The 113215-nt window shown below is 68.8% G+C and carries 104 protein-coding genes, 4 tRNA genes and 1 pseudogene (2 of these 109 only partly in view); 76 read left to right on the top strand and 33 right to left on the bottom strand.

All coding sequences use genetic code 11. The features are described from left to right. Positions 1 to 426, bottom strand: the 5' portion of a protein-coding gene (locus E7Y32_RS11460; RefSeq protein WP_146337227.1) for a GtrA family protein. Its footprint begins 81 nt before the window's first position; 426 of the gene's 507 nt are visible here — the first part of the coding sequence; it begins with the start codon at positions 424 to 426; its stop codon lies beyond the left edge, outside the window. Positions 427 to 430: 4 nt separating this feature from the next. Further along, entirely contained in the window at positions 431 to 1105 is a 675-nt protein-coding gene (locus E7Y32_RS11465) for a DUF1684 domain-containing protein (protein ID WP_146337228.1), read from the bottom strand. Positions 1106 to 1189: 84 nt separating this feature from the next. On the opposite strand from E7Y32_RS11465, the gene E7Y32_RS11470 reads away from it, so the two are divergent. From E7Y32_RS11470 to E7Y32_RS11480, 3 genes are all read left to right on the top strand, one after another. Then, entirely contained in the window at positions 1190 to 2542 is a 1353-nt protein-coding gene (locus E7Y32_RS11470) for a M20/M25/M40 family metallo-hydrolase (RefSeq protein ID WP_146337229.1), read from the top strand. A gap of 30 nt (positions 2543 to 2572) precedes the next feature. Further along, a complete protein-coding gene (locus E7Y32_RS11475; protein WP_146337230.1) occupies positions 2573 to 3397 on the top strand; it encodes a hypothetical protein in 825 nt (274 codons plus the stop codon). An 85-nt stretch (positions 3398 to 3482) separates the two neighbouring features. Further along, positions 3483 to 4289 carry a transglutaminase family protein gene (locus E7Y32_RS11480; protein WP_146337231.1) on the top strand — a complete coding sequence of 269 codons (807 nt, stop codon included), beginning with the start codon at positions 3483 to 3485 and terminating at the stop codon, positions 4287 to 4289. On the opposite strand, the gene E7Y32_RS11485 is transcribed toward E7Y32_RS11480, so the two are convergent. Continuing rightward, complete coding sequence (locus tag E7Y32_RS11485; protein WP_146337232.1) at positions 4286 to 4744, bottom strand: MarR family winged helix-turn-helix transcriptional regulator; 459 nt, start codon at positions 4742 to 4744, stop codon at positions 4286 to 4288. The genes E7Y32_RS11480 and E7Y32_RS11485 overlap by 4 nt on opposite strands. Continuing rightward, positions 4744 to 5868 carry an LLM class flavin-dependent oxidoreductase gene (locus tag E7Y32_RS11490; protein ID WP_146337233.1) on the bottom strand — a complete coding sequence of 375 codons (1125 nt, stop codon included), beginning with the start codon at positions 5866 to 5868 and terminating at the stop codon, positions 4744 to 4746. Before E7Y32_RS11490 ends, E7Y32_RS11485 begins: the two co-directional genes overlap by 1 nt. 225 nt (positions 5869 to 6093) lie before the next feature. Here E7Y32_RS11490 and E7Y32_RS11495 point away from each other — a divergent pair, with 225 nt between their 5' ends. Then, complete coding sequence (locus E7Y32_RS11495; protein ID WP_315897976.1) at positions 6094 to 7530, top strand: MFS transporter; 1437 nt, start codon at positions 6094 to 6096, stop codon at positions 7528 to 7530. A gap of 18 nt (positions 7531 to 7548) precedes the next feature. Here E7Y32_RS11495 and E7Y32_RS11500 read toward each other — a convergent pair whose 3' ends face one another. The 7 genes from E7Y32_RS11500 to E7Y32_RS11530 form a co-directional block, all read right to left on the bottom strand. Further along, positions 7549 to 10854 carry an efflux RND transporter permease subunit gene (locus tag E7Y32_RS11500; RefSeq protein ID WP_261382422.1) on the bottom strand — a complete coding sequence of 1102 codons (3306 nt, stop codon included), beginning with the start codon at positions 10852 to 10854 and terminating at the stop codon, positions 7549 to 7551. Positions 10855 to 10937: 83 nt separating this feature from the next. Further along, complete coding sequence (locus E7Y32_RS11505; RefSeq protein ID WP_146337235.1) at positions 10938 to 12440, bottom strand: malate:quinone oxidoreductase; 1503 nt, start codon at positions 12438 to 12440, stop codon at positions 10938 to 10940. Between the two features lie 78 nt (positions 12441 to 12518). Then, complete coding sequence (locus E7Y32_RS11510) at positions 12519 to 14174, bottom strand: ABC transporter substrate-binding protein (protein WP_186467111.1); 1656 nt, start codon at positions 14172 to 14174, stop codon at positions 12519 to 12521. Positions 14175 to 14401: 227 nt separating this feature from the next. Next, on the bottom strand, positions 14402 to 15079 hold the full coding sequence (locus E7Y32_RS11515) for a fasciclin domain-containing protein (RefSeq protein WP_146337236.1): 678 nt from the start codon (positions 15077 to 15079) through the stop codon (positions 14402 to 14404). Between the two features lie 164 nt (positions 15080 to 15243). Further along, complete coding sequence (locus E7Y32_RS11520; RefSeq protein ID WP_146337237.1) at positions 15244 to 16632, bottom strand: NAD(P)-binding domain-containing protein; 1389 nt, start codon at positions 16630 to 16632, stop codon at positions 15244 to 15246. Positions 16633 to 16680: 48 nt separating this feature from the next. Next, complete coding sequence (locus E7Y32_RS11525; protein ID WP_146337238.1) at positions 16681 to 17103, bottom strand: arsenate reductase ArsC; 423 nt, start codon at positions 17101 to 17103, stop codon at positions 16681 to 16683. 145 nt (positions 17104 to 17248) lie between these two features. Next, complete coding sequence (locus tag E7Y32_RS11530) at positions 17249 to 17923, bottom strand: helix-turn-helix domain-containing protein (protein WP_146337239.1); 675 nt, start codon at positions 17921 to 17923, stop codon at positions 17249 to 17251. A 45-nt stretch (positions 17924 to 17968) separates the two neighbouring features. Between E7Y32_RS11530 and E7Y32_RS11535 the strand changes: the two genes are divergently transcribed. From E7Y32_RS11535 to E7Y32_RS11550, 4 genes are all read left to right on the top strand, one after another. Continuing rightward, the gene (locus tag E7Y32_RS11535) at positions 17969 to 18709 is read left to right on the top strand and encodes an MIP/aquaporin family protein (protein ID WP_146337240.1); all 741 of its coding nucleotides are present in this window, start codon (positions 17969 to 17971) and stop codon (positions 18707 to 18709) included. Positions 18710 to 18769: 60 nt separating this feature from the next. Continuing rightward, entirely contained in the window at positions 18770 to 19117 is a 348-nt protein-coding gene (locus E7Y32_RS11540; RefSeq protein WP_146337241.1) for a metalloregulator ArsR/SmtB family transcription factor, read from the top strand. Beyond that, a complete protein-coding gene (locus E7Y32_RS11545) occupies positions 19114 to 19410 on the top strand; it encodes a hypothetical protein (RefSeq protein WP_315897977.1) in 297 nt (98 codons plus the stop codon). Before E7Y32_RS11540 ends, E7Y32_RS11545 begins: the two co-directional genes overlap by 4 nt. Positions 19411 to 19512: 102 nt before the next feature. Next, positions 19513 to 19746, top strand: coding sequence for a hypothetical protein (locus E7Y32_RS11550; RefSeq protein ID WP_146337242.1), 234 nt, complete (start codon positions 19513 to 19515; stop codon positions 19744 to 19746). 189 nt (positions 19747 to 19935) lie between these two features. Here E7Y32_RS11550 and E7Y32_RS11555 read toward each other — a convergent pair. Together E7Y32_RS11555 and bcp are read right to left on the bottom strand one after the other, a co-directional pair. Continuing rightward, positions 19936 to 20017, bottom strand: a tRNA-Leu gene (locus E7Y32_RS11555). A 107-nt stretch (positions 20018 to 20124) separates the two neighbouring features. After that, positions 20125 to 20598, bottom strand: coding sequence for a thioredoxin-dependent thiol peroxidase (gene bcp, locus E7Y32_RS11560; RefSeq protein WP_146337243.1), 474 nt, complete (start codon positions 20596 to 20598; stop codon positions 20125 to 20127). A gap of 95 nt (positions 20599 to 20693) precedes the next feature. On the opposite strand from bcp, the gene E7Y32_RS11565 reads away from it, so the two are divergent. The 4 genes from E7Y32_RS11565 to E7Y32_RS11575 all read left to right on the top strand — a co-directional run bounded on the left by E7Y32_RS11565 (position 20694) and on the right by E7Y32_RS11575 (position 22203). Then, positions 20694 to 21173, top strand: coding sequence for a MarR family winged helix-turn-helix transcriptional regulator (locus E7Y32_RS11565; protein ID WP_146338560.1), 480 nt, complete (start codon positions 20694 to 20696; stop codon positions 21171 to 21173). Positions 21174 to 21194: 21 nt separating this feature from the next. After that, positions 21195 to 21398 carry a hypothetical protein gene (locus E7Y32_RS11570; RefSeq protein ID WP_146337244.1) on the top strand — a complete coding sequence of 68 codons (204 nt, stop codon included), beginning with the start codon at positions 21195 to 21197 and terminating at the stop codon, positions 21396 to 21398. A 47-nt stretch (positions 21399 to 21445) separates the two neighbouring features. After that, positions 21446 to 21580 (top strand): hypothetical protein, encoded by a 135-nt coding sequence (locus tag E7Y32_RS16450; protein ID WP_261382423.1) that lies wholly within the window; start codon positions 21446 to 21448, stop codon positions 21578 to 21580. A gap of 89 nt (positions 21581 to 21669) precedes the next feature. Then, positions 21670 to 22203: a hypothetical protein gene (locus E7Y32_RS11575; protein ID WP_146337245.1), complete on the top strand. Its 534-nt coding sequence runs from the start codon at positions 21670 to 21672 to the stop codon at positions 22201 to 22203. A 108-nt stretch (positions 22204 to 22311) separates the two neighbouring features. On the opposite strand, the gene E7Y32_RS11580 is transcribed toward E7Y32_RS11575, so the two are convergent. From E7Y32_RS11580 to E7Y32_RS11590, 3 genes are all read right to left on the bottom strand, one after another. Continuing rightward, positions 22312 to 22387: transfer RNA gene (locus E7Y32_RS11580), tRNA-Lys, on the bottom strand. 118 nt (positions 22388 to 22505) lie between these two features. Then, entirely contained in the window at positions 22506 to 23633 is a 1128-nt protein-coding gene (locus E7Y32_RS11585; protein ID WP_261382424.1) for a sorbosone dehydrogenase family protein, read from the bottom strand. Positions 23634 to 23635: 2 nt separating this feature from the next. Next, positions 23636 to 24601, bottom strand: a complete 966-nt coding sequence (locus E7Y32_RS11590) for a hypothetical protein (RefSeq protein ID WP_146337246.1) — start codon at positions 24599 to 24601, stop codon at positions 23636 to 23638. 105 nt (positions 24602 to 24706) lie between these two features. Between E7Y32_RS11590 and E7Y32_RS11595 the strand changes: the two genes are divergently transcribed. From E7Y32_RS11595 to E7Y32_RS11680, 18 genes are all read left to right on the top strand, one after another. After that, a complete protein-coding gene (locus E7Y32_RS11595) occupies positions 24707 to 25645 on the top strand; it encodes a LysR family transcriptional regulator (protein WP_146337247.1) in 939 nt (312 codons plus the stop codon). A gap of 139 nt (positions 25646 to 25784) precedes the next feature. Continuing rightward, a complete protein-coding gene (ilvD, locus tag E7Y32_RS11600; RefSeq protein ID WP_146337248.1) occupies positions 25785 to 27506 on the top strand; it encodes a dihydroxy-acid dehydratase in 1722 nt (573 codons plus the stop codon). A gap of 401 nt (positions 27507 to 27907) precedes the next feature. After that, a complete protein-coding gene (locus tag E7Y32_RS11605; RefSeq protein WP_146337249.1) occupies positions 27908 to 29806 on the top strand; it encodes an acetolactate synthase large subunit in 1899 nt (632 codons plus the stop codon). 2 nt (positions 29807 to 29808) lie between these two features. After that, complete coding sequence (ilvN, locus tag E7Y32_RS11610) at positions 29809 to 30321, top strand: acetolactate synthase small subunit (protein WP_138768975.1); 513 nt, start codon at positions 29809 to 29811, stop codon at positions 30319 to 30321. Positions 30322 to 30407: 86 nt separating this feature from the next. Next, positions 30408 to 31433 carry a ketol-acid reductoisomerase gene (gene ilvC, locus E7Y32_RS11615; protein ID WP_146337250.1) on the top strand — a complete coding sequence of 342 codons (1026 nt, stop codon included), beginning with the start codon at positions 30408 to 30410 and terminating at the stop codon, positions 31431 to 31433. A 131-nt stretch (positions 31434 to 31564) separates the two neighbouring features. Beyond that, positions 31565 to 33160: a phosphoglycerate dehydrogenase gene (serA, locus tag E7Y32_RS11620; protein WP_146337251.1), complete on the top strand. Its 1596-nt coding sequence runs from the start codon at positions 31565 to 31567 to the stop codon at positions 33158 to 33160. A 205-nt stretch (positions 33161 to 33365) separates the two neighbouring features. Next, on the top strand, positions 33366 to 36155 hold the full coding sequence (locus tag E7Y32_RS11625; protein ID WP_146337252.1) for an ABC transporter permease: 2790 nt from the start codon (positions 33366 to 33368) through the stop codon (positions 36153 to 36155). Then, positions 36152 to 36919 carry an ABC transporter ATP-binding protein gene (locus tag E7Y32_RS11630; RefSeq protein ID WP_146337253.1) on the top strand — a complete coding sequence of 256 codons (768 nt, stop codon included), beginning with the start codon at positions 36152 to 36154 and terminating at the stop codon, positions 36917 to 36919. The genes E7Y32_RS11625 and E7Y32_RS11630 overlap by 4 nt, the downstream gene beginning before the upstream one ends. Positions 36920 to 36928: 9 nt before the next feature. Further along, positions 36929 to 38488: a methionine--tRNA ligase gene (gene metG / locus E7Y32_RS11635; RefSeq protein WP_146337254.1), complete on the top strand. Its 1560-nt coding sequence runs from the start codon at positions 36929 to 36931 to the stop codon at positions 38486 to 38488. Positions 38489 to 38869: 381 nt separating this feature from the next. Further along, entirely contained in the window at positions 38870 to 39886 is a 1017-nt protein-coding gene (locus E7Y32_RS11640; protein WP_146337255.1) for a hypothetical protein, read from the top strand. 88 nt (positions 39887 to 39974) lie between these two features. Next, a complete protein-coding gene (locus tag E7Y32_RS11645; RefSeq protein WP_146337256.1) occupies positions 39975 to 40724 on the top strand; it encodes a class F sortase in 750 nt (249 codons plus the stop codon). Between the two features lie 62 nt (positions 40725 to 40786). After that, on the top strand, positions 40787 to 41839 hold the full coding sequence (locus E7Y32_RS11650) for a 3-isopropylmalate dehydrogenase (protein WP_146337257.1): 1053 nt from the start codon (positions 40787 to 40789) through the stop codon (positions 41837 to 41839). A 131-nt stretch (positions 41840 to 41970) separates the two neighbouring features. Then, positions 41971 to 43083 carry a branched-chain amino acid aminotransferase gene (locus E7Y32_RS11655; RefSeq protein WP_146337258.1) on the top strand — a complete coding sequence of 371 codons (1113 nt, stop codon included), beginning with the start codon at positions 41971 to 41973 and terminating at the stop codon, positions 43081 to 43083. 273 nt (positions 43084 to 43356) lie between these two features. Then, positions 43357 to 43605, top strand: coding sequence for a DUF1304 family protein (locus E7Y32_RS11660; RefSeq protein WP_261382425.1), 249 nt, complete (start codon positions 43357 to 43359; stop codon positions 43603 to 43605). Beyond that, complete coding sequence (locus E7Y32_RS11665; protein ID WP_146337259.1) at positions 43602 to 44417, top strand: MBL fold metallo-hydrolase; 816 nt, start codon at positions 43602 to 43604, stop codon at positions 44415 to 44417. The genes E7Y32_RS11660 and E7Y32_RS11665 overlap by 4 nt, the downstream gene beginning before the upstream one ends. Positions 44418 to 44427: 10 nt before the next feature. Next, complete coding sequence (locus E7Y32_RS11670; RefSeq protein WP_146337260.1) at positions 44428 to 45204, top strand: fumarylacetoacetate hydrolase family protein; 777 nt, start codon at positions 44428 to 44430, stop codon at positions 45202 to 45204. A gap of 35 nt (positions 45205 to 45239) precedes the next feature. After that, the gene (gene gltX, locus E7Y32_RS11675) at positions 45240 to 46787 is read left to right on the top strand and encodes a glutamate--tRNA ligase (protein ID WP_146337261.1); all 1548 of its coding nucleotides are present in this window, start codon (positions 45240 to 45242) and stop codon (positions 46785 to 46787) included. Beyond that, entirely contained in the window at positions 46787 to 47518 is a 732-nt protein-coding gene (locus tag E7Y32_RS11680) for an HAD family hydrolase (RefSeq protein WP_146337262.1), read from the top strand. Before gltX ends, E7Y32_RS11680 begins: the two co-directional genes overlap by 1 nt. An 81-nt stretch (positions 47519 to 47599) precedes the next feature. Here E7Y32_RS11680 and E7Y32_RS11685 read toward each other — a convergent pair whose 3' ends face one another. Further along, positions 47600 to 48988 (bottom strand): hypothetical protein, encoded by a 1389-nt coding sequence (locus E7Y32_RS11685; RefSeq protein ID WP_146337263.1) that lies wholly within the window; start codon positions 48986 to 48988, stop codon positions 47600 to 47602. Positions 48989 to 49333: 345 nt separating this feature from the next. Here E7Y32_RS11685 and E7Y32_RS11690 point away from each other — a divergent pair. From E7Y32_RS11690 to E7Y32_RS11705, 4 genes are all read left to right on the top strand, one after another. Next, positions 49334 to 49405: transfer RNA gene (locus tag E7Y32_RS11690), tRNA-Gln, on the top strand. A 130-nt stretch (positions 49406 to 49535) separates the two neighbouring features. Continuing rightward, positions 49536 to 49611 (top strand) — tRNA-Glu (locus E7Y32_RS11695). Between the two features lie 117 nt (positions 49612 to 49728). Continuing rightward, entirely contained in the window at positions 49729 to 51501 is a 1773-nt protein-coding gene (locus tag E7Y32_RS11700; RefSeq protein ID WP_146338566.1) for a dynamin family protein, read from the top strand. Continuing rightward, the gene (locus E7Y32_RS11705) at positions 51498 to 53114 is read left to right on the top strand and encodes a GTPase (RefSeq protein WP_146337264.1); all 1617 of its coding nucleotides are present in this window, start codon (positions 51498 to 51500) and stop codon (positions 53112 to 53114) included. The genes E7Y32_RS11700 and E7Y32_RS11705 overlap by 4 nt, the downstream gene beginning before the upstream one ends. Positions 53115 to 53126: 12 nt before the next feature. Here the strand turns inward: E7Y32_RS11705 and E7Y32_RS11710 are convergent, their stop codons facing one another. Together E7Y32_RS11710 and E7Y32_RS11715 are read right to left on the bottom strand one after the other, a co-directional pair. Next, on the bottom strand, positions 53127 to 53672 hold the full coding sequence (locus tag E7Y32_RS11710; protein WP_146337265.1) for a DUF1697 domain-containing protein: 546 nt from the start codon (positions 53670 to 53672) through the stop codon (positions 53127 to 53129). 36 nt (positions 53673 to 53708) lie between these two features. Next, a complete protein-coding gene (locus E7Y32_RS11715; RefSeq protein ID WP_138768991.1) occupies positions 53709 to 54428 on the bottom strand; it encodes an IclR family transcriptional regulator in 720 nt (239 codons plus the stop codon). Between the two features lie 158 nt (positions 54429 to 54586). Between E7Y32_RS11715 and leuC the strand changes: the two genes are divergently transcribed. Together leuC and leuD are read left to right on the top strand one after the other, a co-directional pair. Next, a complete protein-coding gene (leuC, locus tag E7Y32_RS11720; RefSeq protein ID WP_146337266.1) occupies positions 54587 to 56041 on the top strand; it encodes a 3-isopropylmalate dehydratase large subunit in 1455 nt (484 codons plus the stop codon). Positions 56042 to 56083: 42 nt separating this feature from the next. Continuing rightward, the gene (gene leuD, locus E7Y32_RS11725; RefSeq protein ID WP_146337267.1) at positions 56084 to 56686 is read left to right on the top strand and encodes a 3-isopropylmalate dehydratase small subunit; all 603 of its coding nucleotides are present in this window, start codon (positions 56084 to 56086) and stop codon (positions 56684 to 56686) included. Here the strand turns inward: leuD and E7Y32_RS11730 are convergent. After that, the gene (locus E7Y32_RS11730; protein WP_146337268.1) at positions 56683 to 58092 is read right to left on the bottom strand and encodes an HNH endonuclease signature motif containing protein; all 1410 of its coding nucleotides are present in this window, start codon (positions 58090 to 58092) and stop codon (positions 56683 to 56685) included. The two genes, leuD and E7Y32_RS11730, sit on opposite strands and share 4 nt — an antisense overlap. Before the next feature lie 303 nt (positions 58093 to 58395). Here E7Y32_RS11730 and E7Y32_RS11735 point away from each other — a divergent pair, with 303 nt between their 5' ends. The 5 genes from E7Y32_RS11735 to E7Y32_RS11755 all read left to right on the top strand — a co-directional run bounded on the left by E7Y32_RS11735 (position 58396) and on the right by E7Y32_RS11755 (position 63399). After that, a complete protein-coding gene (locus E7Y32_RS11735; RefSeq protein ID WP_146337269.1) occupies positions 58396 to 58902 on the top strand; it encodes a TspO/MBR family protein in 507 nt (168 codons plus the stop codon). A 128-nt stretch (positions 58903 to 59030) separates the two neighbouring features. Next, entirely contained in the window at positions 59031 to 60356 is a 1326-nt protein-coding gene (gene murA, locus E7Y32_RS11740; protein ID WP_138768996.1) for a UDP-N-acetylglucosamine 1-carboxyvinyltransferase, read from the top strand. 9 nt (positions 60357 to 60365) lie between these two features. Then, positions 60366 to 61193, top strand: a complete 828-nt coding sequence (locus E7Y32_RS11745; protein WP_146337270.1) for a 1-acyl-sn-glycerol-3-phosphate acyltransferase — start codon at positions 60366 to 60368, stop codon at positions 61191 to 61193. After that, on the top strand, positions 61190 to 62251 hold the full coding sequence (locus E7Y32_RS11750) for an NAD(P)H-dependent glycerol-3-phosphate dehydrogenase (RefSeq protein WP_146337271.1): 1062 nt from the start codon (positions 61190 to 61192) through the stop codon (positions 62249 to 62251). Before E7Y32_RS11745 ends, E7Y32_RS11750 begins: the two co-directional genes overlap by 4 nt. A 2-nt stretch (positions 62252 to 62253) precedes the next feature. Continuing rightward, positions 62254 to 63399 carry a D-alanine--D-alanine ligase family protein gene (locus tag E7Y32_RS11755; RefSeq protein WP_146337272.1) on the top strand — a complete coding sequence of 382 codons (1146 nt, stop codon included), beginning with the start codon at positions 62254 to 62256 and terminating at the stop codon, positions 63397 to 63399. Between the two features lie 20 nt (positions 63400 to 63419). Here E7Y32_RS11755 and E7Y32_RS11760 read toward each other — a convergent pair whose 3' ends face one another. Together E7Y32_RS11760 and rfbA are read right to left on the bottom strand one after the other, a co-directional pair. After that, positions 63420 to 63923 carry a DUF3515 family protein gene (locus E7Y32_RS11760; RefSeq protein ID WP_146337273.1) on the bottom strand — a complete coding sequence of 168 codons (504 nt, stop codon included), beginning with the start codon at positions 63921 to 63923 and terminating at the stop codon, positions 63420 to 63422. A 72-nt stretch (positions 63924 to 63995) separates the two neighbouring features. Continuing rightward, positions 63996 to 64859, bottom strand: a complete 864-nt coding sequence (gene rfbA, locus E7Y32_RS11765; RefSeq protein ID WP_146337274.1) for a glucose-1-phosphate thymidylyltransferase RfbA — start codon at positions 64857 to 64859, stop codon at positions 63996 to 63998. A 53-nt stretch (positions 64860 to 64912) separates the two neighbouring features. Between rfbA and rfbB the strand changes: the two genes are divergently transcribed. From rfbB to rsmD, 6 genes are read left to right on the top strand one after another with little or no spacing between them, the layout of a single operon-like run. Then, complete coding sequence (gene rfbB / locus E7Y32_RS11770; protein ID WP_146337275.1) at positions 64913 to 65911, top strand: dTDP-glucose 4,6-dehydratase; 999 nt, start codon at positions 64913 to 64915, stop codon at positions 65909 to 65911. A 3-nt stretch (positions 65912 to 65914) separates the two neighbouring features. After that, positions 65915 to 67330: a bifunctional dTDP-4-dehydrorhamnose 3,5-epimerase family protein/NAD(P)-dependent oxidoreductase gene (locus tag E7Y32_RS11775; protein ID WP_146337276.1), complete on the top strand. Its 1416-nt coding sequence runs from the start codon at positions 65915 to 65917 to the stop codon at positions 67328 to 67330. Between the two features lie 52 nt (positions 67331 to 67382). Next, positions 67383 to 68438 (top strand): thiamine-phosphate kinase, encoded by a 1056-nt coding sequence (gene thiL, locus E7Y32_RS11780; protein ID WP_146337277.1) that lies wholly within the window; start codon positions 67383 to 67385, stop codon positions 68436 to 68438. Positions 68439 to 68460: 22 nt separating this feature from the next. After that, positions 68461 to 69525 (top strand): DAK2 domain-containing protein, encoded by a 1065-nt coding sequence (locus tag E7Y32_RS11785; RefSeq protein WP_146338570.1) that lies wholly within the window; start codon positions 68461 to 68463, stop codon positions 69523 to 69525. Beyond that, positions 69515 to 71764: an ATP-dependent DNA helicase RecG gene (locus E7Y32_RS11790; protein ID WP_146337278.1), complete on the top strand. Its 2250-nt coding sequence runs from the start codon at positions 69515 to 69517 to the stop codon at positions 71762 to 71764. The genes E7Y32_RS11785 and E7Y32_RS11790 overlap by 11 nt, the downstream gene beginning before the upstream one ends. Positions 71765 to 71824: 60 nt before the next feature. Further along, positions 71825 to 72451: a 16S rRNA (guanine(966)-N(2))-methyltransferase RsmD gene (gene rsmD, locus E7Y32_RS11795; protein WP_146337279.1), complete on the top strand. Its 627-nt coding sequence runs from the start codon at positions 71825 to 71827 to the stop codon at positions 72449 to 72451. On the opposite strand, the gene E7Y32_RS11800 is transcribed toward rsmD, so the two are convergent. From E7Y32_RS11800 to E7Y32_RS11810, 3 genes are read right to left on the bottom strand one after another with little or no spacing between them, the layout of a single operon-like run. After that, on the bottom strand, positions 72448 to 73233 hold the full coding sequence (locus tag E7Y32_RS11800) for a spermidine synthase (RefSeq protein WP_186466979.1): 786 nt from the start codon (positions 73231 to 73233) through the stop codon (positions 72448 to 72450). The genes rsmD and E7Y32_RS11800 overlap by 4 nt on opposite strands. Beyond that, positions 73230 to 74438 (bottom strand): aminotransferase class I/II-fold pyridoxal phosphate-dependent enzyme, encoded by a 1209-nt coding sequence (locus E7Y32_RS11805; RefSeq protein WP_146337280.1) that lies wholly within the window; start codon positions 74436 to 74438, stop codon positions 73230 to 73232. The genes E7Y32_RS11800 and E7Y32_RS11805 overlap by 4 nt, the downstream gene beginning before the upstream one ends. Continuing rightward, on the bottom strand, positions 74435 to 75316 hold the full coding sequence (locus tag E7Y32_RS11810) for an SDR family NAD(P)-dependent oxidoreductase (protein WP_146337281.1): 882 nt from the start codon (positions 75314 to 75316) through the stop codon (positions 74435 to 74437). The genes E7Y32_RS11805 and E7Y32_RS11810 overlap by 4 nt, the downstream gene beginning before the upstream one ends. Before the next feature lie 48 nt (positions 75317 to 75364). Here E7Y32_RS11810 and coaD point away from each other — a divergent pair, with 48 nt between their 5' ends. The 7 genes from coaD (at position 75365) to ftsY (ending at position 83549) form a co-directional block, all read left to right on the top strand. Then, positions 75365 to 75859: a pantetheine-phosphate adenylyltransferase gene (coaD, locus tag E7Y32_RS11815; RefSeq protein ID WP_146337282.1), complete on the top strand. Its 495-nt coding sequence runs from the start codon at positions 75365 to 75367 to the stop codon at positions 75857 to 75859. A gap of 182 nt (positions 75860 to 76041) precedes the next feature. Further along, the gene (locus E7Y32_RS11820) at positions 76042 to 76566 is read left to right on the top strand and encodes a DUF177 domain-containing protein (protein WP_146337283.1); all 525 of its coding nucleotides are present in this window, start codon (positions 76042 to 76044) and stop codon (positions 76564 to 76566) included. A gap of 36 nt (positions 76567 to 76602) precedes the next feature. Beyond that, on the top strand, positions 76603 to 76806 hold the full coding sequence (gene rpmF, locus E7Y32_RS11825) for a 50S ribosomal protein L32 (RefSeq protein WP_056738282.1): 204 nt from the start codon (positions 76603 to 76605) through the stop codon (positions 76804 to 76806). A gap of 21 nt (positions 76807 to 76827) precedes the next feature. Then, the gene (gene rnc / locus E7Y32_RS11830) at positions 76828 to 77583 is read left to right on the top strand and encodes a ribonuclease III (protein WP_261382427.1); all 756 of its coding nucleotides are present in this window, start codon (positions 76828 to 76830) and stop codon (positions 77581 to 77583) included. A 7-nt stretch (positions 77584 to 77590) separates the two neighbouring features. Beyond that, complete coding sequence (gene mutM / locus E7Y32_RS11835) at positions 77591 to 78568, top strand: bifunctional DNA-formamidopyrimidine glycosylase/DNA-(apurinic or apyrimidinic site) lyase (protein WP_146337284.1); 978 nt, start codon at positions 77591 to 77593, stop codon at positions 78566 to 78568. A 103-nt stretch (positions 78569 to 78671) separates the two neighbouring features. Then, the gene (gene smc, locus E7Y32_RS11840; RefSeq protein ID WP_186466980.1) at positions 78672 to 82262 is read left to right on the top strand and encodes a chromosome segregation protein SMC; all 3591 of its coding nucleotides are present in this window, start codon (positions 78672 to 78674) and stop codon (positions 82260 to 82262) included. A gap of 78 nt (positions 82263 to 82340) precedes the next feature. Further along, on the top strand, positions 82341 to 83549 hold the full coding sequence (gene ftsY, locus E7Y32_RS11845) for a signal recognition particle-docking protein FtsY (protein ID WP_146337285.1): 1209 nt from the start codon (positions 82341 to 82343) through the stop codon (positions 83547 to 83549). Here the strand turns inward: ftsY and E7Y32_RS11850 are convergent. Then, on the bottom strand, positions 83546 to 84793 hold the full coding sequence (locus tag E7Y32_RS11850) for an MFS transporter (RefSeq protein WP_146337286.1): 1248 nt from the start codon (positions 84791 to 84793) through the stop codon (positions 83546 to 83548). The two genes, ftsY and E7Y32_RS11850, sit on opposite strands and share 4 nt — an antisense overlap. A gap of 277 nt (positions 84794 to 85070) precedes the next feature. Between E7Y32_RS11850 and E7Y32_RS11855 the strand changes: the two genes are divergently transcribed. Next, positions 85071 to 86441 carry an ammonium transporter gene (locus E7Y32_RS11855; RefSeq protein WP_146337287.1) on the top strand — a complete coding sequence of 457 codons (1371 nt, stop codon included), beginning with the start codon at positions 85071 to 85073 and terminating at the stop codon, positions 86439 to 86441. Further along, positions 86438 to 86776: a P-II family nitrogen regulator gene (locus tag E7Y32_RS11860; protein ID WP_136322366.1), complete on the top strand. Its 339-nt coding sequence runs from the start codon at positions 86438 to 86440 to the stop codon at positions 86774 to 86776. Before E7Y32_RS11855 ends, E7Y32_RS11860 begins: the two co-directional genes overlap by 4 nt. A gap of 130 nt (positions 86777 to 86906) precedes the next feature. Here the strand turns inward: E7Y32_RS11860 and E7Y32_RS11865 are convergent, their stop codons facing one another. Then, positions 86907 to 88295, bottom strand: a complete 1389-nt coding sequence (locus E7Y32_RS11865; RefSeq protein WP_146337288.1) for a glucose-6-phosphate dehydrogenase — start codon at positions 88293 to 88295, stop codon at positions 86907 to 86909. Positions 88296 to 88445: 150 nt separating this feature from the next. Here E7Y32_RS11865 and ffh point away from each other — a divergent pair, with 150 nt between their 5' ends. The 18 genes and pseudogenes from ffh (at position 88446) to E7Y32_RS11955 (ending at position 103738) form a co-directional block, all read left to right on the top strand. Then, entirely contained in the window at positions 88446 to 90056 is a 1611-nt protein-coding gene (ffh, locus tag E7Y32_RS11870) for a signal recognition particle protein (RefSeq protein ID WP_146337289.1), read from the top strand. A gap of 84 nt (positions 90057 to 90140) precedes the next feature. Then, positions 90141 to 90890: an alpha/beta fold hydrolase gene (locus tag E7Y32_RS11875; RefSeq protein ID WP_146337290.1), complete on the top strand. Its 750-nt coding sequence runs from the start codon at positions 90141 to 90143 to the stop codon at positions 90888 to 90890. 127 nt (positions 90891 to 91017) lie between these two features. Then, on the top strand, positions 91018 to 91893 hold the full coding sequence (locus E7Y32_RS11880; protein WP_146337291.1) for a VOC family protein: 876 nt from the start codon (positions 91018 to 91020) through the stop codon (positions 91891 to 91893). A 489-nt stretch (positions 91894 to 92382) separates the two neighbouring features. After that, positions 92383 to 92820, top strand: coding sequence for a hypothetical protein (locus tag E7Y32_RS11885; protein ID WP_186466981.1), 438 nt, complete (start codon positions 92383 to 92385; stop codon positions 92818 to 92820). A gap of 209 nt (positions 92821 to 93029) precedes the next feature. Next, positions 93030 to 93452, top strand: coding sequence for a 30S ribosomal protein S16 (rpsP, locus tag E7Y32_RS11890; RefSeq protein ID WP_146337293.1), 423 nt, complete (start codon positions 93030 to 93032; stop codon positions 93450 to 93452). A 1-nt stretch (position 93453) separates the two neighbouring features. Next, positions 93454 to 93696: an RNA-binding protein gene (locus tag E7Y32_RS11895; protein WP_056426755.1), complete on the top strand. Its 243-nt coding sequence runs from the start codon at positions 93454 to 93456 to the stop codon at positions 93694 to 93696. 127 nt (positions 93697 to 93823) lie between these two features. Beyond that, the gene (gene rimM / locus E7Y32_RS11900; protein WP_146337294.1) at positions 93824 to 94426 is read left to right on the top strand and encodes a ribosome maturation factor RimM; all 603 of its coding nucleotides are present in this window, start codon (positions 93824 to 93826) and stop codon (positions 94424 to 94426) included. A gap of 1 nt (position 94427) precedes the next feature. Continuing rightward, on the top strand, positions 94428 to 95237 hold the full coding sequence (trmD, locus tag E7Y32_RS11905) for a tRNA (guanosine(37)-N1)-methyltransferase TrmD (protein WP_146337295.1): 810 nt from the start codon (positions 94428 to 94430) through the stop codon (positions 95235 to 95237). A gap of 246 nt (positions 95238 to 95483) precedes the next feature. After that, complete coding sequence (gene rplS / locus E7Y32_RS11910; RefSeq protein ID WP_146337296.1) at positions 95484 to 95843, top strand: 50S ribosomal protein L19; 360 nt, start codon at positions 95484 to 95486, stop codon at positions 95841 to 95843. Positions 95844 to 95946: 103 nt separating this feature from the next. Next, positions 95947 to 96623: pseudogene (gene lepB, locus E7Y32_RS11915) on the top strand (signal peptidase I). Positions 96624 to 96674: 51 nt separating this feature from the next. Then, the gene (gene lepB, locus E7Y32_RS11920) at positions 96675 to 97544 is read left to right on the top strand and encodes a signal peptidase I (protein ID WP_261382428.1); all 870 of its coding nucleotides are present in this window, start codon (positions 96675 to 96677) and stop codon (positions 97542 to 97544) included. Between the two features lie 7 nt (positions 97545 to 97551). After that, on the top strand, positions 97552 to 98238 hold the full coding sequence (locus E7Y32_RS11925; protein ID WP_146337298.1) for a ribonuclease HII: 687 nt from the start codon (positions 97552 to 97554) through the stop codon (positions 98236 to 98238). 42 nt (positions 98239 to 98280) lie between these two features. After that, positions 98281 to 98607, top strand: a complete 327-nt coding sequence (locus E7Y32_RS11930) for a DUF2469 domain-containing protein (protein ID WP_056426737.1) — start codon at positions 98281 to 98283, stop codon at positions 98605 to 98607. A 92-nt stretch (positions 98608 to 98699) separates the two neighbouring features. Next, on the top strand, positions 98700 to 99056 hold the full coding sequence (locus E7Y32_RS11935) for a YraN family protein (protein ID WP_146337299.1): 357 nt from the start codon (positions 98700 to 98702) through the stop codon (positions 99054 to 99056). Then, positions 99057 to 100604, top strand: a complete 1548-nt coding sequence (locus tag E7Y32_RS11940) for a YifB family Mg chelatase-like AAA ATPase (protein ID WP_146337300.1) — start codon at positions 99057 to 99059, stop codon at positions 100602 to 100604. A gap of 65 nt (positions 100605 to 100669) precedes the next feature. After that, complete coding sequence (gene dprA, locus E7Y32_RS11945) at positions 100670 to 101857, top strand: DNA-processing protein DprA (RefSeq protein WP_146337301.1); 1188 nt, start codon at positions 100670 to 100672, stop codon at positions 101855 to 101857. A gap of 133 nt (positions 101858 to 101990) precedes the next feature. Further along, on the top strand, positions 101991 to 102917 hold the full coding sequence (locus E7Y32_RS11950) for a tyrosine recombinase XerC (protein ID WP_146337302.1): 927 nt from the start codon (positions 101991 to 101993) through the stop codon (positions 102915 to 102917). A 317-nt stretch (positions 102918 to 103234) separates the two neighbouring features. Beyond that, complete coding sequence (locus E7Y32_RS11955; RefSeq protein ID WP_136322385.1) at positions 103235 to 103738, top strand: DUF3145 domain-containing protein; 504 nt, start codon at positions 103235 to 103237, stop codon at positions 103736 to 103738. A 126-nt stretch (positions 103739 to 103864) separates the two neighbouring features. Here the strand turns inward: E7Y32_RS11955 and fabF are convergent, their stop codons facing one another. The 6 genes from fabF to aceE form a co-directional block, all read right to left on the bottom strand. Continuing rightward, positions 103865 to 105100, bottom strand: coding sequence for a beta-ketoacyl-ACP synthase II (fabF, locus tag E7Y32_RS11960; protein ID WP_146337303.1), 1236 nt, complete (start codon positions 105098 to 105100; stop codon positions 103865 to 103867). Between the two features lie 193 nt (positions 105101 to 105293). Next, positions 105294 to 105539 carry an acyl carrier protein gene (locus E7Y32_RS11965; protein WP_138769033.1) on the bottom strand — a complete coding sequence of 82 codons (246 nt, stop codon included), beginning with the start codon at positions 105537 to 105539 and terminating at the stop codon, positions 105294 to 105296. Positions 105540 to 105686: 147 nt separating this feature from the next. Then, positions 105687 to 106748 (bottom strand): beta-ketoacyl-ACP synthase III, encoded by a 1062-nt coding sequence (locus tag E7Y32_RS11970; protein WP_146337304.1) that lies wholly within the window; start codon positions 106746 to 106748, stop codon positions 105687 to 105689. Beyond that, entirely contained in the window at positions 106745 to 107674 is a 930-nt protein-coding gene (locus E7Y32_RS11975; RefSeq protein WP_186466982.1) for an ACP S-malonyltransferase, read from the bottom strand. The genes E7Y32_RS11970 and E7Y32_RS11975 overlap by 4 nt, the downstream gene beginning before the upstream one ends. Before the next feature lie 88 nt (positions 107675 to 107762). After that, positions 107763 to 109007, bottom strand: a complete 1245-nt coding sequence (locus tag E7Y32_RS11980) for a CdaR family transcriptional regulator (protein WP_146337306.1) — start codon at positions 109005 to 109007, stop codon at positions 107763 to 107765. A 153-nt stretch (positions 109008 to 109160) separates the two neighbouring features. Beyond that, positions 109161 to 111941, bottom strand: coding sequence for a pyruvate dehydrogenase (acetyl-transferring), homodimeric type (gene aceE, locus E7Y32_RS11985; protein ID WP_186466983.1), 2781 nt, complete (start codon positions 111939 to 111941; stop codon positions 109161 to 109163). A 435-nt stretch (positions 111942 to 112376) separates the two neighbouring features. On the opposite strand from aceE, the gene E7Y32_RS11990 reads away from it, so the two are divergent. Further along, entirely contained in the window at positions 112377 to 112796 is a 420-nt protein-coding gene (locus E7Y32_RS11990; RefSeq protein WP_146337308.1) for a DUF3052 domain-containing protein, read from the top strand. Next, positions 112793 to 113215: the 5' portion of a peroxiredoxin gene (locus E7Y32_RS11995; protein ID WP_146337309.1), read on the top strand. 81 nt of this gene lie beyond the right edge of the window; the window shows 423 of its 504 coding nt (coding positions 1-423); it begins with the start codon at positions 112793 to 112795; its stop codon lies beyond the right edge, outside the window. The genes E7Y32_RS11990 and E7Y32_RS11995 overlap by 4 nt, the downstream gene beginning before the upstream one ends.

A 113215-nucleotide genomic window follows, 5' to 3' on the forward strand; every position in this document is an offset into this window, starting at 1 on the left:
GGTGGTCCAGAGCTCGTCGGCCACGGTCGCGTCCGGGTTGATCCAGTGCAGGATGCCGAGGCTGCCGCCGGTGATCAGCAGCGCGACGACGATCACGATCAGCCCGTTGAGGTGGTCGCGCTTCATCCGGTGCCGCTCGGTGATTTTGAACGTCAGCCGCCGGTTCAGGGCCGTGTTCATCAGCGAGGTGAGGATCAGCGCCGCCGCGTTGGCCGGCTGGGACCCGATCCACGGCCGCAGGAACGCATACAGCGCCAGGGAGGTCACGGTGCAGACGACGCCGACGCCGGTAAAACGCAGGAGCTGCCGGACCACCGGATAGCGGAGCACACCCCGGTGGCGGCGCCGGACCGCCACCGATGGAGCGAAGGAGCCTGATGAAACGGCCTGCGGGTTTGGCTGCGCCTGTTGTAGCTGCGACTCCATCCGGCTAGTACAGCTCGCCGACCGGGATGTCCACGGCCAGGCGGTTCGAGGGCCCGGCCAGGGGGCACGCCCACGCCTCGTTGTACGCGCAGGAGGGGTTGTACGCGAAGTTGAAGTCCAGCACGAACTCGGCGTCGTCCCCGGAACCGGTCACGCCGTGGAAGGCGCCTTTAATGGTGTCCAGCAGGTACCGCCCGGCGCCGTAGCTGCCGCCGGGCTGCCCGGCGGTCGCGTCCCGGAACGGCACGAAGATGCCGCCGCCGTAGCCGTTGAGCTTCCAGACGGCCAGCTGGCCCATCTCGGGGAGGTCGAACGTGCCGAGCCGGACAAAGCGGACCAGGCCGTCGGTGCCGGTCTCGACGTTCATCTCCCGCCCGGCGCCCTCCTTGGTGATGGGGACGTGGAAGCGGTAGATCGGGTCGTAGTGAGCGGTCTTGAGGCCGTCGAAGCTGGCCTTGGCCTCGTCGGTCAGCGGCGAGGCCGGGTGCGTGCCGAACATGCGGTCCCGCTCGTGCCGCCAGTAGGAGTGCGCCTCGGCCGGGCTGTCCGCCGCGATCTTCCGCACGGTGGCGTACAGCGCGAAAGTCCGGAGCCGCCAGTCCGCGATGTCGACGGCGGACATCCGCGCGACGCCGTCCGGCTCGCCGAAGTCCGCTCCATCAAAGTGCTGTTCCGCCATCCCCCCAGCCTAGCCGTGTTTCGTTGCCCGAAATGCGGCGGGCCCTGCGGCCCGGGGCCACGGCCGGGCCGTAGGCTGTCGCGCATGCACACCACCGACCCCGTCGGGTCCGCCCGCCGCGCCGCCGCCTCGCTGGCGGAACTCGTCACGTTCCGCACCGTGTCCTCCCGGGTTCCCGCCGAGGTGGAGACTGCCGAGTTCGAGGCCTTCCTAGCCGCCCTGCCCCCGCTCTACCCGGCGGTCCACGCCGCGCTGGAGGTGGAACGGGTCAACGGGCTGGCCCTGCTGTTCCGCTGGCCCGGCACCGCTGCCGACGCCGGGAGCCGCCCGGCCGTGCTCATGGCGCACTACGACGTCGTCCCGGCCGGGGACGGGCAGGCCTGGACGCATCCGCCGTTCTCCGGCCACAACGACGGCACCCACCTGTGGGGCCGTGGCACCCTGGACGACAAAGGTGCGCTGGTCGCCATCCTGGAGGCCGCTGAGGCCCTGCTCGCTGAGGGCTTTGTCCCGGTTCACGACGTCTACTTCTCCTTCGGTAACAACGAGGAGACCGCTGGGGAGAGCGCCGCGGCCGCCGCCGCGCTGCTCGCCGCCAGGGGAGTGCGGCCCTGGCTCGTGCTGGATGAGGGCGGTGCGGTGGCGGGCGGCGCCTTCCCGGGCGTAAGCCGGCCGGCCGCCGTCGTCGGCGTGGCCGAAAAGGGGATCCTGGACGTGGAGCTGCTCACCCGCGACCCCGGCGGACACGCCTCGACGCCGCCGCGGATGGGGGCGACGGCGCGGCTGGCCCGGGCCATCACCCGGATCGAGCGCAGCCCGTTCCCGCAGAGCCTGCCGGAGGTGACCGCGGAGATGCTGCGGCGCTTCGGTCCTCACGCACCGGCCCCGCTGCGGCTCGCCTTCGCGAACCTGTCGCTGCTCAGGGTCCCCATGACGTGGCTTTTCGGCCGCCTGGGGAATGAAACCAACGCGATGACCCGCACCACGGTGGCCGTCACCACCCTGGAGGGCAGCGCCGGCGCCAATGTGCTCGCCGCGACGGCCAAGGCAAACGCCAACATCCGGATCGCCGTGGGGGACACCGTGGCCGGAACCGTGGAGCGGCTGCGGAAGGTCATCCGGGATCCGAAGGTGGAGCTTCGGGTGGTGGAGGGCAACGATCCCACTCCGGTATCCGACTTTGCGGGAGCCCAGTGGGAGCTGCTGGAGGGCTGCATCGCCGAGACCTTCCCGGAGGCGCTCATCACGCCGTACATCATGATGGGCGGGACGGATTCGCGCCGCTTCACCGGGATCTGCGACGCGGTCTACCGGTTTGCGCCCTTCGCCATGGACGCCGCGGACCGGGGCTCGATCCACGCCGCGGACGAAAAGATCTCGCTCGAGACCCTGGGCCGGGGCGTCCGGTTCTACGAAACGCTGCTCCGGAGACTCTGAACGCCCTTTGGCCCCGGCTACGCTGGCTCCATGACAGGGACGGCTATTTCCCGAGGACTCCGGATCGCCGCGGCGCTGGCGCTCACCGCGTCGGCGCTCGCAGGCTGCAGTGGCGACGGCAAGGGCACACCGGCCTGGACGGCGGGCAGCCCGGGCGGGAGCTCGACGGCGGATCCCTCCGCCGGGGCTACGGCACCGGGGGCGCCGGGCGCCTCGGCGTCGGCGTCGGGTGCCGCCTCCGGCACGGCCTCCGCCGGGGCTTCCGCCGGAGCGACGGCGGCGGCCTGGAAGACCTTCACGGACCCCGGCAAGACCGTGAGTTTCGACCTGCCGCAGGAATGGATTGCGCAGGCGGTCGCCCCGGCGCAGGGCACCCTGCCGGGGGCGCTCAAGATCGAGGTCAAGGACTCGGAAGGCCGGTACCTGGCCACGCTGCAGACCGGGCTGCCGGCCCAGGCGGCCGGCCCCTGCGCGGCCGAGGCCGCGAAACCGTATGTGGTGGTCAGCAGCGTTCCGGTGGAACTGCCTCACCGCGGCGGGGAGGGAACCATCGACCCGCACGTGGTGTTCCGGGTGATCCAGGGTTACAAGTATTTCGGGTCCTACGGCATCACCAACGTGGTTGGCGGCGCCGAAGGCAAGTCCTGCGCCCTGCAGAACGTGGTGCGCGGTCCCGAGGGGAAAGGCGACTACTCCTTCGGGGACCTGGCCGAGCTGAAGGCGTTCGCCCCGGACCAGAAAGTGGCGCCGGCCAAGTCCTTTGACACGCTGGCCCAAGCGGACGCCTACGTCAACGCGGGGTCCGAGTTCGCCAACGTCCAGCGGATGCTAATGTCGCTGAAGATCAAAAACTAGTCCCGCCGCCGGCTTCATTGCGGCCCGGGGCATCTGCCCGCCCGCTGAGACTTCAGCGGCTTCGCTCGCACCCCTCCGGAGATCCATGGAACGCATCGTGACCGCACGCCTGGCCTTCAAGACCGTGGCCGACACCAAGGTCGCAATGGCGGTGGCCGTGGCCCGAAACCCCGGCTACAGCGGCTTCGAGGAATCGCTGTCGGTCACCGCGGGCGGGGAGGATGTGCCCCTGGCCGAACTCTCCGACCACCACGGCGGGCGCTTCCACTACATGGAGTTCGCCGAGCCCACCGAGGTCCTGGTGGAGTACGGCGCCACCGTCACCGGGTCCGCGGAGCCGGAGGAGCCGGGGCTGATGGAGCTCATCCGTTACGTGCGTCCCAGCCGCTACGCCGAATCCGACCGGCTGCTCCCGACGGCGTATGCCGAGTTCGGCGGCCTGCAGGGCGCGGAGCTGCTGCACGCCGTGCGGGACTGGGTCTTCAGCGAACTGCGCTACGTCAGCGGTTCATCGCGGGGGACCGACGGCGCCGTCGAGACGCTTCTGCACCGGCGCGGCGTCTGCCGGGACTTTGCCCACCTGGCGATCTCGCTGCTGCGGTCCAAGAACGTCCCGGCGCGGCTGGCCGCGGTCTACGCGCCCGGGCTGAGCCCGATGGACTTCCACGCCGTGGCCGAAGCCCACGTCGGCGGCGCCTGGCACGTGATCGACCCGACCGGACTGGCGCCCCGGGAGAGCATGCTCCGGATTACCGCCGGCCGGGACTCCTCGGACACGGCCTTCCTGTCCACGGTGGGGGGCAGCCTCTCGCTGAAGGAGCTCAAGGTCACCGCCACCGTCACCGGCGAGCTGCCGGTCGAGGACCCGGCCGCGCTCGTCACCATCCGCTAGCGGGCCTGGACCGAGGTCCGCAGTTTTTCGGTCAGGCGCAGCAGTTCGCGCTGTTCCTCGGCGGTCAGCGCCGGGGCCACGAGGGCGGCGATGTCTCGGACGTGCTCCCGGCCGATCTCCTTCTGCAGGTCCCGCCCGGCGTCGGTGAGCCGGACCAGCACGCCGCGGCCGTCGTCGGGGGCGGGTTTGCGCTCCACCAGCCCCCGCTTTTCCAGCCGCTCCACCAGCCGGCTCAGGCTCGACTGGCTCAAGAGCACATGGTCGTTGAGTTCGTTCTGGCGGAGCCAGCCTGAGGGGCAGCCGGAGAGCGTGAACAGCACGTCGTACTCGTTCAAGGCCAGCGCCTTGAAGGCAGGCCCCGCCTGCAGGCGGCGCATCACCGCCACCTGGGCGCGGAACAGGGACTCCCATGTTTCCGCGGCCAGGCGCACGGGCGAATCGGTTTTGGCGGACATCACGCGTCCAGACGCGTGTTTTCGACCGTGCCGGCGTCGACGGTTCCGGCTGCCACGGCGGCCGCCACGCGCCCGGCGTGGGTGGGCGGTTCGGGGACGTGTGCCGGGGTCTTCTCGGCGTATTCCTTGCGGAGCACGGGCAGGACTTCCTCGCCGAACAGGTCCAACTGCTCCAGCACGGTCTTCAGCGGCAGGCCGGCGTGGTCAATCAGGAACAGCTGGCGCTGGTAGTCGCCGAAGTACTCGCGGAAGGTCAGGGTCTTCTCAATCACTTCCTGAGGGCTGCCGACGGTCAGCGGGGTCTGCGAGGTGAAGTCCTCCAGGGAGGGCCCGTGGCCGTAGACCGGGGCGTTGTCGAAGTACGGGCGGAACTCCTTGACGGCGTCCTGTGAGTTCTTCCGCATAAAGAACTGGCCGCCGAGGCCCACAATCGCCTGGTCGGCCTTGCCGTGGCCGTAGTGTTCGTAGCGTTCGCGGTACAGGCCGATCAGCTGCTGGTAGTGCTCCTTGGGCCAGAAGATGTTGTTGGCGAAGAACCCGTCGCCGTAGTACGCGGCCACCTCGGCGATCTGCGGGGTGCGGATGGAGCCGTGCCAGACAAAGGGGGCGACGCCGTCGAGCGGGCGCGGGGTGGAGGTGAAGTTCTGCAGCGGGGTGCGGTGCTTGCCGGACCAGTTGACCGTGTCCTCGTCCCAGAGCCGGCGCAGCAGGGAGTAGTTCTCAATTGCGAGTTCGATGCCGTCCTGGATGTTCTTGCCGAACCAGGGGTAGACGGGGGCGGTGTTACCGCGGCCCAGGACCAGGTCCACCCTGCCGTCGGCGAGGTGCTGGAGCATTGCGAAGTCCTCGGCGATCTTCACCGGGTCGTTGGTGGTGATCAGCGTCGTGGCGGTGGAAAGGATGATCCGTTCCGTCTGCGCCGCGATGTAGGCCAGCGTGGTGGTGGGGGAGGAGGAGAAGAACGGCCGGTTGTGGTGCTCGCCGATGGCGTAGACATCCATGCCGATCTCTTCGACCTTTTTGGCGATCGCCACCGAGGCCTTGATGCGCTCGTGTTCGGTCGGGGTGCGGCCCGTGGTGGGGTCCGTGGTGATGTCGCTGACGCTGAAGACGCCGATCTGCATGGTGTTCCTTTCCCTGGCCGGAAACTTCCGGTGCTGTTTCCACTATAGCCGATTTAGATGCATTTGCATCTACCGTCCGGTACAACGCCCGCCACGCCGGGATATTCCCTGTCCTCCGGGGAGCCGGCGTCGCCCGGCCCTAGGATGCAATCAATCGGCTGGCCGCCAGGTGTCCAGCCCGCCCGGAAGGTTCCCATGCGCCGCATCGTTGCTTTTCTGTGTCTGGTGGAACTCACCAGCGGAATCCTGCAGGGCTACTACACCCCCATCCTCACCGACATCGCCCGGCACCTGGGGATCCACGACGGCGACGTCAACTGGTTCGAGGCCGCCCAGTTGACGGTCAGCGCCCTGGCCGTGCCCGTGCTGGCGAAGCTGGGCGACCTGTACGGCCACCGCCGGATCCTGCTGGTCTCCACGGCGCTGACCGCCGCCGCGTCCTGGGGTGTGGTGCTCGCGCCGGACTTCTGGACGTTCCTGGCCGCCTGGTCGCTGCAGGGCTTCTACGTGGTCTGGCTCCCGCTGGAGATCGCCCTGGTTTTCAGCCGGGTGCACGGGCTGCCCGACGGCGCCGCCCGCACCCGCCGCGCCGCGGGCATCCTCGTCGGGGCACTGGAATTCGGCGTCATCGCCGGCGCCCTGGCGGCCGGGGCCCTCGTGGAAGTGTTCGCCGGGCAGCTGCAGCTGGTGCTGATGCTTCCGGCGCTGGCCGTGACCGCCTGCTGGTTCGCCATCCGCTTCGGCGTGCCGGAATCGACCGGGCGCGCCAGCGGCCGCGTGGACACCGGCGGCTTCGCGCTGCTCGCCGTCGGGCTGCTGCTGATTACCTCCGGGCTGACGTTCATGCGGCTCAACGGACCCGGTGCCTGGTGGGCCTGGGTGCTGGTCGCGGCCGGGCTGCTGGTCTTTATTCCCTTCGTCCGCGTCCAGCTGCGCCGCGAGGACCCCCTGGTGGATATCCGGATGCTGCGGTCCAAGTCCATGTGGCCCGTGCAGCTGACCGCGGGCCTGTTTGGCGTCTCCGTGCTGGGTGCCCAGGCCCCGCTCTCCACCTTTGCCCGGACCGATCCCGCGCTCCACGGCTACGGGCTGGGGCTGCGTGCGGGCCAGGTTTCGATCATCATCGGTGTTTACGTGCTCGCCCTGCTGGTGGGGGCACTGCTCTACCCCGTGGTAACCCGCCGGCTGACCCCGCGCTGGACCCTCGTGGGCGCGGCGGCGCTTGTGGGCGTCGGCTACCTGCTGTTTTTGCCCCTGCACGGCAGCCTGGCTGAGGCGCTGGTCAACATGGCGGTGGCCGGCGTCGGCTCCGGGGCGCTGGTGGCGGCACTGCCTTCCGCTGCGGCTGCCGCGGCGCCGCTGAACCGGACCGCGATGGCCACAGGGCTGACCAACACCACCAAGACCATCGGGGGCGCCTTCGCTTCCGCGGTCTTCGGCATTGCGCTGCTCAGCCACGTCCTGGGCGACGCCGGTGCTGCCGCGGACGCGGCCCAGACCGCGGCGCCGCTGGCCGGCTACCTCACGGTCTGGGCCATCTGCGGGGTCACAGGACTGGCCGCGGCCGCCGCCCTGGTGCTGGTGCCCCGGCTCGCGTTCTCAGACCCGGCCCCTGCCGCCACTGAAACCCCCGCCACGACGCCCGCTTCCGCCCCCAACTAGTTGGGAGGGCCGGTCGGGTCAGCTGCGGAGCGCCGGGGCCTCGTCCGGTTCGTCGGCGTCGTCCGGCTGGTCCGGCCCGGCGTCTCGGCCGGCGTCCCGGGAGGTCTCGGCACGGGCGTCTGCAGCGGTGCCATCGGCGTCCCGGGAGGTCTCGGCATGGGCGTCCGCAGGGGCGTCCGCGGGGGAGGGCTGGGCGCGGCGGCCGTGGGCGGGTTTGACGGCGTGGGCCTTCTGCAGCGCCTTGCGTTCGCGCCGGCCCTCCACCAGCCGGTAGAGCACCGGGACCAGGACCAGGGTCAGCGCGGTGGAGGAAATGAGGCCGCCGATCACCACAATGGCCAGTGGCTGGGAGATGAAACCGCCGCCGCCGGTCAGTCCCAGCGCCATCGGGGTCAACGCGAAGACCGTGGCCAGCGCGGTCATCAGGATCGGCCGGAGGCGCTGCCGGGCGCCGTGCGTGATCGCGTCCGCCACGCTCATGCCCGGCTCGCCGTTGCGGGGCTGGCGGTACTGGTTGATCAGGTCAATCAGCACGATCGCGTTGGTCACCACAATGCCCACCAGCATCAGCATGCCGATCAGTGACGGCAGCCCCAGCGGCACGCGGGTCACGAGCAGCAGCGCGATGGCGCCGGTAGCCGCGAACGGGACCGAAACCAGCAGGATCAGCGGCTGCACGAGCGACTTGAAGGCGGCCACCATGATCACGTAGACAATCGCGATGGCGGCCAGCAGCGCCAGCCCCAGCTGCCCGAAGGACTCGGCCTGCTGCGTGGTGGCTCCGCCGATCTCCGCAGTTACGCCCGGCGGCAGCTGGACGGTCTTGAGCCGGGCCTGCACCTCGGTGCTGACCGCGCCGAGGTTGCCGCCAGACGGCGTGACGGACACGCGCGCGGTCCGCTGGCCGTTGCTGGCTGTGATGGAGACCGGGACGTCCACCTGTTCCACCGAGGCGATCGAGGACAGCGGCACCGGGCCGCGAGCCGTCGGCAGCGGGAGGTCCCGGACGGCGGCGATGCTGGTGAAGCGGGTGCCCTCGCCGATCCGGACAGGGAAATCGTTGGTCCCGATGCGGACCGTGCCGGCCGGGATCGGGCTGATGGTGGAGGCCAGTACCCCGGCGACCTGCTGTTCGTTCAGGCCGGCCGCGACGGCCTTGGCGCGGTCCACCTTGACCTGGACCACCGGCTGGCTGGCGGCCAGATTGGTGCTGACTTCGGACGAGCCGGGGACGCCGTCCATGGCCTTGACCATGGCGTCGCTGGCGGTGCGGAGGTCCGCGGAGCTGGCGGCCTTGAGCGTGATGTCGACCGTCGACGTCGTGCCGAAGCCGCCCTGCTGGGAGCCGACGGTGATCTTGCCGGCGCCGGAGATCTTGGCGAGTTCGCTGCGGACGGTGTCCTGCAGCTTGCCCTGGTTGGACTTCTCCTCGGTGACGACTGTGAAGCTGGAATTGGCTGCCCCGGTGGACTGCAGCGCGGAGAACCCGGACTGGGCGTTGCCGGTGGTGACCTGGACGTCCTTGACCCCCTCGATGCCCCGCAGCACGGACTCAACCTTGATGGCCGCGGCGCTGCCCTCGGCCAGGCTCGTCCCGGCCGGAAGGGCCTGCCGCACCGTCATGCTGTTTTCGCCGGAGCGGCCCAGCAGGTCGGTGGCCAGCAGCGGGGACATCGCGGCGGTCCCGCCGAGCACCAGGACGGCCGCCACCAGGGTGATCACGGGGTGCCGCTGGGTCTTGGTGAGGATCGGGAGGTAGCCGCGCTGCAGGAAGCTGCGCTGCTCGGCCTCGTGCGCCTTGGCCGCGGTCTCCCGGGCGGTGGCCTCGGACACGGCGGTCCCGGCTGTGTCCGCCGGAGTCCGCAGGAACCAGTACGCCAGCACGGGCACGATCGTCAGCGAGACCAGCAGCGAGGACACCAGAGCAATAGTGACGGTGAGCGCGAAGGGCCGGAAGAGCTCCCCGGCGAGTCCGGCCACGAAGGCGATCGGCAGGAAGACCGCCACCGTGGTGAGGGTGGAGGCGGTGATGGCGCCGGCAACCTCCCGGATGGAGGTGAGGATGGCGGTGATTTTCTGCTCGCCGTAGCTGAGGTGCCGTTTGATGTTCTCGATCACCACGATCGAGTCGTCCACCACCCGGCCGATCGCGATGGTCAGCGCGCCCAGGGTCAGGATGTTCAGCGAGTACCCGGTCGCGGTGAGACCAATGAAGGTGATCAGCAGGGACAACGGGATGGACACGGCCGTGACCAGCGTGGAGCGCACCGAGAGCAGGAACAACAGGATGACGGCGACGGCGAAACCCAGTCCCAGCAGGCCCTCGGTGGTGAGGTCCTTGATGGACTTCTCGATGAACGGGGCCTGGTCGAAGACCGGGGTGAATGCGGCGTTCGAGCCCAGTTCGGCCTCGAGTTGCGGGATGGAATCCTTCACCGCATGCGAGATGCCCACCGTGTCGCCCTCGGGCTTTTTGGTGACCGAGAGGGCCAGGGTTTCCTTGCCGTTGGTCCGGGTGATCGAGGTGCGGGCGTCCTCGGTGATGCTGACATCCGCGACGGAGCCGATCGTGGCGGCGTCGCGGGCGCCGCCCAGCGGCAGGGCCTTGACCGCGTCGAGGGAGTCCACCGGGCTGCCGATCTGCAGCGACAGCGTCTTGCCCTGCTCCTCGATGCTGCCGGCCGGCACCAGCGATCCGTTGTTCTTCAGCGCGTCGGTGATGGCGGCGATGGTGGCGCCGGACGCGGCCATTGCCTCGGGCCGCGGCAGGATCTTGATGTGCTGGGTGGCGCCGCCGGTCACCTCGGCGCCGCGCACGCCGTCGAGCTTCTGCAGCCGCGGCACGCTCAGGCGGGCCAGGTCCGCGTTCAGCTCGCTCAGCGGCTTGTCCGAGGACACCGCGAGGTAAACGATCGGGAAGTCGCTGATGCTGCCGGCGATCGCCTGCGGCTGCACGTCCTTGGGCAGCGCCTGCTTGGCGTTGGAGATGGCGCGGTCGATCTGGTTCCGGGCACGGTCCAGGTTGGAGCCGTAGGTGAACACCAGGGTGATCTGCGAGACGCCGTTGCGTGAGGTCGACGACGTCGACTCCAGACCCTCGACGCCGTTGAGCGCCGTCTCGAGCGGGCCGCTGATCTGCTTGTCCACGACCTCCGGCGAGGCGCCGGGCATCGCGGTGATGACCGTGATCTGCGGGAACTCGATGGACGGGATGAGCTCCTGCTTGAGCGAGGACATCGTGATCACGCCGAAAACAGACGCGAAGACGGTGATCAGCGCGATCAGCGCCCGGTTTCCTAGCGAGAGCTTGGCCAGCCGGAACATCTCATGGTCTCCTGGGGGTTAGCGGACGCTCGCCACGACGGAACGCCTCAATGGGACTCAATGTGCCGCAACCCGGCAGAGTTTCAGCGGGCGGCTGGAACCGGTTCCAGCTGCAGCGCCCGGGCCGTGTCGGCCTCGAGCTGGGCCGCGAGGTCCGGGTTCTCGTTGAGCTTGACGCCGTAGCCGGGCATCATCTCCTTGAGCTTGGACTGCCAGCCCTTGAAGTTCTTCGGGAAGGACCTCTGCAGCAGCTCGATCATGATCGGCACCGCGGTGGACGCTCCCGGGGACGCGCCCAGGAGCGCGCCGATGGTGCCGTCGCGACCGGCGATGACCTCGGTGCCGAACTGCAGCACCCCGCCCTTCTTGGGGTCCTTCTTGATGATCTGGACCCGCTGGCCGGCGGTGATGAGTTCCCAGTCGCCGTCCCTGGCCTCCGGGTAGTACTCCCGCAGGGCCTCCACCTTGGCGCCGTGGCGCTTGGCGACTTCCTTGACCAGGTAGGCGGTGAGGTCCATGTTGTCCTTTGCCACGGCCAGCATCGGGATGATGTTGGAGGGGCGGATGGACAGCGGCAGGTCCAGGTAGGAGCCGTTCTTGAGGAAGTTGGTGGAGAAGCCGGCGTAGGGTCCGAAGAGCAGGGAGCGCTTGCCGTTGACGAACCGGGTGTCCAGGTGCGGCACCGACATGGGCGGGGCGCCCACCGAGGCCTGGCCGTAGACCTTGGCGCTGTGCTGGGCGGCGAGGGTCTCGTCGGTGCAGCGGAAGAACTGGCCGGAGACCGGGAAGCCGCCGAAGCCCTTGCTCTCGGGGATGCCCGAGGCCTGCAGCAGGTGCAGGGCGCCGCCGCCGGCGCCGACGAAGACGAACTTCGCGTGGATGGAGCCGTGTTCGCCGGAGCGGGGGTGCTTGAGCGCGAGGTCCCAGCCGCCGTCGGAGGCCCGCTTGATGCCGGTGACGTCGTGGCCGTAGTTGATTTCGACGCCGTTGTTGCCGAGGTAGCCGGTCAGCTCCCGGGTCAGGGCGCCAAAGTCGACGTCGGTACCTTCCGCGGCGCGGGTGGCGGCGATGTGCTGCTTCGGGTCGCGGCCCTTGACGATCAGCGGCGCCCACTTGGCGATCTGGTCGTGGTCCTCGGAGAACTCCATGGAACGGAACAGCGGGTTCGGCTTGAGGGCCTCGTAGCGGGTCCGCAGGAACTTGGCGTTGGCGTCGCCCACCACGAAGCTCATGTGCGGGACGGTGTTAATGAAGCCCTTGGGGGAGCCGATCATGCCGTTCGTGACCAGGTGGGACCAGAACTGGCGGGAGAGCTGGAACTGCTCGTTAATGTGCAGGGCCTTGGCCGGGTCCACCGAGCCGTCTTTGGCTGCGGGGGAGTAGTTGAGCTCACACAGGGCGGCGTGCCCGGTGCCGGCGTTGTTCCAGGGATCGGAGCTTTCCAGGCCCGGCTGGTCCAGGCGCTCGAACAGCGAAATGGTCCAGTTCGGCTCCAGCTGCTTGAGGAAGGCGCCCAGCGTGGCGCTCATGATGCCGCCGCCAATCAGGACGACGTCGGCATGGTGGGTCTTGGAAATGAAAGTCACATCAGTCTCCGATAGCAGCGGCTCTGGCTGTCACAGAATATCCCTGCACCGCCCACTAACTGAAATTGGGTGCCTCCGTCAAGGCTTTAGCACGACCTTCGTGAAAACTTCGTTCAGCACCGGCGAGGCCGGGTACTTCAGGACCCGGTCCGAGAGCGCCAGCGCCGAGATCGGGAACGCGATCGGCACGGCCGGGACCGTCGCGGCGATCTGGGCGTTGATGGTCTGGTACTGCTCGGTGCGTTCCTTGCCCTCGGGCAGGCCCCGGGCCCGGGAGATCTTCGAGAAGACCTGCGGGTCCTGATAGCCGAACTCGCCGGTGTTCTCGCCGAACAGCGGGCCCACGAAGTTGTCCGGGTCGGCGTAGGACCCGTTCCAGCCCAGCAGGTGCAGGGCGTGGTCCCCGGGGGAGGTGACTTTCTGGAGGTAGCCGTCGGACCAGTCCACCGGAACCGGTTTGATGTTCAGTCCGACGGCGGTGAGCTGGCGGCTGATCTCGGCGTAGACCTTTTCCGGCGTCGGCAGGTACGGCCGGGCGACATTGAGCGGGTAGTAGAACTTCAGTTCCTCGCCCTTGTACCCGCCCTCGGCCAGGAGCTCCTTGGCCTTGGCCGGGTCGTGTCCCAGTGAGGGGGCGTTGTTGTTGAAACCGCTCAGTTTCGGCGGCACAAACTGCGAGGCCGCCGCCGTGTTGTCGATGAAGAACTTGCGGATCAGGGTGTCCTTATCCAGGGCCATCTCGATCGCCTGCCGGACTTTCAGGTTCTGCAGCACGGGCACTTCCTGGTTCATGCCCAGGTACATGACCGAGAACGGGTCGCGCTGGATGATCTGCTTGCCGCGCTTGACCAGCTGGTCGAAATTTCCCACGGTGACGGAATCGTAGGCGTCGATCTTGCCGTCCAGCAGCGCCTGCAGCCGGGTCTGGGGGTGGTCGTAGCTGATGAAGTTGATGGTTCCGATCTGGCCCTTGTCGCCCCAGTAGTCCTTGTTGCTGGTCAGGGTGACCGTGTTGTTGTCCCAGGAACCGAAAACGTAGGGCCCGGTGCCCACCGGGTGCAGGGCATAGGCGGACACGGCCTGCCCTTCACGGCTCTGGGTCAGGGAATCGGCGGACTGTGCGGCGAGGGCTTTCGGCGAGGACATCGCAAAAGCAGGCAGCGTCAGCGCCTGGAGGAAGCCCGTGAACGGCTGGGTGAGGTCGATCCGGACACTGTCCGCCGCCAGCGCGGTGCAGCTCTTGTAGATGGACAGCGAGGCCTGGTCGGCGTGGGCCTTGAACACACCCTTAAAGGTGCTGCCGGTTGCCTGCTTCCGGAGGGCCTCGGGGAAGTTGAACCAGCGGTTGAAATTGATGCACACCGCGGCCGCGTCGAAGGCCGTGCCGTCCTGGAACTTCACGTTCCCGCGGAGCTTGAAAGTGTAGGCGCGGCCCTCGTTGCTGTCGCTCCACTCCGTGGCGAGCAGGGGGGTGGGCTTGCCGCTGGTCTGGTCCACGCCGATCAGCCCTTCGAGCACCTGGCGGGTGATGCGGTAGGAGTCGACGTCGGACACAAGGGCCGGGTCCAGGCCCAGCGGACGCGAGGCGGTGCCAAAGCTGAACGTGGCGGTGGGGGCGGCGTCGGAGACGCTGGCGGTGGACGACGACGCCGGCGCCGGCGCCGGGGTTCCGGTGCAGGCTGCGAGCGGGGCCAGCAACAGGGCTGCACTGAGGCCGGCAGCGATGCGGCGCAACGTCCTGCTGGGGCCTGCCGTGGTCGGCGCGGGACTGCTGGGCACTGAAGGAATCACCTCTGGGAACTGTAAGGCCGCCGGCTGCGGAACAGCCCCAGTCTAGTAGACCGGGCTGCGGAATCCCCCCGGGACAGGCGAAGGCCCGCACCGGGCGGTGCGGGCCTTCGTTTCTCCTCGTGGCGGCCGGGGAGTCAGTCCGGCGCCGGGACAGGAGGGATCGGGGTTGCCTACTTGGGCATCAGGACGGAGTCAACCATGTAGACCGTGGCGTTGGCGGTCTTGACGCCGCCGCAGACGACGTTGGCGCCGTCAACCTTGAGCGCGTCCTTGGTGCCGGAGACGGTGACGGACCCGCCCTGGACCGTCTTGTGGGTGCCGACGATCTGGTCCGGGCTGATCTTGCCGGGCACAACGTGGTAGGTCAGGATCTTGCTCAGCAGGGCGTCGTCGGTCTTGAGCGTTTCGATGGTGGCGGCGTCGATCTTCTTGAACGCGTCATCGGTCGGGGCGAAGACGGTGAATTCGCTGCCGTTCAGGGTGTCCACCAGGTTGACCTTGGGGTTGAGCTTGCCGGAGACAGCGGCGGTCAAGGTGGTCAGGATCGGGTTGTTGGAGGCGGCCACGGCAACCGGATCCAGGGCCATGCCGGAGACGGAGCCCGCACCGCTGGGAACCTGGGCCGCGTAGGCGGCACAGCCGGAACCGACCAGGTCGGCGGCCGGGTCCATCGCCGCGGCCGAGGAACTCATCGACGGCGACGGCGCCATGCTCGACGCGGCCGGCGTGGAGGCCGGAGCCGAGGAGGAGCTGGAACCGGTGCTGGATCCGCCGCAGGCAGTGAGGCTGAGCATGGCTGCGGCAGCGATACCTGCAACGGCGAAAGTCGTGCGCTTGATGGTCTGCATTTCGAATCTCCTTTGTTGTGCCGATTTCATTGCCAGCAACGAACGTCTTTGCCGCTGTGGCCCTTATCCGACTGGTGGGCACCTACCCTTGGTTGGTGTCTCACTGAGTATTCGGGCGCTCGGCACAAAGGGATGGGTGGGATTCGAAATTCTTTTCCGGCGGGTCAGTTCCCGCCGGAGCGGCCGTGGGCCAGCCCGGTGGGGAAGCCCACGAGGACGGGTTCGGGCGCACCGCAGCACCCTCCGGAGATTTCCGCTCCAAAATTCGCGGTGGTGGCGGCCGGGACGTCGCAGCTGGTGCCGATGTCCGAGGAGCAGACGCCGGTCTCGGGCAGCTCGAGCTGGACGGTGTCGGCGGCCTCACGGTCTCCGGCGAGAGCGGCGGCAACCGAGCGGACCTGTTCGTAGCCGGTGGCCAGCAGGAAGGTGGGTGCCCGGCCGTAGGACTTCATGCCGACAATGTAGAAGTCCTGCTCCGGGTGGGCCAGCATCTTGGCGCCGTGCGGTTCGACGGTGCCGCAGGAGTGGAATTCGGGGTCGATCAGGGGGCCAAGTTCCCGAGGCGCTTCGACGCCGGGATCGAGTTCCAGCCGGAGTTCCCGGAGCATGTCCAGGTTCGGTCGGAAGCCGGTGGCCGGTACCACGACGTCGGCCTCGAGGGTGCGGCCGTCGGTGGCGGTCAGCGTGACGGCGCCGCCCTCCGCGGCGGCGAGGGACGCGATCCCGAAGCCGGTGTGCAGTTCCACGGTGCCGCTCTTCACCAGGGCGCGGAGCCGGCTGCCGAGCTGGCCGCGGGCGGCGAGGCCGTCGGCGTCGCCTCCGCCATAGACCTTGGCTGCCGAAGCGCCGCGGATGGCCCACACGATCTTTGTCCCGGGCACCTCGGCTGCGAGTTCGGAGAGGTTGATCAGGGTGTTGGCAGCGGAGTGGCCAGCGCCGACCACGACGGCGGTGCGCGCGGCAAATGCGGCACGGTCCCGGCCCAGGACGTCCGGCAGCGGGGAAGAGACGTACGCCGCAGCAGCGGTTTCGCCGGCAGCGGGAAGCCCGGAGGTTCCGAGCGGGTTGCGGGTGGACCACGTCCCGGAGGCGTCGATGACAGCGGCGGCCTGGTAGTCACGGACTTCGCCGTCGGCGTGCTCGACCCGGACCACGAAGGGAGTGGTGTCACGGTTCCGGCTGTGGGTCTTGTCCATCCCCAGGCGCGTTACCGCGACGACGCGGGCGCCGGTGTGCAGGCGGGACGCGACCGCGGGCAGGGAAGCGAGCGGGGTGAGGTACTGGTCGATGAGCTCGCCGCCGGTGGGCAGTGCCGTCGGCTCAGGAGCTTCCCAACCGGTAGCGGCGAGCAGGCGGAGGGCGGCGGCGTCGGTGTTGTACTGCCATGGCGAGAACAGCCGGATGTGGCGCCACTGCTCGACCGCGGTGCCTGCCGTCGGACCGGCCTCAAGGATGAGCGGCTCAAGGCCGCGTTCGACCAGGTGCGCTGCCGCGGCGAGGCCGACGGGACCCGCGCCGATGACAGCGACGGGAAGGGCTGTGGTTACAGCCATGGTGTCCTCTGTTTCTTCCGGTGGTGCTCTAAGAGCGGGTGGTGGCGGTTACTTGGCGGCCGGGGTGAGGGAAGCGATGAGGTCCTCGATGCGGGACTTGATCTCGTCGCGGATAGGTCGGACGGCGGCGACTCCCTGGCCGGCCGGGTCCTCGAGTTCCCAGTCCTCGTAGCGCTTGCCCGGGAAGATCGGGCAGGTGTCGCCGCAGCCCATGGTGATGACGACGTCGGACTCCTTGACCGCCTCGGTGGTCAAGACCTTCGGGATCTCGGCGGACATGTCGATGCCGAGTTCGGCCATGGCCTCGACGGCGGCCGGGTTGACCTTGTCCGCAGGCTGGGAGCCCGCGGAGCGGACCTCGATCGCACCGTTGGACAGGGTGGTCAGGAAAGCGGCGGCCATCTGTGAGCGGCCGGCGTTGTGGACGCAGACGAAAAGGACGGAGGACTTCTTGGCGGTTTCGATGCTCATGGTGTTTCTCCTGGAATCAGTGGGTTTGGTCGGTTTGTGATGAGGTCGTCGTCCCCGCACCCTACGAACAAGACATCGATGTTTGTCGATGAATGAAGCATCAGACAATAAATCGATATTTGTCAATATTTACGGGGCTCGGGTTTTAAGCCGCGTGCAGGCGGGGTGCCAGGTCGCTGATGCGGCGGGCGATGTCGGCGAAGGCGCCCTCGAAGGCGTCCGCCGTGTTCAATCGCAGCGGATCCGGAACGGACCAATGGATCCCGCCCAGGCCCGGGATTTCTTCGTGGGCGTTGTCGCACACGGTCACGACGAAGTCTTCATCGTGTGCCACCTGATCCAGCAGGCGCGGGGGGAGATCCGAGAGGGCGACACCGTGGCGGCGGGCAACGTCAACGGCGCCCGGGGCGATGCGGTCCGCGGGGTGCGTACCGGCGGAGGTCGAGGGGATGTCGCTGACGTGGCTCCAGAGGGCGGCGGCCAGCTGGGACCTGGCGCTGTTCCGGGTGCAGACGAAGAGGACGCGGCGGACTCCGTGTTCAGCCCTGGGCATCAGGCCTTCCAACGCTCCGGGGGCAAGTTTGATGTAGCTGCGGCGCTTATCTGCTTCGGAACGGTGGCGGGTCGTCAGGCCCGCGCTTTCCAGTGTGCGCAGATGGTGGGACAGCAGGTTGGACGGCATCCCGAGTTCGGCCTGCAGTTCCGTCGGGGAAAGGTCTCCCAGGGTCAGCAGGTCCACGATGTGCAGCCGCGCAGGGTCCGCAAGGGCGGCGTGCCTGGCGACCCGCGTCCGAAAAACTTCAGCTGGGTCAGTATTCATTGATTCAATTTTGACTGAGTAAATATCGTGAGTCAAGCTGTGGGTATGACTTCTCAACAACCGCCGCTGTGGCGCCGTGCCGTCGCCGAACTGCTTGGCACCAGTTTGCTCGTGATGATCGTTGTCGGTTCCGGGATCGCCGCGGAGCGGCTCTCGCCAAACGACGTCGGCCTGCAGCTGCTCCAGAACAGCACCGCCACGGTATTGGGACTGACGGTCCTGATCGTGGTCCTTGGGCCCGTCAGCGGCGCCCACTTCAACCCCGTGGTCTCCCTCGCCGATTGGATCCTGGGCAGGCGCCGTGGCACGGGCCTGACCCTGCAGGATCTGGGCACGTACATCGTTGCGCAGACCGTGGGTGCAATCAGCGGCAGCGTCGTGGCGAACGCCATGTTTGACGTGGGCACTTCCATCTCGGTCAAGGACCGGGCCACCACCGGGCATCTGCTCGGCGAGGTCGTCGCCACTGCCGGTCTCGTCCTGCTGATCTTCGCCCTCGCCGCCACCAAGCGCGGCGTCCTCGCCGCTCCGGCCGTGGGCGCCTATATTGGGGCCGCTTACTGGTTTACGTCGTCGACGTCGTTCGCGAACCCGGCCGTGACGGTGGGCCGCATCTTCAGTGACACCTTCGCGGGCATTGCCCCGGCCTCCGTGCCCGGCTTCGTGATGGCGCAGCTGGTCGGGGCGGCCGTGGGCCTTGGCCTGCTCCTCATGCTGTTCCCCTCCGCGGCCCGCTCCGCGGACGGCGCCGTCGTCCCGCACGAGGAATCGCCCGTCAAGGCATGACATCGGCAGCCCTCCGAGTGCCTATATTGATGATTGTCAATGTCGCGGCATAATGGTCCTATGAACGTGATGCCTGTCATCGAAGCCACGGAAGAATCCTGCTGCGCCCCGGCGGGCATGCCGGCCCTTGGCCCGGAGGAGGCGAAGCGGACAGCGCAGGTCTTCAAGGCCCTCGCCGATCCAAACCGGATTCGGCTGCTCTCGATCGTCAAAGGGGCCGACGGCGGCGAGGCCTGCGTCCGCGACCTCACTGAGCCGCTGGACCTGGGCCAGCCCACCGTCTCCCATCACCTGAAGATCCTGGTGGACGCAGGCTTGCTGCACCGGGAGAAGCGCGGCACCTGGGCCTACTACTCGCTCGTCCCAGGCGCCCTCGAGCAGACGGCCGGCCTCCTGGCGTCCCTGTGAGCCAGAGCCCGGTGTCCGACGTCGTCGTCCGGCCGATGCGGGAATCCGATTGGCCCGGGGTGTGTCGGATCTATGCGGAGGACATCGCTACGGGCCAGGCCACGTTCGAGGTCGAGCCGCCCGATTGGAGCCGTTTCGACGCTGCGCGGCTTGCCAACCACCGGTTGGTGGCGCAGGCGCCCGACGTCGGGATTCTCGGCTGGGCGGCGGCCTCCGCAGTCTCCGGCGGCGGGAAAGAATCGCACGGATGGCCCACGGTCCTGCGGCAGGCCGTTGGAGGGGCACTGTCCTGATCGAGCGGCGCTCGCAGGTCCTTTAGTTCTTGCGGTGCCAGCACGGCGTCGTCCAAGGTGGTCCTGTCAGCTGTCGACGCGACAGCAACTAAGGAGGGCGCCATGAATGCCGAGACCCCCACCACCGAGGCCCGGCTGCTCGCAATGCTGGAGAACATCAGGACGGCGGCGGCCAACACGCGCCAGACGATGGATTCATCGGGCGACGAGAACTGGGTGCAGGACGGCGAGTCGGATGCCGAGTACTTGCGGTCGATCCAGCGGGACACGGTCGCCAGGCTGGACGCCACTGCCCGGGAGGTCGAAGCGCTGCTGGCCGAACGCCGGGATTTCTGAACGGGTCACACAGCCCGGGCCGCACGCGGTGCTGGGGCTGGAGTACACGTCACGCGGGCCGGGAACTCAGTGCTGTCAGGGCCGACAACGTCCGTAGGAACGGCGTCCGCGGGTGTGCGGCGGCGATCAAGTTGTTGCTGGGGCCCGCTCCAACGAAAGAACCCCGGTCCGAAGACCGGGGTTCCAGTGTGCGCAAGGGGGGACTTGAACCCCCACGCCCGAAGGCACAGGAACCTAAATCCTGCGTGTCTGCCAATTTCACCACTCGCGCGCGGCGCCGTCGTCCGCAGGTCCCGCAGGACCCCGACGGCGGATGCCAGACATCATTCTACATTCGGCTCACCCGTGCGGTGCCCGCGGAAATGGGGGGGGCGCCGGCTAGGCGTCGAGTTTCAGGTCCCGGCGCAGCTTGGCGACGTGGCCGGTGGCGCGCACGTTGTACTGGGCCAGCATGACCCTGCCGTCGGGGCCGACCACCACGGTGGAACGGATGAGCCCGTCGTAGGTGCGGCCGTAGTTCTTTTTCTCGCCCCACGCTGCATACGCCTCGGCTACCGCATGGTCCGGATCCGAGAGCAGCGGGAAGCTGAGTCCCTCGGCCGCGGCGAAATCGGCAAGCTTCTCCACGGGGTCGGGGGAGATGCCCACCACCTCGTAGCCTGCCCCTTGGAGGGCGGGGAGCGAGTCGCGGAAGTCGCAGGCCTGCTTGGTGCACCCGGGTGTGGCGGCCGCGGGGTAGAAGTAGACAACCGTGTTCTTGCCGCGGAAGTCCCGCAGGCCGACGTCGTGTCCGGCCGCGTCCTGCAGTCGGAAATCGGGCGCGTCGTCCCCGGGGACGAGTCGTTCAGGCATGTTCTTCTCCTTGACAAAATTGCGGATTTCCAGCCTAGTGAGCGCGGGGGCGGGCGGCCAATCCTACAGTCGTTATACTCTTTGGTATGCCTGATATGGATCGCTGGCCCACTGGCCGCCTACTGTCCACGGCAGCACGCCTTGTAGAACACGCCTGGAACGAGAAGCTCGGGGCCATCGGCCTTACCCACGCCGGGGTGATTGCGATGGAAGTGCTCTCCGCCCAAGGACCCATGACCCAAGCGCAACTGGCGCAGCTCGTCCGGGTCCAAGCCCAGACCATGGGCAAGACCTTGAGCCGGCTCGAAGCCCACGGCCACATCTCGCGGGAGCGCAGCGCCTCCGACCGGCGCAGCCATGTGGTCACGCTGACCGACCGCGGCCGCGAAGCCGTTGCCGCCGCCGCGGACATGGAGCGCTCCGTGCTTGCCGCCGCGTCGATCGACCCCGATTCCCTCCGGCACGAACTGCAGTCCGTGGTCCGAGAATTGGCGAACCGGATCACCACGACGGAGGCAACAGCCCTCGTGATCGCGGATCCGGCGGTCCCTGTCGAGGCGAACCACGTCAATTAGGACGGCGCGACTGGGGGAGCCATGCGCCGTCGCATAGTCACCATCACGGTGACCGCTGCCCTCTGTGTGGGCTGGTATTTCTTCATTGCGCTGGGCCACAACGCCACCACCATGCGGCACGGCTCCACGACAGCCCTCTTCGTAGCCAGCGCCCGGGGTGCGGTGGGCGTCGCGCCGCCGATGCTGGCGCGGCGGCGCGAGGTGCGTCCTGCCGGGCACACCTGACCGTGTCATGACCCGTGGGCGAAGGCCGCCTCGCATAAGGTTTTCCTATGGAAACGGCGCCGCCACCCGAACTGGACGGGCAGACCTCGATCAACGAGCTGCTTGATGAGCCCGTCGGGGCCGCCCCGCTCCAGCTCGCGCTTCCCATCCATTTCCAACTGGCGGCGGCCGGCCAGCGCTAGGCGAGGTTACGGCCTGTTGGCCGGGGCTGCCGGACGAAATCGTGCTGAAATCCCGCGGCCCGCTCGGCGCGGAACGTAGGATAGCTAGGATGAGAACGCGTAGGAGTGCCATAGCCGGCACGGCCCTGACCGCCCTCGCCCTCGCCGCCCTTGCTGTCGCCGCACCTGCCGCCGCGGAGCCGTGCGGGCCGGTGGTGGTGGATCCCCTGGGCCTGTGCCAGTCGCCGTCCACCCCGAGCCCAAAGCCGTCCAACACCCCCAAGCCGTCGCGGACGGCCCCGCCCGCGCCGTCGGCGCCTCCGGCGGCGCCCGCTCCTGCGGTTCCCCCTGCGCCCGCGCCCAGCGCGCCGGAGACCTCCCCGGCTTCCGCCGTCGCCCCGGCCTCGCCGGCCGGGCCCGCCACTCCTTCGGCAGACCTTCCCACCCCGTCCGCCACCGGCACGACGACGGCGACCCCGTCCGTCTCGACCTTTCCCGCCGTGCAGACGGCCGACGCCGCCGCCGGTCCCCGGGCCGCCGGGGCCGAGACCAGCGCCGGCGCCGTCCTGCTCGCCCTCGGCGGGCTGCTCATGACAACCTCCGCGGCCCTGGGACTCAGCCGCCGCCGCGACCGCCTGCCCTGAGCCGAGGCCGACCCCCGGCGCGCGGGCTGAGTCAGGGCAAACAATTCCGGGCAACGCAAAAACCCCGCCCTGTTCGCTTTTCAGCGAACCAGGACGGGGTTTTCTCTGTGGTGCACCCCCCGGGACTCGAACCCGGAACCCATTGATTAAGAGTCAATTGCTCTGCCAGTTGAGCTAGAGGTGCAGCTGTTGTTTTCGTTCCCCTCGGGCTTTTTATTTCCCGCGGTGTTCTCCGCAACGACATGAAACTCTACACGAGTTTTAGTGCAGTGTGAAATCGGGATGTGCACGCCGGGGTGAGGCTACCCGCCAAGGCTCAAAACCAGCGCAAAATCGGGGTTTTGGCCGTTGCTGAGGACCCAGAGCCGGCCGTCCGGCGCCAGGGAAACTTCGCGGATCCGGCCGTACTCTCCTGTGAAATAGGCCACAGGGTCCCCGGCAAATTCGCCCCGTAGCGGGACGGCCCAGAGCCGCTGGCCCCGGAGTGCCCCGAGGTAGGCCGTGTCGCCGACGATTTCAAGGCCGCTCGGGGAGGACGACGCCGTCGAAGGCCACACCACCTTGGCATCCAGGAACCCCTCGTGGTGCGGGGCGCCGGTTACCTCGGGCCAGCCATAGTTGCCGCCGGGGACGATGAGGTTCAGCTCGTCGTCCACGTCCGGGCCGAATTCGCTCGCCCAGAGCCGTCCTGCGCTGTCCCAGTCGAGGCCCTGGACGTTGCGGTGCCCCAGGCTGTAGACGGGATTGTCGCCGAAGGGGTTTCCCGGGGCGGCTCTCCCTTCGGGGGTAAGGCGGAGGATCTTGCCGCCCAGTGCGTTCCGGTCCTGTGGCTGGCCGCGGCGTTGGGAGTCGCCGGTGCCGACGTAGAGATAGCCGTCCGGGCCGAAGCGGATCCGGCCGCCGTTGTGCGTGGAGGCCTTGGGGATCCCGGTGAAGATGACTTCGGCGGCGCCGAGTCCCAGCCGCGCCCCGCTGCCCTCGAGCCGGAAACGCGCGATCCGGTTGTCGCCCTGGGCGGTGAAGTAGGCGTACAGGTACCGGTCAGCCGCGAAGGCGGGGGATATTGCCAGCCCCAGCAGACCGCCTTCGCCGCCGGGGACGACGTCGGGCACCTTGCCCACCGCCGTGGCCGGGCCGCTGCCGCCCGGCGGCACGGACTTCAGCAGGGCACTGTCCCGCTCGGAGATGAGGGCGGTGCCATCCGGCAGGAAAACCGTCGACCAGGGCAGCGTCAACCCGGCGTCGACGCGGCCGGCAACCTGCGGCGTCCCTGGAGCGGCCGAGCTGGTGGCGGGGCTGCCCGCGGGCTGGCTCGTGGCGGCCTGGCCGCCGGGAGCCGGCGGAGCGGTGGGGCTGCCGGTGCAGCCGGCCGTCGCGAGCAGCAGAGCAGCCGCCGCCAGGGCGGCGCGCAGTGTCGACGGCCGGGGCACCGCTAGGTCCGGGAGCGGCGCGGCGGCCGGAAGCCTGCCGCTTCGGCGTGGGCCGCGGAAAGGAACCAGACCTCAGCCCGGGTTTCTTCATAGGAGGGGCTGGTCTCGTCGTGGTAGATCATCGAGGAGGCATTTCCTTTGACGGTGAAGCCGTCGGGCCCGCTGCCGTCCGGGGCCGGCATCGCCGAACCCTCGCCGTAGGGCTGTTCCGCCGCCAGATGCCCTGCCGGCGCCGCAGTGTGGCTCGCGAAGCCCTCGGCGGCCGCTGCCGAGGAGGCAGCCTGCATGGTCTCTGCCTCGGCGACGTCGGCGGCCTCGGCGGCCGCCGATTCCGCCCCGGGAAGGGTGGGAGCATGCGGTTCGGTGTACTCGGGGTGGTGCACGGGGGTGTGCCCGGCCGGCTGCTCCCGCCCGGCGACGCCGGCCGCCATGTCCCCGGCCGCCATGTCCCCGGCCGCCATGTCCCCGGGGCGGCTGCCGGCGGCGGTGTGTCCGGTGTGGGCGTGGTCGTGGTGGGTGGCGGGGTGCGCCTCAGCCGGCGCAGTTTCCGACCATTGGGTCTCCCAGTCCGCACTCTCCGCGCCGGTCTCCTGCGCGGGCGCAGCCGCCGCGGGCGCACTAGCCGCCGGCGCGTCCGCCGTGGGCGCACCAGCCGAGGGAGCGCTTGCCAGGGCGGTGTCGTCGGCGTCGTCGTCGGCGGTGCTCGGCGGCTCCGGCTCGGCGTTGCTGAAGCCTGCGGCGGACGGCATCCCGGTAGTGGCCGCCGCGGCTGCCGACGCGGCGGCCGTCCCGCCAGACAGGGCGCCGTCGTGGCGCTCCCTGTCCGGAGCAGCGTGCGGTGCGGCGGCGGATCCGGCCCCCGTGGACGTCGAGGTTCCGGTCCGGCTGCGGGAACCGTTGCGGTTCAGCTGCCACCACACGACGCCGACAATCACCGCGATGACGATGAGCCAGATAATCCAATCCATGGCCGAATCCTTCTGTCGAGGCGGCAGGGTTGCCGTTGCTTGACGTTACGTCCGGCCCAACGCGGCTGTCCAGCATTCAGGACCCGCCGCGTGTAGCCTCGCTCCATGGACTTCAAGCGACTGCGGATCCTTCGCGAACTGGCGGACCGCGGCACGGTGGGGGCCACCGCCGATGCCTTGCGGGTGACGCCGTCAGCCGTCTCGCAGCAGCTCAAGACCCTGCAGGAGGAGCTCGGCGTCGTCCTCGTGGAGAAGTCAGGCAGGGGAGTGCGGCTGACCGAGGCGGGCCTGGCCATGGCCGGGGCGGCGGCGGACGTGGCCACAGCCATGGCCCGCGCCGAAGCCACCATCGACACCTACCGGCTCGGCTGGCAGACCCGGATCAAGGCGGCGTTCTTTCCCAGCGCCGCGGAGATGTTCCTGCCCGGCCTCCTGCACCGGGTGAAGGAGATTGAGGGGCTCCGCTTTGAGGCGCACTTCGAGGACCCCGGCGTTGCCGGCTTTGCCGCCCTGGCCGCCGACTATGACATCGTCCTGGCGCACAGCGTCGACGGGCCCGACGTGTTCGCCCGCCAAGGCCTCCAGGTCATCCCCCTATTGGACGAGCCGCTCGATGTGGCGGTGCCGACGGGCCACGCCCTGGCCGGCAAGGCGACGCTCAGCGCCGACGACGTCATCGGGTTTCCGTGGATGGGGGTGCCCGAGGGTTTCCCCTTTGACACCGTGCTGCGACAGATCGAAACCCAGGCCGATTCCCCTGCCCTGCGGGCGCAGCTCTTCCCGGACCTCCGCGTCCTGGAGGCGCTGGTCAGCGCCGGGCACGGGCTCAGCCTGCTGCCGCGCTACACCGCCCTGAAGAACCAGGGCAAAGGTTTTGTGCTCCGCCCGCTCCGCGGCGTCAAGGCCAGCCGCAGCATCGTGGCCCTGGCCCGCCCCGAAGCGGCCGCCCGGACCACCATCCGGGAGGTGCTCTCGATGCTCAAGGCGGAGGCCCGGGCCGTCGCCGAAGCCCCGGAACTGCGTGATGCGGCCCACAGCGGCTGAATCCCACCCTGGCCCGACCGGCCGTCCAGTCCACACAGTGAGACAAGCGTCCACCATTCGGGCGAAATATTCCCGCTTTTGCGCTTAATGAGCCATTCCGGCTCGTTGCCGCCGATGCCGGAGCCCTAGACTTTCACCCATGAGTGAGGACACCCAAACAGCGACAGCCACCACACCGGACATCAAACCCCGCAGCCGGGTCGTCACCGATGGAATCCACGCCGCGCCCGCGCGCGGGATGTTCCGGGCGGTCGGCATGGGCGACGACGACTTCGCCAAGCCCCAGATCGGCGTGGCGAGTTCCTGGAACGAAATCACTCCCTGCAACCTCTCCCTGAACCGGCTGGCCCAGGGCGCCAAGGAAGGCGTGCACGCCGGCGGCGGGTTCCCGATGCAGTTCGGCACGATCTCCGTGTCCGACGGCATCTCCATGGGCCACGAGGGCATGCACTTCTCCCTGGTCTCCCGCGAGGTCATCGCAGACTCGGTTGAAACCGTCATGCAGGCCGAGCGCATCGATGGCTCCGTGCTGCTGGCCGGCTGTGACAAGTCCCTGCCCGGCATGCTGATGGCGGCCGCCCGGCTGGACCTTGCGAGCGTCTTCCTCTACGCCGGCTCGATCATGCCCGGCTGGGTCAAGCTGGAGGACGGTTCCGAAAAGGAAGTCACCCTGATTGACGCCTTCGAAGCCGTGGGCGCCTGTGCCGCGGGCAAAATGAGCATGGAGGACCTGACCCGCATCGAGAAGGCGATCTGCCCGGGCGAAGGCGCCTGCGGCGGCATGTACACCGCCAACACCATGGCCTGCATCGGCGAGGCGCTGGGCATGTCCCTACCCGGCTCGGCCGCGCCGCCCTCGGCCGACCGGCGCCGCGACGACTTCGCCCGCAAGTCCGGCGAGGCGGTCGTGAACCTGCTGCGCAAGGGCATCACCGCCCGCGACATCATGACCAAAAAGGCCTTCGAAAACGCGATCGCCGTGACCATGGCCTTCGGTGGCTCCACCAACGCCGTCCTGCACCTGCTCGCCATCGCCCGCGAGGCCGAGGTCGAACTGACGCTGGATGACTTCAACCGCATCGGCGACCGGATCCCGCACCTCGGCGACCTCAAGCCGTTCGGCCGTTACGTGATGACCGACGTCGACAAGATCGGCGGCGTGCCGGTCATCATGCGCGCACTGCTCGACGCCGGGCTGCTGCACGGCGACTGCCTCACCGTCACCGGCAAGACCGTTGCCGAGAACCTCGCCGCGATCAACCCGCCGGACCTGGACGGCAAGATCCTCCGCGCGATGGACAATCCGATCCACAAGACCGGCGGCATCACCATCCTGCACGGCACGATGGCCCCGGAGGGCGCCGTCGTGAAGAGCGCCGGCTTCGACGCCGACGTCTTCGAGGGCACCGCCCGCGTCTTCGAGCGCGAACAAGGCGCCCTGGACGCCCTGGACAAGGGTCAGATCAAGGCCGGCGACGTCGTCGTGATCCGCTACGAGGGACCCAAGGGCGGCCCGGGCATGCGCGAGATGCTCGCCATCACCGGCGCCATCAAGGGTGCCGGCCTCGGCAAGGACGTGCTGCTGCTGACCGACGGCCGCTTCTCCGGCGGGACGACGGGTCTCTGCATCGGCCACGTCGCCCCGGAAGCGGTCGACGGCGGCCCGATCGCGTTCGTCAAGGACGGCGACCGGATCCGGGTCGACATCGCGGCCCGCAGCTTTGACCTCCTGGTCGACGAGGCCGAGCTCGAGGCCCGCAAGGTGGGCTGGGAGCCGCTGCCGGCCAAGTTCACCAAGGGTGTGCTCGCCAAGTACGCCAAGCTCGTCCACAGCGCCTCCACCGGCGCCTACTGCGGGTAATACCTTCCCCAAGGACACGGCGCGAGCGCCGTGCCCTTGGGGCCCCTCGGTATTCCCCTTATTAAGCCCTGCCGCCTAAGGCGGTCAGGTCACCGGGGGAATTGGGGAAGAGTTCAAAAAGTGGACGCCGTTGTCCACATCGTGAGACAGGGCCCGGCCTCGTTGACAGCTGTCTCACGCAGAGGGAAAACTGAACGCATGACCGCAATCGTCACCACCGGCCGCGTTGCATGCGAGAGTGCTGCAGGTGTATCCGTCGTCCTTACCAAGCGCGTGGCTCCATAGCCTCCACTGGTAACGAACCGTCACGCGCAAACCCCTCGAAGAGCCGCCAAGGCTGAGGGGTTTTTTTATTACCCGCAGTTCCACGATCACAGAAGATCCACCAAAGGAAGAGTCCGATGAGCAAAGGATCGCCGATCAGCCCCTCGCTGATGGCCACAAAGTCCGCTGGAGCCCCCAAGGCTCCGGACCGCGTCGAACGCCCGGCCGACGCCGGCGTCGAGCATGCTGCTGCCTCTCCCGTCCTTGGGCCGAACAACGTCGTACCCCCGACGGTGATGACCGGCTCACAAGCAATCGTCCGCGCGCTCGAAGAACTCGGCGTCGAGGATATTTTCGGTTTGCCCGGTGGCGCGATCCTGCCCACCTATGACCCCTTGATGGCCTCCAAAATGAACCACATTCTGGTCCGTCACGAACAGGGAGCCGGCCACGCAGCGCAAGGCTATGCCATGGTCACCGGACGGGTCGGCGTCTGTATCGCCACCTCGGGCCCCGGTGCCACCAACCTCGTTACCGCCATCATGGACGCCCATATGGACTCCGTGCCGATGGTGGCCATCACCGGCCAGGTCTCCAGCGGTGTCATCGGCACCGACGCTTTCCAGGAGGCGGACATCGTCGGCATCACCATGCCGATCACCAAGCACTCCTTCCTGGTCACCGACCCCAACGACATCCCGCACGTGATGGCCGAGGCGTTCCACCTGGCCTCGACCGGCCGGCCGGGCCCCGTCCTCGTGGACGTGGCCAAGGATGCCCAGCAGGGCCAGATGACATTCTCCTGGCCGCCCAAAATCGACCTCCCCGGCTACCGGCCGGTGCTCCGCGGCCACAGCAAGCAGGTCCGTGAGGCCGCCCGCCTGATCGCGGCCGCCAGCAAGCCGGTGCTCTACGTCGGCGGCGGTGTGGTCAAGGCCCACGCGTCCGCCGAACTCCGGGAACTGGCCGAGCTTTCCGGCGCCCCGGTGGTCACCACGCTGATGGCCCGGGGTGTCTTCCCGGACTCGCACCCGCAGCACGTGGGCATGCCCGGCATGCACGGCACGGTGTCCGCCGTGACCGCGCTGCAGCAGTCGGACCTGCTGATCACCCTCGGCGCGCGCTTCGATGACCGGGTCACCGGCATCCTGAAGTCCTTCGCCCCGAACGCCAAGGTCATCCATGCGGACATCGATCCGGCGGAAATCTCCAAGAACCGCACCGCGGACGTGCCGATCGTGGGTTCGGTCAAGGAGATCATCCCGGAGCTCAGCGAGGCCCTGCGCCTGCAGTTCGAAACCTCTGGCACCCCGGACCTGGCCAACTGGTGGGCCTTCCTGAACAACCTCAAGGAGACCTACCCCCTCGGCTGGACCGAACCCGAGGACGGCCTCAGCGCCCCGCAGCGCGTGATCGAGCGGATCGGCGCCCTCACCGGCCCCGAGGGCGTCTACGTCGCCGGCGTCGGCCAGCACCAGATGTGGGCCTCCCAGTTCATCAAGTACGAGCGCCCGCACGCCTGGCTGAACTCCGGCGGCGCCGGCACCATGGGCTACGCCGTGCCGGCCGCCATGGGCGCCAAGGTGGGGGAGCCGGACCGGGTGGTCTGGGCGATCGACGGCGACGGCTGCTTCCAGATGACCAACCAGGAACTGGCCACCTGCGCGATCAACAAGATCCCGATCAAGGTCGCGGTGATCAACAACTCCTCCCTGGGCATGGTGCGCCAGTGGCAGACCCTCTTCTACGAGGGCCGCTACTCCAACACCGACCTCAACACCGGCCACGACACCGTCAGGATCCCGGACTTCGTCAAGCTGGCAGACGCCTACGGCTGCGCCGCGTTCCGCTGCGAACGCGACGAGGACATCGACGCCACCATCCAGAAGGCACTGGAGATCAACGACCGCCCGGTGGTCATCGACTTTGTCGTGAGCCCGAACTCCATGGTGTGGCCGATGGTCCCCGCCGGAGTCAGCAACGACCAGATCCAGGTTGCCCGCAACATGACCCCGGACTGGGAAGAAGAGGACTGAACATGACCCGCCACACACTCTCCGTTCTGGTCGAAGACAAGCCCGGTGTGCTGACCCGCGTGGCCAGCCTCTTCGCCCGGCGCGCCTTTAACATCAACTCCCTGGCCGTCGGACCCACCGAGGTTCCGGGCATCTCCCGCATGACGGTTGTCGTCGACGCCGACGGCGAGCTGATCGAACAGGTCACCAAGCAGCTGAACAAGCTGATCAACGTGATCAAGATCGTCGAACTTACCCCCGAATCCTCCGTGCAGCGCGACCACATCCTGGTCAAGGTGCGTGCGGATGCCGCAACCCGGCTGCAGGTCACCCAGGCAGCCGACCTCTTCCGCGCTTCAGTTGTCGACGTCTCCACAGAGTCGGTCGTCATCGAAGCCACGGGCCACCCGGACAAGCTCACGGCACTTCTTTCCGTGCTGGAGCCCTTCGGTGTCCGCGAAATCGTGCAGTCCGGCACCCTGGCCGTCGGCCGCGGTTCCCGCTCCATGAGCGACCGGGCACTCCGCTCCGCCTAGCGGCGCGCCGTGCCCCGCGGCACCACCGTTCCACCAACGAATTTTCCCAGCCAACACCAAAGAATCCATTCAAAGGAGACACCCCAGTGACTGAAATGTTCTACGACGACGACGCCGACCTGTCGATCATCCAGGGCCGCACCGTCGCCGTCATCGGTTACGGCTCCCAGGGCCACGCCCACGCCCTCAGCCTGCGCGATTCCGGTGTTGACGTCCGCGTCGGCCTGAAGGAAGACTCCAAGTCCCGCGCCAAGGCCGAGGCCGAGGGCCTGCGCGTGCTCAACGTCGCCGACGCCGTCGCCGAAGCCGACCTGATCATGGTCCTCACCCCGGACCAGGTCCAGCGCCACGTCTACGCCGAGGACATCGCACCGAACCTGCAGTCCGGCGACGCCCTGTTCTTCGGACACGGCTTCAACATCCGCTACGGCTACATCAAGCCGCCGGCCGACGTCGACGTTGCTCTGGTCGCCCCCAAGGGACCGGGCCACATCGTGCGCCGCGAATTCGAAGCCGGCCGCGGCGTTCCGGACCTGATCGCCGTCGAGCAGAACCCGTCCGGCAAGGCCAAGGAACTGGCCCTGTCCTACGCCAAGGCGATCGGCGGCACCCGCGCCGGTGTCATCGAGACCACCTTCACCGAAGAGACCGAGACCGACCTCTTCGGCGAGCAGGCCGTTCTGTGCGGCGGCGCCTCGCAGCTGATCATGTACGGCTTCGAGACCCTCACCGAGGCCGGCTACAAGCCCGAGGTGGCCTACTTCGAGGTGCTGCACGAGCTCAAGCTGATCGTTGACCTGATGGTCGAGGGCGGCATCGCCAAGCAGCGCTGGAGCGTCTCGGACACCGCGGAATACGGCGACTACGTCTCCGGCCCCCGTGTCATCACCCCCGAGGTGAAGGAAAACATGAAGGCCGTCCTGAAGGACATCCAGGACGGCACCTTCGCCAAGCGCTTCATCGACGACCAGGACGCCGGAGCCCCCGAGTTCAAGGCCCTCCGCAAGAAGGGCGAGGACCACCCGATCGAGGCCACCGGCCGCGAACTGCGCAAGCTCTTCTCCTGGATCAAGAACGAAGACGACTACACCGAAGGATCAGTAGCCCGCTAAGGCAACTGGCCGGCAGGGGGAGCCGGACACCATTACTGGGGTCCGGCTTCCCTGCGTTGAGCATTACCGAGCATCACCCACGTTTCACCAAAATCCCCACCTGAATTACAAGAGAGCTAAAGAGGTCACCGGTGACAAGCACCAAACCTGTCGTACTCCTCGCTGAGGAACTTTCGCCCGCCACAGTCGAGGCCCTCGGCCCGGACTTTGAAATCCGCCAGACCGACGGCGCCGACCGTTCCCAGCTGCTCTCCGCGATCGCCGACGTCGACGCGATCCTGATCCGCTCCGCCACCCAGGTCGACGCCGAGGCGATCGCCGCCGCGAAGAACCTCAAGGTGATCGCCCGTGCCGGCGTGGGCCTGGACAACGTGGACATCAAGGCCGCCACCCAGGCCGGCGTCATGGTGGTCAACGCCCCGACGTCGAACATCGTCTCCGCCGCCGAACTCACGGTTGGCCACATCCTCAGCCTCGCCCGCCACATCCCGCAGGCCTCCGCCGCGCTCAAGGACGGCGAGTGGAAGCGTTCCAAGTACACCGGTACCGAGCTGTTCGAGAAGAAGATCGGCATCATCGGCCTCGGCCGGATCGGCGCCCTCGTCGCGGCCCGGCTGAAGGGCTTCGACACCAAGATCCTCGCCTACGACCCCTACATCACCTCGGCCCGCGCCGCCCAGCTCGGCGTGCAGCTGGTGACCCTGGACGAGCTGCTGGCGCAGTCGGACTTCATCACCATCCACATGCCCAAGACGCCCGAGACCGTCGGCATGCTCGGCGAGGACGCCTTCAAGAAGATGAAGCGCACCGCCTACGTCGTCAACGTCGCCCGCGGCGGCCTGGTGGACGAGGAGGCGCTCTACGCCGCGCTGGAGTCCGGCGAGATCGCCGGTGCCGGCGTGGACGTCTTCGTCAAGGAACCCAGCACCGACCTGCCGTTCTTCAAGCTCGACAACGTTGTGGTCACCCCGCACCTGGGAGCCTCCACCGACGAGGCCCAGGAAAAGGCCGGCGTCTCCGTGGCCAAGTCCGTCCGCCAGGCCCTGGCCGGCGAACTGGTCCCCGACGCCGTCAACGTCGCCGGCGGTGTGATCGCCCCGGACGTGCGCCCCGGCATCCCGCTGATCGAGAAACTGGGCCGGATCTTCACCGCCATGACCCACGCCTCGCTCACGCAGTTCGACGTCGAGGTGGCCGGCGAGATCTCCTCGCTGGACGTCAAGGTCCTCGAACTGGCCGCGCTCAAGGGCATCTTCGCCGACGTCGTGACCGAGCAGGTCTCCTACGTCAACGCCCCCGTGATCGCCGAGCAGCGCGGCATCAACGTCCGGCTCATCACCACCCCGGACACGGAGTCCTACCGCAACGTCCTGACCCTGCGCGGTGCCCTGAGCGACGGCACCCAGATCTCGGTGGCCGGAACCCTGACCGGACCCAAGCAGGTCCAGAAATTGGTCGGGATCAACGGCTTCGAGGTCGAAATCCCGATCAGCGAACACCTCGTGGTGGTGGCCTACTCGGACCGCCCGGGCGTTATCGGCACCATCGGCCACATCCTCGGCATGAACAACATCAACATCGCGGGCATGCAGGTGGCGCGGCAGACGGAGGGCGGCCAGGTGCTGGCACTCCTGACCATCGACAGCTCCGTGCCGCAGCAGGTCCTGGACGCGATCAAGGCCGGAATCGGCGCCGAAATGGTCCGCGAAGTCGACCTCGAGGACTAAAGCCCCACGTCGGACGCCTGCGGCGGCAAAACCGCCGCGGGCGGCCACGAAGAAGCGGCCGGTCTGCGTACAATGGCTAGGTCCGAATTTCGGATCTGGCCGGCAGACCGGCCTTTACTTTTGCACACCCGGCCGGGGACGCCGTTATTTTCCAGCGCGGAAATGAACAGTGGTGTGCGCACGCAATCCAGCTTTCAGGAGCCCAATGAACGCCGTCCAGAGGTTCATCAGAAGCAGAGTGCTTTTGCTGACCGCGTCCATTTTGATCGTGGCCATGTGCCTTTCCGTCCTGGTGCAGGGCCAGTCGCAGGCCGCGCTGAACCGCACCGTCGACCAGAACTCCCGCGGGCTCTACGACGTCCTTGTCCAGGCCAAGGCCGACGACAACGCCGGCCTGATGCAGCCCGAGATCGCCACCGGCCAGGGCGGCGTCAGCTTCGAGCAGCTGGACGCCATCCGCAAGCTGGCCGGCACCTCCGTGGCCGCACCGATCAGCCTGGTCTCCCGCGTCTCGCAGAACCTTGAGTCCCCGCGCCTGGATGCCACCGACTACCTCGGCTACAGCGCGGGCCTGGCCGGCACCGCCGGGGACCCCAGCGCCACCGATCCGTCCAAGTGGCCCGCCGCGGAGTCCGTGCTGAGCGACACCGCCAAGAAATACCGCCTCACCGCCAGCGCCGTGAGCTCCGACGGCAAGTCCGAGCAGACCCTGTTCAAGACCACCGCCGAGGGATCCCTGGGCAAGGCCAAGCTCGTCGAAGAGCAGGTGGCCGGCGGCAAGAACGTCCGGATCGCAGGCCCGGCGGGGGAGACCGGCATCAAGTTTCCGGCCCCGGCCGGCGGCTCCGAGCACAACCTCTTCAACCTCTCCGTCTCCCTGCCCATGGCGCCGCAGGTGACCGAGTCCGTCGTCGCCGTCGACCCGGTCGCCGAACGTGCACTCCTGGGCGGCGCCGGGGACTTCCTCGCGCCGCTGGAGAAGGCACCCCCGGCCGATGCCCGCAACGCCGGTGCGATCGGCCGCCACTTCGAGAGCCTCTTCACCAACGGCATCAGCATGGAACAGCTCAAGCAAGGCCCCGACTTCCTCGGCGTCAAGCTCAAGTACTGGGCTCCGCTGATGTCCCAGTACCAGCAGGCCAAGCGGGCCGGCCAGCTGACCGCCGACTCGCAGGCGATTCCGCTGATCGTGCGTTCAGGCACCTCCCTGGATCTGAAGTACTCGGTCAAGATCGAGGAAATCGACGCCGCCGGCAACGTGATCAAGGACGTCGGCACCGCGACCCGGTCGCTGGACAAGGACTACCTGCCGTTCGTGTCCAAGTCGCCGTTCGCCCTCGCCTGGCCCGGCTCCAAGGACCTGACCCAGCTGATGGGCGACACCGGCAGCTTTGGCCAGGGCCTCTACAACCCCGCCACCTGGAGCACCGACTTTGCCGCAGCGCCCAAGTACAAGGACGGCGAAACCGCCGGCAACGGCGCCGTGGACAAGTCCGCGGTCCCGGGCGATTGGATCACCGTCAACCGGCTGCCCGAGAAGGGCGCCAACGGCGCCCCGGTCGACCAGACCCAGCGCACGCCCGTTGACGAGCGCGCCTACCGCGACAATCTCGCGACCGGCAAGAAGCCCGCCACGCCGCTCGCCATGGTCTACGGAACCTTCGATCCGGCCAAGGTCCAGGAGGCCGCCGGTGACGTCAACCGCCTGCCCCTCGGCGGCTACGACCCGACGCCGATGACCCTGAGCAAGGACGCCGCCGGCAACGACGCCGGGCAGGCCGTGCTCAAGCCCTCGCTCAGCGGGACCGGACTGGTCAGCCAGTCGGCCGGCGCCATCACCGACTACTACGGACTGGCCGCCGCCCGCGGCTACGAGAAGAACGCCTCCGTGATCGACGCCGTGCGCGTCCGCGCCAAGGTGGACGGCAGCTGGAAGCAGGCGCAGCCGGAGGTCGAAAAACTCGCCAACGAGATCCGCGACATGGGCCTGCAGGCGACAGTGGTTGCCGGCTCCGCCCGCGAAGACGCCAACATCTTCGTGCCCGGCTACTCCAAGGACGACGCCGGGAAGGAGTCGCCGCTGGGCACCGTGCAGCAGTCGTGGGTCCGCCAGGACGCCGCCGACGCCGTTTCCGGCTCGCTGACCGGCACCAACCTCACGCTGCTCTTCCTGACCCTGTGCGGAGCGGCGCTGCTCACCGGCGCCTCGACCGTCAGCTACGTCCGCAAGCGCCGCCGCGAGGCAGGCACCCTGCGGGCCATGGGCTGGACGCAGCGCAAGATCCGGTCCTGGGTGCTGGCCGAATTCGGCGTCGGCGCTGCCCTGCTCACCGTCGCCGGGATCGCACTGAGCCTGATCAGCTGGAACGTCGCCACCGCGATCGTCTCAGCGTCGGTGCTGGTCCTGTACTCCGGTGCCGCCTTCTTCGCCGCGCAGCAGCTGCGCCACCGCGAGGTCATCGACCAGGAGCCGCAGCACGATGAGCGCCTGATCCCGGTGGACTCGCCGCTGACCTTCGCCAGCCGGCAGCTGAGCACCAACAAGTTCAACACCGGTTCCCTGGCCGTCGCCGTCGGCGTCTTCGGTGCCGCCGTGGGCGGGCTCGCCGCACTGCTGATCGACATCCCCCGGGCCGCCGGCGCCAGCGCCCTGAGCGGACTGGCCGCCGCCAGCATCGCCCTGCCGAGCATTGTGCTGGGTGTGTCCGGGGTGGCCGTGGGGCTGCTGCTGACCATGGTCACCGGCCGCTTCGAACTGGGTGCCAAACGCCAGTACCTGGGCACGCTGCAGGCCATGGGCTGGAACCCGGACATGCTGGGCCAGGTCCGCTTCTTCGAAAACGCCATGGTGGGGACCATCGCACTGCCGCTGGGTGTCCTGGGCGCCCTCGGCATCAGCCTGCTCCTCGCTCCCTACGCCGCCATCTGGGCCGGAATCGCCGGACTCGTCGCGGTACTTTGCTGGATTCCAATTGCAACGAAAGTGGTCCAATGACTAACGAGCTGAACCTGACCAGGGCGGCCCGCAACCGGATGCCGGAGAGCACCGGGAACGGCGGCCACCAGACCCGAGCCAACACGATCGTGAAGGCATCGGACCACGCCACGCCCCTGGAACTGAGCAACATCACCATCCACTACGGCGGAGGCAAGGGCGGCGCCGAGCCGGTCAACGTGGTCGATGACTTCAACATGACGCTGCACGCCGGCGAAATGCACTGCGTCGCCGGCCGCTCCGGCTCCGGCAAGACCAGCATCCTGACCGTCGGCGCGGGCCTGACCCTGCCGACGTCGGGCCGGGTGTTCTGGGAAGGCGACTCGCTCGAGACCATGGGCGACGACGAGATCGCCGACCGCCGTCGTGCCCTCATCGGCTACGTCGACCAGGGCGGCGCCCTAATCGACGGGATGAGCGCGCTCGAGAACGTCCTGCTGCCGGCCGTGCCGGACGGCGAGGTCGAACAGCGCCGGGACATGGCCAAGGACCTGCTGGACCTCGTCGGCCTGGGCCGGCGCATGCGGCACCGGCCCGCGCAGCTCTCCGGCGGTGAGCGCCAGCGCGTCGCGATCGCCCGCGCCCTCATCCTGGGCACCCGCGTGCTCGTCGTGGACGAGCCCACCGCAAGCCTGGACCGCACCTCGGCCAACCGCATCATCAGCATCCTCAAGGACACGACGTCGGACGGCATCGCCGTGCTGGTGGCGTCACATGACCACGAGCTTGTCCGCCAGAGCGATACCCTGACCGAACTGATCTAGGTTAATAACGTGACGCCTTCCGAAAAAACCCCGTACTACATCACCACGGCCATCAGCTACCCCAACGGTGTGCCGCACATCGGCCACGCCTACGAGGTCATCGCTACCGACGCGATGGCGCGGTTTAAGCGGCTGGACGGCTACGACGTCTTCTTTATGACCGGCACGGACGAGCACGGCCTGAAGATGCAGCAGACGGCGGAGAAGGAAGGCATTCCGGTCAAGGAACTTGCCGATCGCAATTCGACGGCCTTCCGCCAGATGAGCGATGACCTGGGCATCTCCCTGAACCGCTTCATCCGCACCACGGACCCGGACCACTACGAGGCTGCCAAGGCGCTCTGGCAGCGGATGGAAGCCAACGGCGACATCTACCTCTCCAAGTACGCCGGCTGGTACTCGGTCCGGGACGAACGCTACTTCGTCGAGGACGAGACCGAGGTCCGCGACGACGGGCTCCGGTACGCCTCCGAGACCGGTACCGAAGTGACGTGGACTGAGGAGGAGAGCTACTTCTTCAAGCTTTCCGCCTACCAGGACCGGCTGCTGGCGCTCTACGCCGACCACCCGGAGTTCGGGGCGCCGCACAGCCGCTTCAATGAGGTCATCAGCTTCGTCAAGGGCGGGCTCGAGGACCTGTCGATCAGCCGGACGTCCTTCAAGTGGGGTGTCCCGGTGCCGGGCAACCCGGACCATGTGATGTACGTCTGGGTGGACGCGCTGACCAACTACCTGACCGGCGTCGGCTTCCCGGACACCGAGTCGGAGAGCTTCCGGAAGTACTGGCCTGCGGATGTCCATGTGATCGGGAAGGACATCTCGCGGTTCCACGCCGTCTACTGGCCGGCGTTCCTGATGTCCGCCGGGCTGGACCTGCCCAAGCGCGTGATGATCCACGGCCACCTGCACAACCAGGGCATCAAGATGTCCAAGTCGCTGGGCAATGTGGTGGCGCCCGCGGACTGGGTGGCGCAGTACGGCCTGGACCAGGTCCGTTTCTTCCTGCTCCGCGAGGTGCCCTTCGGCGCGGACGGCAACTACAGCCACGACGCGATTGTTGGCCGGATGAATTCGGACCTGGCGAACAACTTCGGCAACTTGGCGCAGCGTTCGCTGTCCATGGTGGCGAAGAACTGCGAGGGTGCCGTCCCCGTTCCGGGCGGGTTCAGCGCCGAAGACGCCGCGCTGCTGGGCCAGGCCAAGGGCCTGCTGGGCATCGCCCGCGCAGCATTCGAAAAGCAGGAGTTCAGCCGCGCGCTCGAGGCGATCTGGAACGTGCTCGGCGACACCAACGCCTACTTTGCCGAGCAGGCCCCGTGGGTGCTGCGCAAGACCGACGTCGAACGCATGAACACGGTCCTGTACGTGACCCTCGAGGTACTCCGGACCGTCGCGATCCTGGCGCAGCCGGTGATGCCCGCGGCTGCCGGAGCCATTCTCGACAGCCTGGGCCAGCCCGAGGGCGAGGCCCGCGATTTCGCCGCCCTGGAGACGCCGATCGAGGCCGGAACCGCACTGCCGGCGCCGTCGCCGGTGTTCCCCAAGTACGAGGAACCGGCGGAGGCCTGAGCCCGGCCGGAGGATGTCCGGCTCCACTGCAACGAGGTGGCACTTCACGGCAATGTTTTCCAAAACATTGCCGTGAAGTGCCACCTCGCGGCCGTTAACGGGGCGGTGGAGTTACTGGCAGGTAGTCAGCGGCTCCGGAACTGAGTACAGCCCGGGACAAGGGCGTAAGCGCCGTACCGATACTCGGGTACCAGTTACTCGGGACTGGGCCGCAGGCGCGAAATAGCCTGAAAAAGCAAGCGAACTGACGACAAATGCTGGGGAGTAACTGTCATCACACACTTCGCTCGTTGAGGTCTCACATAAATTTGCCGGGTCTCCAAGACGGTTACTCCGCGCTCGCGTCAGCTCTGACACCTGAGTTGGACGGAGGGGCCGAAGATGAAGAGAACCATTACAACGCTGGGGGTCGTGGGGCTGGGCGTCATGGGGGCCGCCGTCTCCGCAAACGCGGCGCCGCCGCATAAGATCACCATTTGCCACGCGACCAGTGCTGCTAGCAACCCCTACGTTGTCCAGACGGTCGACCTCGGCTCTCTCAAGGCGCACGCCGATGACACCCGGGACATTGTGCCGGTGAACTCGGGAGTCATATACCCCCACGGCCAGAACCTGTCGGAGGCGAACCTCGCCCTGCTGGCCAACAAGTGCGTTCCGACCACGGTCGTAGTTCCGCCGGGGGATTCGGGAGGCGGGACGGGCGACCCTGGTGGTGACACTGGTGGCAACCAGAACGGCGACCAGGGTGGCGGCACCGGCGGCGACCAGGGCGGTGACCAGAACGGCGACCAGGGTGGCGGCACCGGCGGCGACCAGGGTGGCGACCAGGGCGGTGACCAGAACGGCGACCAGGGTGGCGGCACTGGTGGTGACCAGGGTGGCGGCACTGGTGGTGACCAGGGTGGCGACCAAGGCGGTGACCAGAACGGCGACTCGGGTGGTGACCAGAACGGCGACCAGGGCGGTGACCAGAACGGCGACTCGGGTGGTGACCCGAACGGCGACCAGGGCGGTGACCACAGCGGCGACTCGGGCGGTGACCACAACGGCGACCACGGCGGTGACCAGAGCGGCGACTCGGGTGGCGACCAAGGCGACGGTACGGGCACCGATACGGGAGCCGCACCGGAGACGTCGACGGTGGTGACGCCGCCCGTCGCCGTGCGTCAGCCGGCTGCCGCACCTCACGCTTCACCTGCGCCCCGCCAAGCCGGCGCCGGTGTGCCAGCCGCCAAGCCGGCCAAGGTCAACGTGGGCTACAACGTCCAGACCGCTGTGGGCTCGCAGGCCCCCGACGGCGTCCCGGCCTGGCTGTTGGGCCTGACCGGCCTGTTCGCGGCAGGATCCGGGGCGGTGCTGTGGCGGGGCGGACAGCGCGCCCGGAAGGTCACCGGCTAGGAAATCCGTTATCCGGGGCGGGTGCTGCGCAGGCGGCACCCGCCCCGATCCTTAAGGTTCCGCAGCTTGCCTCCCAGCAGGAGAAACCATGGCCAGCCACCGCAAGACGCCCCGGTTCCGGGCAGCCGGCAACCGCGGGCTGCTGCTGAGCGCAAGGGACATCCTCGTCCTGGCGGTCTGCGCCCTCGGTATAGTGGCCGCCTGGCTCACCTACGGCGCAGGCGTCATCCCCGACGCCGGAGCTGCCGCCGTCGGGCGGGATTCGGGAACTTCAACCCCGGCGCCCCCGCACCAGCAGTCCGGCGGGCCGGCCGCGAAGGCTCCGGTCGTACTCCCGGCAGGGGCAGCCGCGGCAGGAAAGTCCGCTGCACCCGCAGTGCCGGTTCTGCCCGCCGCCTCCGTCCCGCTCCGGATCTCGTTTCCCGCGGCAGGCATGGACGTTGCGGTGCACCCGCTGGAACCTGGCCGGGATGATACGGAGAGCCGGAGCATCGTACCGCCGGAAACCAAGGACGGGTACTGGCTGGCACCTTTTGGAACCCCCGGCGCGGGCTCGACGAACACCACCTACATCGTCGGCCACAGCTGGCTGGACCAGGATGCCCCGTTCAACCACCTGAGCACACAGGCCGCCCCCGGGGACGTGCTGACGGTGACCACGGCTACGGGCGTCCTCCGCTACCGGGTGGATTCGGTCACCACCTACTCCAAAGCGACACTCAAGGACAGCGGCGTATGGGAAGCCGTGGCCAACCGGCTGGTCCTGATCAGCTGCTACACGGAGGACCCGTGGGGCCGGAACGTGGTGGTGGTCGCCTCGCCGCTGAAGGGAAGCTGAGCAAGTGTTCGAATAATGAGACGGATTGACCAGCATGCGGATGGCTTGGCTACGCTGAAATCATGAGCGCATCCACCATTGATCTGGCCGTCATTCCCGGCGACGGCATTGGCCCCGAGGTCACCGCCGAAGCCCTGAAGGTCCTCGAGAAGGCCGCCGCCGCCGAGGGCATCGTGCTGCAGCAGACGCACTACGAGCTCGGGGCCGCGCACTGGCTGGCCACGGGGGAGACCCTGCCCGAGCACACGCTGGCCGACCTGCGCACCCGCGACGCCATCTTGTTCGGCGCGGTGGGCGCCGCCCCCGATGACACCCGCATCCCCTCCGGCATCATCGAACGCGAACTGCTGCTCAAACTGCGCTTCAGCCTGGACCACTACGTCAACCTGCGGCCCTCGAAACTCTATGCCGGCGTCGGCAGCCCGCTGGCGAACCCCGGCGAAGTCGACTTCATTGTGGTCCGCGAGGGCACCGAAGGACCCTACGTGGGCAACGGCGGCACCCTGCGCGCCGGCACGCCGCATGAGGTGGCGACCGAGGTCTCGCTGAACACCGCCCACGGCGTGGAGCGCGTGGTGCGGGACGCCTTCCGCCGCGCCAACGACCGGCCCCGCAAGAAGCTGACGCTGGTGCACAAGCACAACGTCCTGGTCTTCGCCGGGCACCTCTGGAAGCGGACCGTGGAGGCCGTGGCCCCGGAGTTCCCGGAGGTCAGCCACGACTACCTGCACGTCGATGCGGCCACGATCTTTATGGTGACCGACCCTTCGCGCTTCGACGTCATCGTCACTGACAACCTCTTTGGCGACATCCTCACGGACCTCGCCGCCGCCGTCACCGGCGGCATCGGCCTGGCCGCGTCGGGCAACATCAACATGGACCGCACCGCGCCGTCAATGTTCGAACCGGTCCACGGCTCGGCCCCGGACATCGCCGGCCAGCAGAAGGCGGACCCCAGCGCCGCCATCCTCTCCGCCGCGCTCCTGCTGGACCACCTGGGCCACGCCGCGGCCGCCCGGAAGGTCGAAGCGGCCGTCGCGGCCGACGTCGAGGCCCGTGACGGCAGCTTCCGCAGCACCGCCGCGATCGGCGACGCCATCGCAGCCGCCCTCTAGGAGCCACCCCCTGGACGCCACCACGGGCGGCCGTGGCAACGGGCGTAAGCTTGTTTTCGAATCACCAACATGCTGCCGTGGTCCGAGGATGAACCACGTTCACACACCAGGCAGCCGACCGTGGAGGAACCATGACCCAGACTGCCCATGGCGTCGAATTCACCCAGCGGCTCTCGGCGACCCCGAAGTCCGCGCAAGAGCGTGAAGCCATCCTGGCCAACCCGGGATTCGGCGACTATTTCACCGACCACACCGCGATTGTCGACTACAGCGTTGATGCCGAGGGCAAGGGCGGCTGGCACGACGCGCGGATCGAGCCCTACGGTCCCATCATGCTGGATCCCTCCGCGGCCGTCCTGCACTACGGCCAGGAAATCTTCGAAGGCCTCAAGGCCTACCGCCACGCCGACGGCTCCATCTGGACGTTCCGGCCCGAGGCCAACGCGGCCCGCCTGAACAAGTCAGCGCGCCGGCTCGCCCTCCCGGAACTGCCGGAGGAATACTTCCTGGCGGCGATCCGCGAACTCGTCTCCGTGGACCGGGACTGGGTCCCCTCCGGCGACGGCGAAGCCCTCTACCTGCGCCCCTTTATGATCGCCACCGAGGCGTTCCTGGGTGTCCGGGCAGCCCGCGAGGTCTCCTTCCGCGTGATCGCCTCCCCGGCCGGCAATTACTTTGGCGGCGAGCTGAAGCCGGTATCGATCTGGATCTCCCGCGAATACGCCCGCGCGGGCCGCGGCGGAACCGGCGCGGCCAAGTGCGGCGGCAACTACGCCGCCTCGCTGATCGCCCAGCAGGAGGCCGAGGCCCACGGCTGCAAGCAGGTCCTGTTCCTGGACCAGTTCAACGACAACGCTGTCGAGGAACTCGGCGGAATGAACGTCTTCTTCGTAATGAAGGACGGCTCGCTGGTCACCCCGGCGCTCTCCGGCACCATCCTGGAGGGCGTCACCCGCTCCTCCGTGATCCAGGTGGCCCGGGACATGGGCCGCGAAGTGACCGAACGCAAGATCACCCTCGATGAGTGGCGCGACGGCGTCGCGACCGGCGAGATCGCCGAGGTCTTCGCCTGCGGTACCGCCGCCGTGATCACCCCGATCGGCATCCTCAAAGACGCCACCGAATTCATCGGTTCCGAGGACGCCACGGCGGGGGAGACCACCATGGCCATCCGCGAACAGCTCCTCGGCATCCAGACCGGCACCGTCGAGGACACCCATGGCTGGCTGACCCGCCTCGCCTAGTCCGCGCTGACCCCCGCCGTCCAAGAGGACGGTCCAGTACGACGGCGGCCCGCACCCTCCGGTGCCGGCCGCCGTCGTCGTCGGCGAACACTGCGGGGGTCCGGAAGTCCCTGTTCCCGTGCCGGGCGCGAGGGCAGAATATCGCCATGACTGGGCTGGTGCAGGTGCTGGGCATTGTCTTCGGGATTGTGCTGATCGCCGTCGGGATCCTGGAAACCTTTTTTCTACCGCGACCAGCGCTTCTACCGGCTGTTTCTGATCAAGCCGGACGACGTGCCGGCCGTCCGGATGTGGACCTTCAACCTCGGCTTCTACAACATGATTTGGGGCATCGGCGCAATCATTGGAGCGCTCCTGCTGACGGGGACCGAGCCCGCGGCCGGGCGGGCGCTGCTGCTCTTCACCGCTGCGGGCCATGTGATCCTCGGCGTTATCCTGGTCCTCTCCGAGCGGCGGCTCTGGGCCAGCGCCATCGCCGAGGCACTGCTGCCGGCAGTCATTGTTGTCCTTCTGCTCCGATGAAGGCCCCGCGGTGGGAAGATGGAAGGGTGATTCCCGACGATGCCCGCGCCCTGGTCCGCAGCACCGAGCTGACGCGCTTCCGCCTGGCCCCGAACCCCGGCCCGATGAGCCTGCACGGTACCAACTCCTACGTGGTCGCCGCCCCGGGCTCGCCCAACGTCGTCGTCGTGGATCCCGGACCCCTGGACGAGGAGCACCTGCGCGAGCTGACCGAATACGGGGCCGTGGAACTGATCCTCATCACGCACCGCCATGCCGACCACACCGCGGCCGCCGCACGGTTCTCCGAGCTCACGGGTGCGCCGGTGCGCGCCGCGGATCCCGCGCACTGCCACGGGGCAGAGCCGCTCCGGGAGGGTGAGGTGCTGCACGCCGCGGGGGTGGAAATCCGGGTGCTCGCGACGCCGGGCCACACCTCCGATTCGGTCTGCTTCCACCTGCCGCAGGACGGCGCGCACGGAGCCGTCCTCACCGGCGACACCATCTTAGGTCTAGGCACCACCGTCCTGGACTACCCGGACGGCACACTGGGCGACTACCTCGACTCGCTGGACCGGCTGGAGAGCCTCGGCCCGGCCACGGTCCTGCCCGCCCACGGGCCCATGCTGCCTGCGCTGGACAGCATCGTGCGCGCCTACCGGGACCACCGGCAGGACCGCCTCGCCCAGATCCGCGCCGCCCTCGCTGAGCTCGGCGCGGAAGCCGGCGTGCAGGACGTGGCGAACGCCGTCTACGCCGCCGTCGACCCCGCCGTCCGGCCGGCAGCGGAGCTGTCCGTCGCGGCGCAGTTGGAGTACCTGCGCGGGCGGTAGGCTTGGAACCATGCGTATCGCCCGGTTTGTAGTCGATTCTGATCCCATGTACGGCATTGTTGAGGGCCAGCCCGGCAGTGAGGAAATCACTGTCATCAACGGTGACCCCTTCTTCCACGGTGTGGAACGTACCGCCGTCAAGCACAAGCTGGAGGATGTCCGCCTCCTCGCGCCGATCATCCCGCGCAGCAAGGTCATCGGCGTCGGCCGCAACTTCGTGGAGCACGCCCACGAACTCGGCAACGAGGTGCCCGCGCAGCCGCTGCTCTTCCTCAAGCCCAACACCTCGGTGATCGGCCCCAACGATCCGATCATCCTGCCGGAATTTTCCGAGGAGGTCTCCTTCGAGGCCGAGCTGTGTGTTGTGATCGGCCGGATCTGCAAGGACGTCCCCGAGGAACGCGTCGACGACGTCGTCTTCGGCTACACCTGCGGCAATGACCTCACCGCCCGGGACGTGCAGAAGACCGACCTGCAGTGGGCCCGAGCCAAGGGCTTCGACACCTCGGCGCCGCTCGGCCCCTGGATCGAGACCGAGCTGGACACCGAGGACCTGCAGATCCAGGGCCGGCTCAACGGCGAACTCCGCCAGGACGGCAGCACCAGCCAGATGATCCGCGGCGTCCGCGAGCTCGTGTCCATCGTCTCGCAGGCGTTCACCCTGCTCCCGGGCGACGTCATCATGACCGGCACCCCGGCCGGCGTCGGCCTGGTCCAGGCCGGTGACCGCTTCGAGGTCGAAATCGAGGGCATCGGACGCCTCTCCAACCCGGTGGTCCGCCGCTAGGGCAATGCCTAGGGCGCGGTAAAGTTGGTACCACTATGACTACTCCCACCGCGCCCGACGCCGTCTCCAGCACTGCCACCACGGAACTGACCCGTGAAGCCACCCGTGAAGTCACCGCCGAAACCCCGGTCCGGGTCCGGTTCTGCCCGTCACCGACCGGCACCCCGCACGTCGGCCTGATCCGCACGGCGCTCTTCAACTGGGCCCACGCCAAGCACACCAAGGGCACCTTCGTCTTCCGCATCGAAGACACCGACGCCGCGCGTGACTCGGAGGAGAGCTACCAGCAGCTGCTCGAGGCCCTCAAGTGGCTCGGCATCAGCTGGGAAGAAGGCGTCGAAGTGGGCGGCCCGCACGAGCCCTACCGCCAGTCGCAGCGCCTGGACCTCTACAAGGACGTCGTGGCCAAGCTCCTGGAGGCCGGCTACGCCTACGAGTGCTACTCCTCCCCGGAGGAGGTCGAGGCCCGCCACCGCGCCGCCGGCCGCGACCCCAAGCTCGGCTACGACAACTTCGACCGCGAGCTCACCGATGAGCAGCTGGCCGCCTTCAAGGCCGAGGGCCGCAAGCCGGTGCTGCGCGTGCGGATGCCGGACGAGGACGTCACCTTCACCGACATGGTCCGCGGCGAGATCACCTTCAAGGCAGGCAGCATTCCCGACTACGTGATCGTCCGCGCCGACGGCTCGCCGCTCTACACCCTGGTCAACCCGGTCGACGATGCGCTGATGGGCATCACCCACGTGCTGCGCGGCGAGGACCTGCTGTCCTCCACGCCACGCCAGGTGGTGCTCATCCGGGCGCTCATGGACATCGGCGTCGCCAGCTACCTGCCGGTGTTCGGCCACTTGCCCTACGTGATGGGCGAGGGCAACAAAAAGCTCTCCAAGCGTGACCCGCAGTCCAACCTCTTCCTGCTCCGCGACCGCGGCTTCATCCCCGAGGGCCTGCTGAACTACCTGTCCCTGCTTGGGTGGAGCCTCTCCGCCGACGAGGACATCTTCACCGTGGACCAGCTGATCGAGCACTTCGACGTCAACGACGTGCTGGCCAACCCGGCCCGCTTCGACATCAAAAAAGCCGAGGCGATCAACGGCACGCACATCCGCATGCTCGACGCCGAGGACTTCCGCGGCCGGCTGGTGCCCTACCTGCAGGCCGCCGGCCTGGTGGGGGAGAGTTTCACCGCCCGCGAGGAGGAGATCCTCGCGGAGGCGGCGCCGCTGATCCAGGAGCGCATCTCGCTCCTCGGCGAAGCCCCGGAGATGCTGGCGTTCCTGTTCAAGGCCGACGACGCGATCGACGTCGCCGACGACGCCCGCAAGGGCCTGCCGGAAAACCTCACCGAAGTCCTCGACGCCGCCCTGGCTGCCTTGGAGCCCCTCGCGGACTGGACCGCCGAGACCATCCAGGCTGCCCTGAAGGAGGCCCTCGTCGAAGGTCTCGGTGTGAAGCCGCGGCTGGCCTTCGGGCCCGTCCGCACGGCCGTCTCGGGCCGCCGGATCTCCCCGCCGCTGTTCGAATCCATGGTCATCCTGGGCAAGGATTCGTCCCTGGCCCGGCTGCGCGCTTTCCGCGGCTGATGAGCGGCGGGGCTGGCTCCGGCGTCCTTGCGGCGGGGCTCGACGGCATCCGCGGGGTGCTGTTCGACATCGACGACACCCTGGTTGACCTCGAGTTCGCGATGACGACGGCGCTGCGCGACGTCAGCGAGCACCTCCTGCCGGGCCTCGACGAGGCCGGCTGGGAACGCTTTGGGCGGATTTTCACGCGCGAGACGACCCACTTCTACGACCGCTACCTGGCCGGCGAGCTGAGCTTCAACGAACAGCGCCTGCTGCGCGGCCGCGCCGCTCTGGGGCACTTCGGCGTGGAACTGGAGGAGGGCGAACAGGCCCACCACTGGGTCAGCTCCTACGCCAGCCTCCAGCACAGCTACGTCCGCGCCTTCGATGACGTGGCACCGCTGCTGGACGCCCTCGACGCCGCCGGCGTCCCCTACGGCGCCGTGAGCAACAATGTGCACGACTACCAGCGCGTGAAGCTGGACGCCGCCGGGCTGCGCCGCATCGGCATCCTGGTCGGCACGGACACGGTCGGCGTGCCCAAGCCGGATCCGGCGATCTACCTTGAAGGCGTGCGCCGGCTCGGCACCGGCCCCGGCGAAACGCTCTATGTCGGGGACAACAGGCTGCTCGACGCGGAAGGTTCGACGGCGGCCGGCCTGCTGGGCGTCTGGCTGAACCGCGGCGGCGAACCGGCCCCGGGCTTCGCCGGCCGCGAGGTCTCCTCGCTGCTGGACCTGCTGGCCTGACGCTGCAGCATCCGAGCCCACTCACAAGAAACGGCCCTGGCGGCGGAGGTGACTCCGCCGGCAGGGCCGTTTGTGGGTCGGCTAGGCCGTTTTCTCTGCCAGCCGGCGGTTCCGCAGGGCCAGGAACGCCCCGACGGCGCCAAGGCCCAGCAGTGCCACGAGACCCAGGGCCACCGCGGCGTCGGCCTTGACCATGTTCGACGGCGAGACTGCCGCCGCGCTGGAGTACAGCGTGCCGGTGCCGGCGGCAATCTTGGCGTTGCCGTCGGCCAGCTTCTCGGCGCCGGTGGACAGCTGTGATGAGCCCGAGGCCAGCTTGGTGTTGCCCTCCGAGAGCTTCGACGCGCCGGAGGCCAGGGCCGTGGAGCCGTTCAGCAGTCCCGGGTTGGCCGGATCGGCGGGATCACCCTTGATGCCGGTGTTCAGGGCTTGGGTGCCGTCGGCGAGCCGGGAGCTGCCGTCGGTCATCTTGGCGGTGGCCTTGAGCAGGCCGGGGTGCTCGGGGTCGCCGGGGACGCCGTCCATGCCGACCCGGATCTTGGCGGTGCCCTCGGCGAGCAGCGCGGTGCCCATGACCACACCCGGGCTGTTGGGGTCGCGGCTGTTCAGCTTGCCCGCCAGGGTGGCGAACCCGGCTGTGAGCTTGCCCGTGCCGGCGTGGAGCTGGCCGGCGCCGGCGTTGAGCTTGGCGGCCCCGGCCTGGAGCTGGGAAGCCCCGGCATCCAGCCGCTGGGCGCCGGCAAGGATCTTGGCGATCTTGTCCTTGACCACTGCAAGCGGGACGGCACCCTGGATGGGATCGTTGGCTGCCGCGTAGAGCTGCTCCATGGCCTGGGCGAGCGCAGCGGTGCCGGTGCCGGCAGCGGGGTCGTTGTTCGCCCCGCGGTAACCCTTCAACTGGTCGGTGCCGGCAGCCAGCTGGCCCGTGCCCGCCTCCAGTTGACCGGCGCCGGCGTTGAGCTGGGTGGCGCCGTCGGCCAGGTTGTTCTCGGCGTTGCCCGCGGCGGTGGGGGTGAGGGCAGCGGAGAGCTGCACGGCCCCCGCGGCGAGCTTCTGGGCGCCGTCGTCCACCTTGTACACGCCGGGGGCGAGCTTGTTATTGACGTCCGTTTCGATCTTTACCGCGCCCGTGGCCAGCGCACTGGCGCCCTCCTGGAGCCGGTCCGCGCCCGGGGCCAGTTTCCCGGCGATGCCGGCGTGGATCTTCTCGGCCCCTTCCGAGAGTTTGCCGGCGCCGGCGTCGGCCTGGCCCGCGCCGGTGGCGAGTTTGCCGGCGCCGTCCTTCAGTTGCTGGGCACCGGCGGCGGCCTGCCCGGCGCCGTCGTTGAGCTTGGCGGATCCGTCCGTGATCCTTCCGGTGACCAGGGTGTAGAACCCCAGCAGCGCTATCAGCAGCAGGGCCAGGACGGCGATGGCAATCTGTTGCGCTCGGGTGCGGGTCGGGGCGGTGGCGGCACGACTCTGTGACACAGGTTGTTCCTCTCGACGATCTCGCCGGCAACGGCTCTGCTGCCGGCCCCCCAAATTGTGATGCAGCTAACATCCGGAAATGGACGTTGTTCCGCCCTCAACTGGGTGGGGGAGGAGTTGTTACTCGTTGGTAACTTACCGAGCGTAAACTTGGCGGCGCCGGATTGGCAAGGGTTTTCCGGGAGAAACCGGCAAAACCCGGTCCCCGCAAGGGGCGGTGGGGCCGCTAAGGCTGGCGGGGAGAGCCCGATTTGTGCCGGACAGAAGTCTCGGGTAAAGTAATTACTCGTGCTGAGGCGCTGGGAGTGCGGGTTTGGACCTGCGAAACCGGCCCGAAAGTTCCATTGGGATATGGTGTAATTGGCAACACTACGGTTTCTGGTACCGTCATTCTAGGTTCGAGTCCTGGTATCCCAGCTCTGAAAAAACCGCGGATTTCCGCGGCGGATCAGGGGTTCCGAGCCGGCCACGCCGATTTGGAACACGTGCCGGGTTTATGAAATACTGACTTGGCTTGAACGGCAGAAATGCTGTTTGGAAAGTGCTTGGCCCCATCGTATAGCGGCCTAGTACGCTGCCCTCTCACGGCGGTAACGCGGGTTCGAATCCCGCTGGGGTCACCATCAAAACGGTCCCGGGCATCAGCCCGGGACCGTTTTTGTTTTCCGCCACCGCGCCCCGGGCGCACCGCGCGCGCCGGCGCCGGGCGGTCCAGCTGGCATGATGATGCTGTGAGCTCCATGGAAAGCGCCGGCCCGGCCGGGCAACAGTCACAAGCCGCACGCCAGGGCGCCGCCGTCGAACTGCTCGAGGCAGTGCGGGGGGAGCTGTCCGCGGTGTCGCTGCCGCTGGCCCTGCCCGGCGCCGAGGCCGCCCGGCTGGACATCCGCCAGGCACTGGCCCAGCTGGATGACTACATCCTGCCCCGCTACCGCAGCCTCGACGCCCCGTTGCTCGCCGTCGTCGGAGGGTCCACCGGGGCGGGCAAATCCACGCTCGTCAACGGGCTCGTGGGGCATGCGGTCACCCGGGCCGGAGCGATCCGGCCCACCACCCGGCAGCCCATCCTGCTGCACCACCCCGGTGACGCCGCCTGGTTCGAGGACCAGCGGGTGCTGCCGAACCTGAGCCGGATCCGCGGCACCGTGGTCGCCGCGCCGCTGCCCGCCAACCAGGCCGGCCCCACCCCGGACGGCGCCGCCATCACCTCGCTGGTCCTCGCCGCCGACCCGGCCGTGCCGGCCGGCATCGCGCTGCTGGATGCCCCCGACGTCGACTCCATCTCCGATGACAACCGCCGGCTCGCGGGCCAGCTGCTCGCCGCTGCGGACCTGTGGGTTTTCGTCACCACCGCCAACCGCTACGCCGACGCCGTGCCCTGGCGCCTCCTGCTCGACGCCGCCTCGCGCGACATCATGGTGGCCGTGGTGCTCGACCGGGTGCCCCAGGCCGCCGAAGAAGAGGTCAGCGCCGATCTCCGTTCCATGCTCGGCCGCGAGGGCCTGGGCTCCGCCCGGCTGTTTGTGATTCCCGAGGTGGCCCTGGATGCCATGGGCATGCTGCCCGCCGTCGCCGTCGCCCCGCTGCGGAACTGGCTCCGGGAACTCGCCGCCGACGCCGCCGGCCGAGCGGCGATCGCCCGGCGGACGCTCAACGGCACGGTCAAGGCCCTCGGCGGGCGCGTGGGTGCCGTAGCGGAAGCCGTACGCGCCCAGCACCGCGCGGCTGAGCTGCTGGGCAGCGATGCCAGCAACGCCTACGAAGAGGCGGTGGGCAGGATCCTCGATGCCACCAAGGACGGCGCCCTGCTCCGCGGCGAAGTCCTGGCCCGGTGGCAGGACTTCGTAGGCACCGGCGAATTCTTCCGGGTCATGGAGCAGAACATCGGCCGCCTGCGGGACCGGATGGGTGCGTTCTTCCGCGGTGAGCCCACCCCGGCCGTTCGCGTGGAGACAGCCATCGAAACCGGGCTGCAGGCGGTGATCTTGGACGAGGCAGCCAACGCCGCCGAAGAGGCTGACCAGCGCTGGCGCTCGGACCCGGCCGGCCGGCAGCTGCTCGGCACCGACGACCTCTCGGGCACCAGCGAAGGCTTTTCCGACGCCGTCGCCGCCGAGATCCGGGCCTGGCAGGGCAGCCTGATGGAGCTGATCCGCACCGAGGGCCAGGGCAAGCGCAGCCAGGCGCGCTGGCTCTCCTTCGGCATCAACGGCCTGGGCGCGGCCCTGATGATCGTCGTCTTCTCCATGACCGCGGGCCTGACCGGCCTCGAGATCGGCGTGGCGGGCGGCGCCGCCGTCGTCGGCCAGCGGGTGCTCGAGGCCGTCTTTGGCGAAGACGCCGTGCGCCGCCTCGCCAAGACCGCACGCGAGGACCTGCAGGCCCGCTGCCGGCGCCTCCTCCGGGCCGAAAGCCGGCGCTTCCTGGACCGGCTGGACGCCTCCGGCGCGGTTCCGCCGGCAGCCCTCGCGGAGCAGGCAGAAGCCCTTGGCAAGCTGGCAGGCACGGCATGAACCGCCACGGCGCCGCCCGCGAGGCCTCGCAGCTGCACCGCCGGCTGGAAGCCCTGGACGAGGCCCGGCAACTGGCCGCGGGCGCCCTGCCCGAAGAGACGCTGGACGAGGTGCTCGAGGTCCTGGAACGGGCGAGTTCCCGACGCTCGCTCTCGGCGGAGCACACCGTGGTGGGCTTCTTCGGCGCGACCGGGAGCGGCAAGTCATCGCTCTTCAACGCCGTCAGCGGGGCCGAGATCGCCACGGCGGCCGCCCGGCGCCCCACAACCTCCGAACCCCTCGCCGGCATCTGGGGCGCGGACGGCAGCGAAGCACTGCTGGACTGGCTCGAGGTCCGCAACCGGCACCACGCCGACGCCGTGCCCGGATTCGCCGATGAGACCACCGGGCTGATCCTGCTCGACCTGCCCGACTTCGACTCGACCCGCTCGGAAAACCGGGAGATCGTCCAGCGCATGGTGGGGCTCGTGGACGTGCTGGTCTGGGTGCTGGACCCGCAGAAATACGCCGACGCCGCGGTGCATAACGACTTCCTCACCCCGCTCGCCTCCCACGCGGCCGTCATGCTGGTGGTGCTCAACCAGGTGGACCGGCTGCCCGATCACGAGATCCGTCCGGTGCTGGAGTCGCTCAAGGCCATCCTGGCGCGGGACGGGCTGGGCAAGGTCCAGGTGCTGGGCGCCTCGGCTTTGGTCGGCACCGGCGTGGACAAGGTCCGGGCCGCGATCCGGCAGGTCGCCATGCAGCGGCTGGCGCTCTCGCAGCGGCTCGCGGCGGACGTGGACCGGGCCGCGGAACGGCTCACCGAGGCCTCAGGCGCCGGCGAAGCCGCCGGCGTGAAGGCCGGCACCCGGGACCGGCTGGCCCGCGAGCTGGCCGTGGCCGCGAACGTGCCGCTGGTGGTCGACGCCGTGGCGCGCTCCTACCGGCAGGAGGCCACCCGCCGCACCGGCTGGCCCGTCACCCGCTGGCTGGTCCGGTTCCGGCCGGACCCGCTGCGGCGGCTGAACCTGCGCCGGGAGGGGGAGCGGCCGGAGCTGAACCGGACTTCGCTGCCGCCCGCCGGAGCCCCGGAGCGGGCCCGCACCGACGCCGCCGTGCGGCAGTTTGCCGACGCCGCGTCCGACGGCGCCCCCGGGCCCTGGCGGGCGGTCATCCGCGGGGCTGCCCGGGAAGGAAGGGAGCGGCTCCCCGACGCCCTGGACCAGGCCATTGCCGGCACGGACCTCAAGGCAGGCCGCGGCTCGTGGTGGTGGACCGCCTTCAATGTCGTCCAGTGGCTGGGCCTGCTCACCGCTCTCGGCGGTCTCGGCTGGCTTGGGGTACTGGCGGCCCTGGCGTACTTCCAGCTGCCGGTGCCGGAAGTTCCGCGGGTTCAGGGCTGGCCCGTCCCGACCGTGCTGGTGGCAGGGGGCGTGCTGCTGGGCATCGTGCTGGCCGTCGCGGCAAGATTCATTGCCGGCGCCGCGGCGCGTGCCCGCGCGGCGGCGGCCGGCAGACGGCTGCGAGGCTCCGTTGCCGCCGTCGCGGAGGATCTGGTGGTGGACCCGGTGGAGCTGGAAGTCAGCCGCCTCCGGTCCTTCAACGCCGCACTGAAGTCCGCCGCGGGCTGAGGGGCGCCGCGGCTAGCGTGCGCCCGGTGAGCCGGCGGCGTCGCGGACCTTGATCATGGTCCGCAGGTTCCGGGTGGTGGTGCTGGCCTTGTAGCGGGCCTTGGCGGAGAGCTTGCTGAACGGGCTCTCGAGGGTGCCGCCGGCCGGGGCGAGCCAGGCCACGGCTTCCGGTGCCAGCCGGGTCAACTCCACCGAGTCCAGTGCCCTGCCGGCGTCGTACAGTTCGGTAAGGATGTCCGGATCCGAGGACAGTGTGACGTAGCTGTGTGTGGCCTTGTCATCCGCGGGGTAGGGGCAGGCCTCCACCAGGGCGGCCACCTGGGCGGCGGTCAGCACCACCACCCAGGCGTCGTAACCGAAGGTCTCCCGCAGGCAGGCCTCGAACTCGGTTTTCACCCTGGCGGCGGGAAGTTCGCTCGAGAGCACCACGTTGCCGCTGGCCAGCAGCGTTGCCACGGCGGAGAACGGCCGTGATTTCAGGGCCGCCTTGAGGTCGGCCATCTTGATGTTGATGCCGCCCACGTTGACCCCGCGCAGGAAGACCGCATAGCTGTTCATGGGCACAGCCTAGCGCTGCGGCTCAACGGCGGCGCGTCAGTCGTTGGTCTTGCGCAGCGCCTCGGTCAGGACGCGCGCCGCGTTGCAGACCACCTCGGCGTGAAGGCGGCCCGGCTGGCGGGTCAGGCGTTCGATCGGGCCGGAGATGGAGACGGCGGCGATCACCCGGCCGGAGGGCCCGCGGACGGGCGCTGACACGGAGGCGACCCCGGGTTCACGCTCGCCGAGGCTCTGGGCCCAGCCCCGGCGTCGTACCCCGGCCAGGACGGTGGGCGTGAAGCGGGCAGCCTGGAGGCCCTCGAGCAGGCGGTCGTGGTCCTCCCAGGCCAGCAGCACCTGGGCGGCGGAACCGGCCTTCATGGACAGCTGGGTGCCCACCGGGATGGTGTCCCGCAGGCCGATGGGGCGTTCGGCGGACGCCACGCAGACGCGCCAGTCGCCCTGGCGGCGGAAGATCTGGGCGCTTTCGCCAGTGGCGTCGCGCAGCTGCATCAGGACCGGTCCGGCGGTGGCGATCAGCCGGTCCTCACCGGCAGCCGAGGCAAGTTCCACCAGCCGGCTGCCGAGGACAAAACGGCCCTGGATATCGCGGCTGACGAGGCGGTGGTGGACCAGCGCCAGGGCCAGGCGGTGCACGGTGGGCCGGGCCAGCCCGGTCGCGGCCACGAGCTGCGCCAGGGTGGTGGGTCCGGCCTCGAGTGCGTCAAGCACATGGGCCGCTTTATCGATGACACCGACGCCACTAGAATTGTCCATGTAATGATATTGCCGTCTCAATATCTGAGATGCAAATCATTGCGCTGGCGCATCCGGCGGTTGGGCTGATTCAGTGGAGAGCATCAACCCGCGGGAGCGGGACCACGCGCGGCGGCGAAGATAGACACGCGGCGAAGAGGCAGTGAAGGGAGCAGGCCGTGGCAAAGACATTGGCCGAGAAAGTCTGGGACGCACATGTGGTGCGCAAGGGGGACGGCGAAGGCGCCAACGCCCAGCCGGACCTCCTTTTCATCGACCTCCACCTGGTGCATGAGGTGACCTCCCCGCAGGCCTTCGAGGGACTGCGGCTCGCCGGCCGCAAGCTGCGCCGGCCGGACCTCACCATCGCCACGGAGGACCACAACACTCCCACGCTGGCCATCGACAAGCCAATCGCGGACCTGACCAGCCGGACCCAGATCGAGACCCTCCGCAACAACTGCAAGGAGTTCGGCGTCCGCCTGCACTCCCTCGGCGACGCCGAGCAGGGGATCGTGCACGTTGTCGGCCCGCAGCTGGGCCTCACCCAGCCGGGCATGACCGTGGTCTGCGGCGACTCGCACACCTCCACGCACGGCGCCTTCGGTGCGCTCGCGATGGGCATCGGCACCTCCGAGGTGGAGCACGTGATGGCCACCCAGACACTCTCGCTGAAGCCGTTTAAGACCATGGCCATCAATGTCGAGGGCACCCTGCGCCCCGGCGTGTCGGCCAAGGACATCATCCTGGCCGTGATTGCCAAGATCGGCACCGGCGGCGGCCAGGGCTACGTCCTCGAGTACCGCGGCTCCGCGATCCGGGCGCTCTCCATGGAGGCCCGGATGACCATCTGCAACATGTCCATCGAGGCCGGCGCCCGGGCCGGCCTGGTCGCCCCGGACCAGACCACCTACGACTACATGCACGGCCGCCCGCACGCACCCCAGGGCGCGGACTGGGACGCCGCCGTCGAATACTGGAACACGCTGCGCACCGACGACGACGCGACGTTCGACGCCGAGGTGGACCTCGACGCCGACACCCTGGAACCGTTTGTGACGTGGGGGACCAACCCCGGCCAGGGCGTGTCGCTGTCCGCCAGCGTCCCCTCGCCGGCGGACTTCGGCGACGAGAATGCCAAAGCCGCCGCGGAACGGGCGCTGCAGTACATGGGCCTCGAGCCCGGCACGCCGATGAAGGACATCCGGGTGGACACCGTGTTCCTCGGCTCCTGCACCAACTCCCGGATGGAGGACCTGCGGGCCGCCGCGGACATCATCCGCGGCCGCACCAAGGACCCGAACGTCCGGATGCTGGTGGTCCCCGGCTCCGCCCGCGTCCGGCTCGAGGCCGAGGCCGAGGGCCTGGACAAGGTCTTCACGGACTTCGGCGCCGAATGGCGGTTCGCCGGCTGCTCGATGTGCCTGGGCATGAACCCGGACCAGCTGGAGGTGGGGGAGCGCTGCGCCTCCACGTCCAACCGCAACTTCGAGGGCCGGCAGGGCAAGGGCGGCCGCACCCACCTCGTCTCGCCCGTGGTGGCGGCGGCGACGGCGGTGCGCGGGACGCTGAGTTCGCCGTCGGACCTGGAATCCGAGCCCGCCTCGGCCGGCCGCCGCGCCGGCGCCGCGTAGCGCCCGCCCGCACCGGTCCCCACCGCCAACGAAGGATCCGCCATGGAAAAGTTCACCACCCACACCGGCATCGGTGTCCCGCTGCGCCAGAGCAACGTCGACACCGACCAGATCATCCCCGCCGTCTACCTCAAGCGCATCACCCGGACGGGGTTCGAGGACGCGCTGTTCTCCGCCTGGCGCAAGGACCCGGCCTTCATCCTGAACCAGGACCCGTTCAGCGCCGGTTCCGTGCTGGTCGCCGGACCGGACTTCGGCACCGGGTCCTCCCGCGAGCACGCCGTCTGGGCGCTGAAGGACTACGGCTTCAAGGCCGTGCTGTCCTCGCGCTTCGCGGACATTTTCCGGGGCAACTCGGGCAAGCAGGGCCTGCTGGCCGCCGAGCTCGCGCAGGACGATATTGAACTGATCTGGAAGGTGCTGGAAAACGCCCCGGGCACCGAGGTCACGGTGGATCTTGTCTCCAAGACGGTGCAGTGCGGCAACGTGGTCGCGCCGTTCGAGATTGACGACTACACGCGCTGGCGCCTGCTCGAAGGCCTGGACGACATCGGCCTGACCCTCCAGCATGAGGAGGACATCACCGCTTACGAGGCCACCCGGCCGGCCTTCAAGCCCACCACACTCCCGGCAAAGCTCTCCTAGCCCCGCCTGCACGTACCAGAGTGCCGCCATCGAGTCGAAAGGCGCGACGGCGGCACTCTTTGCTTCGACGGGGGCCGATGGCGGAGCCAGGAGCGCAGTTGCGGCCGTGGGGCAACGCCCGTTCCCGGAAGCGGCGGGGCGGTGGAGTAGTAGGAGTGGCCGGTTGGCGTTGTGAGTTGGAGGGTGTGCCGGCTTCCCGGGCGGGTCTGGGCGTTCCAGCCGGGGGTTTCTTTGGTGTGGTTGCAGGCTTCGCAGAGTCCGGCGCCGTTGTTGCGGCTGGTGGTGCCGCCGTTGTGCCAGGGGACGATGTGGTCCAGGTGGCGGATGGGGGCGTCGCAGTAGGGGGTGCGGCAGGTGTGGTCCCGGGTTTGGACGAAGCGGCGCAGTCCGGGCGGGAAGAGCCGGGCACGGGAGTCCATGGCGACGAGTTCGCCGGTCGCCGGTGCGGTGTAGAGCCGGCGGAGCCAAACCCTCATCGCCTCGTTCCGGTTCCCGTTCTGCTCGAGGTCCGGGCCGGCGAGTGTCCGGGCCCACCCGGCGGGGACGATGCCGTAGCCGGGGAGCCGCGCGGGTTCGCTGTCGCCCTGGAACAGCGTTCGGTCGGTCATAACGAGCTGGATTTCGATGCCGCTGACCCCGCCGGCCTTGCCGGTGGTGCGTTCGACGAGGGTATCGGCCATGAGCTGGCCGCGGGGGCGGGTGTCCCCGTCGGAGCGCAGGGCGTCCGCGGCCCTGGTGAGTACCGCATGAATGGCGACGCCCGCGGCGACGGGCAGCAGGGCCGTGAGGTAGCACATGGTGTCCGGTGCCGGGCGGAGGCTGACGTGGCGCTCGGCGGCGGCGTGTGCGGCGCGCTGGGTGGCGGACCGCGGGTCCCGCCGGTACGCGGCGGCACGGGCCGCAGCGACAACCGCGCGGTCGCCGGCCCCGCTGAACGTTCCGGCGTCGGGCGCCAGTTCCTCGTCCACGGCGGCGCGGTCCGTTGCGGTCAGGCAGGCGGTCTCCCGCACCAGGAGCGTGGCGCGCCATTCGTTGAGCTGCCCGGTTTCGAGGGCGGCGAGGGTGTGCGGCATCTCGGTGACCAAAGCTTTGGCCAACCCCAGCAACCGGCCGCCTTTGGCGGGGGATTCGCGCCGGGCAAGGGCAATCTGCGCGCCGACGCCGGCGCCGAGCTGCTCGGCCGGGACGCCGGCAAGGGCCTGTTCGCGGCGCCGACGCAAGTCAAAGTCAACAGCATGCCTGGCCTGGCGGGCGGCTAGGGCGGACTTCAGGTCCTCCAGCTCGCGTGTTTCGTCGATGAGGCCCGCGGCAGTGGCCGGAGCGGGGAGGGCGGCCACGATCCGCGCAAGGTCCGCGACCGTCACTCCTGCCGTTAGAGCCACGTTGGGCCCTTGCTTGCCGTCCATGGAACCAAGTCAATCAGGCACCTGTGACAATTTAGGGTGGCCGGCCGCGGACTTGGCCCCGGCAGCATGTGCCGTCGGATCTTCTACGGCTTGGAGGTGCCATTGCTCTGGACGACGTAGAAGATCGCCCCCGACGGTCACTCCATCGCAACGGTTGGCTTGCGCGGATGCAATCGGCGTTCCGGTATCGGTTCGCCGGCGTCTGCCGACCACACGGGCCCGGGAGAAGTCGGGCATTTACAATCGACTCCATGGGGAGCAGTCGTCCCGGACGGGCGACCACCGGCAGCCAGAGGAGCAGTTATGAAAATCATGACCGTGGCGTGGACAGCGGCTGCGACGGCGGCTACCGCGGCGGCTGGGGGAGTGGCTACCGATCCCGACGGCGGATGGTACCTGGGGCTGCACAAACCTGACTGGCAACCGCCTGCCATCGCATTTCCCGTGGTGTGGACCGCTCTTTACGCGGACCTGGCCGTGAGCTCCGCCGTCGCGCTGGACAGCGGTGCCGGGACAGACGCCGGAAGCACGATGAGGCAGCAGGAAATAGCCGCCTATCGGTCCGCCTTGGCGGTAAACCTCGTGCTCAATGCGTCGTGGAGCTGGCTTTTCTGGCGGGCCCGCCGGCCGTGGTTGGCCGCGGCCGAATGCGCCGTACTGACTGCGAGCAGCACAGATCTGGTGCGGCGGACTTACAAACTCAACCACCGCGCCGGGGTGGCCCTTGCCCCTTATGCCGCGTGGTGCGCTTTCGCCACCGCATTGTCGGCCGCGGTGGCGAGGCTGAACGGCGGAACAACGGCGAATTGAGCCTCAGGGAACGGACGATCCACGACGCCTGCCCCCGCGCCGTATTTCAGATCGGTAACGCTAGCTCCTATGCTTAGCTGGAGCCTTTGTAAGGATTTGGGGGCGAGTAGTCGTGAGGAAACTGGTAAATGAGTAGTGTTCTGACAATCCGCGGAGGCGTCCCGCTGACCGGCCGCGTCACCGTCCGCGGGGCCAAGAATCTTGTCCCCAAGGCGATGGTTGCTGCCCTGCTGGGCAACGAGCCGTCCGTGTTGCGCAACGTCCCTGAAATCAAGGACGTTGAGGTTGTCACCAGCCTGCTCCAGCTCCACGGTGTCACGGTGGACAAGGACCCCGTCACCGGGGACCTCACGCTGGACCCGACGAACGCCAAGACGGCCTCGCACACGGCCATCGACGCCCACGCCGGCGACTCGCGCATCCCGATTCTGCTCTGCGGACCGCTGATCCATGCCATCGGCGAGGCCTTCATCCCGGACCTCGGCGGCTGCAAGATCGGCGACCGCCCGATCGACTACCACCTGAATGTGCTGCGCCAGTTCGGCGCCGTCGTCGAGAAGCGCCCGGGCGGGATCCACATCTCCGCACCCAACGGGCTCAAGGGCGCCAAGATCGCGCTGCCCTATCCGTCTGTCGGGGCAACCGAGCAGGTCCTGCTCAGCGCCACCCGCGCCGAGGGCATCACCGAGCTCTCCGGCGCGGCCACCGAGCCCGAAATCGTCGACCTCATCGCCGTGCTGCAGAAGATGGGCGCGATCATCAGCGTCCAGACCGACCGCACCATCCGGATCGAAGGCGTCCAGGACCTGGGCGGCTACAACCACCGGGCCCTGTCCGACCGCAACGAATCCGCCTCCTGGGCCTCTGCCGCCCTCGTGACCCGCGGCGACATCTTCGTCGAAGGCGCCACCCAGCGCGACATGATGACGTTCCTGAACACCTACCGCAAGGTCGGCGGCGGCATGGACATCGGCGACGACGGCATCCGCTTCTACCACCCCGGCGGCAAGCTCAGCCCGCTCGTGCTCGAAACCGACGTGCACCCCGGGTTCATGACCGACTGGCAGCAGCCGCTCATTGTGGCCCTGACCCAGGCGGAGGGCGTGTCGATTGTGCACGAAACCGTCTACGAGAACCGCTTCGGCTTCACCGACGCCCTAGTCCGGATGGGCGCAAACATCCAGGTACACCGCGAATGCCTCGGCAGTGTCCCGTGCCGCTTCGGCCAGCGGAACTTCCTGCACTCGGCCGTCATCTCCGGCCCCACGCAGCTCAAGGGCACTGACATTGATGTGCCGGACCTGCGCGGCGGCTTCAGCCACCTGATCGCGGCCCTGGCAGCCACCGGCACCTCCCGGGTCACCGGCATCGACATCATTAACCGCGGCTACGAGCGTTTCACCGAGAAGCTCGCCGGCCTCGGTGCCGATTTCGACATCACTTCGGCCCGGTAGAGGGACAAAGTGAAGGAAACGGCCAAGAGCCACATCACCTTTGTCATTGTGGCCGGAATCGTCCGGCCGATCATGAACCTGCTGATGAACAAGAAGTGGGAGGGGCTGGAAAAGCTCCCCGCCGGCGGGTTTATAGCCGCGCCCAACCACTGCACCGAAATCGATCCGCTGGTGATCGGGCACATGCTCTACAACCAGAAGCGGATGCCGCACTTCCTGGCCAAGGGCAGCCTCTTCAAGGTCCCGGTGCTCGGCTCGGTGCTGCGGAACACCAAGCAGATCCCGGTGGAACGCTCGACGGCGGGCGCCAACCGCTCCCTGCAGGTCGCCAGGGAAGTGGTGGACGAGGGCGGCGCGATCATCATCTACCCCGAGGGAACGCTCACCCGCGACCCCGAGCTCTGGCCGATGAAGGGCCACACCGGCGCGGCGAGGATGGCGCTGGAAAGTGGCATCCCGGTCGTTCCGATGGCGCACTGGGGGGCGCATGAGGTGTTCCCGCGCTACGCCAAGCGGTTCTACGTCTTCCCGCGGAAGACCTCGCGTGTGCTGGTGGGCGACCCGGTGGACCTCAGCGCGTTCGCGGGCCGGCCGCTGGACAAGGCGACGCTGACCGAGGCGACCAACGTCATTATGGACGCCATCACCGAACTGCTGGCCAGCCTGCGCGGCGGACAGCCGCCGCTGGTGCGCTGGGACCCCTCGGCGCACAACCAGTCCACCCACGGGCGTTTCGTCGAGCGTGGCGGCAAGCCAGGCACTTACGCTGACGCCGGCGCCCCCACGGATACCGGCACCGCAACGGATACCGGCACCGCGACGGACGGTATCCAGTGACGGCTGCGCCCCGCGGCACGGACGCCGCCGGCTCGGCCCTGAGCGTCGCCGTGCTCGGCGCCGGCTCCTGGGGGACCACCTTCGCCAAGATCCTCGCCGACGCGGCCACCGCGTCCGGCGTGGACCGCAGCATCCGGCTCTGGGGCCGGCGCGCCGCCGTCGTGGACCAGATCAACACCGAGCACCGGAACGAGCAGTACCTCAAAGGCATTGCCCTGCCGGCCAGCATCACCGCCTCCCCCGACGTGGCCGAGGTGCTCGACGGCGCCGACCTGGTGGTCCTGGCCGTCCCCGCCCAGACCCTGCGGCCCCAGCTGCGCGAGTGGAAGCACCTGATCGGGCCCGGCGCCCTCGTGGTCTCCCTGATGAAGGGCCTGGAGCTGCACTCGGACGCCCGGATGAGCGAAGTCATTTGTGAGGAACTGGGCATTCCCGCCGAGCGCGTAGCGGTGGTCTCCGGTCCCAACCTGGCCATGGAAATCGCCCGTGAGGAGCCGACGGCCTCCGTCGTGGCCTGCTCCGATGCCGCGGCGGCCGGCTGGGTGGCCCGCAGCTGCACGGCCCCCTACTTCCGCCCGTACACGACGGCAGACGTGGTCGGCGTCGAAATCGGCGGCATCGTCAAGAACATCATCGCCCTCGCCGTCGGCATCTGCGAAGGCAAGCAGATGGGCGACAACACCAAGGCCTCCGTGATCACCCGCGGCCTCGCCGAGACCTCCCGCCTGACCTTGGCGCTGGGCGGCGAAGCCCGGACCATGGCCGGCCTGGCGGGCCTGGGGGACCTCGTCGCCACCTGCTCCTCGGCGCTGTCGCGGAACCACACCGCAGGGCGGCTGCTCGGCACCGGACTGAGCCTGGACCAGGTCACCGCCGAGATGACGCAGACGGCCGAAGGCATCAAATCGGCGCAGGCCGTGCACGAACTGGCCGGCAAGCTGGGCGTCGAGATGCCCATCACCGCCGCCGTCGTCGCGGTACTGGCCGGAAAACTGTCCGTAGACCAACTGGGGCCGCTGCTGCTGTCCCGGGACCTGAAATCCGAAGGCGATTACTAACAGTGTCGGAAAAGATTGTGACTACAGAGGCCCAGCCAGGCCGCAAGCCGCGGGTCGCGGTGCTCTTCGGCGGCCGCTCCAGCGAACACGCGGTCAGCTGCGTCACCGCGGCCGGGGTTCTCGGCGCCATCGACCAGGACAAGTACGAGGTGATCCCGATCGGGATCGCCAAGACCGGCCAGTGGGTGCTTGCCTCCGGCGACACCCGGGCTTGGTCCCTGTCCGCGTCCTCACTGCCGGAGGTTGCGCCGTCGGAGCAGACCGTGACGCTGGCCGAGATCGGCGGCGAACACCAGCTGATCGTCGCCGCGCCCAACCAGGTCCCGCAGGAACTGGGGTCAGTGGACGTGGTCTTCCCGCTGCTGCACGGGCCGTTCGGTGAGGACGGCACCATCCAGGGGCTGCTGGAACTCTCTGACACCCGCTACGTCGGCGCCGGTGTCCTGGCGTCCGCCGTCGGCATGGACAAGCACTACATGAAGGTGGTCTTCGAGGCCGCCGGACTGCGCGTGGGACCCTACATCGCGGTGACGGACCGGCAATGGCTCACCGATCCGGAGCTTGTACGCAAACGCGTGGACGCCCTCGGCTTCCCGGTGTTCGTCAAGCCAGCACGGGCCGGCTCCTCGATGGGCATTTCCAAGGTGGACTCGCTCGAAGACCTGGACGCCGCCATCGAAGCGGCCCGGGAACACGACCCCAAACTTGTCATTGAGGCGGGCATCATCGGGCGGGAGATCGAGTGCGCCGTGCTCGAGGGCCGCGGGACCGACGCGCCGCGCACCTCCATGCCGGGCGAAATCTCGGTGGCCGGCGGCGGCCACGACTTCTACGACTTCAACGCCAAATACGTCGAGGACGACGCCGCCGCGCTCAGCTGCCCGGCCGACCTCCCCGACGAGGCCATCGCACGGGTCCGCGAACTCGCGGCGGTCGCGTTCGACGCCGTGGGCGCCGAGGGCCTGAGCCGGGTGGACTTCTTCTACACACCCGAGGGCGAGCTGGTCATCAACGAGATCAACACCATGCCCGGATTCACGCCCAAGAGCATGTACCCGCAGATGTGGAAGGCGTCCGGGCTGGGCTACGCGGAGCTGATCGACGAGCTGATCCACCTGGCGCTGAACCGCAAGACCGGCCTGCGCTGACCCCACCGGCGCGGGCCCACCTATTTGCCGGTCGGCAGGTTCTGCAGGTCGGCCTGGCCCACGCAGTTCCGCGTCGCTTTCACCTTGGCAGCGGCGTTGGCCAGCTCGGCCAGGACCGTCGCCGAGCTGATCTTGTCCGGATCCATCAGGATCTCCGTGGCTGGTTCACGCCCGAAGGTGGTCAGGGTCCACACCGGATTGCCTTCCTTGATCACCCAGTCGACTCCGTTGACGCTGACGCAACGGTCCGTGGTGGGGCCGGGGACGTTCACACCGCAACGCAGCACCACGAGGGACGGATCGCCCCAGGCGGCCGTCGCCTGGCTGTTGGTTTTGCGCAGCTTCGCCTCACCGATGCTGTCCGGCAGCGCCAGCATCATCGGGGCACAGGCGGCGTTCGCCGCATCCTTGGCGGGCGCGACGTCGACGGCGGGGGAGCAGGCACTGAGCAGGAGCCCGGCGGCGGCAGCGGCGGCGAGAAGGCGAAGCGGACGGAGCGGGCCGTGCGGGCGGAGCGGGGGCATCCCTCCAGCCTATCCCGGGCCGGGGTCCGGCCGGACGCTGCCCGGCGCCGCCGCGGCCGAGCTATGGCCCGGCTACGGCTCCAGCAGGCCGAGCAGGTAGGACCCGTAACCGCTCTTCACAAGCGGCTCGGCCCGTGCACGCAGTTCGTCGTCGCTGAGGAATCCCTGGCGCCACGAGATCTCCTCGGGCGCCCCGATGATCAGCCCCTGCCGTTTCTGGACCGTCCGAACAAAGTTCGAGGCGTCATTGAGATCGTCGAAAGTCCCGGTGTCCAGCCAAGCGGTGCCGCGGGGCAGAATTTCGACGTGCAGCTTGTCCAGTCCCAAATAGGCGTTATTGACATCCGTGATTTCCAGCTCGCCGCGATGAGACGGTTTGAGGCCGCGGGCAATGTCCACCACGTCGTTGTCGTAGAAATACAGCCCTGGCACCGCGTAATTGCTCTTCGGGATTTCGGGTTTTTCTTCCAGTGTCAGCACCCGGCCCTCGCCGTCGAACTCGACCACGCCATAGGCTGCCGGATTCTGGACCCAGTAGCCGAAGACGGAGCCGCCGTCCACGGCCGCGTGTCGGGCAAGTTGGGTTCCCATGCCGGGACCGTAGAAGATGTTGTCGCCCAGGACCAGTGCCACTGCATCAACCCCAATGTGCTCCTCCCCGAGTATGAAAGCCTGCGCGAGGCCGTCGGGCGAGGGCTGCTGCCGATAGCTGAGCGAGATCCCGAACTGGGAGCCGTCCCCGAGCAGGCGTTGGAACGGGCCCGCGTCCTGGGGCGTGGTGATGATCAAAATATCCCGGATGCCCGCCAGGATCAGCGTGGACAGCGGGTAGTAGATCATGGGCTTGTCGTAGACCGGGACCAGTTGTTTGCTGATCCCGAACGTAATCGGATGCAAGCGCGATCCGGTTCCCCCGGCCAAAATGATTCCCCGCATGGGCACATCATTGAGGTTTATCGGAGTTACCGCAACAGGTAGGGTCTTGGAATATGCAGCGACTACTGATTACCGGTGGTGCAGGTTTCATCGGTGCTAACTTCGTCCGCCATGTCCTGGCGCACACCGGCGATCACGTCACGGTGCTCGACAAACTCACTTATGCCGGGAACCGGAAGTCACTGGAAGGGCTGCCGGAGGAGCGGTTCCGCTTTGTGCACGGTGACATTTGCGACGCGGCCCTGGTGGATGCGCTGGTGGCGGGGGCCGACGTCGTGGTCCACTACGCCGCCGAGTCGCACAACGACAACTCACTGCACGATCCGCGTCCCTTCCTGGACACCAACGTCGTCGGCACGTACACCCTGATCGAGGCTGCGCGAAGGCACGGAACGCGCTTCCACCACATTTCCACCGACGAGGTCTACGGCGACCTTGAACTCGACGATCCCGGGCGGTTCACCGAGTCCACCCCGTATAACCCGTCCAGCCCGTATTCCTCAACCAAGGCCGCCTCGGACCTGCTGGTGCGCGCCTGGGTGCGGTCCTTCGGCCTGCAGGCGACCATCAGCAACTGCTCCAACAACTTCGGTCCCTATCAGCACGTGGAGAAGTTCATCCCGCGCCAGATCACCAACGTCCTCGACGGAATCCGGCCCAAGCTGTACGGCCGGGGCGAGAACGTCCGGGACTGGATCCACGCTAACGACCACTCCTCCGCTGTCCTGGCCATCATCGTCGGGGGCCGGATCGGAGAGACGTACCTGATCGGCGCCGACGGCGAACGGAGCAACCGGGACGTCGTGGAGCTGATCCTCAAGCAGTTGGGCCAGGCCGCGGACGCCTACGACCTGGTGGTTGACCGGCCCGGCCACGACCTGCGCTACGCGATCGACTCGTCCAAGCTCCGCGCCGAGCTCGGCTGGGAGCCGCGGTTCTCCAACTTCGAGGCCGGGCTCGAGGACACCATCGACTGGTACCGGAACAACGAGGACTGGTGGCGCCCGCAGAAGGCCGCAACCGAAGCCAGATACGCGGAACAGGGCCAATAAGCCATGCCGATCGAATTCGGGAAGCAGCTCACAGCCCACCCCACCCCGATTCCCGGCGTCGTGCTCTATGACCTTCCGGTGCACGGGGACAGCCGGGGCTGGTTCAAGGAGAACTGGCAGCGCGAAAAAATGCTCGCCGTGGGCCTGCCAGACTTCCACCCGGTGCAGAACAACATCTCGTTCAACGCGAAAGCCGGGACCACCCGCGGGATCCACGCCGAGCCGTGGGACAAATTCATTTCCGTCGCGACGGGCAGGGTTTTCGGCGCCTGGGTGGACCTGCGCGAGGGCCCCACCTTCGGGGTGGTCTTCACCGCGGTCCTGGATCCTAGCCGTGCCATCTTCATCCCCCGCGGCGTAGGCAACGCCTTCCAGGCCCTCGAAGACAACACCGCCTACACCTACCTGGTCAATGACCACTGGTCCGCCGACGCACAGCAGCGGTACACCTTCCTCAACCTCGCCGACGAAACGGCGGCCATCACCTGGCCGGTGCCACTGGAACAGGCCGAACTCTCGGAGCAGGACAGGGCGCACCCCCGGCTCGCGGACGTGGTTCCGATGCCGCCAAAAAAAACCCTCGTCCTCGGTGCCGACGGCCAGCTGGGCAGGGCACTGCGGGCCCTTTACGACGGCGACCGTTCCGTTGAGTTCGCCGGCCGCGCCGAGTTCGACCTGGGCAGCGAGGATTCCTTCGCAGCACGGAACTGGCGGGACTACTCCACGGTCATCAACGCCGCAGCTTACACCGCCGTGGACGACGCCGAGACGCCCGCGGGGCGGGCCGCTGCGTGGCAGATCAATGTCACCGCCGTCACCCGGCTGGCCCGCGCCGCCGTTGAGCACGGCCTCACGCTGGTCCACGTATCCTCGGACTACGTTTTCGACGGCAGCCGGGAGGTCCACGGTGAGGATGAACCGCCGTCGCCGCTGGGCGTGTACGGCCAGACCAAAGCCGCCGCCGACGCCGTCGTGGGCGTGGTGCCCCGCCACTACATCGTGCGAACCAGCTGGGTGGTGGGCGAGGGGAACAACTTTGTCCGCACTATGGCAGTCCTGGCGGCCCGCGGTATCAAACCCGCCGTCGTCAATGACCAGACCGGCCGGCTGAGCTTCACCGCGGACCTCGCCGCCGGCATCCGGCACCTGCTCGACACCGCGGCGCCCTACGGCACCTACAACCTCAGCAACGGCGGAGATCCCCGCAGCTGGGCGGACATCGCCGGAGAGATCTACGAGCTCAGCGGCAGTCCCGCCTCCGCCGTGCAAGGGGTCAGCACGGCCGAATACTTCGCCGGCAGGACCGCGGCCCCGCGCCCGGCGAACAGCACTCTGGACCTGGCCAAGCTGGCATCCCGAGGGTTTCACCCGCCCGCGGCCGAAGCCAGGCTGAGGGAATACCTGGCCGGCGCCGGCTGAAGCGCCCGGCAGCCCAACGGCCCCTGTCAGCCCCGCACGGTAGCGTAGGGCTGTGCCTGAAACGCTGACCCCACCGACCCCGCCATCGCCGTTGACCGTGGCCGAGCTCTCCGAATCGGAACTCCTCGCCCGGATCTTCCCGCGACTCCACGGCGGGGACCCCACCCCGGGCACCGGCACCCTGCTCCTGGGCCCCGGAGACGACGCCGCGATCGTGGCGGCCCCCGACGGCCGGGCAGTGGTCAGCATCGACACCCAGGTGGTGGACCAGGATTTCAGGCTCGAGTGGAACAACGGCTACCGGACCACCGGCTACGACGTCGGCTGGAAAGCAGCCGCCCAGAACCTCAGCGACATCAACGCCATGGGCGCCCGTGCCACCTCGATGGTGGTGAGCCTGACCATGCCGCCCGAAACCCCCGTGGGCTGGGTGGAGGACTTCGCCGACGGGCTGAGCGCCGGCATCCGCGAACTGGGCGCCCCCGACTGCGCCGTGGCGGGCGGGGACCTGGGCCGCGGACGCGAACTGGCCGTCAGCGTCGCCATCCTGGGCACCCTCGACGGACAGGCCCCGGTGCTGCGCTCCGGTGCCCGGCCGGGGGACACCCTGGCGCTCGCCGGCAGCGTCGGACGGGCCGCCGCCGGATTGGCCCTGCTGGAATCGGCCACCCCGGTGCAGGCGCTGAACCGGGAACAGCGCGCCCTGATGGCCACCCAGTGCCGCCCTGTGCCGCCGCTCGCAGCCGGTCCGCTGGCCCGGGAAGCCGGCGCCACCGCCCTGATGGACATCTCCGACGGCCTGGTCCGGGACGGGGTGCGGATGGCCGCCGCCAGCCACGCCGTGCTCAACCTGGACCCCGCGGTGCTGAAGGAGCTCGCGGCGCCGCTGGAGCCGGCCGCCGCCCTGCTGGGCGCGGACCCGCTGGACTGGGTGCTCGGCGGCGGCGAGGACCACGGCCTGCTGGCTGCCTTCCCGGCGGGCGTTCAGCTGCCTCCCGGTTTCACTGCGATAGGCTCGGTAGAAGCCCCTGCACCAACGGACAGCACGGGCGTGACAATAGCGGGCCGGCCCGCTGACACTGTGGGATGGGATCACTTTGCAGACTAAAATTGCCGCCAACGCGCAAGCGATGAAGCGGTGGTTGGGCAAGGCGGAAACAACGCTTGGGAACCACAGCGACCGCCTGAACGCCATCAATATCTTCCCCGTCGCCGACGGCGACACCGGAACCAACCTCTACCTCACGGTGCGCGCCGCCGCCCGGGCCCTCCACGACGTTGCCACCGACACTGCCGCCCTGCCCCAGCTCAGCGCCGACACCCCGGTGCACGCGGTGGGCGCGCCGGATCCGGCCCAGAACGACGTCGGCGCCGTCCTGGCGCGGGCCGGCCAGGCCGCGATCGAGCAGGCGCGCGGCAACTCCGGCACACTGTTCGCCGTCTTCCTCTGTGCCGCGGCCGAACCCCTGGCCGGGCACACCCGGCTCAGCTCGCCGCTGCTGGCCGCCGCGCTCAACCGCGCCCAGATCCGGGCCTGGTCCGCGCTGAGCGACCCGGTCCCGGGCACCATGCTCTCCGTGATGGAGGCCGCCGCCCGCGCCGCCGCCGCCGTCGACGCCGAGCACGACGGCGACGACAGCAACCACACCCTCGGCCTGGCCCTCGACGCCGCCGTCGAGGCCGCCCTGGCCGCCGTGGTGCACACCGAGGACCAGCTCGAGGCCCTGCACACCGCCCATGTGGTGGACGCCGGCGGCGTCGGGATGCTCCTGGTGCTGGACTGCCTGCGCTCCGCCGTGCTCGGCGAAGAACTCCAGGACCAGCTCCTCGACGGGCTGCACGGCTACGACGTCCAGGACCCCCACATCCACGCGGACATGCCGCGGGACGACGGCGTGGAGCTCATGTGCACCATCACGCTCTCGCCGCTGGACGCGGCCACCATGCGACAACGGCTCGACGAGATGGGCGAGTCCGTGATCATGAGCCAAGTGGGCGGCGACGCCGACGCCAACGGCGCCTACCGCTGGCGCGTCCACGTCCACGTGCCCGACGCCGGCCCCGCCGTCGCCATGATCCGCTCGCTCGGCGAACCCTCGGACATCAGCGTCAGCGACCTGGCCGTCCCGCGTGACCCCGACGCAGGCGTCCCCGACGGTCCCCGCAGCGCGGCCCGCGACGGACATGACCACTGAACTTGACCTCGGCCTGGAACGCCGGATCGGGAAGCGTTCCGCGGCCGTCATCGAGAAACACCTCGGCATCACCACCGTCGGCGGGCTGCTGAACTACTTCCCGCGCCGCTACATGAACCGCGGCGAGTTGACCCTCATCAGCGAGGTCCCGCTGGACGAGGAGGTCACGCTGATCGCCCGCGTGGTCTCCAGCAGCACCCGGCAGATGCGCGCCCGCCGCGGCTCACTGACCGACGTCGTGATCACCGACGAGGCCGGCTCAGGAACCGCCGCCCGTCCCGCCGGGGCTGTGCCCGGAACCCTCAAGGTGAGCTTCTTCAACGGCTTCCGCGCCAAGGCAGAGCTGCAGCCCGGCCGGCGCGCCCTGTTTTCCGGAAAGATCACCCGCTACGGCGGCGCGCTGGGACTGACCAACCCCGAGTTCCAGCTGCTCGATGAAGACCCGGACATCCCGGGCATGGACCCGGAAAAGCTCGCGGCCATGCCCATCCCGGTGTACCCGGCTACCGCCAAGCTGACCAGCTGGTCTATCCAGAAGGTCGTCTCCACCCTGCTGGATACCGCTGACCTCGACGCAGTCCCGGACCCGCTCCCGGCTGAGATCGCCGCCCGGGAAAAGTTCCTCCCGGTCGCCGCCGCGTACCGCCTGATCCACGCGCCGGAGACCGCGTCGGACTGGCAGCGCGCCCGGGCCCGCTTCCGCTACCAGGAAGCCCTGGTGCTGCAGTCCGCCTTGGCCCGGCGCCGCGCCCAGCTGGCCGCCGAGGAGGCGACCGCCCGCCGGCCGGTGCCCGGCGGCCTGCTGACGGCCTTTGACCGCCAGCTGCCGTTCACCCTGACCGCGGGCCAGGCCGCCGTCGGCAAGACCCTCGCCGAGGAACTGGCGCTGGACTCGCCGATGAACCGGCTGTTGCAGGGCGAGGTCGGCTCGGGCAAGACCATTGTGGCCCTGCGGGCCATGCTGCAGGTGGTCGACGCCGGGGGACAGGCCGCGCTGCTGGCCCCCACGGAGGTGCTCGCGGCCCAGCACTTCGACTCCATCCGCCGCACCCTCGGGCCGCTGTCCCGTGACGGGCTGCTCGGCGGCCTCGGCCCGGACGCCGTCCAGGTCACCCTCCTCACCGGCTCCATGCCCACCGCCGCCCGGAAACAGGCCATGCTGGACGCCGCCTCCGGGACCGCGGGGATCGTGATCGGCACCCACGCGCTGCTCAGCGAAAACGTCTCCTTCTACGACCTCGGCCTGATCGTGGTGGACGAACAGCACCGCTTCGGCGTCGAGCAGCGGGACGCCCTCCGGTCCAAGGCGAGCAAACCGCCGCACCTGCTGGTCATGACCGCCACCCCCATCCCCCGCACCGTGGCCATGACCGTGTTCGGCGACCTGGAAACCTCTGTCTTGGACGAACTGCCCGCGGGCCGCGCGCCTATCTCCACCCACGTGGTGGGCCTCGCCGAACACCCCGCCTGGGCCTCCCGGATCTGGTCCCGTGCGCGGGAGGAAATTGACGCCGGCCACCAGGTTTACGTCGTGTGCCCCAAAATCGGCACCGACGACGACGGCGACTTCAGCCCCGGGGAGGCCGAGCCCACCGACGCGGACCTGGCTGAAAACGGCACCCGGGAGCTGGCCTCCGTCACCGGCGTCGTCGAGCTGCTGCGGGACGAACCGGCACTGGCCGGGGTGCCCGTGGCGCCGCTGCACGGCCGGCAGGACCCGGTTCTGAAGTCCGAAACCATGGCCGCCTTCACCGCCAACCAGACCAAACTGCTGGTCTCCACCACGGTGATCGAGGTCGGCGTCGACGTGCACAACGCGACACTGATGGTGATCCTGGACGCGGACCGGTTCGGCATTTCCCAGCTCCACCAGCTCCGCGGCCGTGTGGGCCGCGGCGGGCTGCCGGGAACCTGCCTGCTGGTCACCACCCTGGAGCCCGAGCATCCCAGCCGGCGGCGGCTGGACGCGGTGGCGGCCACCACCGACGGCTTTGCCCTCTCTCAGGAGGACCTCAAACTGCGCCGCGAAGGCGACATCCTAGGGGCCTCGCAGTCGGGCGGCCGCTCGACGCTGAAGCTGCTGCGGGTGCTCGAGCACGAGGACGTGATCGCCCGGGCTCGGCAGGACGCCCAGGCGATCGTCGGCGCGGACCCGGACCTAGCCCGGCACGCCGGCCTCGCCGCGGCCATCGACGACTACCTCAACCCGGAGAAGGAGGCGTTCCTTGAACGCGGCTAGCCCACACAGCGCAGCGAGCGAGACCACAGGACCGGCCACGGCCGGGCGGGGGAGCCTGCCATGAGCCGGATCATCGCCGGCGCCGCCGGCGGCACGCCGCTGGTCAGCGTGCCGGGCTCCCTGACCCGCCCCACCACGGACCGGGTCAAGGAGGCCCTGTTCTCGCGGCTGGACGCCTTCGAGGTCATCGCCGACGCCCGGGTCCTGGACCTTTACGCCGGGTCTGGCTCACTCGGGGTGGAAAGCGCCAGCCGCGGCGCGCGCACCGTTGACCTGGTGGAATTCGACGGTAAGGCCAGCGAGGTCTGCCAGCGCAACGCGGACCTCGTCAACTCCGTGGCGGGGCGCAAGACGGTCTCCGTGCACCGCTCCAAAGTGGAGTCGTTCCTGGACCGGGCCGCCGCGGAGACCGCCTGGGACCTGGTGCTCCTGGACCCGCCCTACCCGCTGGACGAGGTGGCCCTGGCCGCCGTGCTCGCCAAGCTGCTCCCGCACCTGGCCGGGGGCGCCGTCGTCGTCGTGGAACGCTCGGCCCGGACCCCGGAGCCGTCCTGGCCGGAAGGGATGGAGCGGTTCGCGGAAAAGAAGTACGGCGAAACCCGGCTCTGGTTCGCCGAGCCCGGCGTCGACACGCAGGCGGAATCCGAGGCGGGGGAGCCTGCTGAGACTGAGGAGTCCCGCGGCTAGTCCGAAAGCACGTCCAGCTCCACGCCGGAGAGCACCTTCGCCGGGTGCGGTCCGCGGGCAGTCAGGGCCGCGGTCCACACCTCAGGCCACGGTCCCTGTGTGCCGGTCAGGATGACGTTGCCGGGATAGCGGCCGGCGAACATTCCCGCCTCGGCAAACGCGGACACATCCGCCATTGCCCGGCGCAGCGCGGCCACCTGGCTGCGCACCAGGGTCAGGCCCGGCTCGTCGCCGACATTGACGATCAGCACGCCGCGCGCGGTCAGCCGGGCGGCGGCCTCCTGGTAGAACTCCGTGGTTGCGATGTGGGCAGGCGCTTCCGGGCCGGAGAAGATGTCCAGGATCACGACGTCGAACCGCAGGTCCGCGGGCAGTGTGGCCAGGGACTCCCTGGCGTCCCCGATCACGGTGTGCAGCGCGGTGCCCTCCGGCATCGGCAGGTGCTGGAGCACAAAGTCCAACAGTTCCCGCTCCAGCTCCACCGCATACTGCGCCGAACCCGGCCGGGTCGCCTGGATGTAGCGCGCCAGCGTCAGGGCACCGGCTCCCAGGTGGAGCGCCGTGATGGGTTCACCCCACGGTGCCGCGAGATCCACCACATGGCCGATCCGGCGCAGGTACTCGTAGAAGATGTCTTCCGGGTCGGACAGGTTGACGTGGGACTGCTCGGCGCCGCCGATGCTCAGCACAAAGCCGCCCTCGGTGAACTCATCGGGCTCGATCACGGCGTGCTGGCCCGTGGCCCGCAGGAAGCGCGTCGCCGGGGTGCGGTTCGCGCTCACAGCCTGTCCCGGAGCGTGGAGAGGCGCTCGGCGGCTTCCTCCAGGATGTAGGTCTTTTTGCAGAACGCGAAGCGGAGCAGGCTGCGGGTCCGCTCGGCGCCCTCGGGGTGGCAGAACACGGGCACCGGGATGGCGGCGACGCCCACCAGTTCGGGCAGCCGGCGGGCCAGGTCCACCGAATCGGAGATGCCCAGCGGGGCGGTGTCCACGTTTACAAAGTAGGTCCCTTGCGGGCTGAAGACCTCCAGTCCCGCGGCGCGGAGACCCTCACTGAGGATGTCGCGCTTGAGCCGCAGCGTGTCGGCGATGCCGGTGTAGAACTCCTCGGGCAGGCCCAGCCCCACGGCGATGGCGCTCTGGAACGGCGTCCCGGAACTGTAGCTGAGGAACTGCTTGACCGTGCGGGCGGCGGCCACCAGGTGGGCGGGGCCGCTGAGCCAGCCGATCTTCCAGCCGGTGAAGGAAAAGGTCTTGCCGGCCGAGGAAATGGTCAGGGTGCGCTCGGCGGCGCCGGGCAGCGTCGCGACCGGCAGATGCACGGCGCCGAAAGTGAGGTGCTCGTAGACCTCGTCGGTGATGATGACGGCGTCGTGCCTGGCGGCGAGTTCGACGACGCGTTCGAGCACCTCGCGCGGGAACACCGCCCCCGTGGGGTTGTGCGGATTGTTCACCAGCACCACCTTGGTGCGGTCGCTGAACGCCGCAGCCAGGGCGTCGAGGTCCGGCATAAAGTCGGGGGCCAGCAGCGGCGCGGTGACGTGCCGGGCTCCGGAGAGGCCGATGATGGCGCCGTAGGAGTCGTAGAACGGCTCGAAGGTGAGGACCTCGTCGCCGGGCCCCACCAGGGCCAGCAGCGCGGCGGCGATGGCCTCCGTGGCCCCGGTGGTAACAATGATTTCGGTCTGCGGATCCGGAGTGAGCCCGTAGAAGCGCTCCTGGTGCAGGGAGATGGCCTCCCGCAGTTCCAGGATGCCCTTGCCGGGGGCGTACTGGTTGGCGCCGGCGGCGATTGCTGCCTGGGCTGCGTCCTTGATCTCCGCGGGACCGTCCTCGTCCGGGAAGCCCTGGCCGAGGTTGATGGCGCCGGTCTGCAGCGCCAGTGTGGTCATCTCCTCGAAAATCGTGACGCCCAGATCCCCGGCGGGGGAGAGCAGGTTGGCGCCGGTGGCCGCACGCTGCCAGGGGGAGAGCGGCTGCTTGTTCACGGGGTCCCCGCCTTGTCGGTCCGCCCGGTGAACTTGTCCATCGTGGTGTAGATGCCGAAGACTCTCCCGCCAACGAAGTCCCAGGCCCGGACCGGCAGCAGGCCGCGCAGCACTTTGCCCAGCTGCGCCGTTGCCGGGGCGATCAGCTGCGGCTGGCCGGCCACGGTGGCACGCCAGGCGCGATTGACGGCGTCGTCCGGGGTCATCAGCGGGGTGAACAGCGGGCCGCGGGCGCCGGCGAACATGCCGGTGGAAATGTAGCTGGGGCAGAAGGTGGTCACCTTGAGGTGGTCGTGGCCCTGCTGCTCGAGTTCCAGCCGCAGCGAGTCGCTCCAGCCGATCACCGCCCACTTGGAAGCGGCGTACACACTCATCCGGGGGTTGGATACGGTCCCGGCGGCGGAGGCGATGTTCAGGATCCGGCGCGGACGGCCGCCGTCGGCCATCATGGCCGGCAGGAACGCATGGGCGACGTACATCGGCGCCAGGGCGTTGATGTCCATGGTCAGGGCGATGTCCCGGGCCGGGTCGTGGTCCCAGAACAGGGCGCCGCGCACGATGCCCGCATTGTTGACGAGCAGGGTCAGCGGGCCCTCGGACTGGGCTTCCGCGGCTGCTTCGGCGATGGCCTCCCGGCTGGACAGGTCCACCCGGCGGACGACGGCGCGTGCTCCCAGCGCCGTGACCTCGCCGGCCGTCTGGGCCAGGCCGTCCGCGTCGATGTCCCAGAGGATGACGACGGCGGCACCCTCCCTGGCAACGCGCAGGGCATAGAGGCGCCCCATGCCCATCGCGGCCCCTGTCACAAGGACGACGCCGCCGGCGACGGTGAACGGTGCGCGCACGGGCTCGGCAGAAGAACTCTTAGATGCTGACATTCCGCCATGCTATCCCGGCCCGCACGGCCGATGGGGTAGGTTCAGAGGATGAGACGCGCCGTATGCCCTGGCTCCTTTGACCCCATCCACAACGGCCACCTGGAAGTCATCGCCCGGGCGGCCAGCCTCTTCGACGAGGTCATTGTGGCGGTGTCCACCAACTACGCCAAGAAGTACCGCTTCGGGCTCGAGGAGCGGCTCGACATGGCGCGGGAAACCCTGGCCTCGCTGCGGGGAATTGTGGTGGAACCTGTGGGGCAGGGGCTGCTGGCCGACTACTGCCGGCAGCGTGGAGCCTCCGCGATTGTCAAGGGACTGCGTTCCTCCTCGGATTTCGACTACGAACTGCCGATGGCCACCATGAACCGGCAGCTCACCGGGGTGGAGACCGTGTTCATTCCGGCTGAGGGCCACTACCTGCACCTGTCCTCCACGCTGATCAAGGAAGTCTTCACCCTCGGCGGGGACGTCTCCGAGTTTGTGCCGAAGTCCGTGCTGAAGCGGCTGAGGTCCGGCGAGCCGGGTCCGGGGCACCCCGCGTAGAGGGTAAGCTAGATCGGTACTCGGCGGCCTGCTGCCGGTTGCGCGGCCCCTGCCCGGGCCGGGGTGCGGCGCTCAGCCGTGCGCCGTCCGCCGGTTTGAGTCCGTCCGGAAGTTCAGGCTAAGATGGTACGTCGGTCATATGTTCAACAGGAGTTCTCATTAAACGAGATGCTAGTTCGCCCCTGGCGTTCGACGTCAAGGACCTCGGACGCAGTCCGGGAAGCATGCGGACACTGACGGAACATGTACCCGCGCCAAGTGATCTTGGTGTGGCGCTCATTGGTGTGCAGGAAGGCTCAGATGTCGAGCTGGATCTGCGCCTGGAGGCCGTACACGAAGGAATTCTGGTATCGGGCACCGCAAACGTCGAAGTAACCGGCGAATGCGGTCGATGCCTGGATCCCCTTGCGTATGACCTTGAGGTCAATGTGCAAGAACTTTTCTTCTACGGGGATGCTGAATTCCCGGATGAAGAAGACGAACAAGAGCAACGTCGAGTCGAGCACGATCTGATCGATCTTGAGCCGGTGTTGCGGGACGCAGTTGTCACCATGCTGCCGTTCCAGCCGGTGTGCCGGGAAGACTGCCAGGGCCTTTGCTCCGAATGCGGAGTACGCCTGGAAGACGAGCCGGGGCACCACCACGAGGTCGTAGATCCTCGCTGGGCTGCCCTAGCTGATCTGGCTAAGCCTGACCGGCAAAACTGATTTGTAAGTGTTGGACTAGAGAGAAATGAGTTAGCCGTGGCTGTTCCCAAGCGGAAAATGTCTCGCTCGAATACCCGCGCCCGCCGCTCCCAGTGGAAGGCAACTGCCCCCCACCTGGTGAAGACCGTGGAAAACGGACAGGTTGTTTACAGCCTGCCGCACCAGGCAAAGGTCGTTACCGACTCGGCTGGCACCGCGCTGTTCCTTGAGTACAAGGGCCGCAAGGTCGCAGACGTCTAATCCGCCAATAGGCTGACCAAGATGTCTTCAACTGAAGAGCTTCTGAAGCGTCTCGGTGTCTCTATTGACGCCGGGACGCTTCGTCTTGCTCTGACACACCGTTCCTACGCCTATGAAAACGGCGGCATCCCCACCAACGAACGGCTCGAGTTCCTGGGCGACTCCATCCTGGGCTTCTCCGTGACCGACGCGCTGTACCGGGACAACCCGGACCTGCCCGAAGGGGACCTGGCCAAGCGCCGCTCCGCCGTCGTCAGCACCCGGGCGTTGGCCGGCATCGGCCGCAGCATCGGGCTGGGGGAGTACATCTACCTCGGCCAGGGCGAGAAGCTCACCGAGGGCAAGAATAAGGCCTCCATCCTGGCGGACACCATGGAGGCGCTCATCGGCGCCACCTACCTGTCCAATGACCTGGAAACCGCCCGCCAGCTCGTGATGCGCTTGATCGGCCCGCTGCTCCAGGACGCCGCAGCGCTGGGCGCCGGCACCGACTGGAAGACCAGCATCCAGGAACTCGCGGCCAGCCGCCAGCTCGGCACGATCAACTATGCCGTGGAGGGCTCAGGCCCGGATCACGCGCGTTCGTTCGAGGCCGTGCTGCGGATCGGCGGGACCGACTACGGCACCGGTTCGGGAAATTCCAAGAAGGAAGCCGAACAGGAAGCAGCCGCGGACGCCTGGCGCCGCCTCTCCGCACCGGCCCCGGCCCGTACCCCGGACGCTACGGTGGCCGACGCCGCGGAAGCCCCGCAGCTCAAGTCCCAGACCGGCAGCTAGGCACCCCTTGCCTGAACTGCCCGAGGTCGAGGTCGTCCGGCGCGGCCTGGTGAACTGGGTGCGGGGCCGGACCATCACCTCGGTGGAGGTGCTGGACCCGCGCTCCATCCGCCGCCACGCGCTCGGCGCCGAGGACTTCGCCGGGAACCTCGAAGGCGCCCGCGTCCTGGACGTGGTGCGCCGCGGAAAATTCCTCTGGCTCCCGCTCGCGGACACCGCAGGCATAGACGCAGGAGACGCCGGCACCGGCGCCGGTGCCGCGCCGCCGGCGGCGGCGCTGATGGCCCACCTGGGCATGTCCGGCCAGCTGCTGATGCAGGACGCCGCCGTCGCCGACGAAAAGCACCTGAAAATCCGGCTGCGGCTCAGCCCGGCGGCGGGGATGCCCGAACAGCTGCGCTTCGTGGACCAGCGCATCTTCGGCGGACTCTTCCTCACCTCGCTGATCCCAACAGCCGACGGCGGTCCCGGCGGCCTCGCGGAAACGCCGCTGCCGCTGATCGCGGAGGAAGCCTCGCACATCGCCCGGGACCCGCTGGATCCGCGGTTCTCCTTCGAGGAGTTCTACCGGCGGCTGCGGGCGCGGAAAACCGGTCTCAAGCGGGCGCTCCTGGACCAGGGGCTGGTCTCGGGGATCGGCAACATCTACGCGGACGAGGCCCTCTGGCTCGCCAAACTCCACTACGCCCGGCCCACGGACACGCTCCGCCGCTCGGAGGCGCTGCGGGTGCTCGACGCCGCCCGTGAGGTGATGACGGACGCCCTCGCTGCCGGGGGCACCAGCTTCGATTCCCTGTACGTCAACGTCAACGGCGCCTCGGGTTACTTCGAACGGTCCCTGAACGCCTACGGCCGGGAGGGCCAGGAATGCCGCCGCTGCGCCGGGGCCGGAATCGTGAGCCTGATGAAACGCGAGCAGTTCATGAACCGCTCCTCGTACACCTGCCCCGTCTGCCAGCCACGGCCGCGGAACGGGCGCTGGTGATCCGCGCTGGAGGTACCGTAAATCCGCGGGATTCCGCGGTGAACCCAGTAGATTTAGGGCAGCAAACGCCCCCGTTGCCGCCACCCAGGAGACCCGAAACACCTTGCACCTCAAAAGTCTGACCGTCAGAGGGTTCAAGTCGTTCGCTTCCGCGACGACTTTCGAATTCGAACCCGGCGTCACCGCCGTGGTGGGCCCCAACGGCTCGGGCAAGTCCAACGTGGTGGACGCGCTGTCCTGGGTGATGGGCGAACAGGGCGCCAAGACCCTGCGCGGCGGCAAGATGGAAGACGTCATCTTCGCCGGCACGTCCGGTCGCCCGCCGTTGGGCCGGGCACACGTCTCGCTGACCATCGACAACAGCGACGGCGCCCTCCCCATCGACTACAGCGAAGTCACCATTTCCCGCACCCTGTTCCGCACCGGCGGTTCCGAGTACGCCATCAACGGCGCGGCCTGCCGGCTGCTGGACATCCAGGAGCTGCTCTCCGACTCCGGCCTGGGCCGGGAAATGCACGTAATCGTCGGGCAGGGACAGCTGGACAAGGTGCTGCACGCCACGCCCGAGGACCGGCGCGGCTTCATCGAGGAGGCCGCGGGCATCCTCAAGCACCGCCGCCGCAAGGAAAAGACGGTCCGAAAACTCGAGGCCATGCAGGCCAACCTGGCCCGGCTCAGTGACCTCACCGGAGAAATCCGGCGCCAGCTCACCCCGCTGGGCAAGCAGGCCGAGGTGGCGCGCCGTGCCCAGATGGTGCAGTTCGAGGTCCGCGACGCCCGCTCACGGCTGCTGGCCGACGACCTGGTCCAGCTTCAATCCGTGCTGGAGCAGGACGTCGCGGACGAGACCGCACTCAAGGCCCGCCGCGGCGTCGTCGAACGCGAGCTCGAAAGCGGCCGCCAGCGCCAGGCCGGGCTGGAACAGCTCGCCGCGGAGGCCACCCCGAAGCTCAACGCCGCGCGGGACAACTGGTACCAGCTCTCCTCAGGACGGGAACGGCTGCGCTCCCTCGGCTCGCTCGCCGAGGAACGCCGACGCCTGCTCGGTGCGGCCGACGCGGCCCCCGACGCCGGCCGGGACCCCGAGCAGCTGGAGAAGCAGGCGGCCCGGGTCCGGGCCGACCAGGCCGGGCTGGAAGCGGGCATTATCGAGGGGCGCGCCGCGCTGGACGCGGCCACCGCCGTCAAGCAGGAGGCCGAAAGCGCGGCCGCCGCCGAAGACAGGCGCCTCGCCACCTTGCTGCGGGCCGCCGCGGACCGCCGGGAGGGCCTTGCCCGGCTCGCGGGCCAGGTGGGCGCCGCGAGGTCCCGGGTCGAATCCGCCCAGGCCGAGCTTGGCCGGCTGAGGGAGTCGCAAAAGGCCGGCGAGGAACGGCGCCGCCACGCCCAAAGCGAGTTCACCGCGCTCGAGTCCCAGGTTGCGGGCGTCGAGGACGGCGAGGAAACCCTCGACGCCGAATACGAGGCGGCCACCGAGGCACTGGACGCCGTCGCGGCGGAAATCGACGCCCTCAAGGCGGCCGAACGGGACGGTGAGCGGGAACGCGACGCCCTCGTGGCCCGCCGCGACGCCCTGCAGCTTGGCCTCAACCGCAAGGACGGCTCGGAGCATGTACTGGCCGCGGAGCTGCCCGGCGTGCTCGGGCCGCTGGCGGGCATGCTGACCGTGGAGGCCGGCTACCAGGCCGCCATCGCCGCCGCGCTGGGCAGCAGCTCGGACGCCGTCGTGGTCCGCGACGCCGCCACCGCCGCCACCGCGGTGCAGCTCCTCAAGGACGACGACGCCGGCCGGGCCTCCCTGCTGCTCGCCGGGGCATCCGGACCGGCCGGGCACGCCCCGGACCCAGACCTTCCCGACGGCGCCCGCTGGGCCGCCGCGCTGGTCGCCCCCGTCGGAGACAAGGCCAGCGGCGTGCCGCTGGCCCGGCTGCTGGCGGGCGCCGCCGTCGTCGAGGACCTCGACGCCGCCGCGCAGCTGATCGCCGCCCGGCCGGAACTGACCGCCGTGACACGGGCCGGCGACGTGTTCACCGCATTCACTGTCAGCGGCGGCTCCGCCTCGGCGCCGTCGCTGTTGGAGGTCCAGGCCGCCATCGACGACGCCGCCGCCCGGCTCGCCGCCGTCGGCGCAGAGCTGGAGCGCAACCGCTTCGCCTTGTCCGCCGCGGAGTCCCGCCGTGCCGCCGCCCAGGACCGCGCGGACGCCGCCCTGGAAAAACTGCACGACTCCGACGCCCGGCTCGCCGCCGTGGCCGAACGGCTGGGCCACCTGAACTCGGTGCTGCGCAGCGCCGTCGGGGAAAGTGAACGGCTCGCCGCGTCCCTGGCCCGCGCGGAAGCGAACATCCAGGGGGAACAGGACGCCCTGGAGGCTGTCGCTGCCAGGCTCGCTGCCGCCCAGGAGGCCCCCGCCGAGGAAGAACCCTCGCCCGAGCACCGCGACGCCCTCGCCCTGGCGGCGTCTGCCGCGCGGGCGGCCGAGATGGAGGCCCGCCTTTCGCTGCGCAGCGCGGAGGAACAGCTCACCGCCATCCGCAACCGCGCCGCCTCGCTGGAGCGGGCCGCCGCCACCGAACGCCGCGCCCGCGAGGAGGCGGCTGAACGCGCCCGCCGCCGCCGGCTCCAGGCCGGCCGCGCCGCCGCCGTCTCCGCGGCCGTGGAACAGGTCATTGGATTCATCGATGTCTCGGTCGAGCTGGCCCGCCGCGAACGCGACACGGCGGAGGAACGCCGCGAACAGATGGAGCGCGAACTGACCGCGGTGCGCACCGGCAACGACACCCTCGCCCGTGAACTGGCCGAGCTGACCGACTCCGTACACCGGGACGAACTGGCCCGCGCGCAGCAGCGGCTCAGGATCGAGGCCCTCGAACTGCGCAGCGTCGAGGAACTCGGACTGACCGCGGATCAGCTGGTCGCCGACTTCGGCCCCGACCGGCCCGTGCCGGTGCCGGCCGCCGAATCGGGGGACAAGTGGGCCGCGCTCCGCGCCCCCGTGGACGAGGACGGACAGGAAATTGTCGCCGGCAAACCCTTCGTCCGCGAGGAACAGGAAAAGCGGCTCCGCAAGGCCGAACGCGACCTCGCAGCCCTGGGCCGGGTCAACCCGCTGGCGCTGGAGGAGTTCGCGGCCCTCGAGGAACGCCACCAGTTCCTGAGCACACAGCTGGAGGACCTCAAAGCCAGCCGCAAGGACCTGCTGGACATCATCAAGGAAGTCGACGAGCGGGTGCAGAAGGTCTTCGCCGAGGCCTTCGAGGACACCGCAGCCCAGTTCGTCCGGGTCTTCGCGCGGCTGTTCCCCGGCGGCGAGGGCCGGCTGGTCCTCACCGACCCCTCGGACATGCTCACCACCGGGATCGAGGTGGAGGCGCGCCCCGCCGGCAAGAAGATCAAGCGGCTCTCGCTGCTCTCCGGCGGTGAACGGTCACTGACCGCGGTGGCCCTGCTGGTGGCCATCTTCAAGGCGCGGCCCTCGCCGTTCTACGTGATGGACGAGGTGGAGGCCGCCCTGGACGACACCAACCTGGGCCGGCTCATCACCATCTTCGAGGAGCTCCGCGAGTCCAGCCAGCTGATCGTCATCACGCACCAGAAACGCACCATGGAAGTCGCCGACGCGCTCTACGGCGTCACGATGCGCGGCGACGGCGTCTCCACCGTGATCAGCCAGCGGCTGGGGGCCGAGGTCTGAGGACCCTCCGCTGCAGGTGAATCGGGCAGGTGGATCGGCCGTCCGCGGGGCATTTGGGGTTTGTGAGAAGCTAGGGGAGTGAACGACATCCTCCCTATTGCCCTGCCCATCCTCGTTGCCCTGGTGGTCCTCGGTGCGCTGATTCCGGTGCTGATGAAGACCCGGAAGAACATCACCAACTACCCCTCGCAGCGCGACGCGAATGACCCCGTCCAGGGTCCCGGCGGGGGCACGCTGCTGGAGGACCGCCCGGCGCCGCCCCGCGGTGCGGCGCCGTCGGACGCCGTCGACGTCGAGGCCCTGGAGACCGTCGAGGTGCCGGACAACGTCGCAGGACTTGAGACCGTTCCGGTCGAGACCCCGCTGCCGGTCGCGGGACGCCTGACCCGGCTGCGCGAACGCCTGGTCAAGTCCAACAACATCTTCGGCAAGGGACTGCTCTCCCTGCTGTCCGCGGACAAGATCGACGAGAACGTCTGGGACGAAGTCGAGGAGACGCTGCTGCTGGCCGACCTCGGCACCGAGCCGACGATGCAGCTGGTGGATGCCCTCCGCGAGCGGGTCAAGGTGCTGGGCACGCGCTCGCCCGAACAGGTCAAGGCGCTGCTGCGCGAGGAACTGCTCAAGCTCGTGGACCCCGGAATGGACCGCAGCCTCAACGTCGAGCGGCACGCGGATAAGCCCGCGGTGATGATGGTGGTGGGCGTCAACGGCGTCGGCAAGACCACCACGGTGGGCAAGCTCGCCCGTGTGCTCGTCGCGGAGGACAAGGACGTGCTGCTGGGCGCCGCGGACACCTTCCGCGCGGCCGCGGCCGAACAGCTCGCCACCTGGGGCCAGCGCGTCGGTGTGCCCACGGTCAAGTCCGACATCGACGGGGCCGACCCGGCGTCGGTCGCGTACGAGGCGGTCAAGGCCGGCATCGACCAGGAAGTCGACGTGGTCATGATCGACACCGCCGGCCGGCTGCAAAACAAGGTCGGTCTGATGGACGAGCTCGGCAAGGTCAAGCGCGTCATCGAAAAGCTCGCCGAGGTGGACGAGGTGCTCCTGGTCCTCGACGCGACCACCGGCCAGAACGGCCTGAACCAGGCCCGGGTCTTCGCCGAAGTCGTCAACATCACCGGCATCGTGCTGACCAAGCTGGACGGGACCGCCAAGGGCGGCATCGTCGTCGCGATCCAGAAGTCCCTCGGTGTCCCGGTCAAGCTGGTGGGACTCGGCGAAGGCGCAGACGACCTGGCGCCCTTCGACCCCGAGAGCTTTGTGGACGCGCTGCTGAACTAGCCCTGCGCCGGGGTCCGCTGGAATGTTTCCCGGGCCATCACCCAGCCAGCGGCCGCGACGAGCAGCACCCCGCCGGTCACGCCGAAGGCCCAGCCGTAGCCCAGCCGGTCGGCCAGCAGACCGGCGATGACCGGGCCCACGATCGCGCCGCTGTCGGCGGTCATCTGGAACACCGCGAGCACCCGGCCGCCGGAACGCTCATTGCCCACGACGTCGGCGACCGCCGCCTGCTGCGCCGGCCCGAGCAGCCCGGAGCCGATGCCGGCGACGGTCGAGGCCAGCAGGAACCAGGGAAGTTCGTGGGTGAAGCCGATCGCTGCCGTGGCGAGGCCGGTGACGACCAGTCCGGCGAGCATCATCGGCTTCCGGCCCAGGTTGTCCGCGAGCCGTCCGGAGAAGGTCAGGGCCGCGGCGTTGCCCGCCGCGAACACGGCCAGCGCCCAGCCCGCGGACTCCGGACCTGCACCGAGCGCCGCGACGGCGAACAGCGGCACGGTAGCCATCCGGACGCCGAAGGTGGCCCAGCCGTTGGCGAAGCTGGAGACGAGCCCGGCCCGGTAGGCGCTGTCCCGCAGGGCCTCCCGCAGCAGCATCGCCGGGGCGGACGCCCCGGCCTCACGCGACCCCGCGGGGACGTGGCTGAGCTGGGTCTGCACGACGGCGGCGGCCAGGACCAGCGCGGCCGCGTAGGCAAGGAACGGCACCCGCAGCCCGAAGCCGGCCAGCAGCCCGCCCACGATCGGTCCGCACACATTGCCGATCAGGAAGGCCGAGGCGTACGCGCCGGAGACCCGGCCGCGGCTCTCCGGCGGCGCCAAACGAACTACGAGGGCCATCGACGCGACCGTGAACATCACCGATCCGGCCCCGCCCAGTCCACGGAACACCAGCAGCTGCCAGTAGTCCTGGGCGAAAGCGCAGGCTGCGGTGGACGCGGCCACGATCAGCAGCCCGGCGACGTAGACCGGGCGTTCGCCCAGCCGCACGATCAGCGCGCCGCCGGCCGGAGCGAACACCAGCCGCATAAACGCGAAGATGCTGACAATTACCGCGGCCGCCGTCGCGCCGACGTCGAACGTGGTGGCGAACTGGGGGAGCACCGGCGCCACGAGGCCGAACCCCAGCGCGATCAGGAAGGCCGCGACCAACATCACCTTGATGTCCCGGGGCAGGCGGGGGCCGCGGGGCTGCCGAAGGCCGGCCGGGCGCCGGGTTCCGTCGGCTGAACGGGTTGTTTTGCTCATGCTGCTGCTTTCGATGCTGCTGCTGATGCCACTTCTAGTGCCTTGCGGCAGGCGGGGGCGTGATGGAAGGCGTGAAACATAACCGTAACAAGCACGAGACGCACCATTTACTTCCGGGAGGTTCTTGTAACAGTCCGGCAATGTAAATCCTCCGCCGGTGAAACACGGCACCAGCAAACTCTTCTTAGAACGCAAACAGCGTTGGGGCAGGCGGAGCGATCCGCCGGACATCTCAGATCGCATCGAACGTAATTCTAAGCAAGGGAGGACGTGCACCATGGAACTTACCGCAGGTCACGTATGGCTGATGGTGGCAGCAGCACTTGTGCTGTTCATGACACCTGGACTCGCATTTTTCTACGGCGGCATGACGCGCGCCAAGGCCGCACTGAACATGATGATGATGAGCTTCATCTCCATCGGCATGGTCGGTGTGGTGTGGGTGCTCTGGGGGGCCTCCATGAGCTCCGGCGAAGGCTTCCTGGAGATCGTCGGGAACCCGTTCGCCACCTTCGGGCTCGAAGGCATCACCACCCCGGACGGCCTGATCAAGGTCGGCTACGCGGCCACCTTCGCCATCATCACGGTGGCCCTGATCAGCGGCGCGATCGCTGACCGCGCCAAGTTCGGCGCCTGGACCGTGTTCGTCCCGGTCTGGGTCACCCTGGTCTACTGCCCGCTGGCCTACATGGTCTGGGGCGGCGGCATCTTCGGCCCCGAGGGCGAGATCGGCAAGGCCCTCGGCCCGGCCATCGACTTCGCCGGCGGCACCGTGGTCCACATCAACGCCGGCGTCGCGGCACTGGTCCTGGTCCTGATCATCGGCAACCGCCGCGGCTTCGGCAAGGACCCGAACCACCGCCCGCACAACATCCCGTTCGTGATGCTGGGCGCAGCCATCCTCTGGTTCGGCTGGTTCGGCTTCAACGCCGGCGCCGCCACGACGGCCGAGCAGGCCGGCCTGATCTGGGTCAACACACTCGCAGCGCCCGCCGCCGCCATGCTCGGCTGGCTCATCACGGAACGCATCCGCGACGGCCACCCGACCTCGCTCGGCGCCGCCTCCGGCGTGGTGGCCGGCCTGGTCGCCATCACCCCGGCCTGCGCCAACGTCAGCCCGGTCGGAGCCCTCGGCCTCGGCGTCGTGGCAGGCGTCGCCTCGGCCCTGGCCGTCGGACTGAAGTTCCGCTGGGGCTTTGACGACTCGCTCGACGTCGTCGGCGTCCACCTGGTCTCCGGCATCATCGGCACCGTGGCGCTGGGCTTCATCGCCCTCCCGGTCGACGGCGTCGGCGGCGGCCTCTTCTACGGCGGCGGCCTGACCCAGCTCTGGGCCCAGCTCGCAGTGGCCGGCGTGGCGATCGTATACTCGGCCGTCCTCACGGCGCTGATTGCTTTCGCCATCCACAAGACCATGGGCTTCCGGGTTTCCCAGGAGCAGGAAGTTGTGGGTGTCGACCTGAGCCTGCACGCCGAGACGGCCTACGAGTTCGGCGTCGGCGGCCACGGCGGAAGCTTCCAGCCGCTGCACGAGCTCATCACCGGCAAGCCGGAAGGCGGGGCTGCCGAAGCCGCCGCCGCCGGAACCGTGGACGCGGCGTCCAACGGCAAGAAGACCGCAGCAGGCAAGGAAAGTGTGGGGGCATGAAACTGATCACAGCAATCGTCCGTCCGGAAAAGCTCGACGCCATCAGGGAGGGCCTGGAAGCCTACGGCGTGCAGGGGCTGACGGTCAGCGCGGCCAGCGGCTACGGCCGGCAGCGCGGCTACACCGAGGTGTACCGCGGCGCCGAGTACAACGTGGACCTGCTGCCCAAGATCCGGGTCGAGGTGCTCGCCACCGACGAACAGGCGGACGACATCCTCGATGTCATCATCGCCAGCTCGAACACCGGCCGGGCCGGTGACGGGAAGGTCTGGACGATGGATGTGTTCGAGGCCGTGCGGGTCCGCACCGGGGAACGCGGCGCCGCAGCCATCTAGGCCGCAACCCCCCAGCCGCGACGCGCTGTTGGACCGCGAGCGGGGCCGCGATCGGGGGTTGCGACAGCGGGCCGGATACCTGAAAAGGTGTCCGGCCCGCTTTGTCGTTGGGGCTGGCGCTTCGCCGCTGTTACGTCGGCCAGCCCTCCGGACCGGGGGTTCCGGCGGCGTATTCCTCCAGCGGCACGCTGTCGCGGGCCCAGGCCTTCAGCACCGGCTCGAGGATGCGCCAGCAGTCTTCGGCGGTGTCGCCGCGTACGGAGAGCAGCGGGTCGCCGGTGAGGACGCCTTCCAGGACTTCACCGTAGGGCAGCAGCTCGGAGGCGCTCAGCTCGGCCTTGAGGGTGGCCCGGTCCAGGCTGAGGATGTTGCCGGGGCCGTTGACGTCGACGTCGAACTGCAGGGTGTCGGGGCCGAAACCGATCCGCAGCTGGTTGGGGGAGTCGACGCCGGTGAAGCCCTTGGGCAGGTGCGGCACGGGGCGGAAGGTCACCACGGCCTCCTTGCGTTTGGCGCCCAGGGCCTTGCCGGAACGGAGGATGAAGGGCACACCCTGCCAGCGCCAGTTATCGATCGCCACCTGCACCTCGGCGAGGGTTTCGGTGTTGCGCGACGCGTCCACGCCCTCCTCCTTGGCGTAGTCCGGGACCTTGCGGCCGTCGATGGAGCCGGCGGTGTAGCGGGCCCGGCGGGTGTTCTTGGCGTACGGGGCCTTGATGCTGCTGGCGCGCAGGAGTGTGGCGACGGCGTCCCGCAGGTCCCGCTCGTCCACCGAGGCGGGCGGCTCGATCGCCATCAAGGCCATGATCTGCAGCAGGTGGCTCTGGATCATGTCGCGCAGGGCGCCGGCGCCGTCGTAATAGCGGGCCCGGCCCTCCAGCGCGAGGTCCTCGTCGAAGATGATCTCCACCTTCTCGATATGCTCCCGGTTCCACACCGGCTCCAGGAAGGTGTTCGCGAAACGCAGGCCCAGGATGTTCAGCACCGTGGCCTTGCCCAGGAAGTGGTCCACCCGGTGGATGTGGTCTTCCGGGACCAGCGCCGCGAGCGTCCTGTTCAGTTCGCGCGCGGACTCCTCGCTGGAACCGAACGGTTTCTCCATCACGAGCCGGGTCCCCGCGGGCACCTGCTCCGGAGCCAGGGCCTCGCAGGCCAGCTGGCTGATCTTGGGCGGCAGGGCGAAGTACACGGCCACGGGCCCCTCCAAAGTGGCCAGCAGCCCGGCCAGCTCGCCCTCCGCGGTGACGTCCAGCCGGTGGTAGCTGGTGCTCTCGCGGATCCGCTTCAGCTCCCGCTTGCCGGCGGAGTCTGCCTGCGAGTTGGCGTCGGCGAAGGACGTCTCCAGCCGCTCCAACCACTTTTCCGGGGCCCAGTCGTCCGAGCCGGCGCCCACCAGGGTGAGCCCGGGGGCGTGGCCTCGGGCCACCAGCCGGGCCAGGCCCGGCAGCAGCAGCCTGCCGGTCAGGTCGCCCGAGGCGCCGAGGATGAGCAGGGTCTTTACCGTTGTTTGACTGGTCACCTACGCCAGCATGCCACCTTGAAGGCGCGTCTTGGTACCCTAGATAGTCGAGTCCCGTTGTCGAGGCAGTTCGTTCCGGCGAAACAGTCACGACTCTGGTGTGCCGTTCCGGCCGCCAGCTGTAGATCCACTGAAAGAAGTGCACGGCGCGTGTTCAATTCACTCTCTGACCGGTTGACAGCAACCTTCAAGAACCTCCGTGGCAAGGGCCGCCTCACCGAGGCGGACGTTGACGCCACGGTCCGCGAGATCCGGCGTGCCCTGCTGGACGCCGACGTTGCCGTGCCGGTGGTCCGGGAGTTCACCGCCCGCGTGCGTGAGCGTGCCCTCGGCGCAGAGGTCTCCGGGGCGCTGAACCCGAGCCAGCAGATCGTGAAGATCGTCAACGAGGAACTCGTTGAGATCCTCGGCGGCGAAACCCGCCGGATCCGCCTGGCCAAGACCGGGCCCACCATCATCATGCTCGCCGGCCTCCAGGGGGCCGGCAAGACCACCCTCGCCGGCAAGCTCTCCAAGTACCTCAAGGCGCAGGGCCACAGCCCCATGCTGGTGGCCTGCGACCTGCAGCGCCCCAACGCCGTGACGCAGCTGCAGGTGGTCGGCCAGCGCGCAGGCGTCCCCGTCTTCGCCCCGCACCCCGGCGCCACCTCCACCGAGCTGGACCACCCCGCCGGTGACCCGGTCGCCGTCGCCCGGGCCGGCGTCGAGGAAGCCAAGCGCACGCTGCACGACGTCGTGATCGTGGACACCGCCGGCCGCCTCGGCGTCGACGCCGAGATGATGGAGCAGGCGCGCCAGATCCGCCGCGCGATCGTCCCCAACGAAGTGCTCTTTGTGATCGACTCGATGATCGGCCAGGACGCCGTCAACACGGCCATGGCGTTCGATGAGGGTGTCAACTTCACCGGCATCGTGCTCTCCAAGCTCGACGGCGACGCCCGCGGCGGTGCCGCGCTCTCCGTCGCGTCGGTCACCGGCAAGCCGGTGATGTTCGCGTCCACCGGCGAAGGCCTGGACGACTTCGAGCTGTTCCACCCGGACCGGATGGCCTCGCGTATCCTCGACATGGGTGACGTCCTCACCCTGATCGAGCAGGCCGAAAAGTCCTGGGACAAGGACGAAGCGGCCCGGATGGCGAAGAAGTTCGCCGACCAGGAAGACTTCACCCTTGAGGACTTCCTCGCCCAGATGCAGCAGATCCGCAACATGGGCTCGATGAAGAAAATGCTCATGATGATGCCGGGTGCGCAGAACATCCGCCAGCAGCTGGAGCAGTTCGACGAACGCGAGATCGACCGCGTCGAGGCGATCGTCCGGTCCATGACCCCGCACGAGCGTGTCGCCCCGAAGATCATCAACGGCTCGCGCCGCGCCCGCATTGCCCGCGGTTCCGGCGTGCATGTCTCCGAGGTCAACGGCCTGCTGGAACGCTTTGCGCAGGCCCAGAAGATGATGAAGAAGATGGCAGCCGGCGGCGGTATGCCCGGGATGCCGGGGATGCCGGGGATGCCGGGGATGCCCGGGATGGGCGGCGGCGGAGGCGGCGCTCGAAAGGGAGCCAAGTCCGCGCCGAAGAAAAAGGCCCGCTCCGGCAACCCGGCCAAGGCCGCGCAGGAGCTCAAGGATGCCGAGGCACGGCGTGCCGCCGGCGCCAAGGCCGTTCCCACCGGCGCAGCCTTCGGCCAGCAGGGCGGGGACTTCGACCCGTCGCAGCTGAATCTGCCCAAGGGCTTCGACAAATTCCTCGGCGGCAGCAAGTAGTAGAAGCAGGGCTGCCCGCGGCAGTGTGCCGGCAGCCAGTATGTCGCCGGCTCCGATGACGGGGCGGTGTCATAGGCTTAGGACATGTTCAAGCAGCGCGTAGTCTTCGTCCACGGGGCCGGCAGTTTTGGCGCCGCCGCGTGGCCGAAGCAGCATGGCATGGCGCTGACCTACGACGCCCTGTTCCTGCGCCGGCACGGCTTCGACGCCGTCGCCGAGCCGCTCGAGACGGACTTCGCGGCTGACGCCGACATCGTGCTGCGCGCCCTGGCCGACGACGGCCGCGGCGAGGCCGGCGGCCATGTGGTGGCGCATTCGCAGGGGGCCATCGCAGCGATGATGGCCGCCGTCGAACGTCCCGACCTGGTGCGGTCCCTGACCCTGGTGGAACCCGCCTGCTTCTCGCTGACCGCGGAACTGCCGGCGACGGCGGCGCACCGGGCCCTCATGCAACCGCTCTTCGACCTCCGGCACGAGCTCGGCGACGAGGATTTCCACCGCGAGTTCGTGCGCCGGGTGTTTGCCGCCCACGCCCCGGTCCGTGGAACCGTAGGCGCCCCTGCGGCCGAGGACGGGCGGGAACAGCGCCGGCTCCGTTTGCAGGCCCCGCCGTGGGACGCCCCGCTGCAGATTGTCCCGGGCGTCCCCACCCTGGTCCTGACCGGCGGCTGGGAGCCGCTGTACGAGGAAATCGCCGGCTACCTGAGGGAGACCGGGGCCCTGCACCGTACCGCCCCGGGCGGGCACCGGCCGCAGGATTCGAAGGAAGGCGACCGGGCCATCCGCTCGTTCATCGCCGACGTCAACCGCAGCCGGCACGCCCACGCGTCCTGACTCGGGCCTCGAGATCGCCCACGCGGCCAGAATCTCCGTCCACTAGGAATAAATTGAAGCTTCAAGTAATTTAGATCTATGTAGGGTCGCCGAAGGTCGGCGGCCACAGGACCACCGGAGCGTTTCGATGACCGCAGAAGCCAGCATCCAGGATCTCCTTCCTGCCGAACTCACCATGGGCACCGTGATGCTCAAGGTCGGCGACATGAAGGTCATGACCGACTACTACCAGCGCGCCCTCGGCCTCGACGTCGTCGCCGAGCAGGACGGTGGCCTCTACCTCGGGCGGAAGGCGAAGCCGCTGGTCCACCTCGCCCCGGCACCCGGCTTGAACCTGCCCTCCCGCGGCGAGGCCGGCCTGTTCCACACCGCCCTGCTGTTCGAGGACCAGCCTGCCCTCGCGGCCACCGTCGCCTCTGCCGCGCAGTACGAGCCGCAGTCCTTCACCGGCAGCGCCGACCACCTGGTCAGCGAGGCTTTCTACTTCAACGATCCCGAGGGCAACGGCATCGAGCTCTACTGGGACCGGCCCCGCGAAGCCTGGTCCTGGGAGGGGAAGAACGTGGTGATGGACAGCCTGGCCCTCCCGCCGCAGCGCTACCTGGAGCAGCACCTCACCGAGGCGTCGCTGGCCGGACAGCGGCAAGCGGACGCCGGCGTCGGGCACGTCCACCTGCAGGTCGGCGACGTGCAGTCCGCGCACGACTTCTACGTCGGCACCCTCGGCTTCGAGAAGACCGCAGGTTGGCACGGCCAGGCGCTCTTCGTCTCCGCCGGCGGCTACCACCACCACATGGCCATGAACGTCTGGAACAGCCGTGGCGCCGGGCCGCGCCGCGACACGCTGGGCCTCGGCGAGGTGCTGATCGAAGTGCCGTCCGGCGACGACGTCGGAGCGCTGGCGGACCGGCTCAGGACCGCCGGCGTCCAGTCGCACCACACCGGGGCCGAGTTGCGCTTCGAGGACCCGTGGCGCAACCGGATCCGCGTCGCCGTCCGCTAGAGGGTCCGGACATTACTGGACATGCCCGTTGCTGGCTGCGTGCACCGGACATGCCCATCGCTCGGCTCCACCAACGGGTATGTCCATCCTTCGATGGCACGCAGGATGAGCATGTCCATCCTCGAGCCTGCCCCGCTGGACATGACCATCCGGCAACGCTGCGGCTGAGCATGCTCGTCAGGTGCGGGGCTCGTCAGAGGGGCATGTCCGGTCCGCGCACCGAGCATTGGACATAACCTGGCTATGTCCAATGGTTGGCGCCAGCGATGGACATGCCCGTCCTGATGCCCCGGCCCAAAGGGGCATGTCCAATGCTCGGTGCCAGCGATGGGCATGCCCGTCCGCGGGCGGGCGCCAGCGCAGGGCATGTCCGTCCCTGGGTGCCAGCGGAGGGCATGTCCGGTCCGGGCGCTGCAGGGCTGAAGCAGCTAGGCTGAAGTGACGCCAAAACCGCGGCCTGGTGCCGCCACACAGCTAAGGATGAGCTCATTGGGATTTACTGAAATCTTCGTCGCCACCCATGACGCCGCCCTCAAGCGCGCCGCAGCCCTCGACGGCGGCGCCGCTGCCGTCCCCGGCGCCGTCCGGATCCCTGAGATCAGCGACTTCGAAGTCGAACGCCTCGGCGACCTGGCCGGCGCCGCCGTGCACGCCAAGGGCGCCGACTATGAGCTGGCCATGGTGGACGTGGCCAGCGATTCGCTGCTGGGCGTTCCGGCGGCCATGGTCCGGGCACTGGCCGACCTGCTCAGCTACGAGACAGAGGGGGAGGGGGACGTCCTCACCGACGTCGCCGAAAGCTGGGCTGCCGAGGACGATATGCCCTTCGGCGCCGACCAGGCTGCCCGCTACGTCCGGCAGCTCGCCGAACTGGCCGCCGGCGTCGACCCAGCCACGAAGGCCGGACTTTACGTCTGGACCAACTGAGGCCCGGGCCCAACGGCGCCCAAACACCCCGGCCGCAGGTGTCAAGTCGAAATCCGCGCCGTGATCTGGCACAATGAACAGGTACTCGATCTGCGTGGCCCCTCTCTCCGCGTCCGGATCCTGTCCTTTAGAACCCCCTAGTACGGCCCGCCCCACGGGTGCAGAACGCCGGGCTCGACCCCGTTTCAGAAACAGGAGTGACCACAAAAGTGGCCGTAAAGATTCGCCTTAAGCGCTTCGGTAAGATGCGCGCACCGTACTACCGCATCGTCGTCATGGACGCACGCTCCAAGCGTGATGGACGTGCCATCGAAGAGATCGGCAAGTACCACCCGACCGAAGAGCCCTCGTACATCGAGGTCGACACGGACCGTGCCCAGTACTGGCTCAGCGTCGGCGCACAGCCGTCCGAGCAGGTCGCCGCGATCCTGAAGATCACCGGTGACTGGCAGAAGTTCAAGGGTCTCCCGGGCCAGGAGGGCACCTTGAAGACCAAGGCTCCCAAGGAAGCCTTCGTCACCCCGGAAAAGGGTTCCGTGATCATCCCGGAAGCCATCACCAAGAAGGCCAAGAAGGACGACGCAGCCGAGGCACCCGCCGACGCCGAAGCAGAGACCACCGAGGCTGAGTAAATTGCTGGCAGAAGCGCTCGAACACCTGGTCCGCGGGATTGTTGACAGCCCCGAGGACGTCAAGGTCTCTGCGAAGAACAACCGCCGCGGGGATACCCTCGAGGTACGCGTTCATCAGGACGACCTCGGACGGGTGATCGGACGCCAGGGCCGCACCGCACGCGCACTGCGCACCGTGGTGGCGGCACTGGCCGACGGCGAACCGGTCAGGGTCGACGTCGTCGACACCGACCGCCGCCGGTAGCGCAGCAAGCATTACTTGATCTTTAGTCCGGCCCCTTCACCAGCTTATGGTGGAGGGGCCGGACTGTTTTGCGCAGCAAATTCACCAACACCCCCTAGATTTCAAGAGAACCCGAACAGAGGAACAAATGCAGCTTCAGGTGGCACGAATCGGCAAGCCCCACGGCATCCGCGGCGAAGTGACCGTCCAGGTGCTCACGGATGCGCCCGGTGACCGCTTTGTTCCCGGCACGCAGTTCGTGGTGGAACCGGCCTCGGCCGGGCCGCTGACCGTGGAGAGCGCCCGCTGGAACAAGGACATCCTGCTGCTGGCCTTCGAGGAAGTTGAAACCCGCAACGCCGCGGAAGCCCTCCGCGGCGCGAAGCTCTTCATCGAGACCGAGGAACTGGACGAGGACGACGACGAGGGCTGGTACGAGCACGAGCTCGTGGGCTTGGACGTCCGGGTCGGCGACGCCGTGGTCGGCAAGGTGTCCGGGCTGCACACCATGCCCGTCCAGGACCTGCTGGTGGTGACCGACCAGGCCGGCAAGGAAATCCTGATCCCCTTCGTGGAGCAGATTGTCCCCGAGGTCAACGTCGCCGACAAGTACGTCCTCGTCACCCCGCCGGCCGGCCTCTTTGAGGTCAACACCGACGCCGGCGCGACCCCCGACGACGGCGACGATGACCGCGACGCCGGCGCCCGCAACGACGGCGACGCCGAAGCCGGCGCGGAGGACCGCGCCTGAGATGCGGATCGACGTCGTCAGCATCTTCCCCGAGTACCTCGCACCGCTGGAGCTCTCCCTCATCGGGAAGGCACGCCAGGACGGGCTGCTGGAACTGAACGTCCACGACCTCCGTGACTTCACCACGGACCGGCACCGCACCGTGGACGACACCCCGTACGGCGGCGGCGCCGGCATGGTCATGAAGCCGGAGCCCTGGGCCCAGGCCCTGACCGCCGTGGCCGAGGCCGGCCCGAAGGCGCCTGAACCGGGCACCGCCCGCAAGCCCGTGCTGATCGTGCCGTCCCCGGCGGGGGAGCGGTTCAGCCAGGCGATCGCCCACGAACTCGCGGAAGAGGACCAGCTCGTCTTTGCCTGCGGCCGCTACGAGGGCATCGACGAGCGGGTCCTGGAATGGGCCGCGGAGCACTTCACCGTCCGGCCCATGAGCCTGGGCGACTACGTGCTCAACGGCGGCGAGGTGGCCGTGCTGGCCATGGTCGAGGCCGTCGGCCGGCTGCTGCCCGGCGTCGTGGGAAACCCCGAATCCCTGGTGGAGGAGTCCCACTCCGACGGCCTGCTGGAATACCCGGTATTCACCAAACCCTCCAGCTGGCGGGACCGGGAGGTTCCGGCGGTGCTGCTCAGCGGCAACCACGGCAAAATCGCGCAGTGGCGCCGGCACGAACAATACCGGCGCACCGCGGAGCGCCGCCCGGACCTGCTGCAGGCGTTCGACGCCGGGAAGCTGCCCCGCGCGGACCGCACCGCTTTCGGGGAACTCGGGTACGACGTCGTCGACGGCCGGCTGAAGCGCCGCCCCGAGGCCTGAGCCGCCGCCTCCACGGAGGCCAATTCACCAAAACGAACCGGTTTGTGGCAAAATTAGTCCTTGTGCCTGCTGGGTGCGAACCTGCCACAGGGGGAGCGTCACCAACAGCGCGGCACCCCGGCGCCGTCAAGTCCTGACGGGGCCGGAACAACAAAACTTTCGGCGGCAATTTCCGGTGCACTGAATCCGGGCTTGGCCGCCGTGACCCAACGTGAATGACCTGTGGCGTTCACCAGGAGTGGATCAATGCATATCCTCGATTCCGTAGACGCAGCCTCGCTGCGCACCGATGTTCCGGAGTTCCGCGCGGGTGACACCATCAAGGTGCACGTGAACATCATCGAAGGCAAGAACTCCCGCGTCCAGGTCTTCCAGGGCTTCGTCCTGGGCCGCCAGGGTGACGGCGTCCGCGAAACCTTCACCGTCCGCAAGGTCTCCTTCGGCGTCGGCGTGGAGCGTACCTTCCCGGTGCACTCCCCGATCATCGACAAGATCGAACTCGTCTCCAAGGGTGACGTGCGCCGCGCCAAGCTTTACTACATGCGTGCACTGCGCGGTAAGGCTGCGAAGATCAAGGAAAAGCGCGACTTCCAGACCGCCAAGTAAGTCCTCCGGACTTTCACAGCGGATCCACGGAGGGTCCAGGCACGCGCCCGGACCGTCCGCCACTGCGCCGTTCAACTGAGAAAAGCGTTAGAGGACACGGATCATGGAACAGACAAAACGCCGGCCCAGGAAACTGGGCTGGCGTTTTGTGCTTCTGGGCCTGGTGCTCGCCGTGGCCATCAGCGGACTGGTCCGCTCGCTCTGGCTGGACGTTTATTTCATCCCCTCGGCGTCGATGGAGCCGCTGCTCCGCGACGGCGACCGGATCGTGGTGTCCCGTACGGACTTCGCGGCCGAACCGGTGCGCCGCGGCGACGTCGTGGTCTTCGACGGCCGCGGCTCCTTCGCCCCGCTGAACAGCGGCAAGGGCCCGGCCGCGGACTTCCTCGCCGCCGCGGGCCACTGGCTGGGCCTGACCGGCAGCGACACCACCTACGTCAAACGCGTGATCGGACTGCCCGGTGATCACGTGGTGTGCTGTGACGCGGACGGCCGGCTCACAGTGAACGGCCAGCCGGTTGAGGAACCCTATGTGTATGGGGGCGACGCCCCCAGCCAACTGAAGTTCAATGTTCTGGTCCCGGACGGACGGCTCTGGCTGATGGGGGACCACCGCTCAAAGTCGGCCGATTCCCGCAGCCTGTTGGGGGCCCCGGGCGGCGGAATGGTGCCGCTGGACCGTGTCATCGGCCGCCCGGTACAGATCCTCTGGCCGCTTGATAGATTTGCAGCAATATCGCGGCCGCCGAGGCCGCCACAACGATGAAGAACGGACAGTAGATGCCCGAGACCGGACCCCGGACACCTGATCAGGGGAACGACGAGCCCCGGGTGACCTCCTCGCCCATCCCGGGCGCCGACCACCCGACGACGCGGCTCCCGGCCGTGCCGCGGCCCGAGCCCACCCCGCGCCCCGAACACGCCCCGGACCCGGCGCTGCCCGGGCGTGCCGCCAACGTCCCGCAGACGGGCCCCTCGCACGCGGGTCCGTCGTCCGCGCGGGCCCGGCGGGCGAAGGCCCGGGAGGGCCATAGCCCCGCGTTCCTCTGGCTCAAGGAAGTCGCCACCGTGGTGGTGATCGCCGTCGTGCTGTCCTTCCTGATCAAGACCTTCCTGTTCCGGGCTTTCTACATCCCGTCCGAATCGATGATGAACACCCTGGACGTCAACGACCGGATCTTCGTCAACCTGCTGGTGCCCGAGCCGATTGCCATGGAGCGCGGCGACGTCGTCGTTTTCCGGGACACCAAGGGCTGGCTGGTGCCGACCGCGCAGAAACCGGCCGGGCCGCTCACCGGCGTGCAGGACGCGCTGACCTTTGTGGGCCTGCTGCCGGACAACTCCGAACAGCACCTCGTCAAACGCGTCATCGGCCTGCCCGGGGACCACGTCGTCTGCTGCGACGGCAGCGGCCGGATCAGCGTCAACGGTGCCCCGCTGGACGAGAAATATATCAACAGTGCCGAGGTCCCGCAGGTGCGCGACTTCGACGTCGTGGTGCCCGCCGGCAAGGTCTGGGTGATGGGCGACAACCGGAACCACTCCGCAGACTCCCGCGCCCACATGGAAAGCAACGGCGGCTTCATCGACGTGGCGGACATCGAGGGCAAAGCCGCCGTCATCGCCTGGCCGCTGAACCGGATCACGGCCCTCGACAACTACCCGGACGTCTTCCGCAGCGTCCCGGCGGCAGGGAAGTAAGGCAGTCGTGTTCGAAGCGCCCACCCTCGACTACGAGCGCCGGTTCCGCAGCTCCGGCGCCCGGCTGCTCGCGGGGATCGACGAGGTGGGCCGGGGCGCCTTGGCCGGCCCCGTGAGCGTCGGGATCGCCGTCGTAGACCTGCACCAGCAGGCGCTGCTCGCCGATGTGCGGGACAGCAAGCTGCTCAAGGTGGCGGACCGGGAGCGGCTGGAGCCGCTGGTGCGCAGCTGGAGCGTCGCCTCGGCGGTGGGACACGCTTCCGCCGCGGAAATCGACGCGTTCGGCATCATCGCCGCGCTCCGGCTGGCCGGAAACCGCGCCTGGTCCGCGGTGCTGGCCGCCGGCGTGACGCCGGACGTGGTGCTGCTGGACGGCAGCCACAACTGGCTCTCGCCGGTGGCACAGGCCTCTCTGTTCGACCCGGAGCCCGACGACGCCGGCCCGGAGGAGCCCGTGTGCGACGCGCCGGTCCACACCCTCGTCAAGGCGGACATGCAGTGCCTCAGCGTCGCTGCGGCGTCGGTGCTGGCCAAGGTTGAACGTGACCGCCGGATGACCGCCCTGCACACCGAGTACCCGGCCTTCGGCTGGAACGAGAACAAGGGTTACGGCACCGCCGCGCACAAGGATGCGCTCCGCGCCGCCGGCCCCACGCCGTACCACCGGGTGAGCTGGCAGCTGCTCGGCGACTGAGCCGTGGCGCGCGCCCGGCGCCCAATGGTGCAAGATGGAACCATGAGTGCCGAGGACCTTGAAAACTATGAAACCGACATGGAGCTGCAGCTCTACCGCGAATACCGCGACGTCGTCGGGCTGTTCAGCTATGTGGTCGAGACCGAGCGGCGCTTCTACCTGGCCAACCACGTGGACCTGCAGGCCCGCAGCGCCGACGGCGAGGTCTACTTCGACCTGACCCTGCAGGACGCCTGGGTCTGGGACGTTTACCGCTCCGCCCGGTTCGTCAAGAGCGTACGCGTTATCACCTTCAAGGACGTCAACGTTGAGGAACTCCCGCGCAGCGAGGAGCTCGCCCTGCCCAAGGTGGAGGGCTTGGGGAACTGATTCCGGGCCTCCTGGGGTCTGCGGAGCCTGAGTTACCCACATAGCCAAAGTTCTGTCCGCGTCCTGGCCGCCCTGCGTTCCACGCTGGATGCATGAGAGCTAAGGACGTACTGGGCCGGCGCGGTGAGGAACTTGCCGCGGGCTTCCTCGAGGCCCAGGGCATGCGGATCGTGGACCGGAACTGGCGCTGCCCCGAGGGCGAGATCGATATTGTCGCGCTCGACGGCGACGCCCTGGTCATCGCCGAGGTCAAAACCCGCAGATCCCTCGCCTACGGGCACCCCTTCGAGGCCGTGGGCGTGGACAAGCTGGCCCGGCTGCACCGGCTGGCCTCCGCATGGTGCCGGGACCATGAACTGCGCATGCCGCTGCGCCGCGTGGATGTCATCGCCGTGCTCGACGACGGCACCGGCGGCCCGGCCATCGAACACCTCAAGGGCGTGGGGTAGATGGCGCTGGGACGCACGTACTCGGTGGCGCTGGTGGGGCTGAACGGCTACATCGTCGAGGTCGAGGCGGACATCGGCCAGACCCTTCCCGCCTTTGTCATCCTCGGCCTGCCGGATGCCTCGCTCAACGAGGCCAAGGAACGAATCCGCTCCGCGGCCCAGAACTCCGGCATCCCGCTCAGCCGCCGCAAGATTACCGCGAACTTGATCCCGGCGTCGCTGCCCAAGCGCGGCTCCGGTTTCGACCTGTCCATCGCCATGGCGGTGCTGCTCGCCGCCAACGACATCCGGCCCACCGGCCGGCAGGTCTTCCTGGCCGAACTCGGCCTGGACGGACGGCTGCGGCCCGTCCGCGGCATCCTCCCGGCCGTCATGGCGGCCGTCCACGCCGGTTATCCAGACGTGGTGGTGGCCCAGGCCAACGCGGCCGAAGCCGAACTCGTCCCCGGCGCAAGAGTTCGCGGCTACCGGACCCTAGCCCGGCTGGCCCTTGACTTCGGCGCCGACCCGCAGGACCTGGCCCTGGATTTCGAACCGGTCGACGAGGACCCGGCCGACGCCGGCGGGACCTCCGCCGTGCCCCTGGCGCCGGACATGTGCGACGTCTCGGGCCAGGGGGAGGGCCGCCGGGCACTGGAAGTGGCAGCCGCCGGAGCGCACCACGTGCTGCTGACCGGCCCCCCGGGGGCAGGCAAGACCATGCTGGCCGAGCGCCTGCCCGGGCTGCTCCCGGACCTGGGGGACCGGGAGGCCATGGAAGTGACGGCCATCCACTCGCTCAGTTCGCTCACGTCCGCCTCCGTTACGCTGTTGCGCCGGCCCCCGTATGAGAACCCGCACCATACCGCCACGGCCGCAGCCATCATCGGCGGCGGATCCGGACTGCCCCGGCCGGGTGCGGCATCCCGGGCACACCGCGGCGTGCTGTTCCTGGACGAAGCCCCCGAGTACGAGCGCAGGGTCCTTGACGCGCTCCGGCAGCCGCTGGAGAGCGGTGAACTGGTCATCCACCGCTCGGCGGGCACGGCTGCCTACCCGGCGCGCTTCCAACTGGTCCTTGCGGCCAATCCATGCCCCTGCGGCAAAGCCTCCGGCAAGGGGGTGGACTGCACCTGCACCCCGATCATGCGCCGCCGCTACCTCGCCCGGCTCTCCGGGCCGCTGCTGGACCGGGTGGATATCCAGCTGGAGGTCGAACGCGTGGCATTGGCGGACTTCGGCCAGTCCCGCGCCGAAGAGGGAACAGCGGACATCGCCGCCCGGGTTCAAGCCGCCCGGGCGCGCCAGCTGGAGCGGCTGCGTCCGCTGGGGCTGGAAACCAACTCGCAGGTCCCGGGACCGGTGCTGCGCGGTCCGCTGCGCCTGCCCGGACCGACCACGCGGATCCTCGACCACGCGCTGGAACGCGGGACCCTAACGGCCCGGGGCTACGACCGTGTGCTCCGCCTGGCATGGACCCTGACGGACCTCGACGGCCGCGACAGTCCCGAAGCAGACGACATCGGCCAGGCACTCGGCCTCCGTCAGGCCACAGCGGCTGCCGCCTGACCGCACCGCCGGCACAATCTCCAGCCCCTCCCGCAAGGGGAACCTCAGCCTGAAGGGAATGCAGCATGACACAGAACGAACGGACGGCCCGAGCCGCCCTGTCACGGCTCCTGGAACCCCAGGACGCCGCCGGGCTGGCCCTGGTCCGGGTCGCCGGGGCGGAGGACGCCCTGAGGATCGCCACCGGGCAGTTGGCGGCCGGTCTCGACCTGGAGCAGGAGCTGGCCAGGGTGCTGGAAGAGAACGGGGCAGGAGGCGGCTGGACCGGCCTGGGCATGGCCCTGAAACGCTGGGCCCCGCGGGTTCCGGACCTTGCGCCGGCACGAGATCTGGCGACCATGCAGCGGCTCGGCGGCCGCCTGCTCATCCCGGCGGATGACCTGTGGCCCGGCCAGCTCGCCGACCTGGGGCTGCAGGAACCGCTCTGTCTCTGGTGGCGCGGCGTGGAACAGGAACTGCCGGCGGTGCATCAAGCAGTCGCGCTGGTGGGGTCGCGGGACAGCACGTCCTATGGGTCCGCCGTCACCGGTGACCTTGCCTATGCGCTGGCGCAACGCGGCTTCACGATCATCTCCGGCGGCGCGTACGGCATCGACGCCCACGCCCACCGGGCCGCGTTGGCCGGCGCCACGGAAGGCCTGCCGACCATCGCCGTCATGGCCGGGGGCGTGGACCGGTTCTACCCCGCCGGGAACGAGGACCTGCTCCGGACCGTGGCCAACCAGGGCGCTGTGCTGGCCGAGGTGCCGCCGGGCTCGGCGCCCACGCGGTACCGCTTCCTGCAACGCAACAGGCTCATTGCCGCTCTGGCCGCCGTGACGGTAGTGGTGGAAGCGCGGTGGAGATCCGGTGCGCTCAACACAGCCCACCACGCCGAGACCCTGGGCCGGGCCGTCGGGGCGGTCCCCGGGTCGGTCCACAGCGCCAACTCCGCCGGCTGCCACCGTCTGCTTCGCGAAGGCGGCGCGGTGTGCGTCACGGACGCCGCCGAGATCGCGGAACTTGCCTCACCCAGCGGCGACTCCCTGCCTGAACCCGGGTCCGGCCGGGTGGAGGCCCACGACGGACTGACCCTTGAGGACCTGATCCTCCTGGACGCTCTCCCGTTGCGGATTACGAGCACCGTCGAAAAGCTCGCCACGGTCGCCGGGCTGAGCCCCGAGTCGGTCAGGGCAGGACTCGGTCGGCTCGGATTGCTGGGCCTGGCCGAATCACGCCACGGCGGCTGGAAACGTGCCCCCGGGGCCGCGTGATGGCGTTGGGCACGGGACTACCGCCCAGGCGGCGGTGGTGGGCGGTGCATCTCCGCGGCCCAGTCACGGACACTCTCCGCGGCGCGCCGCCGGGCTGCGCCGGCGCCGGACCGATTGCTGGGAGAGTTGGAGGGTGTCAACCCAGCAACTGCCCGCAGCGCTCGCCGCTGCCGCCGACGGATTCGGCCGGTACTTGGAGGCCGAGCGGGGCCGGTCCGCCCATACCGTGCGCGCCTATCTCGCCGACGTCGGAAGCCTGCTGGCGCACGCGGTCTCGGAGGGCGCGGAAGAACTGGCTGATCTCGAACTTGGCACGCTGCGCCGCTGGCTCGGTGCTCAGAGCGAGGCGGGGATGTCCCGCGCCACGCTGGCCCGGCGCGCGGCCACCGCCCGGGCCTTCACCGCCTGGGCCGTCCGCGAGGAACTCATCACGGCCGACCCGGCCCTGCGGCTTAAGGCTCCGAAGCGGGAAATGTCGCTGCCCGGCGTGCTGCAGCAGGGGCAGGTTCAGCGGCTCGTGGCCGGGGCGGAATCCGCTGCGGCCGAGGGCGAACCGATGGCCCTGCGTAACCGCGCCATGCTGGAACTGCTATACGCGACCGGTGTCCGCGTCGGGGAGCTCGCCGGGCTCGACGTCGACGACCTGGACCCGGACCGCCGGACCCTGCGTGTGCTCGGTAAGGGCAACAAGGAGCGTACGGTTCCGTACGGCCTCCCGGCGGCGCTCGCCGTCGACGACTGGCTGCGCCGCGGACGCCCGGCCCTGGCCGCGGCCGAATCCGGCCCGGCGCTGTTCCTCGGCGCGCGCGGCAAGCGGGTGGACCAGCGGCAGGTCCGCAGCGTCGTGAAGGGGCTGCTGGACGGGCTGGGGGACACCTCGGCGACCGGCCCGCACGCCCTGCGGCACTCGGCGGCGACGCATCTGCTCGACGGCGGGGCGGACCTCCGTGCCGTGCAGGAAATCCTCGGCCACAGCAGCCTGGCGACCACCCAGATCTACACCCACGTCTCGGTCGAAAGGCTCCGGCAGAGCTACCAGCAGGCCCACCCCCGCGCCTGAACGCCCCGCCCGGACCCCGCCCCTCCATCCCTCCTCGGGCCAAAAGGGCGCGCCGGAAGCGACGCGCGGAATTGCACTGGCGTAATTAGACGGGGTACGGCAGAATAAGACTCACGCCCGGCAACTTTCAAGTGGTGCTTGAAGCTCTTGAGCATCGTTCCACCACCTGAGGTCCGGACCTATTTTTTGCATGTTGTGGTTTTGAAGAAACTGAATAGTCTGGCAGGGGCAGCACCCCCGCACGCGGATTCACGCAGCAGGCAGGCATCCAGGCAGAGGTCGTTGGGGAAGACGTACCTATAGCTATGGAGGATGGAATGTCTGTTGCACTAACCCGCGGTGTCCTGTTCGTTCACTCGGCCCCGACCGCCCTATGCCCCCACGTTGAGTGGGCCATTGGGTCTGTCGTGGACAAGCGGACGGACCTTGAGTGGACTGCCCAGCCCGCCGCGCCCGGAATGTTCCGGGCCGAGCTGTCGTGGACCGGAACACCGGGCACGGGGGCTCAATTGGCGTCTGCGCTCCGCGGCTGGGCGCACCTGCGCTACGAGGTCACCGAGGAGCCCAGCCAAGGGGTTGACGGTGGCCGCTGGTCGCACACCCCCGAGCTTGGCATCTTCCACGCCGTCACGGACGTGCACGGCAACATCATGGTCTCCGAGGACCGCATCCGCTACGCCTACGAATCCGGCGCCGGTGACCCCTCCGCGGTCTACCACGAGCTCTCCCTTGCCCTCGGCGAGGCCTGGGACGAGGAACTCGAACCCTTCCGGCACGCCGCCGAGGGCGCCCCGGTGCGCTGGCTCCACCAGGTCGGCTAGCCGTACCCGCCGGTCCCGGCGCACAACACTCCATAGCAGCGCCAGATGACAGATGGCGGCAATGTTCACGAGGAACATTGCCGCCATCTGTCATTTCGGCGTCCGGACCAAAAAAGGCCTGAAGCGTTAGACGCTGCGGACGGCGATGACGGCGTTGTGGCCGCCGAACCCGAAGGAGTTGCTCAGCGCCACGATGCTACCGCCGGGCAGGGCCCGCTCGGAGGTGACGACGTCGAGCGGGATCTCGGGATCCTGGTTTTCGAGGTTGATGGTTACCGGGGCCTTGCGCTCGTACACGGCCAGCACGGTGAGCACGGCCTCCACCGCGCCGGAGGCGCCCAGCAGGTGCCCCATCTGCGACTTGGTGGCCGAGACTGCGACGTCGTCGACGTGCTTGCCGAGGGCGGCCTTGAGGGCGGTGTACTCGGGCTTGTCGCCCACCGGGGTGGACGTGGCGTGCGCGTTGACGTGCACCACGTCCTCGGCCTGGATCCGGCCGTCGAACATGGCCGCCTTCAGCGCGCGGGTGGCGCCGAGGCCCTCCGGGTCCGGGGCGGTGATGTGGTACGCGTCGGCGGTCACCGAGGTGCCGGCGAGTTCGGCATAGATCCGGGCGCCGCGGGCGATAGCGTGCTCCTCGGCCTCGAGGACCAGGGCGCCGGCGCCTTCACCCATGACGAAGCCGTCCCGGTCGCGGTCGTAGGGCCGCGAGGCGTGCTCGGGATCGTCGTTGCGGCGGGAGAGCGCCTGCATCGAGGAGAAGGCGGCGATCGGCATCGGGTGGATGGCGGCTTCGGCGCCGCCGCAGACGACGACGTCGGCCTTGCCGGAGCGGATCAGGTCCAGTCCCATGTGTACGGCTTCGGTGCCGGAGGCGCAGGCGGAGACGGGGGTGTGGGCGCCGGCGCGGGCGCCCAGGTCCAGGCTGACCGCGGCTGCGACGCCGTTGGGCATCAGCATCGGCACGGTCATCGGCAGGACGCGGCGCGGGCCCTTTTCGCGCAGGGTGTCCCAGGCGTCCAGGAGCGTCCAGACGCCGCCGATGCCGGTTGCGAAGGCAACGGCGAGGCGGTCGTGGTCGATCTCGGTGATGTTGGCGTCGGCCCAGGCCTCGCGGGCGGCGATGACGCCGAACTGCGTGGACGGGTCCATGCGCTTGGCCTCGACCCTACTCAGGACCTCGAGGGCGGGGGTGGAGGCGCGCGCCGCAAAGTGCACGGGCAGCTCGTACTTGGCTACCCAGTCGTCCTCAAGCGTGTGCGCCCCGGAGACGCCCTTCAGCGCGTTCTTCCACATCGTGGGGACATCGCCGCCAATGGGTGTGGTGGCACCCAGCCCGGTAATGACTACTTTGCGTGCCATGGGATCACTCTCTGTCGGTGCGCCTGCCGTGTCCGGAACCCGTGAGGGGCGGCCGGGGCCTGCGTGGGGAAAACTCGGTGGTCATGCAGTCATGCGAAAACAACATAGGGGTGGTGGCTGGTCCGGGACGCGCAGAGCGCCCCGGACTGGCCACAGCTCCGGCCCGCGGGCCGGAACCAAAGCTCAGGCGGAATTAGGCCTGGGCGCTGGCGATGAAGCTGACGGCGTCGCCGACGGTCTTGAGGTTCTTGACCTCTTCGTCCGGGATGCGCACGCCGAACTTTTCCTCGGCGTTGACGACGATGGTCATCATGGAGATGGAGTCGATGTCCAGGTCCTCGGTGAAGGACTTGTCCATTTCGACAGCCTCGGGGGCCAGGCCGGTCTCTTCGTTGACGATTTCAGCCAGGCCGGCCAGGATTTCTTCGTTGCTAGCCATTGATGGCTCCTTTTCTTGTTGGTGCCGTCCGCTTCCGGTGGTTGTGCCGGGAGATTCTGGCGAAATGATTCAAACCGAGGGATTCGGCTTGGTTCGGGAATCCGTGCTGTCGGGAAATGCGAGCAGCTCGAGAAGTACGGTGGCCGCCTAGGGGAGCACAATCACCTGGGCGCCGAAGACCAGTCCGGCTCCGAAGCCGATCTGCAGGGCGAGCCCGCCGCTCAGCTCAGGGTTTTCCTGCAGCAAGCGGTGGGTTGCGAGGGGGATGGAGGCTGCCGAGGTGTTGCCTGCTTCGGCGATATCCCGGGCGACCTTGACGGTCTCCGGAAGCTTGAGCTTCTTGGCCATCTCGTCGATGATCCGGATGTTGGCCTGGTGCGGGATGAAGGCCGCGAGGTCTTCGGCCTGGATGCCGGCGGCGTCGAGGGCCTGCTGGGCCACCTTGGCCATTTCCCAGACCGCCCAGCGGAACACCGTCTGGCCGTCCTGGCGCAGGGTGGGCCAGAGCGCCGCCTCGGTCACGGCGGCTTCACCCTCGCTGAGGGCGGCGTCGCGCTTGCCGGCCATCGCCAGTTCACGGATGTCCAGCATCGAGTGGGTCATGCCGATGGCGTCCCACTTGCTGCCGTCCGAGCCCCACACGGACGGGCCGATGCCAGCGGTGTCGGAGGGGCCGACGACGACGGCGCCGGCGCCGTCGCCGAGCAGGAAGGAGATGGTGCGCTCGGTGTTGTCGATGACGTCGGAGAGCTTCTCCGCGCCGACCACGAGCACGTACTTGGCCGCGCCGGAGCGGACCAGGGCGTCCGCCTGGGCGATCCCATAGCAGTAGCCTGCGCAGGCCGCGGAGATATCGAACGCCGGTGCCGGGGTGGCACCGAGGCGGTCGGCCAGGCTGGCGGCGGCCGAGGGCGTAGCGTACGGGTGCGTCACGGTGGAGACGATGACGGCGTCGAGCTCGGAGGCGTCGATGCCGGCCTTCTGCAGGGCCTCGCGGGCGGCGCCCTCGGCCATGTCGATCACGCTGACGTCGGCCGGGGCGCGATGCCGGGTGATGATGCCGGTGCGCTGCCGGATCCACTCATCGGAGGAGTCGATCCACTGGCATACGTCCTCGTTGGTGACGATGACGCTGGGCCGGTAGGCGCCGACGCCCATGACCCGGGTGTGTTCCTGCAGCGGAGCCTGCTTCAGAGTAGGAGCGCTCATTGTCCTCCCTCCAGTTCTGCGAATAGGGCCAAGGCGGCGGACAGGTCATCCGGGGTCTTGACGGTAACGGTCTTCACGCCGGGCATGCCGCGTTTGGCCAGACCGGCCAGCGTCCCGGCCGGGGCCAGTTCGATCACGCCGCTCACCCCGCGCTGAACGAGCGTCTCCATGCAGCGGTCCCAGCGGACCGGGCGCGAGACCTGGGCGATCAGGCTGTCGACGGCGGCGCCGCCGTCGGTGACTTCCGCGCCGTCGAAGTTGGACAGCAGGGGCACCTGCGGGTTTCGCGGGTGCAGCGAGGGCCGCAGGGCCTGCAGCGCGGCCACGGCGGGGGACATGTGCGAGGTGTGGAACGCCCCGGCAACCTTGAGCGGGATCACGCGCGCCTTGGCCGGCGGATTCTCGGCGAGGGCCTTGAGCTGCTCCAGCGTGCCGGCTGCGACGGTCTGGCCGGCGCCGTTGACGTTGGCGGGGGTAAGGCCGCAGGCCTCGATTGCGGCCAGCACCTCGGCCGGGTCTCCGCCCACCACGGCGCTCATGCCGGTGGGGGTGGCAGCGGCGGCGGCCGCCATGCCGTTGGCGCGTTCGCGGACGAAGGTCATGGCCTCGGTCTCGGTCAGGACGCCGGCCAGGGCGGAGGCGGTGATCTCGCCGACCGAGTGTCCGGCCAGGATGACCGGGAGGGTGCCGAGTTCGACGTCGAAGAGGGCCTTGGCGGTCACCAGGCCGGCGGCGACGATCAGGGGCTGCGCGACGGCAGTGTCCTTGATCGTTTCCTCGTCGGAGGTGGTGCCGTGGGCGGTGAGGTCGATGCCTGCGATTTCGCTAAGGGAGGCCAGTTGGCCTGCGACGGATGGCAGTTCCAGCCAGGGGGCCAGAAAACCAGGGGTCTGGGAGCCCTGTCCAGGGCAGACGATTGCAAGCACGTATCCAGCTTTCCAAATTGCCGCGTGATTCATCGGTACTCTCATGCACCAAGCTCACTGGGTCAGTTTGTAGGAAGTCTACAACGGGTCAGGAGTTGTTACGGGACGGCTGGCGCTCCGCGGCGGGCCTTGGCGGGGTCGACAGCCGGCCCACCACCAGCGCCGCCTGGAGCACAAAAGCCTCCCGGGGGATCAGCGGATCCCAGCCCGTGACGTCGCAGACGCGCTTTAGCCGGTACCGGACGGTGTTGGCGTGGACGAAGAGTTCCCGGGCCGTGGCCTCGAGTGAATGGCCGAGTTCCAGGTAGGTCCCGAGGGTCTCCACGAGGCCGTTGGACGCCGCGAGCAGGGGCCGGTAGATGTTCTTGACGAGGGAGCGCCGGGCGGCGTCGTCGCCGGAGATCACGCGCTCCGGCAGCAGGTCATCGGCCGCCACGGGGCGCGGAGCGGAGGGCCAGGCCCGCGCCGCGGTCAGCCCGGCGAAGGCGGACTGGGCCGAGCTGCTGGCCTCCAGCAGCGAGCCGGCTTCGGCCCCGTAGACCACCGGCCCGGGCGCGAAGAGTTCGCTCAGTTTCTGGCAGGCCGTTTCGCGGTCCTGCACCCCGCCGAGGATCAGGATCAGCCGGTCGCCCTGGATGCCGACGAGGGCGTCCTCGGCGAAGCGGCCAGCGGTACGTCGGAGTTCGCTGACGTAGCTGGCGCTCGGTTCCGACGGCGAATTGCCCACCATAACGGTGAAGCGTTCCTGGGCTTTCCAGCCCAGCGCGGCGATCCGGGAGCGCAGTGCGTCGGTGTTTTCGCCGCGCAGGATCGCGTCGACAATGAGTGCTTCGAGCCGGGTGTCCCAGGAGCCGCGGGTCTCCGCGGCGCGGGCGTAGACGTCGGCGGCGGCGAAGGCCACCTCGCGGGAGTAGCGCAGCACGGCCTCGCGCAGCGCGGCCTGGTCGGCCTCGGGGGCGATGATCGGCACCTGTTCCTCGACCACCTCGACGACGATGCGGATCAGCTGCAGCGCCTTCTGCAGGCTGATCGAGCGGGTTAGTTCGGTCGGTGCGGTGCCAAAGACGTCGGAGAGGATCCACGAGGGGGAGCTGGGCCGCTCGAACCAGGTGACGAACGCGGCGATCCCGTTTTGCGCGACCATGCCCAGGGCGGAGCGCTCGTCGGAGTTCAGACGGCTGTACCAGGGCAGCGAGGCCTCCAGCTGGCGCAGGGTCGTGGTGGACAGCTGGCCAACGCTGGACCGGAGCTTTTTTAGCGTCTCGGCCTTCTCCGGGGTGAGGGCCCGCACGGACGGCTTGCGTTTTGCGGGGGTGGTGGTGGGCTCTGCCATGCAACGAGCATACGGTGCCGGCCGGCCAAGCTCCATTTGTGCAAAGGCTACAACGGGCCTTGTCGCGGATCACAGTGCAGGGCCACCGTCGTTAACGCCCGACGGCGGCCCCCACCGTGGTGGGAACCGCCGTCGTGCGCTGTTCGGCCGGCTCTAGGAGTCGCCGCCCGCGTTGCCGGTGGTGCCGGCGTTGACGTTGAGCAGGCGGTATTTCTCGATGGCCTGGGCCGGAGCCTGGGCGTCGACCTCGCCGCGGCGGGCCAGCATCTGCAGCGAACGGACCACAATCGAGTGGGTGTCGTTCTTGAAGAAGCGGCGCGCTGCGGCGCGGGTGTCGGAGAAGCCGAAGCCGTCGGCGCCGAGCGAGGCGAACTCGTTCGGGATGAACTGCCGGATCTGGTCCGGGACGGCCTTCATGTAGTCCGAGACCGCCACGATCGGTCCGGTGGCCCCCGCGAGCTGCTCGGTGACGAACGGGACGCGGGCCGGCTGGCCAGGGTTCAGGAAGGCCTCTTCCTCGGCGGCCATGGCGTCGCGGCGCAGTTCGGTCCAGGAGGTCACGGACCAGACATCGGCGGAGACACCCCAGTCGTCGGCGAGGATCCGCTGGGCCTCCAGGGCCCACGGCACGGACACGCCGGAGGCGAGGATCTGCGTGCGTGGGCCGTCGATCTTGGCCGGCGCCAGCAGGTAGATGCCCTTGATGATGCCCTCGGCGTCGAGCTCGGCCGGTGCCGGCGGCTGGACGATCGGCTCGTTGTAGACCGTGATGTAGTACATCACGTTCCGCGACGGGTCGTTGTCCGCGGGCCCGGGACCGTACATCCGGTTGAGCCCGTCGCGCATGATGACGCCGATCTCGTAACCGTAGGCCGGGTCGTAGGTGACGACGGCCGGGTTGGTCGAGGCCAGGATCGGGGAGTGGCCGTCGGCGTGCTGCAGGCCTTCGCCGGTGAGCGTGGTCCGTCCGGCGGTCGCGCCAATGATGAACCCGCGGGTCATCTGGTCGGCGGCGGCCCAGAAGGAGTCGCCGGTGCGCTGGAAGCCGAACATCGAGTAGAAGACGTAGATCGGGATCAGCGGTTCGCCGTGCGTGGCGTAGGAGGTGCCCGCGGCGGTGAAGGCGGCAACCGAACCGGCCTCGTTGATGCCCGCGTGCACAATCTGGCCGGCGATGGATTCCTTGTACGCCAGGACCAGGTCGCGGTCCACGGACAGGTAGTTCTGGCCGTTGGGGTTGTAGATCTTCGCCGTCGGGAAGAACGCGTCCATGCCGAAGGTGCGTGCCTCATCGGGGATGATCGGCACGATCCGGGTGCCGAAGTCCTTGTCCCGCATCAGGTCCTTGAGGAGCCGGACGAACGCCATGGTGGTGGCGGCCTGCTGCTTGCCGGATCCGCGGTTGGCGACCTCGTACGCCTTGTCGCCCGGCAGGGTGACGTCGGTGTGCTTGGAGCGGCGTTCCGGGACGAACCCGCCGAGGGCGCGGCGGCGTTCCATCAGGTACTGGATCTCCGGGGCGTCGGCGCCGGGGTGGTAGTACGGCGGCTGGTACGGGTCGGCCTCGAGCTGTTCGTCCGTGATCGGGATGCGCAGGTGGTCGCGGAAGGCCTTGAGGTCCGCCAGCGTGAGCTTCTTCATCTGGTGGGTCGCGTTGCGGCCCTCGAAGTGGGTGCCCAGGCCGTAGCCCTTGACCGTGTGGGCCAGGATGACCGTGGGCTTGCCCTTGAACTCGGTGGCGGCCTTGTACGCGGCGTAGACCTTGTTGTAGTCGTGGCCGCCGCGCTTGAGGTTCCAGATTTCCTGGTCCGTCATGTCCGCGACCATGTCCTTGGTCTGCGGGGTTTTGCCGAAGAAGTGCTCGCGGACGAACCCGCCGGATTCGGCCTTGTAGGTCTGGTAGTCGCCGTCGACCGTCTCGTTCATGATCTTCACGAGCGATCCGTCTTCGTCCTTGGCGAGCAGGTTGTCCCACTCGCGGCCCCAGACGACCTTGATGACGTTCCAGCCGGCGCCGCGGAAGAACGCTTCGAGCTCCTGCATGATCTTGCCGTTGCCGCGGACCGGGCCGTCGAGGCGCTGCAGGTTGCAGTTGATGACGAAGTTAAGGTTGTCCAGCTTGTCGTTCGCGGCGAGCTGGAGCAGGCCGCGGGACTCCGGCTCGTCCATTTCGCCGTCGCCCAGGAACGCCCAGACCTGCTGGTCGGAGGTGTCCTTGAGGCCGCGGTTGTGCAGGTAACGGTTCGACTGCGCCTGGTAGATGGCGTTCATCGGGCCGATGCCCATCGACACGGTGGGGAACTCCCAGAACTCCGGCATGAGGCGCGGGTGCGGGTAGCTGGAAAGGGCGTGGCCCTCCTTGGACTTCTCCTGGCGGAAGCCGTCCAGGTCCTCCTCGGTCAGCCGGCCTTCCATAAAGGCGCGGGCGTACATGCCGGGGGAGGCGTGGCCCTGGAAGAAGATCTGGTCTCCGCCGCCGGGGTGGTCCTTGCCGCGGAAGAAGTGGTTGAATCCGACCTCGTAGAGGGTCGCGGCGCCCGCGTAGGTGGAGATGTGCCCGCCGACGCCGATGTCGGGGCGTTGCGAGCGGTGCACCATAACGGCGGCGTTCCAACGCAGCCACGCGCGGTACTTGCGTTCAATCTCCTCGTCGCCCGGGAACGGCGCTTCCTGGTCCACCGGGATGGTGTTGACGTAGTCGGTGGTGGTCACCATCGGCACGCCCACGCTCTGGGCGCCGGCCCGCTGGAGCAGGCTCCGCATGATGTACTGGGCACGCTCGGTGCCCTGTTCCTGAATCAGGGTGTCCAGGGACTCCAGCCATTCGGCGGTCTCTTCCGGATCACGATCAGGCAGCTGGTTAGTCAACCCGCTGAGGATATGGGAGGTATCTTCTCCTGCAGCCACGTCCAACCTCTCTTTGAGCGCATTCATCGGCACCCTCAGCTCCGGCAGGGTAACTGCCTGGCGTGAACGCGACGTGTGCGACATATCGGTAACAACAGCCCGGTCCTGTACGCCGGGCTAGGTCCAATCACAACCATGCCTGCGTGTCGTAGCGGGCGTTCGCCCGCGCAGGCATAGTCGTCATCAGCCACTCTAGCCGTGTGCGTCCGCGGATGCGTAGCTGTCCCATGGGGCCGCCGCCGTATTTCACGGGCATACTGGTTCTGTGACGCGGACCCTCCCCGGGGCCCCCGGAACGGCCGGTGTGACGCAGAATATGGCGGATCGCGGCCCCTGCAGCTTGAAGCAAAGGCCCAAAGGGTGTTGGCTTGTAGTAATGGAAATCACTAGCACCACTGGAATCACTGAGCAGTATCCCTGTACGTATCACCAGCAAACGAACAAACAGCATAGGAGCAACACGTGAGCGAGGCCGACGCCGCCACTTCGGTGAATGTGGCGGAAAAATTGGGTTTCAAAAACGGAGATCTGATTCAGGAATTCGGTTATGACGACGACGTCGACTTCGACTTGCGTGACGACATCGAGGACCTTACCGGTTCGGAACTCTTCGACGAGGACGACCATGAGGTTGTCGACGCCGTGATCCTCTGGTGGCGCTCCGACGACGGGGACCTCGTGGACACCTTGGTCGGCTCGCGGACCACCCTCACCGAGGGCGGTGTGGTCTGGGTACTGACGCCCAAGTCAGGACGCGTCGGCTACGTCTCCCCGGCGGACATCCAGGACGCGGCCCCCACCGCAGGGCTGCATTACACCACCTCTGCCGGCGTTTCCAAAGACTGGAGCGCCACCCGCCTGGTCACGCGGAAGAACAAGTGAGCCAACCGGCCCCCGCAGCGGCGGCTTCATCCACGGCCGTGCCGGCCGTCGGCGTGCCCGCCCCTGACTTTGAGCTGGTCAACCAGTTCGGCGAACCCGTCCGGCTTTCGGAACTGCGCGGACGCGCCGTGGTCCTGGTGTTCTTCCCGTTTGCCTTCTCCGGCATCTGCACGGGCGAACTCTGCGAAATCCGCGACAACCTGGCGCTCTTCGAAGACGCCGACGCCGCTGTGCTCGGGGTGTCGGTGGACAGCAAGTTTGCCCAGCGCGCCTACGCGGAGCGGGAAGGCTACACCTTCGACCTGCTCGCGGACTTCTGGCCGCACGGGGCCGTCGCGGAGCAGTACGGCGTTTTTGATCAGGAAAGCGGCATGGCCAGGCGTGGCACGTTCATCATCGACGCCGACGGCATCGTCCGC

Origin of the sequence: Arthrobacter sp. UKPF54-2 (assembly GCF_007858535.1) — a bacterium.
In the GTDB taxonomy this organism is placed as follows: domain Bacteria; phylum Actinomycetota; class Actinomycetes; order Actinomycetales; family Micrococcaceae; genus Arthrobacter.

What these genes read in the sequence shown, in the direction of transcription:
- E7Y32_RS11465 (WP_146337228.1), bottom strand. Translation starts at nt 1,105, where the DNA reads ATGGCGGAACAGCACTTTGATGGAGCGGACTTCGGCGAGCCGGACGGC.
- E7Y32_RS11470 (WP_146337229.1), top strand. Translation starts at nt 1,190, where the DNA reads ATGCACACCACCGACCCCGTCGGGTCCGCCCGCCGCGCCGCCGCCTCG.
- E7Y32_RS11475 (WP_146337230.1), top strand. Translation starts at nt 2,573, where the DNA reads ATGACAGGGACGGCTATTTCCCGAGGACTCCGGATCGCCGCGGCGCTG.
- E7Y32_RS11480 (WP_146337231.1), top strand. Translation starts at nt 3,483, where the DNA reads ATGGAACGCATCGTGACCGCACGCCTGGCCTTCAAGACCGTGGCCGAC.
- E7Y32_RS11485 (WP_146337232.1), bottom strand. Translation starts at nt 4,744, where the DNA reads ATGTCCGCCAAAACCGATTCGCCCGTGCGCCTGGCCGCGGAAACATGG.
- E7Y32_RS11490 (WP_146337233.1), bottom strand. Translation starts at nt 5,868, where the DNA reads ATGCAGATCGGCGTCTTCAGCGTCAGCGACATCACCACGGACCCCACC.
- E7Y32_RS11500 (WP_261382422.1), bottom strand. Translation starts at nt 10,854, where the DNA reads ATGTTCCGGCTGGCCAAGCTCTCGCTAGGAAACCGGGCGCTGATCGCG.
- E7Y32_RS11515 (WP_146337236.1), bottom strand. Translation starts at nt 15,079, where the DNA reads ATGCAGACCATCAAGCGCACGACTTTCGCCGTTGCAGGTATCGCTGCC.
- E7Y32_RS11520 (WP_146337237.1), bottom strand. Translation starts at nt 16,632, where the DNA reads ATGGCTGTAACCACAGCCCTTCCCGTCGCTGTCATCGGCGCGGGTCCC.
- E7Y32_RS11525 (WP_146337238.1), bottom strand. Translation starts at nt 17,103, where the DNA reads ATGAGCATCGAAACCGCCAAGAAGTCCTCCGTCCTTTTCGTCTGCGTC.
- E7Y32_RS11530 (WP_146337239.1), bottom strand. Translation starts at nt 17,923, where the DNA reads ATGAATACTGACCCAGCTGAAGTTTTTCGGACGCGGGTCGCCAGGCAC.
- E7Y32_RS11535 (WP_146337240.1), top strand. Translation starts at nt 17,969, where the DNA reads ATGACTTCTCAACAACCGCCGCTGTGGCGCCGTGCCGTCGCCGAACTG.
- E7Y32_RS11540 (WP_146337241.1), top strand. Translation starts at nt 18,770, where the DNA reads ATGAACGTGATGCCTGTCATCGAAGCCACGGAAGAATCCTGCTGCGCC.
- E7Y32_RS11550 (WP_146337242.1), top strand. Translation starts at nt 19,513, where the DNA reads ATGAATGCCGAGACCCCCACCACCGAGGCCCGGCTGCTCGCAATGCTG.
- bcp (WP_146337243.1), bottom strand. Translation starts at nt 20,598, where the DNA reads ATGCCTGAACGACTCGTCCCCGGGGACGACGCGCCCGATTTCCGACTG.
- E7Y32_RS11565 (WP_146338560.1), top strand. Translation starts at nt 20,694, where the DNA reads ATGGATCGCTGGCCCACTGGCCGCCTACTGTCCACGGCAGCACGCCTT.
- E7Y32_RS11570 (WP_146337244.1), top strand. Translation starts at nt 21,195, where the DNA reads ATGCGCCGTCGCATAGTCACCATCACGGTGACCGCTGCCCTCTGTGTG.
- E7Y32_RS16450 (WP_261382423.1), top strand. Translation starts at nt 21,446, where the DNA reads ATGGAAACGGCGCCGCCACCCGAACTGGACGGGCAGACCTCGATCAAC.
- E7Y32_RS11575 (WP_146337245.1), top strand. Translation starts at nt 21,670, where the DNA reads ATGAGAACGCGTAGGAGTGCCATAGCCGGCACGGCCCTGACCGCCCTC.
- E7Y32_RS11590 (WP_146337246.1), bottom strand. Translation starts at nt 24,601, where the DNA reads ATGGATTGGATTATCTGGCTCATCGTCATCGCGGTGATTGTCGGCGTC.
- E7Y32_RS11595 (WP_146337247.1), top strand. Translation starts at nt 24,707, where the DNA reads ATGGACTTCAAGCGACTGCGGATCCTTCGCGAACTGGCGGACCGCGGC.
- ilvD (WP_146337248.1), top strand. Translation starts at nt 25,785, where the DNA reads ATGAGTGAGGACACCCAAACAGCGACAGCCACCACACCGGACATCAAA.
- E7Y32_RS11605 (WP_146337249.1), top strand. Translation starts at nt 27,908, where the DNA reads ATGAGCAAAGGATCGCCGATCAGCCCCTCGCTGATGGCCACAAAGTCC.
- ilvN (WP_138768975.1), top strand. Translation starts at nt 29,809, where the DNA reads ATGACCCGCCACACACTCTCCGTTCTGGTCGAAGACAAGCCCGGTGTG.
- E7Y32_RS11625 (WP_146337252.1), top strand. Translation starts at nt 33,366, where the DNA reads ATGAACGCCGTCCAGAGGTTCATCAGAAGCAGAGTGCTTTTGCTGACC.
- E7Y32_RS11630 (WP_146337253.1), top strand. Translation starts at nt 36,152, where the DNA reads ATGACTAACGAGCTGAACCTGACCAGGGCGGCCCGCAACCGGATGCCG.
- E7Y32_RS11640 (WP_146337255.1), top strand. Translation starts at nt 38,870, where the DNA reads ATGAAGAGAACCATTACAACGCTGGGGGTCGTGGGGCTGGGCGTCATG.
- E7Y32_RS11645 (WP_146337256.1), top strand. Translation starts at nt 39,975, where the DNA reads ATGGCCAGCCACCGCAAGACGCCCCGGTTCCGGGCAGCCGGCAACCGC.
- E7Y32_RS11650 (WP_146337257.1), top strand. Translation starts at nt 40,787, where the DNA reads ATGAGCGCATCCACCATTGATCTGGCCGTCATTCCCGGCGACGGCATT.
- E7Y32_RS11655 (WP_146337258.1), top strand. Translation starts at nt 41,971, where the DNA reads ATGACCCAGACTGCCCATGGCGTCGAATTCACCCAGCGGCTCTCGGCG.
- E7Y32_RS11665 (WP_146337259.1), top strand. Translation starts at nt 43,602, where the DNA reads ATGAAGGCCCCGCGGTGGGAAGATGGAAGGGTGATTCCCGACGATGCC.
- E7Y32_RS11670 (WP_146337260.1), top strand. Translation starts at nt 44,428, where the DNA reads ATGCGTATCGCCCGGTTTGTAGTCGATTCTGATCCCATGTACGGCATT.
- gltX (WP_146337261.1), top strand. Translation starts at nt 45,240, where the DNA reads ATGACTACTCCCACCGCGCCCGACGCCGTCTCCAGCACTGCCACCACG.
- E7Y32_RS11680 (WP_146337262.1), top strand. Translation starts at nt 46,787, where the DNA reads ATGAGCGGCGGGGCTGGCTCCGGCGTCCTTGCGGCGGGGCTCGACGGC.
- E7Y32_RS11700 (WP_146338566.1), top strand. Translation starts at nt 49,729, where the DNA reads ATGGAAAGCGCCGGCCCGGCCGGGCAACAGTCACAAGCCGCACGCCAG.
- E7Y32_RS11705 (WP_146337264.1), top strand. Translation starts at nt 51,498, where the DNA reads ATGAACCGCCACGGCGCCGCCCGCGAGGCCTCGCAGCTGCACCGCCGG.
- E7Y32_RS11710 (WP_146337265.1), bottom strand. Translation starts at nt 53,672, where the DNA reads ATGAACAGCTATGCGGTCTTCCTGCGCGGGGTCAACGTGGGCGGCATC.
- E7Y32_RS11715 (WP_138768991.1), bottom strand. Translation starts at nt 54,428, where the DNA reads ATGGACAATTCTAGTGGCGTCGGTGTCATCGATAAAGCGGCCCATGTG.
- leuD (WP_146337267.1), top strand. Translation starts at nt 56,084, where the DNA reads ATGGAAAAGTTCACCACCCACACCGGCATCGGTGTCCCGCTGCGCCAG.
- E7Y32_RS11730 (WP_146337268.1), bottom strand. Translation starts at nt 58,092, where the DNA reads ATGGACGGCAAGCAAGGGCCCAACGTGGCTCTAACGGCAGGAGTGACG.
- E7Y32_RS11735 (WP_146337269.1), top strand. Translation starts at nt 58,396, where the DNA reads ATGAAAATCATGACCGTGGCGTGGACAGCGGCTGCGACGGCGGCTACC.
- murA (WP_138768996.1), top strand. Translation starts at nt 59,031, where the DNA reads ATGAGTAGTGTTCTGACAATCCGCGGAGGCGTCCCGCTGACCGGCCGC.
- E7Y32_RS11760 (WP_146337273.1), bottom strand. Translation starts at nt 63,923, where the DNA reads ATGCCCCCGCTCCGCCCGCACGGCCCGCTCCGTCCGCTTCGCCTTCTC.
- rfbA (WP_146337274.1), bottom strand. Translation starts at nt 64,859, where the DNA reads ATGCGGGGAATCATTTTGGCCGGGGGAACCGGATCGCGCTTGCATCCG.
- rfbB (WP_146337275.1), top strand. Translation starts at nt 64,913, where the DNA reads ATGCAGCGACTACTGATTACCGGTGGTGCAGGTTTCATCGGTGCTAAC.
- E7Y32_RS11775 (WP_146337276.1), top strand. Translation starts at nt 65,915, where the DNA reads ATGCCGATCGAATTCGGGAAGCAGCTCACAGCCCACCCCACCCCGATT.
- E7Y32_RS11785 (WP_146338570.1), top strand. Translation starts at nt 68,461, where the DNA reads ATGAAGCGGTGGTTGGGCAAGGCGGAAACAACGCTTGGGAACCACAGC.
- E7Y32_RS11790 (WP_146337278.1), top strand. Translation starts at nt 69,515, where the DNA reads ATGACCACTGAACTTGACCTCGGCCTGGAACGCCGGATCGGGAAGCGT.
- rsmD (WP_146337279.1), top strand. Translation starts at nt 71,825, where the DNA reads ATGAGCCGGATCATCGCCGGCGCCGCCGGCGGCACGCCGCTGGTCAGC.
- E7Y32_RS11810 (WP_146337281.1), bottom strand. Translation starts at nt 75,316, where the DNA reads ATGTCAGCATCTAAGAGTTCTTCTGCCGAGCCCGTGCGCGCACCGTTC.
- coaD (WP_146337282.1), top strand. Translation starts at nt 75,365, where the DNA reads ATGAGACGCGCCGTATGCCCTGGCTCCTTTGACCCCATCCACAACGGC.
- rnc (WP_261382427.1), top strand. Translation starts at nt 76,828, where the DNA reads ATGTCTTCAACTGAAGAGCTTCTGAAGCGTCTCGGTGTCTCTATTGAC.
- E7Y32_RS11850 (WP_146337286.1), bottom strand. Translation starts at nt 84,793, where the DNA reads ATGAGCAAAACAACCCGTTCAGCCGACGGAACCCGGCGCCCGGCCGGC.
- E7Y32_RS11855 (WP_146337287.1), top strand. Translation starts at nt 85,071, where the DNA reads ATGGAACTTACCGCAGGTCACGTATGGCTGATGGTGGCAGCAGCACTT.
- E7Y32_RS11860 (WP_136322366.1), top strand. Translation starts at nt 86,438, where the DNA reads ATGAAACTGATCACAGCAATCGTCCGTCCGGAAAAGCTCGACGCCATC.
- E7Y32_RS11875 (WP_146337290.1), top strand. Translation starts at nt 90,141, where the DNA reads ATGTTCAAGCAGCGCGTAGTCTTCGTCCACGGGGCCGGCAGTTTTGGC.
- E7Y32_RS11880 (WP_146337291.1), top strand. Translation starts at nt 91,018, where the DNA reads ATGACCGCAGAAGCCAGCATCCAGGATCTCCTTCCTGCCGAACTCACC.
- rimM (WP_146337294.1), top strand. Translation starts at nt 93,824, where the DNA reads ATGCAGCTTCAGGTGGCACGAATCGGCAAGCCCCACGGCATCCGCGGC.
- trmD (WP_146337295.1), top strand. Translation starts at nt 94,428, where the DNA reads ATGCGGATCGACGTCGTCAGCATCTTCCCCGAGTACCTCGCACCGCTG.
- rplS (WP_146337296.1), top strand. Translation starts at nt 95,484, where the DNA reads ATGCATATCCTCGATTCCGTAGACGCAGCCTCGCTGCGCACCGATGTT.
- E7Y32_RS11930 (WP_056426737.1), top strand. Translation starts at nt 98,281, where the DNA reads ATGAGTGCCGAGGACCTTGAAAACTATGAAACCGACATGGAGCTGCAG.
- E7Y32_RS11935 (WP_146337299.1), top strand. Translation starts at nt 98,700, where the DNA reads ATGAGAGCTAAGGACGTACTGGGCCGGCGCGGTGAGGAACTTGCCGCG.
- E7Y32_RS11940 (WP_146337300.1), top strand. Translation starts at nt 99,057, where the DNA reads ATGGCGCTGGGACGCACGTACTCGGTGGCGCTGGTGGGGCTGAACGGC.
- dprA (WP_146337301.1), top strand. Translation starts at nt 100,670, where the DNA reads ATGACACAGAACGAACGGACGGCCCGAGCCGCCCTGTCACGGCTCCTG.
- E7Y32_RS11955 (WP_136322385.1), top strand. Translation starts at nt 103,235, where the DNA reads ATGTCTGTTGCACTAACCCGCGGTGTCCTGTTCGTTCACTCGGCCCCG.
- fabF (WP_146337303.1), bottom strand. Translation starts at nt 105,100, where the DNA reads ATGGCACGCAAAGTAGTCATTACCGGGCTGGGTGCCACCACACCCATT.
- E7Y32_RS11965 (WP_138769033.1), bottom strand. Translation starts at nt 105,539, where the DNA reads ATGGCTAGCAACGAAGAAATCCTGGCCGGCCTGGCTGAAATCGTCAAC.
- E7Y32_RS11970 (WP_146337304.1), bottom strand. Translation starts at nt 106,748, where the DNA reads ATGAGCGCTCCTACTCTGAAGCAGGCTCCGCTGCAGGAACACACCCGG.
- E7Y32_RS11980 (WP_146337306.1), bottom strand. Translation starts at nt 109,007, where the DNA reads ATGGCAGAGCCCACCACCACCCCCGCAAAACGCAAGCCGTCCGTGCGG.
- aceE (WP_186466983.1), bottom strand. Translation starts at nt 111,941, where the DNA reads ATGAATGCGCTCAAAGAGAGGTTGGACGTGGCTGCAGGAGAAGATACC.